This is a genomic window from Chryseobacterium sp. TB1-D10 (assembly GCF_059803555.1).
Genome location: NZ_JAPFHB010000004.1, coordinates 111,226 through 226,568 on the forward strand (window position 1 = coordinate 111,226; position 115,343 = coordinate 226,568).

The following is a 115,343-nucleotide window of genomic DNA, read 5'->3' on the forward strand; positions in this document are numbered from 1 at the left end:
TTCAATCCTTAATTAAAAAAATAAAATTTATTTAAAATGAAAATCATGAACAATAGAGTCACATTTTCTGTTGCTCTCAGCGCATTGCTGATTATCTTTAGCTGTAAAGACAAGAAAGAAGAAAAAGAAGAAAAGGTTGTTTACCCTACAACAACCGCTGTAAAAATGGACACTGTAATCACCAAAGAATTTGTTTCACAAATCAGATCCGAAAAAAATATCGAGATCCGGGCTCAGGAAAAAGGATTTTTAGAAAAAATATATGTGGATGAAGGTCAGCATGTACAGGCTGGACAAGTGTTGTTTAAAATTATGCCTCAATTATACCAGGCTGATGTTTTGAAAGCCAAAGCAGAAGTGGCGCAGGCCGAAATCGAATTACAAAACTCTACCACTTTAGCAAATAGCAATGTTGTTTCTATCAATGAAAAAAGAATGGCAAGAGCAAAACTTGACGCTGCAAAAGCGGAATTAAATCTTGCTCAAACTCACTTATCATTTACAACCATCAAAGCTCCTTTTTCCGGAATCATCAACCGTCTTCCTCTCAAATTGGGAAGTCTGGTAGATGAAGGCGATCTATTGACAAGCCTTTCCGATAATGGTGGAATCTATGCTTATTTCAATGTTTCTGAGCCGGAGTATATCAATTACCAAACCCATTCTGCAGAGCGTGGGAACAATCAGGTTTCTTTGATTATGGCAAATGGCGAAGCTTTCCCTGACAAAGGAATTATTCAAACCATCGAAGGCGAGTTTGACAGCGAAACAGGAAATATCGCTTTCCGGGCAAAGTTCCCAAACCCAAATCAATTACTTAGAAACGGTGAAACAGGAAAAATCCAAATGACACTTCCTTTGAAAAATGCATTGATCATTCCTCAAAAAGCAACTTACGAAATCCAGGATCAGATTTATGTTTTCGTGGTTGATAAAAATGGAAAAGTGAGTTCAAAGAATATCAAAGTTGCTTACTCGCTTCCTGATATGTATGTGATTTCTGAAGGCCTGAATGCAAATGATAAATTCCTGTTGGAAGGCGTACAAAAAGTGAAAGACGACCAGAAAGTGGAAACCAAATTCCAGGATCCTAAGAAAGTCTTACAATCATTAAAATTAAAAGCAGACTAGTTCTTATAAAAGCGAAAAATTATGTTTAAGAAATTCATTCGCAGACCAGTTCTGTCTATCGTGATCTCTTTGATCATCGTATTTTTAGGGATTTTATCTTTGGTAAAATTACCCGTAACCCAGTTCCCATCAATCTCTCCGCCTAAAGTAAACATCACGGCAGAATATCCGGGAGCTAACAACGAATTGCTCATCAAATCCGTGGTAATCCCGATGGAAAGAGCACTTAACGGAATTCCCGGAATGAAGTATATGACTTCTGACGCAGGAAATGACGGTGAAGCTTCTATCCAGGTTGTTTTCGACCTTGGAACAGATCCGAATGTTGCCGCAATCAATGTTCAGAATCATATTTCTTCTGCGATTAACAAATTACCGCCATTGGTGGTTCGTGAAGGTGTAAAAATCACCCGTGAAGAACCGAATATGCTAATGTATATCAATCTTTACAGTGACGATCCGAAAGCCAATCAGAAATTCCTCTTCAACTTTGCAGACATCAACCTTCTTTCTGAACTGAAAAGAATAAAAGGTGTAGGAGAAGCCGACATCCTTGGAACCAGAGAATATGCAATGCGTGTTTGGTTAAAACCAGATAGAATGACGGCTTACAATATCTCAGCTGATGAAGTGATGGAAGCTCTCGATCAGCAAAGTATAGAAGCATCACCTGGAAAAACAGGTGAAAGCTCCGGAAAACGATCCCAATCATTTGAATATATTCTGAAATATCCAGGCCGTTACAACAACGAAAAAGATTACGGAAATATCATTCTAAAATCAAATCCAAACGGCGAGTTTGTAAGACTGAAAGATATTGCAGATGTAGAATTCGGAAGCTCAATGTATGACATCTACTCTACTCTGAACGGAAAACCGTCTGCCGCAATTACCATCAAACAATCTTATGGCTCCAATGCCAGCGACGTTATCAAAAACGTGAAAGCATTGATGGAAGATCTTAACAAAAACAATTTCCCGAAAGGAATGCACTACGAGATCAGTTATGATGTTTCCCGATTTTTAGATGCATCGATTGAAAAGGTTTTTCACACTTTATTTGAAGCGTTTATCTTAGTTGCAATCGTAGTTTTCTTATTCTTGGGCGACTGGCGTTCAACATTAATTCCCACGATTGCGGTTCCGGTTTCATTAATAGGAACTTTTGCGATAATGTCAGCATTTGGAATTACATTAAATCTAATTTCACTCTTTGCTTTAGTAATGGCCATCGGGATTGTGGTCGATGATGCAATTGTTGTGATAGAAGCCGTCCACGCGAAGATGGAGGAAAAGCATCTCTCCCCACTCAAGGCAACAGAGGAAGCAATGCACGAGATCAGCGGGGCAATTATCGCAATCACTCTGGTAATGGCTTCGGTTTTTATTCCGGTGGCGTTTATGTCCGGGCCGGTTGGGGTTTTCTATCGTCAATTTTCCATTACAATGGTTTCTTCAATCATTTTGTCTGGAGTTGTGGCTTTGACTTTGACGCCGGCTTTATGTGCATTAATTCTGAAAAACAACCACGGAAAAGAGAAAAAGAAAACACCTCTGACGAGATTTTTGGATGGATTCAACAATATATTTACAGTTGGTGCAAACAAATATCACGGCTTGCTGAATAAAGTGGTGACCAGAAAAATGATAACACTTCCTCTGCTTGTTCTTTTCTGCCTTGGAACTTTCTTTTTGAGTAACAAATTACCGACAGGATTTATCCCAAGTGAGGATCAGGGAATGATCTACGCAATTATCCAGACGCCTCCGGGATCAACTTTGGAAAGAACCAATCAGATTGCATTGCAGTTGCAGAAAGCTTCTGAAGATATTGATGGCGTTTCATCCGTTTCATCTTTGGCTGGTTATGAAATCCTGACTGAAGGAACTGGATCTAACTCAGGAACTTGTCTGATTAATTTGAAAAGCTGGGAAGACCGAAAAGAATCTGCTTCTGAAATTATTGAACAATTAGAACAAAAAGCAAAAGAAATTCCCGGAGCAAACATCGAGTTCTTCCAACCGCCATCAATTCCTGGTTATGGAGCTGCGGGAGGTTTTGAACTCAGACTTTTGGATAAAGCAGGAAGCGGCGATTATCACAAAATGGAAACTGTGAGTAATGACTTTGTTAAGGAACTTAAAAAACGTCCGGAACTTGGATCAGCCTTCAGTTTTTACTCGGCGAGTTTCCCTCAGTATATGCTGAAAATCGATAATAATCTGGCGGAACAAAAAGGCGTAACAATTGAAAAAGCGATGGACAATCTTTCGACTTTGATCGGTTCCAATTACGAAACCAGTTTTATTAGATTCGACAGACCTTATAAAGTTATCGTTCAGGCTGGTCCGCAATATCGTGCTTTACCAAGCGACATTCTGAAGCTTTATGTGAAAAATGATAAAGACCAGATGGTTCCTTACTCAGATTTTATGCATCTTGAAAAAGTGTATGGATTGTCCGAGATCACGAGACATAATATGTACAACTCTTCCGAGGTCAGCGGAACACCAGCGCCAGGTTATAGTTCTGGAGATGCGATCAAAGCGATTCAGGAAGTGGCGGACAAAACGTTGCCAAGAGGTTTCGGAATCGATTGGGCGGGAATTTCCAAAGATGAAGTTTCCAGAGGTAATGAGGCGATCTACATTTTCTTGGTTTGTCTTGGATTTGTTTACCTGATTCTTTCTGCACAATACGAAAGTTTCATTTTGCCTTTACCAATTATTTTGTCTTTACCAACGGGAATTTTCGGCGCGTTTTTATGCTTAAGTCTTTTCGGATTGGAGAATAATATCTATGCGCAGGTAGCGATGGTAATGCTCATCGGATTATTAGGAAAGAACGCTGTATTGATTGTCGAATTCGCCGTTCAGAAAAAAGCGGAAGAAGGACTTTCGACAAAAGAAGCGGCTTTGCAAGGTGCATCTTTGAGATTCCGTCCGATTTTGATGACCTCTTTTGCATTTATTGCCGGATTAATTCCTTTGGCTTTGGCAACTGGACCTGGAGCCGTTGGAAACAGAACAATCGGAACAGCTGCTGCCGGCGGAATGTTGATCGGAACTATTTTCGGACTGATGATCATTCCTGGATTGTACTACATTTTCGCCAACATTGCTGCGAAGTCTAAACTGACTTATTACGAAGAAGAAAATCCTTTAACAGAAAACACAGAACCTTACCGACACGATGGAAAATTTGAAGATAAAAATCCTAACGTGGATAACCAATAATAAATTGAAAAACAAATGATAAAGCCTCGGAGAGGCAAACTGTTAATAGAAATAAAAAAACAATCTAAATTCAAGCTCCGTAGGAGCGGACTGAAACATTATAAAAACAGGTCGTCCCGATGGAACTTTTCGGAAGACCGATAAACCAAATCTATTAACGGTTAATCTCTACGAGACATTAAAAAAATAAAATAGTATGAATAGTTTTTTTCTTAATCATAAAAATAAAATTGCTGCAATTGCTTTGTCTCTTGCTTTGGCAAGTTGCAAAGCGCCGATGGCGACCAAAATTCAGGATCAGGTAAAAGAAACGATTCCTCAGAATTTTGATAACAAAAATACAGCTGAAAATAATTCCGGAATTACACCTTGGAAACAGTTTTTTACAGACCCAAATCTTGTGAATCTAATCGATGAAGCCTTGAAAAACAATCAGGAACTGATGATCACATTGCAGGAAATCGAAATTGCAAAAAGCGATGTAATGTACAAAAACGGAAAACTGAGTCCGACAGTTGCTGCAAGACTTGGAGCAGGAGTTGAAAAAGTTGGAAGATACACAAGTACCGGAGCTGGTGACGCTTCCACAGAAATCACTGAAGGAAAAGAAGTTCCTGAGAATTTAGGAAACTTCGAAGGTGGACTGATGGCAAATTGGGAGATAGATATCTGGGGCAAACTCAGAACGGAGAAAAAAGCTGCTGTCGCCCATTATCTTTCAACAGTTGAAGGAAAGAATTTCGTCTTGTCAAGTCTGATTTCTGAAGTGGCTGACAATTATTACGAATTATTGTCGCTTGATAATCAGCTTGATATTATTCATCAATATATGGATTTGCAGAAAAAAGCGCTTGAAATTGCGAAAATTCAAAAGCAGGCAATGGCTACAACGGAATTGGCTGTTAAAAAATTCGAGGCTGAATTGGCAAAATCCAATGCGACGGAATATGATCTTAAACAACAGATCACTGAAAAGGAAAACGAGATCAATGTTTTATTGGGACGTTATCCGCAGCCGATTGTTAGAACAAAAGAAAGTTTCATGTCGATCGTTCCGCAAACGGTTTATACGGGAATTCCGTCTCAATTATTAGCGAATCGTCCTGACATCAAGCAAGCTGAACTGGAATTGGAATCTGCAAAACTGGACGTGGAAGCAGCGAGAAAAGAATTCTATCCAAGTCTGGAAATCAATGCGACACTTGGTTTGGAAGCTTTTAACCCTTCATATCTGGTAAAATTGCCGGAATCGATAGCTTATAATTTAGTTGGAGAATTGGCCGGACCACTGATTAATAAAACAGCAATCCAAGCACAATTCAAAACCGCTGATGCAAAACAAATTCAGGCTTTGTATGAATATGATAAAACCATTTTGAGTGCTTATATTGATGTAGCCAATCAAATGTCGAAAATCAAAAACCTCGATAAATATTACGAACTGAAAGCTCAGGAATCAAAAGCTTTGGATGACGGAATTGGAATCGCCAATCAATTATTTCGAAATTCACGAGCAGATTATTTGGAAGTCTTAATGAATCAGCGTGATGCACTTGATGCCAAAATGGAACTCATCGGAGCTAAAGAAAGACAGTTGAGCACAGTTGTCAATATTTATAAAAGCTTAGGCGGCGGCTGGAAATAGCTGAGAAGACTTAAGAGACAAGAAAAAAGATGAAAGAATAAAGACTTTTTTCTAATTTATAAAATCTATTTTTACACTAATTAATTATATTTGAAATGCTTTCGAAATTTTTTCGGGAGCATTTTTAATAAGAGTTTATCAGAGTTTTAAGAAGATGGTTCTAAAGAGAATATATTATCTGAAAATTTACATAACTTTACGTGTTGCAACCCCATCAAATTGAAGCCTACTTTAATATTTTTTATAATCTTTAGCCTATTCGTCAGAGCGCAAAATACGCGGGATACCGAATCTCTGTTTGCCGAATCTAACGATCTGCTTTACAAAAAACCTAAAGAATCTGCTGTCATTTCTCAATTCCTTTTGAAAAATAGTTCTATCGAAAATGAAAAGTTACGAGCCTTAATTCTACTGACAGAAAGTGATTTGCTGACAGGCGATTACAATTCTGCGACTGAAAAATTATTCCAATCGCTGGAGCTTTCAAAAAAAATTGGTGATCCAAAAAATGATATTAAAATAAATTCTTTATTGAACGGACTTTGTGATGAATTAGGAATTGAGTCATCTCAACTTTATTTAATTCAGAATAAAAATGAAATGGCTCAAAATGATTATGAAAAAGCTATAAAATCCTATTCACAATCAAACTGGAAGCAGACTATAAAGTATTTAAAAAAATCAGAAAAACACGGAAAAAGAAACGCTCATCAACTGACCAACTTTTATTATTCACTCGCCTATTCCAATCTTGGTAAAAATGATTCTGCTGAGTATTTCGCAAAGAAAATCCGGAATTATGAGACTTATTATTTTTATTCACTTGCAAAAATTCAGTTTTCGGAAAAAAAATTCATTAAGTCAAATGAAAAACTGAATCATTTAAAACCAATTGAAAATAAAGTTCAGGACGTTCGGCTCAAAGGAGAGATTTACAAATTGGCGGCTGAGAATTATAAGGAAATAAAAGATTGGAGAAATTATCGGCATTATTACCAGCTTCAAAATTCTTTACTCGATTCTATAAATTTAGTAAGAGATAATGCAAGAATTTCGTTCTTAAGCAAGATTGATCAGAAGCAAGATGAGATTTTGGCAGCAAAATCAAACAATCAGAAAAGGATTATTTACTTCATACTAATCACAATTTTTGCAGTATTAATCATCGCTTATTTTTTGAGTAGAAAACTTCAGACCAAGAAGATTAATACCGAAAAAGCATTAATGGAAGCGGCGGAAAGACAAAGATTTATTAATGAAAATAAAATTCCGGAAAGTGCCGGAAAAATTGTGATTCCAGATAAAACAATTCAATTTCTTCTGGAAAAACTGGAATTATTTGAACAGAATGAAGAATATACAGACTCATCAATCTCGCTGAATCAGCTGGCGGAAAACCTGAACACAAATACCAAATATCTATCTGAGATCATCAACACTCATAAAAATAAAAACTTCCATTCTTATATTAATGAACTGAGAATCAATTACATTATCAACAAACTGAAAAATAATCCTGTTTATTTGAAATACAAGGTAAGTCATCTGGCGGAAGAAGCAGGTTTTTCTTCGCACAGCTTATTTTCGACGGTTTTCAAGCAGGTTACGGGACATTCGCCGGCTTCGTTTATTAAAACTATTAAAAATCAATAAGATGAGAGTATTTAGAATTTTCATATTAATGATTTTGATGGTTTTGGGAAATTTTTCTTTTGCACAGAACAATAAAGAAATTGATAGCCTGATTGGTTCTGGTAATACATTTTTATTCAAAAGTCCTGAAAAAACCATTGAAATCGGGAAAGACATTTTGAAGAAAAAAGATATTTCTGATTCCTACAAAATCTCATCTTACATCTTAATATCCAACGGATATTCGGGTTTGAGCAATTATCAGAAAGCGATTGAATTTGCCCTAAAAGCCAACGAACTATCCGAAAAAACAAAAGATAACGCCAATCAAATCAGAACTTTAGGATTAATTGGAAATCTCTATATCCGGATAGAAATGCGGGACGAAGCCTGGCATTATCTCGACAATGCGGACAAACTTTCGCAATCTGTTTCTCTGCCGGACTCTATGAAATATCTGACTGGAAATATCAATCTGCTGAAAGGTTTTCTTTACAAGCGAAGTCTAGATTGTGGCTATGCGATCAAACATTTCAACAAAGCGATTGCGGCATTCAAAAAAGATAAGAAAGGGTTTGCGGTTGCCAATCTCGGGCAGGCTTACAATCAGAAAGGTTATTGTTACCTGAAAATCGATAAAGATTCGGCACAAGTTAGTTTTGAAAAAGGTTTGGCTGATGCCAGAAAAAATGGTGCAAAATCTCTGGAATGCAATGCATTGGTCGGACTTTCTGAAATAGAAACCGAAAAATCGAATTTTAAAACAGCCAATGACACCTTGTTTTATGCTTTGAAGCTTGCCAAAGAAGTGAAACAGACAGAAATGGAAACACGCATCTATAAACTTTTGTCCAATAATTTTATTGCAATTGGAAATTTTGAAAATCATCTGCTGTATGAAAAGCTTTATGAAAATACTCAGTCAAAATTTGCTTCAGAGAATATAAAATCTGTCAATGAACTCATCAAAAACAGAAACGAATTCAAACAAAAAACTTTTGAATCCAGACAAGACAAATTCAATACAATTATCTTTGCACTTTTAGGTGTTTTAATTATAGTAATCGGTTTATTCGGATATTTATTTATGAAAAAATCAAGAAAAATAGATAAAATGACTTTAAGCAACAATTCTTAAAGAAAAATTAATCTATTTTAAAATATTAATTATCAACTAGTTATAAATTTAAAACTTTCATTTTCTTGAAATTTCCGTATATCTAAAAGTACATCTCTGTTCTTTATGAGATTAAGACTTTACTTTTACTCAAAAGAAATTATTTATATGAAGAATAAATTTATCCTTGCGGCATTATTGGTTTCATTCTTGGAAATTAGCGCACAACAGACTCCGGTCTTTAAAATGGTAAAAGACATCAATCCTTCCGGCGATTCTTTACCGGAGAATCTTATCAAACTTGATTCGAAAATTTATTTTCTAGCTGATGACGGCGAACACGGAAAAGAACTTTGGGTAACAGATGGCGAAGAGACAAAACTGGTAAAAGATATCAATCCAGGAAGTAATGGTTCAGACATTAGCAATCTGAAAATTCTTAACGGAAAATTGATTTTTACTGCCACAGATGAAACTAACGGAAATGAACTCTGGACATCTGACGGAACAGAAGCCGGAACAGTACTTTTGAAGGATATGTATCCCGGAAGCGGAAGTTCTTATGCTTTTGAATTTGTGGAGTTCAACAATGCGCTATACTTCAGATCGGAGGATGGCATTCACGGAACCGAACTTTGGAAAACCGACGGAACAACAACCGGAACCGTAATGGTTACAGACCTCCGTGAAGGAGAATTTGGTTCTAATCCTTCTTATTTCACTGTTCTAAATAATAAGCTTTACTTCAATGCTCTCGATGGGTTCGATTATGACAACGGACAACACGGTTTCGAACTCTGGGTTTCCGACGGAACCGAGGCCGGAACTCATATGGTAAAAGATATCAATACTGAAAGCTCCAACCCTTCCAATCTGAAAGCGTTTGGCAGTAAAATCTATTTCAATGCCGACGACGGGACAAATGGTATTGAACTCTGGACAACAGATGGAACCAGTACCGGAACTTATATGGTAAAAAACATCAATACTGGTGGAAACGGAAACTCTCTGCCTGCGGATTTTATTGATTTCAACGGAAAATTATTTTTTACAGCTTACAGCAGTGAAACCGGTAGAGAAATCTGGACGACAGACGGTACTGAAGCTGGAACTAAAATTTTAAAAGATGTCTACGAAGGAACTGAAAACGGTGTAATTCCGCAGTTTAAATATATCATTTATAACAATAAGTTATTTCTAACATTAAGAGATGCGGAGCACGGCGGAGAAATCTGGGTAACCGACGGAACACCGGAAGGCACTCAATTATTTATGGATGTTTTGCCGGGGTCTGGTGATTCTATGGGCATTACTATCTCGCCAATGCTTTTCCAGGTGATGGGAGGTAAACTATACTTCAGAGCTGTCAATAATGAAGAATATTATCAGTTATGGAAATCCGACGGGACAGTTGCAGGAACTCAAAAGATAACAGCCGACCCACAGAACCCAGTTCAGGACGCTTTGGGATATACGCCCTATTTTACTGCGTTAGGAGATAAACTATATTTCACGGCAAAATACAATGACAGCGGATACGAATTGTGGACTGTAGCTGCTGACGAAGCAATGGCTGTAACTGATTTTAATAAAACTAAATTCAGCGTTTATCCAAATCCAGCTTCTGATGTTGTCAATATTTCTGGAAATTCCAATATATCTTCTGTTCAGATTTATGATCTTACGGGAAAAGTTTTACGTAATCAAACTTCCGATTCGAAACAATTACAACTTAACGTTTCTTATTTACCAAATGGAAATTATATTATTAAAGTATTATCCGACGGTAAAGCATCATCTTATACAATTATTAAAAAGTAAAGATTTTTCAATTATTTAATTTATTTAACCCGGAGACTTTATCTTCGGGTTTTTTATTGAAATTAATTAATTAAAAAAAATATACCGATTGGTATATAAATTGTATACCTTTGCAAAGTCAATTCAGTTACAAAATGTCAAAAGCAGAAAAAACCAGACAATTCATTATCGAAAGCACAGCAGAACTTTTCAACAAGAAAGGTTATGCAGGAACGTCTCTGGCTCATATTTCTGAAGCTACCGGACTGACGAAAGGAAGCATCTACGGGAATTTTGCCAACAAGGATGAAGTCGCTAAAGAAGTTTTTCTTTACAACGCTAAACGTTTGCAATCTGCAATTGCTAACAATCTAAATCCTGAAATGTCAACCCGCGAAAAACTGATGGCTTTTTTGGATTATTACAGAAGTTCCTGGGACAACAATTTTTCTCGTGGTGGTTGCCCGATAATGAACACTGCTATAGAAGCAGACGACACCATGCCTTTCCTGAAAGCCGAAGTGGCAAAAAGCTTCGCAGCTTGGGCCAACAAAATAGTCGGAATTTTGGAAGAAGGAAAATCGAGGAATGAAATCGTCGATTCCATTAACGCTTCAGACTATTCTTATTTATTTATAATGCTGATAGAAGGCGGAATTTTACTTTCAAAAACAACCAATACTCAAAATCATCTTTATCAGGCTTTGGAGAGAATTACAAAAATCATCGACACAGAATTAATCAAATAAATTTTTTTAAACAAAAATATACCGATTGGTATTAAACAACAAGTTATCATTATGAACACAACCAACAACACCGTTTTAATTTCCGGCGGAAGCGCAGGAATCGGATTCGAAATCGCAAAACTACTTTCCGAAAAAGGCAACAACGTTATCATCACCGGAAGAAACGAAGAACGCTTAAACCAAGCGGCTTCAAAACTAAATAATGTAAAAACCATCGTTTCCGACGTATCAAATCCGGAAGATGTAGAAAAACTGGTCAATCAAATCAAGCAGGAATTCCCTCAACTGAATATGGTCATCAACAATGCCGGACGTGCTTTGGTTTATGACATCATTTCAGAGAACGCCAATGCTTTCGAAAAAGCAGAAGACGAAATGCTGACTAACTATCTTTCAATCATCAGACTGAATGAAAAACTTTTACCGCTTTTGAAAACTCAGGAAAATCCTGCCATCGTCAATGTTTCCTCCGTTGTAGCATTCGTTCCGGGAGCTTTGGCAACCTATTCCGCAAGCAAAGCAGCACTTCATTCTTACACCCGATACATCCGTTTGGCATTGAGCAAAGAAACCAATGTTAAAGTTTTTGAATTAATGCCACCTTTGGTTGATACTGAATTCTCTGCACCAATCGGAGGGAAAAACGGCGTGTCTCCGGCATTTGTGACAGAACAATTTGTAGCCGGACTGGAAAATGATACCTTCGAAATCCGTGTTGGGCAGACAGAAGATATGTACAGATTATATTTGTCGTCACCGGAAGAAGCTCTGAAAGTGATGAACCAAAGCAGAACCGAAGAAATAGCTTCGTAATCAACATTAAAAACACAATTGATGAAACAAAAAATAGCATTCGCCCTGATAATGGGAATCATCACAACCGGAATTATTTCCTTTACTTTGATTACAGTTAATCTTGGCTGGGCTCATTTGCATCTAGACATTTGGCTGAAATCCTGGGCGATTGCTTATCTCATTGTGATTCCTGCAATCTTGATTGTTTCACCATTTGTAGAAAAACTGGTGCATCTTATCTTTCCGAAAAAAGTTGAAGTCCAAAATTTGTTACCCGATATAAATCCTGAAAAATGATACCAAATCTTCCCATTCACATTATTCTCATATTCGTACTGACGACAGTTGCGACTTTAGTATTGTTCATTTGGATAATTAAAAATTCAAGTCTGGAAATAACTCGGAAAAAGTCAGTTTTAATCACAGCTGGATTAATTGTCTGGATAATTCTACAGACGGTTATAACACTTAATAATATTTACAAAAGCAATCTTTTATCACTTCCTCCGAAAATAATGTTGTTGGGAATCTTACCTCCGATTTTGGTTATCATTCTATTATTTGCAACATCAAAAGGAAGACAGTTCATAGACAGTTTGCCACTTAAAAACATTACTTATCTCAATATTGTAAGAATTCCTGTGGAGATTGTTTTATTCTGGCTTTTCATCAACAAAGCTATTCCTGAGCTAATGACTTTTGAAGGCAGAAACTTTGACATTCTTGCTGGGATTTCAGCGCCGGTTATGGCTTATTTAGTTTTCACAAAGAAGAAATTAAGCCGAAATGTATTATTGATTTGGAACTTTATCTGTCTTGCACTTTTGCTGAATATCGTCATCAATGCTTTACTTTCTGCACCATTTCCATTACAACAATTTGCATTTGAACAACCAAACATTGCCATTTTAAATTTCCCCTTCAGCTGGCTTCCGGCTTTTATAGTTCCGATTGTCCTGTTCGGACATCTGGAGTCAATCAGACAATTATTGAGGAATAATTAAATAGTTTAAATCTAAAACCTAAATTTTACCACCTGGAATCTAAAACCTAACACCTACCAATGAATCCACTAGAACATATGAAAACCCTCATCGGAAAAGAATTCACAGATTCACCCTCGCCATTTATGAAGTGGCTGAAACCGATTGTCATTTCCGTCGAAAAAGGACATCTGGAATTCCAGTACACCATCCGCCCGGAATGGCTGAATCCCATCGGAAACCTGCACGGCGGTGTGACTGCAGCGATTATTGATGATGTTTTGGGAGCAACAATGTTCTCTCTTAATGAGCCAACTTTTTACACAACGATTAATAACGTCATCGATTATTTCGGAATTGCGAAAGAAGGGGAAAACATCATCGCTGAAACGCATATCACCAAGTTAGGGAAGCAATTCATCAACGCAACCTGCGAAGTCTGGAACGCTGACAAAACAAGATTGATTGCAAAAGGAACATCTAATCTATTTAAAACTGAAATTAGGAAATCAAATGCCTAAATTTGTGGATTCTTATTCCTAACATAATATTTCAGGAACGTAGATGATGGCAGAAATCTGCTTACAATATTTAAAATTTAAAATTAGATAAATGAAACGAGTTGTAATTACCGGAATGGGAGCCGTAACGCCTTTGGGAAATGACGTCGACACTTTTTGGAAAAACAGTTTAGCAGGAGAAAGCGGCGCTGCAACTATCACGCACTTCAATCCGGAAAAATTCAAAGTTCAGTTTGCGGCTGAGGTCAAAAACTTCACGCCCGAAAAATATCTGGACCGGAACGAAATCAAACGAAGCGACCTTTTCACACAATTTGCCATCTACGCCTCAGCAGAAGCGATGGAAGATTCGGGTTTGGATTTGACAAGCATCGACCCTTTTGACATTGGTGTGATTTGGGGAACAGGACAAGGCGGAATGCAGACCTTTGAAGACGATGTCATAGATTTTGCGACCGGCGACGGAACACCGAGATTCAGTCCGTTCTTCGTTCCCAAACTGATTGCCAATATGGCTTCCGGAATGATTTCTATGAAATACGGTTTACGTGGAATCAATTACACAACTGTTTCCGCTTGTGCCACTGCCAACACAGCGTTTATGGATGCCTTCAATTACATCCGTTGGGGAAAAGCAAAAATCATCGTGAGCGGTGGTTCGGAAGCCCCTATTACTCAGGCTTCTGTCGGTGGATTTTCATCAATGAAAGCCATGTCCACCAGAAATGACGACCCAAAAGCAGCCAGCCGACCTTACGACGTAGAACGTGACGGATTCATCATGGGAGAAGGTGCAGGTGCACTGATTCTGGAAGAATACGAACACGCAAAAGCAAGAGGTGCAAAAATCTACGCAGAACTGATTGGTGCTGCAATGACCGCCGACGCTTATCATATGACCGCTCCACATCCGGAAGGAATCGGCGCAGCAAAATCTATGGAACTGGCACTGGAAGATGCCAAAATCACTTCAGAACAAGTTGATTATCTGAATCCACACGCCACTTCTACGCCGCTTGGAGATTTGGCAGAACTGAACGCCGTTACCAAAGTTTTCAAAGGAAGTCAGAATCTGGATATCAGCGCCACCAAATCTATGACAGGACATCTTTTGGGAGCAGCCGGTGCAGTTGAAGCGATATTGTGTATCAAAGCGATTCAGAACAGCATCATTCCGCCAACCATCAATATTTCAAACCTGGATGAGAATATCCCGGAAGGTATTCATATCGTGACTGAACCTAAGGAAAAAGAAATCAACATTGCGATGAGTAATGCTTTTGGTTTTGGAGGGCATAACTCTACGGTTATTTTCAGGAAGATATAATTATCTTTTATTTTAATATTAATAATTTTAATTAAAAATAAAGTACTAACGAAAATACAAACAATACATCTATTGTACGGAAAGGGTAAAGAAAGTGTACAGAGAGTGTACGGAGGTAATACAGAAGTGCCAAGTGAAAAATATTCACTTTTTGTTAGCCTGCGGTTCCCGAAGACTTTCTTAAATCTATTCAATAAAAAAGGCTTAGTTTTCACTAAGCCTTTCACTATTCATTTTTAAAAAGCAAATCATACCGCTATACTTGTAACTGCGGCCGATTTCGTGATGCAGTTGTTATGAGAATAAACATTTTTATGTTTAAACTCATATAATCGATACATATTCAGAATTTTTATATCTTAATTATATATTGTAATTTTGCATTTTAGTTTAAAGAACTGATTTTTAAATTTATTTCATTATAAATATGAGCACAACAACACAATACGTTCCTTATAAAGTTAAGGATATTTCCTTAGCAGAATGGGGAAGAAAAGAAATTACTTTAGCCGAAGCAGAAATGCCAGGTTTGATGGCAATCCGTGAAGAATTCGGACCATCTCAGCCGCTTAAAGGTGCTAGAATCGCAGGATGTCTTCACATGACAATCCAGACTGCGGTTTTGATAGAAACTTTAGTAGCACTTGGTGCTGAGGTGACTTGGTCTTCTTGCAACATCTTCTCTACTCAGGATCACGCTGCTGCTGCTATTGCTGCTGCAGGAATTCCTGTTTATGCGTGGAAAGGTCTTAACGATGAAGAATTTGACTGGTGTATCGAGCAGACTATTTTCTTTGGAGAAGACAGAAAACCGTTGAATATGATTCTGGACGACGGTGGCGATTTGACCAATATGGTTTTTGATAAATATCCTGAACTGACTGCCGGCATCAAAGGACTTTCTGAAGAAACCACAACTGGTGTTCACAGATTGTACGAAAGAATGAAGAACGGAACTCTAGTAATGCCTGCGATCAACGTGAATGATTCTGTTACCAAGTCTAAATTCGATAATAAATACGGATGTAAAGAATCTGCAGTAGATGCTGTAAGAAGAGCGACAGACCTTATGCTTGCCGGAAAAAGAGTTGTAGTTTGCGGATACGGAGACGTTGGGAAAGGAACTGCTGCTTCTTTCAGAGGTGCTGGTTCTATCGTAACTGTTACTGAAATTGATCCAATTTGTGCGCTACAAGCTGCAATGGACGGTTATGAAGTAAAAAGACTGGACACTGTTGTTGATAACGCAGACATCGTAATCACCACGACTGGAAACTTCAACATCGTAAGAAAAGAGCATTTCTTGAAATTAAAAGATAAAGCGGTTGTTTGTAATATCGGTCACTTCGATAATGAAATCGATATGGCTTGGCTGAACGAAAACTACGGTCACACAAAATCTGAAGTTAAACCTCAGGTTGATATCTACACGATCGAAGGTAAAGAAGTTATCATCCTTGCAGAAGGAAGATTGGTAAACTTAGGTTGCGCAACTGGTCACCCAAGTTTTGTAATGTCTAATTCATTCAGTAATCAGACTTTGGCTCAGATCGAACTTTGGACAAACTCTGAAGCTTACGGAAACGAAGTTTATATGTTACCAAAACATCTGGATGAGAAAGTAGCAGAGTTGCACCTTAAAAAATTAAGTGTTGAATTGGAAGTTCTTTCTCCGGAACAAGCTGATTACATCGGTGTTGACGTGAAAGGACCGTTCAAACCTGAATATTACAGATACTAAGATTTTAATCTTAATACAATATGGAAACTCCTCAATTTTGGGGAGTTTTTTTATATGTTTGCAAACATAAAAATTAATAAAAATGAAAAACCATTTCTTTCTAGGTTTAATAATAACTTCCGCATTACTTTCAAATTGTACCAGCAAAGATGACAATGATTTTGTAGAAGAAATTACTGACAAAAAAGTATTATTGAGCAAGATGACAACCATCTACTATGATAACCCCAACAATCCTGAGACAACCGTTGGCACATTATCGTACAATGACAATGGTCAGTTGACAGCATCAGATTCAGATGGCAGAGCGGCAACATTCGAATATGACACTAATGGAAAACCTACAAAAGTTAATTATTACAAAGCTGATAAAACACTTGACTATTATGATGTTTATACTTATAGCGCTGAGCAACTTACAAATATCAAAGCTGTTTACACTAATCCGAATTTCAATAGAAGCACTTCTTACACTTACGATTCCAGTGGTAAGCTAACGGGTTCTACCATGTGTCAGTCAGCAGATTGTACAAATCCTTACATCTCAACATACACTTACAGCGGAAACAATATTTCATCGGAAAGTACCGTATCAAACGGTATAGCAAATTACAGCTATAAAAATGAGTACTCCTATGATGATAAGTTAAATCCATTTACCAATAATAGTAAATACATAAAAATTATGATGGGTGGTGCTTACACATTGAGCAAAAACAATTACAAATCATCAAAAAATTATTACAAAAGCAGTGATGGCAATTGGGTTCAAACAGGAAACATCACTTACACCATCCAGTACAACGATTCCAATTTGCCAGTAAAAGTAATCGGTAAAGATGCAAACGGAAAAAATTACGTCCAATACGATTACGAGTACATTACCAAGTAAATCACTTCTTTTTTTAAAATAAACCTTTCAAATTATTGAGAGGTTTTTTTATAAGATATATTTGGAGCAATTTCTCGCTATTTGCTCATACTCCTCGCGCTATTGCTTTGCCAACGCCTGCTGTGGGGTAACCGCTGCTATCGGGGGCTATTTGGAAACTTTGTTCATTAATAGAACTTTCATTATCAATTTCAATTCTTACAGATCAAACGTAAACCCAAATAATCTTAACCGATTTATCAAAAAAAGAATATATTTGATGACAATTAAATATTAAAAAACATAAACTAATGGCAAAACAAAAAGTATCAAATGCGTTCGTAGCTGCATCTTGGGTCGCTCTGGGAGCAGGAATGATAGGATTCGTAGTTGGATTGGCTCGCGCAGAAATGCTGCTGAACGAAAAAGGATATTACTTCACAATCCTGCTCTACGGATTATTCGCAGTCGTTTCTTTGCAGAAAGCGGTCCGCGACAAAATGGAAAACATCAAAGTAACAGATATCTACTACGGACTTTGCTGGTTCGCCACATTATCGGCAATAGTTTTACTCGTAATCGGACTTTGGAATGCAACGATTCTTCCGAGTGAAAAAGGATTTTACGCATTTGCATTTTTGCTTGCACTTTTCGGTGCTATTGCCGTTCAGAAAAATACGCGTGATAATATGATGGAAGATTAAATTCATATAAACTACAAACTCTCAATTATTTGAGAGTTTTTTTATTACATTTAATCAAAAATAAAAACTGTGTCAAAATTTGTGAATTACAAAAACAAGAATAGCCTTTCACGAAAAATAGCCAAAAATCTTTATTTTAAACTAACGTAAATACAATTCTAATCTCTTCAACATTTATGGAACAAATCATCAAAGATACGACCGCCAATCCGGCGCCACTTGGACTTTTCGGTTTCGGAATGACAACCATTTTATTGAATATTCATAATGCCGGATTCTTTGAACTCAATGCTATGATTATGGGAATGGGCATCTTTTTCGGTGGTTTGCAGCAAGTGATTGCAGGCATAATGGAATGGAAAAAAGGAAATATTTTTGCGATGTCTGCATTTACATCTTACGGATTTTTTTGGATTTCACTTGTCACTTTATGGCTTTTGCCTTTGTTGGGCGTCGCAAAACCTGATGGAAACTCTATGGGATTTTATTTAGGAATATGGGGATTATTCACATTTGCACTTTTTATTGGAACATTGAACGGAAATACCATTGGAAAACTTATTTTCGGTTCTCTGGTTGTTCTTTTTGCATTATTATCGGTAGCCAGTTTTACAGGAAACGAAAATATTCATACTATTGCCGGCTATGAAGGGATTCTTTGTGGATCTTTTGCTTTTTACGAAGCAGCTGCATTAATCATCAATGAAAAATACGGAAGAGAAGTTTTGCCATTATAAAAGATTTAAAAATAATTAAAGTACTGACTCAGCCGATTACTTCTATCGATTCATCCTTGTCTCTTGATAGTTTTCTTAGTAAATTGCTGACTTAAAAAATTCTAAAAAAAATGGAATATTCTCAACTGGAACCAAAAGTGATCTGGAAAAATTTTGCAGCACTTAATTCTGTTCCAAGACCTTCAAAAAAAGAAGAAAAAGTTATAAAATTCATAAAGGAATTCGGTGAAAAACTTGGTTTGCCAACAACAGTTGATGAAACCGGAAATGTCATCATCACAAAACCGGCAACTGCGGGAATGGAAAACCGACAGCCAATCGTAATGCAATCTCACCTCGATATGGTTTGCCAAAAAAACAACGATGTCAATTTTGATTTCGAAACACAGGGAATCCAAATGTACGTGGATGGCGATTGGGTGAGGGCAAAAGGAACAACACTTGGCGCTGACAATGGTTTGGGCGTTGCTACGATAATGTCGATTCTTGAAAGTAATGAAGTTGAGCATCCAGATCTGGAAGCCCTTTTCACGATTGACGAAGAAACTGGAATGACCGGCGCTTTAGCCTTAAAACCCGGACAATTGAAAGGCGAAATCCTCCTGAATCTTGACACTGAAGAAGATAACGAGATCGACATCGGATGTGCAGGTGGTGTTGATGTAACAGCTTCTGCTAAATTTGATTTAATTCATGTTAAGGGCGAAACTTTCAAAATCGAAATCAAAGGTTTGCAGGGTGGACATTCGGGAATGGATATTCACAAAGGTTTTGGAAATTCTAACAAACTGATCGGGAGATTCCTGTTTTTAGGATTGGAAAATCAAATTCAGTTAATTTCGATTGATGGCGGAAGTTTGAGAAATGCGATTCCAAGGGAAGCAGCTGCTATTTTTTCAGTAGAAAATTCAGCAGTGTTTTTGAAAAATGCAGAGCAATTGAAATCTGAAATATTGGAGGAATTTGCTTCTATCGAGAAGGACTTAGCCATTAATATCGAAAAAACAGATTCAGCAGAAAAAGCTATTAGTTTTGAAGATTCGCAGAAAGTTATTTTAGCGATCAACGCTGCTCACAATGGTGTTTTCCGGATGAGTCCCGATGTGGAAGGTTTGGTAGAGGCATCCAACAATGTTGCAAGAGTTGAATTGAAAAACGGTGAAATCAAAATCCTTAATCTTACAAGATCATCCGTAGAATCTACAAAATGGGAAGTTGCCAATCAATTAAAATCAGCTTTTGAAAGTAATGGTTTGAAAACTGAATTGGGGGGTTCCTATCCGGGCTGGAAACCAAAACCCGATGCAGAGATCATCCAAGTGATGACGGATCTTTATGAAAATAATTTCGGCGAAAAACCAATGGTAGTTGCCTGCCACGCCGGTTTGGAGTGCGGTATCATCGGTGCCAATTATCCGAAGATGGAAATGGTAAGCTTCGGACCAACGATAAAAGGAGCACACTCGCCGGACGAAAGAGCGAATATTGCTTCTGTTCAGAAATTCTGGAAGTACACGCAGGAAATTTTAAAAAATATTCCACTCAAAAAATAAATATCAAACAAAATCCAGTAGAAATGCTGGATTTTTTGTTTTATCTAATTTTATTTAAAAAATCAATAATTTAAAATGGACAATACCTCATTTAATTCAAAAATTCATTACTTTAGCGACCAAATTAATATTAAGAATAAATGAAAAAAAAATTACTTTGTATTGGAATTTTGGGTTTACTTTTAGGATCTACCAATGATTTTAGCGCTCAGAATTATATCAATAAAAAAATAAAAGATGACCAAGGTAATCTTAGCCTTGTAACCTTCAATCAGGACAGTAATATTACCTCATCCGCTGCTAACTCTATTTTTGCTGAAGTTCTAAAATTAGCACCTAACGTTGAATTGAGATTGAGCCAAAACTTAAAAGACGGAAAATTTTCGGATGAGAAATATAAAATGTTTTTTAGTAATATTCCGGTAGAATTTGGCGGTTACAATCTTCATTACAAAGACGGAAAACTGACGAGCATGAACGGAGAAATCTTCTCCACAGAAAATGCTAAAACAAATCCACAGATTACTTCTGCCGAAGCATTTCAAAAAGCATTAATCAGCGTAAATGCTAAGAAATATATGTGGGAAGATGCAGCTTATGTTGCAGAAAACAAGTATAAAAAGCCAGAAGGACAATTGGTCCTGCTTCCGGTACAAACCAATGAAGGAGAAACCAAGCTTTACCTGGCTTATAAATTCGATATTTATGCCGCAGAACCTATCAGCAGAGCTATCATTTACGTAGATGCTATTGATGGTAGAATTATTTTTTCCAATGCAGTTCTTAAACATCAAAGTCAGGATCTAATTCCTGTCAGCACAAAAAAAGCGACACCAATTACAATAAAATCTGATTTCAAAAAACCTTTGACTCTTGAAATCGGAAATGCCGACACCAGATACAGCGGTGCGAAACAGATAGAAACGACATTGGTCTCCGGAAGCTATGTATTACAGGATGCAACCAGAGGAAATGGCGTGAAAACTTATAATCTTAAGAAATCTTCTACCATTAGTTCTGGCGTAGATTTCAAAGATACCGATAACAACTGGACCACTGCAGAACATAATAATTCTACGTTTGACAATGCTGCGTTAGACGCACATTGGGGCGTCGAGAAGACTTATGATTACTTCAAAACAACCTTCAACAGAAATAGTTATGACAATGCTGGTGCAGTCTTGAAAAGCTACGTGCATTACGGTAGCAGTTACGAGAATGCAGGCTGGTCCGGAACAGAAATGATCTATGGCGATGGCGCATCCACTTTCCGTCCGTTGACAGCATTTGACGTGACAGCCCATGAATTAGGTCATGCCGTTTGCGAATATACAGCTGATCTGGCTTATCAAAGAGAGTCCGGCGCAATGAACGAAGGGTTTTCGGATATTTGGGGAGCTGTAGTAGAGCATAAATACGCGCCGGAAAAACAGAATTTCTTAATTGGTGAAGACATCACGATTGCTTCTCCTGGCTATCTGAGATCACTCAGCAATCCAAAAGTCGCTTATTCCAAACAACCAGATACTTACCGTGGAACCAACTGGAAAGCTGCAACTGTAGAAGAAGGCTGCACGACACCAACCGGAGGTTCTTTTGGAAATGACTATTGTGGTGTTCATACCAACAGTGGCGTTCTCAACCATTGGTTTTACATTCTCGTAATGGGGAAAACAGGAACCAATGATCTTGGAAAATCCTACAATGTAACCGGAATCGGCTGGGATAAAGCAGAGAAAATCGTTTATAAATTAGAATCAACCTATCTTACAGCTAACTCCACTTATAAAAACGCAAGAGATTTCGGCATTCAGGTAGCAAAAGAATTATTTGGCGATAAAACACCGGAAGCTATTGCTACTCAGGATGCTTTCTATGCGGTGGGAATCGGATCTAAATATCTGGCTGTTCCGGATACAACGCCACCCACAATCCCAACAAATCTTGTTGCGAGCAATACAAAAGGTACAAGTACAAATCTGACCTGGAATGCTTCTACGGATAACGAAGATATGGACGGCTACATCATTTACAAAGACGGCGTAGAAATCGCAAGAACATCTGCTCTTACTTATAAAGTGACAGGATTAACAAGACAGACTACTTATAACTTCACGGTTAAAGCAAAAGATGTTTATGATAATATATCTGCCGTAAGTAATATTGCAACAGTTACCACAACCAACCAGGTAGAATATTGTACATCTGCAGGAACAAGCACAGCAGACGAAAAAATCAAACGTGTTGTTTTTGGAACTATCGACAATACCAGCACTGGAACAGCGGGCTACGAAGACTTCACAAATCTTTCAACAAATGTTACGGAATCAACATCGTACCCAATCAGCATTACGCCGGTATGGACAAGCACAACTTACAATGAAGCATATACTGTCTTTATCGACTGGAATGGTGATGGTGATTTCGATGATGCCGGTGAAAAAGCTTTCACTCAGGCCGGAACTAAAAATACACCAGTGACTGGAACAATTAATGTGCCTGCAGGAATTGCTTTAGATTCACCATTGGTAATGAGAGTTTCTATGAAATTCAACACTGCACCAACTGCTTGTGAGACATTCTCCTACGGACAGGTGGAAGATTACACCTTGATTGGTAAAAAGTTCCTTGCAGTATCTGACGCTTCGAAAGGAAACGCTACCCTTCTGTATCCTAATCCTGTAAAAGATTTGATTAATATTCAGTCAAAAGATTCCAGCGACTTCTCTTATCAGATTTATAATACCGCAGGACAAATTGTTCTGAAAGGAAAATCTGCTGATAAAAAGATCAACGCTCAGAATTTATCTTCAGGAAATTACATTATTGAATTAACAGATAAAAACGGAGAGAAAACCACACAGAAGTTTATCAAGAAATAATTTTAAAAATTATTCATATCAAAGCTCCCAAAATTTGGGAGCTTTTTTTGTTTTAGTGATGATTTTCTTTTTATTAATTTAAAATAAAAAACTACCCAAATAATGAGTAGTTCTTATATTTTTCAAGAAGAAATTTTAATTAATGTCCAGAATGACCATCTTCTCCGTGAGCGTGACCGTGTTCTAATTCTTCTTCTGTTGCAGGACGTGCGTTCAGGATTTCAACATCGAAAAACAAACTTCTGCCTGCCATTGGATGGTTTAGATCTACGACTACAGCTTCCGGAGTCACTTCCAAAACCATTGCCTGGAAATTATTTCCGCTATTATCCGAAAGAGGTAAAACTGCTCCAACTGGTGGCAATTCCTGACCTTCGAACATATCTACAGGCAACTGAGTCACTGCTTCCGGATCTCTTTCCCCATAACCTTCGCCCGGTGCAATATCGAAAGAGGCTTTGTCACCGATATTCAGATTTTTGATTTCTTCTTCAAATTTAGGAATCATCATTCCTACGCCATAAAGAAATGTTAAAGCATTTTCTGCAGAAGTTTCTTCCACAAACACTTTCTCTCCATTTTCATCATTAGTATGTAGAACATATTTAAGAGTCACTACATGATTTTTGTCTAATGCCATTTTAAATTATTTAATATTATAAAATTTTGGATGATATCATTCATGATGTATCATACGACAAAATTAAGCTTTTGAAATTGAAGTGATGAAAATTTCAAAATAAAACTTGTTTTGAATCTTTTTCTTTTCCGAAATTTTTATTGAACTTCGCAGAATGGCAAAACTCAAAACTCTATATTTCTGTCAGAACTGTGGCGCACAATATTCCCAGTGGCACGGGCAATGCAAAACCTGCGGCGAATGGAACACCTTGGTGGAAGAAATTGTCGAAAAATCTACAAAATCTGTAGCAATGAAATCCAAATCTTCAATCATTAATATCATTGAAGTCGAGGCCATAGAGGAACCAAGAATCGTAACACCTTCCGAAGAACTGAATCGCGTTTTGGGAGGTGGAATTGTGCTTGGATCTGTCACTTTGATTGGAGGCGAACCGGGAATTGGAAAATCAACCTTGCTTCTTCAACTTGCTTTGAAGATGAAGAAAAAAATCCTGTATGTTTCGGGTGAAGAAAGTGCTTCTCAAATCAAGATGAGAGCCGACAGATTGGCAGAAGTTAAAAATCCAAACTGCTTCCTTTTCACAGAAACTTCATTAGAAAAGATCATTCACGAGGCTACGAAATTAATGCCCGATTTTGTTATTATTGATTCCATCCAGACTTTACAATCTCAATTGATCGAAAGTTCACCGGGAACGGTTTCGCAAATCAGAGAATGTTCTAATGAGATCATCAAATTTGCAAAAGAAAATAATATTCCGGTTTTTCTGGTAGGACACATCACAAAAGACGGACAAATCGCCGGACCAAAAGTTTTGGAGCATATGGTGGATGTCGTCCTTAATTTTGACGGCGACAGAAATCATCTTTTCAGATTATTGAGAGCCAATAAAAACCGCTTCGGTTCCACTTCGGAAATTGGCATTTACGAAATGATTTCCAGCGGTTTGAAAGAAATTAAAAATCCATCCGAAATTCTCATTACCAAAAAATTTGAGGAATTATCAGGAAATTCTGTTGCTGTAACTCTCGAAGGAAATCGACCGATGTTATTGGAAATTCAGGCTTTGGTATCCACCGCCGTTTACGGAACGCCACAAAGAAGCTCGACAGGTTTTGATTCCAAAAGACTGAATATGTTGCTTGCAGTGCTGGAAAAACGCGCTGGTTTCCAACTCGGTTCAAAAGATGTTTTTCTTAATATCACTGGCGGAATTAAGACTGATGATCCGGCTTTGGATTTGGCAGTTGTTGCGTCAATTTTGTCAAGTAATGAAGATATTGCGATATCGGAGCATTACTGTTTTGCCGGCGAAATTGGTTTGAGTGGCGAAATCCGTCCGGTGGCACAAGTCGAACAACGTATTACAGAAGCAGAAAAATTGGGTTATGAGAAGATCTTTATTTCTAATCTCAATAAATTGCCGAAGAAGAAATTCGGGATCAAAGTTGAGGAAATCAGTAAAATTGAGGATTTTGTAGAGTCATTATTCTAAATTAATTCTGTAAATTTAAAAGTACAAAAGCATTTCCATTGAACTACCTCGCCCACTCTATTCTCTCATTTACTAATGGACAAATCGTTGGCAATATGATTGCGGATTTTATAAAAAATAATGAGCGGGAAAATTTTCCTCCGGAAATTCAGGAAGGAATCAGACTTCATCGTGCCATAGACACTTTTACGGACTCTCATCCGGCAGTTTCGGAAGCGAAAAAGATTTTCAGTCCGTTGGTAAGACTCTACTCCGGTGCATTTGTAGATGTTGCTTTTGATTATTTTGTTGCACATCTTTATACTGATGAAGATTTGAAAAAACATTCCGCCAAAACTTACAAAATCCTTTGGGAAAATGAAAAATGGCTTCCGGAAAATTACAAAAAGATGCTTGTAAGAATGGAACAGGATGATTGGTTATCACATTACAGAACAGATCAAACAATCAAATTCAGTATACAGAATGTTCTTAATAAAGCGAAATATTTAGAAAAAGATCTTTCGGTTTTTGATATATTTTTGAATAATAAGAAAGAACTGAAGATTTATTTTGACCAATTTTTTCCTGATGTCCTACTCGAATGTGAAAAAAATTTCAAACCAAATTAAATATCCTGCGGAAGAATCAGACATCTATTCATAATTATTTAATATAAATATACTATTATCATTGATTTTTTAATATTTTTGTCGCTACTTCAAAGCTGTGGGATTTACAAAAAGATTAATACTAGTATCACTATTAATTTCGTGCATATTAAAAACGAAAGCGCAAGATTACACGCCAGAAAAAATAGATAGTATCATTTCTGCTACTTTTCAACTTGCCGATAGAAACCGAGCCCTGAAAATTGGCTTAGAAACTTATAAAATATCCGAAAACACGGGTTATTATCTTGGTAAGGCAAAATCACTAAAAGTTATTATCAATTCTTACTTAGGGCTGGGAGAACAGCAAAAAGGTTTGGAATCTGCTGAAAAGCTGCTGGAATTGGCTAATAAAGAGAACGATTATTATCACGCCGTTCAGGCTCTTATAGCCAAAGCACTGGCTTATTCTTACCTTGGATTTTTCGAAAAGGCTGACGAAACGAGCAAAAATGCAGAAAACCTATGCAAACAGGTTAAGGATAATTATGAATTTTACAGCTCTATGGGACAGATCTATGCGGGGAGATCTGAGATTATGAACCTCAAATATGAGCCACCACAAAATACTATTAAAAATGACCTCAAAAGTGTCGAGTATTACAATAAAATAGAGGATCCTAAAAGAAGAAATGGCTGGCTTGCAATTCAATATTCAAGCGTAGGCTACACCTATATCGATCTTGACAAACATGCGGAAGCAATCTATTACAACCGGAAAGCTTACCTCCTGTCCAAAGCCGAAAATGATTCTATAAATCAGGCTTTCGGACTGTATGGTATTGGAAATGCATATCTGGAAATGAATAAGATGGACAGCTCCATCTATTACTACAAACAAGCGCTTCCAATCTTTGAAAAAGCACAGGACATCTATAGGTTACAGTATATTTATGATGATCTCTCAACCATCTATGAAAAAATGGGAGATGATAAACTGTATGCTTATTATGCAAAAAAATCGAAAGAACTTTATGACGTCATAAGAAAAAAAGAAAAAGCTGAAACGGACAATGTATCCCAGAATATCATCGAGAATGAAAAAACAAGATGGTATGAAAGCTTATATTTTATCATTGCAGGATTGGTTGTTTTCTTTGTAGTCAAAATGTACTTTACAATAAAGTTTTTCAAAAGATACCGCAGAGAAAAAAGAATAAGAGAGAATACCAAATATCATCTTTTGGAAAGAGAAAAAGTGGTCAATCAGCTGGAATCAAAAGTCAATGATTCTTTTGCGGAATTATTGGAACTTGCAAAAACCAATGACTCTTCTTTTCTCAGTCGTTTCAAAGAAATATATCCGAATTTTTACAGAAAGCTAAGCACACAACATCCGGAAATGACAAGCGGACAATTAAAATTTTGTGCACTCCTGAAACTCAATTTTTCTACCAAAGAAATAGCACATTGCAGTCATATTTCTATAAGAAGTGTTGAAATGAAAAAAAGCAGGTTGAGAAAACAAATGAATATTCCTTCTGAAGTTGATCTTAATAATTGGATGATGAATTTTTAAAACAATATCCAAAAACAAATAAAGTATTTGAAGATCAAAACATTAGAAACATGTCGTAGATTTGTAGGAGTGCAATTGTTGCACATATTATGTTAAATAGTAAACTTTGCACCTGATTGAAAAACGGTAATTATTACCAAAAAAATTTATTGCTCGAAAGCACTTGCGCAAAAGGTTCTAAAAACACAAAAGGACATACATCTGCCGTGATTTATTCTTAATCATCACAGATTATTATCAGCTGATTTTTTTCAAATCCGAATAAAATTCATGTCATAAGGCTGATCAAAAAAAGCTTTGGATCTCTATGATTCTTAGCTTTTCTTATTTTCAGATTACACCTTTTATCTATGCTGATCTATGAGAATTTTGTTCCCATCCGGATCCGTCAATTCTATGTAAGCCGGTCCTTTTGTTTTTTCGTCCGCTTCAGTATTTAGTTTTATTTGGTCAGATTTTAGTTTTTTCTGAATTGCACGAACATCTGTAAATGGATTTACTTCTTTTGCATTCTCGTCCCAACCCGGATTGAAGGTCAAAATATTTCCCTCAAACATCCCCTGGAAAATTCCAATGATGGTTGTCCCGTTTGTCATAATGAGATAATTCTGCTTTATCTCGCCACCCATTTGAGAGAAGCCAAGTTTCTCGTAGAATTCTTTTGATTTTTGTAAATCTTTGACATTGAGACTTACTGAGAAAGCGCCTAATGGAAGTTTTTTATCTGTATTTATATTTTGAGAAAAGGCATTTATCGAAATTGATATTAATAAAATAACAATTATTTTTTTCATATTTTCTAATTTTAAAATTAATTGCAAGATAAGCTAAAACTGCTGATAAAGGTAGCGATCTGGATAATTCAGTTTGTCGCTTTTCCTTTCGCCATTGATGACGATGTGGATGATATTCATTTGATCATCAAATAAATTATAAAGCAGGCTGACTGCAGTTTCAATTTTTTTTGGGACAGAAAGAGCTTCGGATTCTAAGTAGATATTCACACTTTCGTGGTCTTCTTCGTAACCGACAAAGTTCACTTTAACAAATTGATTATCAGATTTCAACTTCAAATATTCTGCTGTATAATGTTCTAATTCTTTATTGATTTCGGCTTTATATTTCTGGTCGAGAAAATGGACAGATTTGCCATATTTTTTATTAAGTGCATTTTCCAGATCATCCATAAAAAACCTGCCTGTAATTTCAAAAGTTTTTGATTTTGAATTGTAATTGAACTCAACAGAACCAACGTGATAAGGATGAACCATGAAAGATAAAAGGCAAAAGATAAAAGAGCAAAGAATAAGGACGACTAAGGATTTTTTCATCATTAAAAAGAATTGAAATCAAAATTAATCATTATTTTCGTACGGTTTTCAGAAATTAAACGATGAAGGATTTTCTATTTTATTTGCAACTGGGCTGGGATCACATTATTTCTTTGGACGCACTGGATCATCAGCTGTTCATTCTGGCTTTGATTGCGGCTTACAGTTTCAAGGATTTCAGACGGTTACTGATTCTGATTACGGCTTTTACAATAGGACATTGCATAACGCTGGCTTTGTCCAGTTTTGACATCATCCGTGTGAAGAGCAATTGGATAGAATTCCTGATTCCCTGTACGATCGTGATTACTGCTTTGGACAATATTCTGTTTAAGGGGAAACATCCTTATCAGTATTATTTTGCCTTGTTTTTTGGACTGATCCACGGAATGGGTTTCGCAAATACTGCGCGAATGATGCTTGCGAAGGAACAAAGTATTACGATTCCGCTTTTGGGATTCAATATTGGGCTGGAATTGGGACAGATTGCTATGGTATTGGTGATTTTATTGATTTTCACCATACTATCCAAGATTACCAAACTCAATCAAAGAGAATGGCTTTTAATAGCCTCCTCTGCCGCCGGAGCAGTTGCGCTTCAAATGGCATTGGAAAGAATGCCTTTTTAATTGTAGAATGAACTAAGGATTATTTATTTGAAACAATTTAAAATTGTGAAGGACCGGAAAGCGGATTACGCTGCCCAAATTATTATTAATCTCTTATTTCAAAACATTCCATCTTGGAATAATCGCCAGCAATCCAAGCCCGATGTAAAGAAACAAAACGGTCACATCTGAATACAAAAATGTACTGAGATAATAGTTGTGAAGTGCAAAATGAATGGCTACAAATAAGGGAAAAAGAATAATTCCCACCTTCCTGAAAAACATAATGAAAATCCAGCTGATAATTACCAAAAGATCTGTCCCGAAAGTGTAATAGAAGAAATTACTTGGAATATTGATCTTCTGATGCAAGGAATATTCAATCCAGTCTGTATTAATACTGAGGAAAAACACCAAAATAATCAACCCGAAAAAAAGATAGTAATCTTTGTTGTTTCTGAAACTTTTGTCTTCTGATTTCATCATATAAAAGTATAAAAAAAGAGCTTAATGAATAAGCTCTTTCTATAGAAATTTCTATTAACTAACTATATACTAACCGCGTTTATCAAACGGTTCTTATCACTGATATACTCTTCCATAGAGATCATACTTTCCGTTCTCATTACATCCTGGATATCATCTATCTGATAGATTATTTTCTTAGCATCTTCTGTGTTTTTTGCTTTCATTTTGCAGAAGATATTATATTTTCCAGATGTTACACTAGCTTCCACTACATTAGGAATAAGAGCCAATTGCTTCAAAACTTCCTGAGTGTGGTTTGACTTTGTAAGTAAGATACCGATGAATGCAGTAAAATTATAATCTAATTTGCTATAATCTATACTAAGAGAAGATCCAAGGATAATCCCTGCGTCTTCCATTTTTTTTACTCTTACGTGGATAGTTCCCGCAGAAACATCCATTTGTTTAGCAATTTCCGTAAAAGGCATTCTTGTGTTTTCTACTAAAAAATCCAGGATTTTTTTATCGATATCGTCTAATTGATAGTTCATTATAATATTGTTATTTATTTAAAATATGTCTAATTTTTTTGCAAATTTATAAAAAATTAATTTAACTAAAAACAAATATTAAAACATTAACAGCTTTTAACAAAACTATCACATTTGATGATAATTATCATTTTATAGGCTTATTTTTTACGGAATCTTCTTTATTTTGCTGCGCAGCCACAGAGTCTCTTTTTATTCTTTCTCGTCTTTTGAAGATATATTTGAGGGAATTAAAACTTTTACTGTACACAACTCCGATACCATAACTTTGATTATTTGAGCTGGCTGTTACCAATCCAAGATTTGAAGGTTTGGAATAGGCTCTTAGCAATCTGCTGCCATCATTGTTTCTGCTCCAGTCATATTCAATTGTTCCTTCGGCAGATAACAAATTGTTGGTGGTATTATCCACTCGTGTGATTGGAACTCCCAATCCTGTCTTCACTTTTACTCTTGGTGATAATGCCAGGCTGACGCTTGTATTCGCACGATCGCCTGTATTAGAATTTATGTCCCCGCTGATGTAATCCAGATTAACCTGAAATGCGCTGCTGATGGTATTAAGTACAGATCCCAATTGTTTGAATAACATATTGTAACCTGTATTGATTGCTGTATTTTGAAGGTTAAAATCCAGTCCGCCACTGTTTACAACATTGAAACTATTTAGCACCAGAACAGATCCAAACTGAATTGTCCGCTCATCCCGGTTGTTCATTTTGGTGGCCAACGTTTCCCTTACCTCAGATGAGCTGTCCGGAGCAGACACACCAAATTCTATCTCAGGTTTTGTAAGTGTATTTGTAATTTTGGTTGTCAGTACAACATTTATCGGCTGTGTAAGAGACATTCCCAGATATTCTCCTGCGTTGGTAATTGGTCTGGTATAATTTGCTGTAATATCCAGATCCGGCGTCATAGGGCTTCCGCTCCACCGGATGATACTGTTTTTTGCAATCAGGAACGTTCTGTCGAGGATTGCTTTTGAGACAAAAGTTCCGTTATCCACCGTGTACGTTCCGTTCATAGAGATATTACCGCTTCTTTCCATCCTGAACTTCAAATGGTCTGCATCGCCTTTTACGGCAATACTTCCCACGTCATCGCCTACAAGCACATTTACCAAAGTTCCTTTGTCCACACTGATATCAAAATCCATCAGCATATTGGCACCAGATTTTTTCTTTTTCTCTACAGAGTACTTACCCTCGTCATCTCTTTTCAAGAATCTCAAAATCTTAAACTCGTCTACATTGGCTTTTGATGCACTATTGAAGGTAAATGTACTATTATTAATTACTTTAAGCCCATCATTTGGTGTACTGATCTCCAAGCCGGAAACCGGTCCGCTGACATAGATATCGCCTTGCCCGTAAACACGTCCCCAGAACAGGTCATTATCTTCCTGGCTATTATTGATCACCAAAAGATTATCCGCCCGCATAATTAAGTTGATTCCGAGTGAGGACAGAGTTTCAAACTGGATAGATCCGGAAATATTGCCTTTGGAATTAGACCGCCCATCTTTGATACCGATATTATTAAGAAGTGCCAAACCTCGCGAAAGATTTATTACCGTATCATCAAACGAATAATCTACACCTGTGAACAGTAATTTCAGTCCAAAACCTTTCAGAGCGAGATCGCCGCTGTAATCAATATCATTCACAGGACCGGAAATTTTAAGATCACCGGTTGCCTTTCCTCGGAAGTTTCCGAAAATTTCTTTTACAAATTGCTGTGCAAATGCAAGATCGAATTCATTCATTTTTGCATTCACATCCAAAACCGGAGATGACTGGTTGTTATCTATAGTCCCGGTAACATCGAGGGTGTTGCTTCCTAAAAGATCGGATGACAAAGCTTTGATGCTCACATCAAAGACATTGGGCTTTTCGCTTTTGGTAATATTGGTTTCCAGATTTCCCATCGCTTTACCGTTGATAAAAATATCATCTATAGTAAGATCTACCAATGGTTCCAGATTGGTTCCAGATTTTGTGATTTGAATGGTTCCGTTTGCAATCCCTTTCAGATCCATTGGATTTTTTCCGGTATTCCCAAAAGCCAAAAGTTTGGAAACATCCAGATTTTTAACTTTTGCATCCGCAGTGAAGTCTTTTCCCGAAACAAAATCGGCATTTTTTATAAGAAGTTCACTGTTATCTGAATAGATTCTGAGATTTTGAATTAAAAAATCTTTTTCTTTCTTACGGTAAGTAATTGAGTGGTTAAGTTCCGGACTTGTATCAATACTCCAGGCTACATCATTAAATTTAACTGTTGTCGGCTCAAAACGCAGCACATAATCTCCAGCCGGATTGGTGGTCTGATTGATGTTGACCGCATAATCTTTCATCTGTTTTGCCATTTCATCTTCCAGGCTTCCAAGTTTGAAAACGGTTCCGATGTGTAAAACCTGAGAGTTCTCACTGTTAGCTGTTAATTTCACGTCCTGTAAAACATTGTTGCCGTATTGTGCTCTTTTTACGGTCGCAAGTAATTGTTGACTGAGATCAGCCGTATTGACCCTAAGGCTCAAACTGTCAACCATCGCACTGTCACTTGCTTTATTGAGATCTGGCTGATAGGTTGCGTCGGTTTCTGCCAAGAATTTTTCGGCTTCGCTTAGTTCTTTTTTGTTTGTTAATACATATTTGATTTGTGATGCATCAGCATTCAGAATCAAATCGTTGCTACTTCCAATATAATTTCCGGCAACTTTAGCTCCATCTTTCAATTCCAAATCTGGTACAAAAAAGGAAACCAAACCTTGCTTCACATCAAAATCGAAATCGAAACTTTGTCCGTTGTAAGTTTTCTTCGGCGGATTGCCAACCATTATTTTATTAATGCTGTTGGTAATCATATTCCCGATATCTTCCAGATTGAACCGACCGAAAATTTTACCCGTAACCGCTCCGGGCGCATCTACGGAAACGATTCGATTTCCGTTTTCAAAAAACGCTTTCAGTTTAGAATCCGGAATGTGGAGTTTTTGTTTACTTGAATTGAGTGTCAATCCTTTGATATCAGCATCCAGATTCAGATCGTTCAGATTCGTCATTGAGACTTTTCCATTCACCAATCCGCTTACAGAATTGGTATCGCTGGCAGAAATCCCAAAATAATTTAAATTAACATATTGGATATCAGCATTGAAATCCGCAAACAATCTTTTGGTGGAGAAGTCCACAATCCCTTTGAAAGTTCCTTTCGCATTGGGATCATTTGCCATCATATTTCCTGTAAATCGTTTTTTATTAAGAACACCATCGATGGCAATATTATTAAGGCTTTTGCCCATCAGATCGATATGCGCAACATCAGATTTGGTTTTGACGTACATCGTATTCACATCAAAACCTTCTCCTTGAACATTGAATTTTCCGGAGATCAATCCAACTTGCTTATTCTTGGTTAATGCCGTGATATTCAAATCTTTTACATCCACATAGCCTCTGTATTTCGGCCGTTTGGTGCTGTAATCCACAAGATTGAAATCCTTCATTTTTGCTTGTCCGATTCCTGTAATGACTTGTCCGCTGGCAAAAATTTGTTTCGGATTTACTTTTACAGAACCGTTGTACTTCATCCTTCCAAAATCGTCTGCAATATTTCCGAGCTTCGAAGCTATGAATTTAGGTAATGAAGCCTTTAAAGCTTTATAAGTAAAATCGGCGGAGACATCCTTACTTTCGATGAAGAATTTCTTATCGATGACACCATTAATTTTTAGACTTTTGGTATTAAGATTCACATCCTGCGAACGGATGAGAAAATTATTTAATGCAAAATCATTCAATGGCCCGGTCATCGTTCCGGAGATGTTGATTGGTGTATAATTATCCCAGTTTGTCACGAAATAACTCAAATCATAACCACTAATCTGACTTCCCGGAATGATCTTCAAATCCCAACTTACCTTTTTCCCAAAATCAGCAAATCTGGTAACCGGATCAAGATTCATCACAGCTTCTCCCTGCAAAAGAGAATGGTCTGTATTGATCGTCAGATTCCCAAATTTCATGTGTTTTTTGGTAATCTCAAAATTGGTAGAAAATGTATCGACGATATGTTCTTTTCCGTATCGTTTCGTGATCAGGCTAAAGTTTCGGATGTCAGCAAAAACATCTGCTCCTTCTACTTTAAGAGAAGTCACATTCAGGTTTACATTTCTAGCATCCAGCCATCTTCCTGCCTCTCCCGGACTGTTTTCGTTCACGATGCTTGCAATCCCGTTGATGAGATCGATTTTCATATTCATCTTGAACTTCGGTTTGTTGGGATCGGATGGTGTATCAGATCGGAAATTATCAACATATCTGATAAAATTACTGATGCTGTCGCCTTTGTAAGTAATCACTCGGATGACAGGATCGATAATCGTGGCTTGGTTGAATTTAAGATCTCTCGTATTGAAAGCTAGCGCAAACCAATCGGATTTGGCGCGCAATTCCCTTGCTTTTACGAATTCATATTCTTTGTAATCATTGATTCTAAGACCTTTGAGCTTTACATCACCAAAAAAATTGACTTCAACTTGATCTACTGACAGTCGCATTTTGAAGTCGTTATTCAGAAGTTTGATGGCTTCATCCGCAATGTAACGTTTGGTAATGGGAAGATTGATGGCAACGAAAAGCAAAACAATAAGTCCAACGATTCCGAAAAAAAGATAGTTGACAATCCTCCAGAAAAGCGGTGTTTTTTTCTTCTTGACTTGCTGGTCAATAGTTGGATCTTCGGTAGTTGGGTTTTTATTTTCTAAATTTGCCATCTATTATGAGTGCATCTATTATTCTAGGTATCGAGTCTTCTTGTGACGACACTTCTGCGGCCATCATCAGCGGTGGCAAAATCCTGTCCAACATTGCCGCCAATCAGGCAATCCACAACGAGTATGGCGGTGTGGTTCCCGAATTGGCTTCCCGCGCGCATCAGCAAAACATCATCCCTGTTGTGGAAAAAGCATTTTCGAAAGCAAATATACAACAAAATGAGATTTGCGCGATTGGTTTCACACGTGGTCCCGGACTTTTGGGATCGTTGCTTGTGGGAACCTCTTTTGCAAAATCTCTGGCGATGAGTCTGGACGTTCCTTTGATAGAGGTCAACCATTTGCAGGCACACATTCTGGCTCATTTTATTGATGATGCCAATCCCACGCCGCCAACTTTCCCTTTCCTTTGCCTCACAGTTTCCGGTGGTCATACGATGATCGTTTTGGTAAAAGATTATTTCGACATGGAAATTATCGGAAAAACCATAGATGATGCCGCGGGAGAAGCTTTTGACAAGATCGGAAAGATTTTTGACCTCGATTATCCTGCCGGACCAATCATCGATAAGTTGGCGAAAGAAGGAAATCCTGACGCCTTCCAGTTCAACAAACCGAGAATGGAAAATTACGATTATTCATTCAGCGGGATCAAAACTTCGGTATTGTATTTTATTCAGAAAGAAGTACGGAAAAATCCGGATTTTATTAAGGAAAATCTGAACGACCTTTGTGCTTCCGTTCAGAAATCAATTATTGAAATTTTGATGAACAAATTGGAGAAAGCTTCTGTTGACCTTAATATAAAAGATGTGGCGATTGCCGGCGGTGTTTCTGCCAACTCAGCTTTGAGAAAAGCAATGGAACTTAATCAGGAAAAACTCGGCTGGAACATCTTCATCCCAAAATTTGAATACACAACAGACAATGCCGCAATGATCGCCATCGTTGCCAAACTGAAATATGAGCGAGGCGAGTTTACGGATATTAGGACTACGGCGACGGCGAAGTATGATTTGTGATCACCCCCATCTTTTTTAATTGTTTATACTTGAAAAAACTTCATATCAAATTATGAAATTAATACTTACAATTTTTGGAATCTTAATTAATATTCTTGCTTTTTCAAAGTGTGGAAATAGTGGGATTGATGTATTTCCAACTAAAACAGAAATCAATAAAAACTCAATTTTTATGATTGAAGGTTTTGCAACAAGCCAAAAAATTATTACTTCTCTAAACAAAGAATACAAAATATATTTGCAAAGCGGTAATCAGAAAATCAATCTGAAAGTTACTGAAACACTTATTGGAGATTTCCAGCTTACTCAAGCCATTTTAAAACCGGAATTTCCGCTTGAAATTGGTAAAGAATATATTCTAAAAATTGATAATCTTCCAAAATACGAAACGGTAAATAAATTCTACAATTATAATATAGCTTCTAAACCTATAATCTATAAAGTCACCTCCAATGTAGATATTGAGAAACCTATTATCGCTAAAAAACCTTACGAATTAAAAAAATCTTATATTTCTTATGGATGCGGACCAGAGGCGAATGTAATTTTTTCATTTCTAGCAAACGATTCTTCACAATTATTAGTCAAAACTAAATTCAAAAACTTGGTAACCAATAAAGCAACAACATTTTATTTATTACCAAAGGATAATAAGTTACTGGTGGGCTATGGTATGTGTGCTGGTGCATTCAAATACGATAAAAATTTAGCTTATGAAGTTGAATTTAACTTTATGGACTCTTCCGGGAATATTACTAGATGGGATAGAGAAGGAATAAAATTTACTAAACCTACCGAAGCAAATCAAGACGATGGAGAATAGCCATAACACTTTAACAATAAGCGCCAGATCCTCGCACCAGCTTAAATAAAGCCAAATAAAATCTATGAAAATATTACTAGAAGAAAAACAACTCGGAACACATTCCAAAAAGAATTCAAAATATTACTGGATTTTAGAAACCATCACAGGGAAAAATGAAAATGCAGAAGAATCTGACGATTATGAACTCACAAGCTCTGAAACCGGCTATATTCAAAATATCAAAGAGGAAATTCTGGCAACAATCAATTCAGAAAATGTTTTCAGTTTCTCTTATGAGCCAAAAGAAGGCGATTTCCTATCAATCAAAAACAACCTGCGAAAATTCGAATATCTGAATCTCATCTTCATCAATGGCAGTTGGAAAGAAGAAGTTTATATGTGCTCTCTGCGTGAGTGTGATACAGATATTTATACGACTATCAAAACAGGCGTTGCATTTTTAAGTGAAAACGAAATCTCATTTTAAGCGTAAGGCCTAAAAAGAAGGTATCTTACTGCAAGTAAAAAGTTAGCAACTGCAAAAAGAAAATAAGCGACTTCAAAGAGAAAGTAAACTCCTGCAAAAAGAATTATACCACCTGCAGAAAGAAATAAAACTCCTGTGGAAAGAAATTATACCACCTTCAGAAAGAAATAGAGCTCCTGCAGAAAGAATTAGACCACCTGTGGAAAGAAATAGAGCTCCTGCAAGAAAGTTTATGATGATAGCCCGCAGAGTTTCTGAAAACTACAACAGGAAAATCCAAATTCCCACTTAGAAAATCCCCACAAAATCCCTATTTTTACACCAAAATAAAAAGTTATGGCTTCAGGATTCTTCGCAATCTTAGATGATATTGGCGCATTGATGGATGACATTGCAGTCACCAGCAAACTCGCAACAAAAAAAACTGCCGGAATCCTCGGCGACGATCTTGCGGTAAACGCAGAAAAAGCAACTGGATTTCTTTCTTCTCGTGAGATTCCTGTTCTGTGGGCAATTACCAAAGGTTCTTTCATTAATAAATTGATCATCCTACCAGTTATATTTCTTCTGAATTATTTCTTTCCCGAAGCCATCAAAGTAATCTTGGTTCTTGGCGGAATCTACCTGGCTTACGAAGGGATGGAGAAGATTGTAGAATTTCTGTTCCACCGAGAAAAAAAAGGTCAGGAGGTCGTAGAGGAAAGTACTTTACCGGAAGACAATGCCAATTCCGAAAAAGCTAAGATCAGTTCTGCTATCAAGACAGATTTTATCCTTTCTCTGGAGATCGTGATTATCGCACTAGGAACTGTGATAGAAAAACAACATCCGCTTCTGACTCAGATCCTTAGTGTTTCATTTGTTGCCATCATTGCAACAGTCGGGGTTTACGGACTTGTCGCATTGATTGTAAGAATGGACGATGCCGGATTTTTCCTGATGAAAAAATCAGGTAACAAAGGTTTCCTTTCCGGACTTGGACAAGTTTTGATCAAAGCTTTACCAATTATCATCAAAGTACTGGGCGTTGTAGGAACTATAGCTTTACTACTTGTTTCCGGCGGAATTTTTCTTCACAATATTGATTACATTCATCATCTGATTCCAGAAAATATTCCATCTATGGTTTCAGAATTTGGTTTGGGTGTGGTTTTTGGATCGGCAGCAGTTTTATTGATGACTATTGGTAAAAAATTAATTTCTTTAGTTAAAAAATAATCAACAATGAAACTTTTCTTTGGACAGATATTTCCCGAAATTTTAATTGATAGTGATGAGCAGCTGCACATCGCAAAGGTCCTAAGAATGCGTGAAGGTGAAGAAATCCATCTGACTGATGGGAAAGGAAATCTTGCAAAAGGAACTTTAGTTTTCGAAGGAAAAAAAGTCACGCTAAATGTTTCTGAAGTCCAAGAAGATCTGCCTGATTTCTCTCCAAAACTTCACATTGCCATCGCCCCAACCAAAAACATAGACCGCATCGAGTTCTTTCTGGAAAAAGCCGTGGAAATGGGCATTTCAGAAATCAGTTTTATATTGACAGAACAAACCGAACGCAAAAATATCAGCATCGAAAAACTGAGGAAACAAGCCATCAGTGCTTCGAAGCAAAGTCTGCGATCTCACTTCCCAAAGATCAACGATATGCAGAAATTTTCTGAGTTTATGAAAACGCTTGATCCTGAAACCACTTTTGTGGCGCATTGCAATGAGAATCTGGAAAGAATCTCTTTGAATAATTTGCAGATTCTTCGGCAATCTCAGAATGATAAGACGATCAGCGGTCAACCATCTACCATCAAGCAAATCACTTTTCTCATCGGTCCGGAAGGCGATTTTTCTGACAGAGAGGTTCAGGTTTTGGCAGAAAAAGGCATCAAAGCAGTTTCGCTTGGAAACCAAAGACTGAGAACGGAAACAGCGGGAATTTTCGTTGCGGCTTGGAATTATGACAAGATGTTTTGATTTTAAAGGAATCATCGCAAACACACAAAAAATATTTTCAACGATAAATCATAAGTCGCAAAGTTTTAATTTGCGACTTTATTTTTACATTAACTTTGAAAAAATTACGGCTTTGCGATAAAATAAAACATTATGAAACCAGCCACTCCAAGCATTTGGGAACTAGAAACATTTTACAGAAAACGTGATATCGTGATTATCGGTTCAGGTTTTACAGGACTTTGGACTGCAATTTCTATCAAGGAAAAACATCCTGAAAAATCTGTTTTGATTATTGAAAGAAATCCAATTCCGACAGGTGCTTCGTCACGAAATGCAGGTTTTGCGTGTTTCGGAAGTTTGACAGAGATTATTTCAGATTCCGAGAAAATGGGTTGGGAGAAAACGTTGGATTTGGTGAAGATGAGATTCGAAGGTTTGCAGAAAATTCAGAATTATTTTACTCATGAAGAAATTGATTTTGACCTTTGTGGCGGTTATGAAATCTTAAATAATGAATCTGCTTTAGAAAAATTAAATGAGGTGAACCAACATCTTTTTCCGATTACAGAAACTAAAAACACCTTTAAAGTAGTTAATAAAAAAATTAAAGAATTTGGCTTAGTAAAATCAGAATTTTTGGTTGAGAATCTCTGTGAAGGCAGTTTGCATTCTGGTAAATTATTAGTGAAACTTGTAGAAAAATGCCACGAACTGAAAGTTGAATTTCTCTGCGGAACAGAAGTGGAATCTGTTCTAGAATCGCAAAGTGAAGTTGACATTAAAATCGATGAAAACCTGATTCTGAAATCTGACAAAGTGATATTTTGCACCAATGCTTTCAGTTCAAAATTCTTGCAGTCTGAACAAATAATACCCGCCAGAGGACAAATCATCTTAACAGAACCGATGGAAAATCTGAAACTCAAAGGAACATTTCATTATGACGAAGGATTCTATTATTTTAGAAATTTTGGAAACCGAATTCTACTTGGTGGCGCAAGAAATCAGGACTTCGAAACCGAAAAAACAACAGATTTTGCGACAACAGAATTTCTCCAAAGTCATCTCGAACAATTCTTAAAAGAAGTAATTTTGCCAAATCAGGAATTCAAGATCGAAATGCGTTGGTCCGGAATTATGGCGATGGGAAATGAGAAAACACCAATTGTAAAGCAACTTTCAGAAAGACAATTTTGCGCCGTGAGACTTTCCGGAATGGGTGTTGCGCTGGCGCCAAAGATTGGTGAAATGGTTTGTAGGCTGTTTTATTAAAATTTATTATCTCTCTGGTATTTTTCAAGAATCTCTTTTCCGCTTTTGATAGAATTCACCGCCCAACGGATTTTCAATTGAAGTAATTTTTCTTCAGACAATTTATAATCGATATTTGATTTCAGAAGTTTTTGTTTGAGTTCGTACATACAGATCGCCGCGGCAACAGAAACGTTGAAACTCTTCGTGAATCCGAACATTGGGATTGCTAAAGTTTCGTCTGCAAAATCCAAAAGCTCGTCTGTAGTTCCCTCCCACTCCGTTCCGAAAACCAAAGCCAAAGGTTCTTCAATTTTATAATCCGGAAGCATTTTCGCATTGTTTTCTGCAGAAACGGCGACTATTTTGTAACCTCTGTTTTTAATTTGTTTTAGCGATTCTATTGTTCTCGGCATTTTCTCAACCTCAACCCAGGTATCTGCGCCTTTGGTAACTTTCAAGTTGGGTTCGAAGAAGTTTTCTTTTTCCATCGCTACCACTTTATGAAATCCACAGGCTTCCACGGAACGGACAATTGCAGCCGCATTCCTGAACTGGTAAATATCTTCCATTACGGGCAGAACAAAGTCTGAACTTTCCTGAGAATAATGTTCGATTTTCTGAAGTCTTTCTTCGGTGAGGAACTGCTGGAGATATTCGTAAGTTGACTGTAAATTCATAATGTATAAAAATAAAAGGTTTCGACCCGCTCAGGCCGATATACAATTAGCAAAAATAAAAAAAGCGGTAAAAAATTACAGCTTTTAAAATTTATTTCTTTTTGTTGTTCTGCTGTGCCTGCTGCTGTTGCGCCTGCTCCATCATCTCTCTCATTCGTTTTTGGAACTTGCCTTCTTTTTTCGGTTCCTTCTGCTTATTTGCCTGGATTTGTGCGTGGATCTTTTTCTCATCCAGGATGAAATATTTGATAACTAAAATGATCACGATATTAATCGCATTCGATACAAAATAATACCAGGATAAGCCTGATGCTGAACTGTTCAGGAAGAATAAGAATGTGATCGGGAAAATGTACATCAACACTTTCATATTCGGCATTCCTTCCTGCTGCGGCTGTTGGATATTTCCGGAAGTCATCACGGTATAAATCAAAATTACAACTGTACAAGCTAATGCGAAAATACTCAAGTGCTCGCCCAACAATGGAACTTTAAATCCAAATTTGATCACATCATCATAAGCCGTCAAATCAGGTGCGAACCAGAAGCTTTTGCCTCTAAGGTCGATCATATTCGGGAAGAAGCGGAATAGTGCGTAGAACAATGGAATCTGAACCAAGGCAGGCAAACAACCCGCCATCTGATTCACGCCGGCCTTCCTATAGACGGCCATTGTTTCCTGTTGTTTTTTCATTGGGTCTGCATCTTTGAATTTGGCATTCACCTCATCTATTTCCGGACGGATTACCTTCATCATTGCACTTAGTTTGTGCTGCTTAAACATCACCGGAGATAAGATTAACTTAACAATAATTGTCATCCAGAAAATAGCCCAGCCTGCCGCAATGCCCCAAGATGAGATCAAATTGTACAACGGCATAAAGACATATCTGTTCAAAGATCCGATGAATGACCAACCAAGTGGTAGAATCTCGTCGAAGTTTTTGTCATAAGATTTCAGCAAATCCAAATCCAACGGCATAAAATACCAGGTAAAATCCTGATTCAGCTCGTTTCCTGCAAGATTAACCTGACCATTATAATTGAATTTTTTCAAAAAATCACCTTCTTCGATAATTTCCTGGTTTCCTTTTGATTTTGTGAATCCGTTCTTAGCTTCTATCACGGCAGAGAAAAACTGCTGTTTCACGCCAATCCAATTAAGTGTTTCATCCGGCTCTTCCATATCGGTACGAGCGTCGTAATCATAATCTTTATAATTGTTGAATGCGTAAGAAAATTCGGTGTGAGTCTCTTCCTGCGATCTTCCCTTTTCTGCACCTTTTACGGTGTAATCCCAAATAAATTCGGCTTTGCCATCGTTTACCAATGTTGCCAAACCTTGTGTTTTTACCTGAAAATCGACTGTATATTTTGCTTTTAATGTATAAATAAACTGAATCACTGCAGTTCCGACTTTCGAGCTCAATGTTACAGAATTCCCTGCAACGGTTGGAGCAAAAACCAAATCTTTGGTATTGAAAACTTTTCCCGATTTGTCTTTGAACTGGAAACCGTAGCTTGCATTGTTGTTATTGAAAAGATAAAGTGGTTTCCCGCCAAATGCCTGATATTTATTCAGTTTTACAGAACTTAATTGTCCACCAATACTGGAAAATTCAAGCGCTAACTCGTCATTCTGAAGATTAACTTTCTGAACTGAGCCGGGTGTAACTGCCGCAGCATTCAGGTTGGTTGCAACCGGTTTTGCCTGGGTTGCCTGTTCTGTTTTTTTGGCATTAATGGCCAGTTGTTCCTGGTCGGCTTTTGCGTTTCGGTTTTGGAAATAAAACATAAAACCGATAAGAATCATAGAAAAAACTCCGAAGCTGATGAGCTGGCTTTTGTCTAATCCGTTGTTTTGCTGCATTATAGAATATAATTTAAAGTTTAAGATTTGAAGTTTTAATAGATCCTTCGACTCTGCTCAGGAAAACATTTCATTAATTCAAAATCTACATCATTTTGGTCTGCAAAAATAGGATTTATTTTTCAGATTCTGTTATAAAGACGACTAAGGAAAGGAATTACTTTTTCAGTAATAATATAAGCACTTATTTGCCGATAATGACTTTCCTGTGTTCTGCTCCCCATTCGGAAAGATTGTTGATGATGGTTTTTAATTTCATTCCATATTCTGTGAGTTGATACTGAACAGAAATAGGTTGAGTTTGCAGTACTGTTCTTTGCACGAGTTGATTCATTTCCAAATCTTTCAATTCTTTGCTCAACATTCGGTTGGAGATTCCTTCTACATCATTCAGAATATCAGAAAACCTCCTTTTATTGTGGTAGCAAATTGATGAGACAATGGATATTTTCCATTTTCCACTTAGCACGTCCATTGCGTCGTGGACAGCCATAATCTCTTTTTTGTGTTCGTTTTTAAAATCTGTGCAAGTCATAAGTTAGTTTGTTACTCAAATGTTACTGTTACTTTTCGTTACAAAGTTACTAAAATATATTAAACTGATTTACCTTTGCAACTCAATATTAAAATTTATCAAAATGAATTTCACGAATAAAAACGTAATCATCACCGGCGGAACTACCGGAATCGGATTTGCAACTGCACAAGCATTCATTAGTGCTGGAGCAAATGTCTGGATCACTGGGAGAAATGAAGAAAACCTTCAAAAAGCGGCTTCAGCAATCAACAGTACTAATTTGAAAACTCTGGTTTCTGACACTTCAAATTTAGAAGGCATTTCAGTTTTAGAAAAAGCAGTTGCAGAAAGCGGAGATAAAATAGATGTTCTTTACCTCAACGCAGGAATCGCAGTATTCAGCTCGATTCAAGAATCGACGGAAGCTGATTTTGATGCACAATTCAATACGAATGTGAAGGGACCTTATTTTACGTTACAGAAATTGTTGCCTTATCTTCAAGATGGTGCTTCAGTCATATTTACTTCTTCTACAGTTGCGACAGCAGCCAATTTAGGTTCAAGTATTTATTCTGCAACGAAAGGTGCTTTAAACAAAATTGCTCAAATCGCAGCAAATGAATTGGCTGACAGAAAAATCCGAGTGAACATTGTAAGTCCCGGAGCTATTAAAACGGAAGGATTAGAAAAAGTAACAACAAGCGAAATCAGAGATCATTTTCCGACATTAATCGCTTTGAACAGGCTGGGTGATCCAAGCGAAATTGCAAAAACTGTCTTATTCTTATCTTCGGATGATGCCAGCTACATTAGCGGAACGGAATTGTTGGTTGACGGAGGTTACACGACTTTTGCAAGGAAATAGATTTACTAAAATTATCATTAATGCAAAACAGCTGTGAAAATCAATTCACAGCTGTTTTTTATTTTATTAAAAAGATATTTATTTCCCTTTTACAGCAGCGGTAATAAACGCTTTGAACAAAGGATGTGGCGTAGCAACTGTACTTTTATATTCCGGATGATACTGGACGCCCACGTAGAATGGATGATCTTTCAGTTCCAACGTCTCTACCAATTCTGTTTCCGGATTAAATCCTGTTGGTACCAATCCTTTGTCTTCAAAATCTTTTTTGTAATCACTATTGAACTCGTATCTGTGGCGGTGGCGTTCCGAGATGGTTTTCGCACCGTAGATTTCTGCTAATTTTGAACCTTGCTTCAGAACGCATTTCCAGGCACCAAGACGCATTGTTCCGCCTTTGTCTACAACATTTTTCTGTTCTTCCATCAGAGAGATCACAGGATCCGGCGTAGAAGTATCGAACTCCATACTGTTGGCTTTTGCTAATTGCAGAACGTTTCTTGCAAACTCGATGGTCATAATCTGCATCCCAAGACAAATACCTAACAAAGGAACTTTGTTCTCTCTTGCATATTTCGCAGCCTGGATTTTACCTTCTATTCCTCGGTCTCCAAAACCTGGCGCAATCAGGATACCGTCTACATCTTTTAATAGTGTCTCGGCACCTTCTTCCTCGATATCACCACTGTAGACCCATCTTACCTTCACCTCGGTTTCCATATCGGAACCTGCGTGGATGAAAGCTTCGGCAATAGATTTGTAAGAATCCTGAAGGGAAACGTATTTCCCTACCAAAGCAATTTCTACGGTACGTTTCGGGTTTTTATATTTTTTGAGGAAGGTTTTCCAGTCTTTAAGGTTAGGCTCTTTTCCTACCTGAAGATTTAATTCTTTTAAAACAACCTCATCAAAGTTCTGTTTCTGAAGATACAACGGCACTTCGTAGATTGTATCCATATCGATACATTCGATCACATTTCCCAAACCTACGTTACAGAACTGCGCCAATTTTGCCTTTTGTTCTTTCGGAATGGTGTGTTCTGTTCTGCAAACCAAAACGTCTGCCTGGATTCCGCTTTCCATCAACTGGCGAACGGAATGCTGTGAAGGTTTTGTTTTGAGTTCACCACTCGAAGCCAAATATGGTAACAATGTCAAGTGAATGACAATAGAATTATTTTTACCCAATTCCCACTGCAGCTGACGAACACTTTCTATATAAGGAAGAGACTCAATATCGCCAACAGTCCCGCCGATCTCTGTGATAATGATGTCATAATCCTTTTTGGATAACATCTTTATTCTGCGTTTGATCTCATTGGTAATGTGTGGAATCACCTGTACGGTTTTCCCAAGGAAATCACCTTTACGCTCTTTTTCGATAACAGTCTGGTAGATTTTACCGGTTGTAACGTTGTTGTTTTGGGAAGTTGGAGCGTCCAGGAATCTTTCGTAATGTCCAAGATCCAGGTCCGTTTCTGCGCCGTCTTCGGTCACATAGCATTCGCCGTGTTCATAAGGATTAAGCGTTCCCGGATCGATATTGATATAAGGGTCAAGTTTTTGGATAGTAACCTTAAAACCTCTCGATTTTAATAAAAGTCCCAAAGAAGCGGAGACTATTCCTTTACCCAGTGACGATGTCACACCTCCTGTCACAAAGATGTATTTCGTTTCTTTTTTACTCATTAGATTAGGTTTGTGCAAAGTTAAAGCATCTGGAGTTAACCTGCAATTTTAGAAGTGGATTAATACATCGCCATTCTAATTCCTAACAGGCTATGATGATGTTGCAGTGCGGAATCATTGGTTAGTACCGGGTTGTACTAATACTTAGTATCGAGTTGTACTAACATCTAGTACTGAGCGGTACTAAGATCTAGTATCGAGCGGTACTAATACCTAATATCGAGGCGTACTAATACGTGATGTAGTATCATTCTATAAAGTACCCTTTCGTGAATTTATTTTCTGATGTGGTGTCAGTGCGATATGCGGTGGGTGATAAATGGTTGTGCAATTAGTGAATTTTATCTCTATACAATATGTCTCTCCTACGGAGCTTTGCGTATTGCTTCAAATTATTTTCTACAAACAGGTCGCTCCTACGGAGCTTCGCGTATTGCGTCGAATCATTTGCTATTAACAGGTCGCTCTTATGGAGCTTTGCGTATTGCTTCGAATTATTTGCTATTAACAGGTCACTCCTATTGAGCTTTGCGTATTGTGTCGAATTATTTGCTACAAACGTGGCGCTCCTACGGAGCTTCGCGTATCGCATCGAATTATTTTTATTAACAGGTCGCCGCTCTGCGGCTTTATACAATTGATGTTTTTTATTGACAATTGACCGTTGTGGTTTTTATATCATTGATGTTTTTTTATTGATAGTTGGGGTTTATCTGTAATTGATATCTCTGTAATATTCATAAGAGAAGCAGTATCACTCCTTCTGATTAAAAACCCCGCATCAATAATGATGCGGGGTTTTATTAAATAATTACAAAAACACAAATACTATTCTTTGATAAACTTAAAGGACTTCACCAAACCATTGATGTTGGCTCTGATGATATATGTTCCTTTTGTCAGATTTGACAGTTCAATTTTGTTATCAGATAAATTTTCTACAGACCTTACTTTCTGTCCGGCAACATTGTACACTTCTACTTTGGAAATATTTTTTGCTCCGGAGAAGTTAAGAACATTCTTAACCGGATTCGGATAGATGGAAACGCCGGCTTTATTGATGTCGGAAGTTGCTAAAGATTCCTTCACGTCCAGCATATAGTCTTCTGACTGCCCGAAGAATGAAAATTCGTTATCACAAGGATTAGTTGCGGAAACATCCCAATTAAGAACCACTCTCATTCTGGTTTTCCCAAGGAGTGCTCCGGCAGGAACATCAATATTACCTGTAATCTGTGCGCCATCTGCACCATCAGAAGTCATTGCTCCCACTTCATAGATTTCTCCTGCGTCTGTGAAGCTACCGTTTTGATTCCAGTCTACAAACATAGTTGCGTAGTCATATCCACCATTCGTATTGGCTTCTAAAACGACAGGATACTGACTTCCCTGATACACCTCTCCTACTTTGTCCAGATAATATTCGTTAGGTTCAACTGCGTAAGGATCAGAAGAATTATCTATGCCGGCAAACTGAACTTTACTAATGGCATCTGTTCCCCATTGGGGTGCACTTGAACAATACATATCATTCACAACAACCTGGAAAGAACATACATAAACCACTTTCCCGTCTGCATCTACCAGATTATGGACAACATTTGTACTTCCGATCGGGAACTGAGCTCCTGACTCATATCCTGATACCAAAACGGTAGTCAAACCGGTAGAAGGTGAAGATCCGCAAACAATTGGCAATGTGTAATTCACGGCTGCCGTAGTCTGGTTAACGGATGTGATAGTCGCTTCTATATTTTCCGGACAAGTGATTTTACAATCATTTGTTCCCAGTAAGAGATTGTTAAGATTCACAATCCAACCTCCTGCAAAAAAAGGTGGAATGGTGTTATCAAACCCGCAGACAAAATTACCGTTAGGGGAAATATTCATCCCGGTTCCTAATTTTGAGTCAAGTGTGGTAACGTTGACACCGTTTCTTGCCAGGACATCTTTCAGGAAAATTGGTCCGGAACCTAATGACGGATGATAAATAATAACTTCTCTATTACCAGCATCACCAGCATATCCCAATGCAATTCCGTTTTCTGAAATAGATGAGAACACAGCTTTTGCATAACCGAAAGGCGGATTGAAAGATTTGTAAACACCAGTTGTGATATCATAAATAAAAGGCTTGGAACCTTTGTAACCTACGATTTGTCCTGCATTATTAACATCTGCTGCTTCACCAAATTCCAGCGTTCCCATATCGATATAGTGAATCGTTCCATTGGCTTCGAAATATGCAGGAAGCCAAAGAGTTCCGGTTGTTACAAGGTCTTCTCTGTCTACAAACCCGGCTACGATCCCGTTGCTGTTCACTGCTTCTCCTCTACCATTTATATAAGTATTATCGCCGGAAAGTTTTGTAAGTGTATTCGTTTCGGTATTATAAATAAAAGGCCAACTCGTAAATCCGGTGGCACCAATCTGTCCCGTTACGTATTTACTGTTTTGCGAGATATCATTAGCATTGGCGAATGAACTGCTCGTAGGTGTCTCACCTGGAAAATAACCGATATTATACCAGGTTCCGGCTTTTCTGTAAGCAGCCTGCGCGGCGTTTTCTTCGTCAGAGATTACAAGCGTACTTGCCCCTGCTACATCTCCTGCATTATTGATACGGTTGGTCGACTGTCCGTTTTCTGTGGGCGTTGTTACGTTTGCCGTGTAATCATAATAAGCACCGGAATGGATGGCAAAACCATTGTCATTGATGTCAAAAAAACGAGCACCCATCTCGTCTATTAATCGGAACTCCATTTGCTGTGCACTCACTGTTGACATCGTAATGCCCAATAAAAGTAGATAGACTTTTTTCATAATTCTTTTTAAATATTTAGATGTGAAATTTTTCTCAAACATATTTCTACAATTTTATATCAAAATAATATCAATTCCTAAAGTTCTACTTCTCTAATTCACGAATTCAGAAAGTATTTAAATTTTAAACTATTGATTTACAAACATTTAAAAACAACTGAAATAACAGCAATTTTCATTAATGAAGTATTAAAAATCGTGTATTTCACAAATAAAAAAGCTATTTTTGTGCTATGCGACGATTGCTTTTTCTATGGTTAATTCTTTTTTCCGGCGTCATTCTGACCTCGGCGCAAAGCAACCCAGAAACTTTGCAGCTTCTGGACAAGGCTTACAAAAGTCTCTATGAAAATCCCGACAACGCATTCCAAATCCTTCAAAACATTGATGGGAATAAGGAATCAGAACTCATCAGACAGCGCGTTCAAATTTTGTTGTCGAGAGCGTACAATTTCAAAGGCGATTATGCTAAATCCATCGAGCAATCCATTAATAAAAATCTAAAGGAAAATAGAAACGACAACGCTTCTTTATACGCCGATTATGCCTTGGCGCAACAATATCAGTCATTAAGGCTTTACAAACAATCCATCAGAATTTCGCAAAATCTGGTTGATAAAGCTTCGAAGATAAAATCCCAGCGTTATCCGGAAAACCTGTTGGCTTATATTTATCAGTTGAATGCTTCCAATTTGATGGTTCAGAAAAAGTGGAAAGAAGCGGAAGAAAATTTGAAGCAAAGCAATGCGTTATTGAAAGATTCGGATGAGGATTTTATCATTTCGATAGAAAATCAGATTTATGAGACCTTTCTTTATATATCTCAAAATCAAATTGATAAAGCGGAGAAAATATCTAATGAAATTCAGACAAAACTTAATAAAACACCGCAATATGTTTTCTTGAGAGCTTTCAATCTGGATAATTTGGGAAGAATTCATTTCCTCAAAAAAGATTATCAAAAATCTACAGAAAATCTGAATCAAGGCTTGGAATTGATTCAAAATAAATCCTACGACGCGCTGAAAAACAGAATTTACGATGACTTGTCTAAGAATTATCTGGCACTGAAAAATGAAGAGTTGTATCAGAAATACTATTCCATCTATAAAGAACAAACCGATAAACTCGATAAAAATAAAAAAGAAGCCATCCGGAATCTTGTAAAATTGAACGACCAATACGAAAATCAACGCATTGAGGATTCCCACAAGAGCTTCTCTACGAACATTCTAATTATTTCTATTATTTGTCTGATTGGAATAGCGGCTATTATTTTCATCAGCATTTCTGAAAAGAGAAAGACAAAATCTATTCAGAAACGAATTGATTTTTATTCGAAACAACAGGAATTCATTAAGAAAATTGAAGAAAGAGAAGTTGTAAAAGCAGACAAGTCAGATGCTGAAATCTCCAAAAAACCACTTGTCATCTCAAAGGAAAAAGAAGCGGATATCTTGGCAAGACTGGAGGAATTCGAAAAATCTGAAAACTTCCTGAGCAAGGAAATGTCGCTCGCTGTTCTCGCCGGACAACTGGAAACGAACACCAAATATCTTTCGGAAGTCATTAATAAATACAAAGAAAAAAACTACAACAATTACATCAACGAACTCAGAATCAACTACATAGCTTATCTTTTGAAAACCGATTCGGCTTACCTTAATTATAAAGTAAGTTATCTCGCAGAGAAAGCAGGATTCTCGTCCCATAGTGCCTTTACGACCGTTTTCAAATCCGTAACCGGCATTTCGCCAAACACTTACATTCAGCAATTGACTCAGAATAAACAATGAAACGCTTCCTTTTCATATTCATCCTTTTCTCATTTACCGGAATTTTCAAATCCCAGTATAACGAAGAAATGTACAAAAAGGCACTTTCGGACATTTATCAAGACCCTGACAGCTCTCAGAAAATTGCTAAGGAAATGCTTAAAAATGAGAAAAATCCGGACAATCTCATTAAGCTTTACAAACTCATCTCACATTCTTACATCTCGAAAAGAGATTTTGACAAATCGCTGGATTGGGTTCTGAAGATGAAAGAACTCAGTAAAAACGTGACCAATCCGGAACAAAAAATAAAAATCCTAAATGCCACATCCATACAATACCAGCAGATGGGACTCAACAGCAAGACTTTGGAAATCCTGGATGAATCTTATCAAATTTGTAATCAACTTCCAGATGGGAAATTCAAGACCTATTATCTTGGACTCAATTCGGCGTTAAGAGGTTTGGTTTATAAATCTCAGGATAACAACGAGTTGGCTTTGGAAAAACTTCTCATCGGACTTGATTACATCAAAAAAGTCGGAAACTATGATAATGCCATTGCCAACTCCAGTGTTTTCCTGTACAACATTGGCTATTGCTATTTTTATTTGAATAAATATAACGAAGCCGAAAAATATTTCAGACAATCCGCTGACGTTGCAAAATCCGTTCACGCAGAGAGTCTGGAAGCTTTCGCTTACAAAGGTTTGTCAGAAAATTTCACAGTTCTTGGAAAACATCAGGAAGCCATTGAGCTTTTGAAAAAATCTGTCAATCTGTCCAAAAAAGTCGGCGACCTTGTCCTGAGTGAAGGAATTTACAAAGGTTTTTCGGACAATTATCTCGCACTTCAAGATTGGAACAATTATGAAGTGTACAACAAACTGTACATCGAGACCAAATTTGCAAGGGAACAAAGCGAACTCGCGTCTCTCAACAAAAGCATCGATGTTCTGAATCAGGAAAACAACAAAAAAATCGAGGAACAGAAAGGCAGACTTAGAATCATAAGTTTCATCATTATCGCCGTTTCGTCCGCCATATTTATTTGGTTTTTTCTTAATTTTATCAAACACAAGCGACGCAACAAATTATTAATTGAAAAGCTGAATCAAATCAACAAAATCACCAACTAAAGAATGAAGAATATTTTCGACCAAAACGATACGAGCCATTTCATCAAGAGAATCAATGCGCTTACGGAAGATTCTTTCCCAAAATGGGGCGTAATGTCCGTAGACAAAATGCTGGCGCACTGCAACATCACCTACGAACTCATCTACGAATCCGAAAAGCACAAGAAACCAGGTCTCATCACCAAATGGATTCTGAAACGTTTCGTCAAATCAAAAGTTGTGAGCGAAACGCCTTACCGACACAACTCTCCTACTGCGGCAATGTTCGTCATCACAGACAACAAAAGTTTCGAAGACGAAAGAAAACGCATCATCGGATTCATCCAGAAAACCCAGCAATTGGGCGCAGACGCGTTCGAAGGGAAAGAAAGTTTCAACTTCGGAAAACTCACTTCTACCGAATGGAACAATATGATGTCAAAACACCTTGACCACCATTTGCAGCAATTCGGCGTTTAGAAATATTTGGGCAGCTTTTGACTACGTCGAATAGCAATTTGTCATTATTTTTATGGCAGCTATTTCCGCCTTCCGTTCCCAATCTTTTTTGCAGCCGATTTCCAGTTCAATAGAATGTGAGTAAACGCAAAAAAGGATTTCCACTCAAGTCGGGCTGCGAGTGATTCGCCGTTCCAATCAAAATCAAATCATCACCATATGAAAAAACTCGTCTTTGTTTTAATACTAATTTTTGGCTTCACATTTTTCAACGCTCAAAACATTGAGAAAGAACTCAAAAACAACAGTGAACTTTTCACCGGAAAAATCGACAATTCTGCCGCTCTGAAAGTTCTTTTCGAATCCGTTTCTTCCGAAAATCCGAAATCAGGAATTTACAAAGTCACCGGATATTCTGACGTCGAAGGAACAAAAGCCGACTTCGAAGGCACAATCACTTTCAATCCTACAAAAAGTAAAAACTCAAAAGAAAGAGTTAAGATTTACGATTTGAAACTTTCGGAAAAAGGAACAGGAAAACACAACGGCATTTTCACAGGAGAACTGACCTCTAAAAAATCATCAGAAAAAAACCAATTGAAATTTGAAGGAACCTGGGCGAATTATGGTAATACTTTGAAATTCCCTTTCTATTTCAATAACTAAATCAATATAAATTTAAAATGAAACTTTTCACACCTATAAAATTCAGAAACATAGAACTGAAAAACCGAATCGTAATGTCGCCAATGTGTATGTACTCTGCAGAAGACGGTGTTGCCAATGATTTTCATTTTGTTCATTATGGTAGTCGCGCGCAAGGCGGCGTTGGATTAATTATCACAGAAGCAACCGCAGTAGAACCTCGCGGAAGAATCACCAACAAATGTCTTGGGATTTGGAATGACGAGCAAGCTTTGGCTTTGAAAAAAATAGTGGATTTCGTCCACGAAAATTCTGACAGCAAAATCGGTATTCAGTTGGCTCACGCTGGCAGAAAAGGTTCTATCTCTACAGAAACAAACCGTCAGTTAGATTTGGAAGAAGGCTGGGAAACTATTGCACCAAGCCCGATTCCGTTTCATCATTCCGAAAGAATTCCACACGAATTGACTGTTGAAGAGATTAAAAATTTAGTTGAAGATTTCAGGAAAGCAGCTAGAAGATCAGTTGACGCAGGTTTTGACGTTATAGAAATTCACGGTGCTCACGGTTATTTGATTCACCAATTCCTTTCACCGCTTTCCAATACCAGAACAGATAAATATGGCGGAAATCCAGAAAACCGCGCAAGATTCTTAATGGAAATCGTAGACGCAGTGAATTCAGAAATCACAGAAAACGTCCCGCTATTTGTAAGAATCTCCGGAACTGAATATGCAGAAAACGGCTGGAACGTGAATGACAGCGCAGAACTTGCTAAAGTTTTAAAAACAAAAAATGTAGATTTGATAGACGTTTCCAGCGGCGGAAATATCAATGGCGTAACCATTCCACTGAGTCCAGGCTACCAAGTTCCGTTGGCGGAAGATGTTAAAAAAATTGCAGATATAGACACGGCAGCAGTTGGACTCATCACAACAGCCGAACAAGCCGAAGAAATCCTGAAAAGAGGACAAGCAGATTTGATTTTCTTAGCGAGAGAAATCTTAAGAAATCCATATTTTGCAGTTCAGGCGGCTTGGGAAAATAATGAGGAAAATTTCTATCCGCATCAGTATTTGAGAGCGAAACCTGCGAAGTAATGATAGTTGCACAAATCTTAAATTCTTTGTTTTTATTTTTGTGAGTTATATTCTTTACTTAAAATATAATCATGGAACTGTAAAACCAATTTATATTTATTCAATCATTATTTCAGGTTTAATTCTTTTAGTCTACAATTATTTTTTCAATGGATTATCAAATGAATTGTTCTTCATCTTATCGATATTTTCTCTTTCAATTGTGGTAATTCAATTTATGAGAAACTTCATAAATGTCTTTGCAAGAAATAAAGAATTGGAAAAACGACAGCAGTTAAAAGAAAATATATTGTCCGCTCAAAATTTTATGTTCAGAAGATTATTTATTGGAATAATATGTATTTATCAAATGTTACTAATATGGGTTCCTGCGATTTTTCAGAAAATGACCGAAAATCAATAAAAATAAAAAAGCCGTTCTCCGAAAAAGAACGGCTATTTAATGAAAAATGAATTTCATTATAGAACTGCTAAAATATAATTTATTTCACTAAATAAAAAATATTAAATCAATTATTTTAAATTATTTTAATACAAATTTAATTATAACTACAATATTCGCAATTATAGCTAATTAGAAATACCATTTATGAATTAAAACTTTCTTTTTTTGGAAAGTTTTTGTTTTTATTTAATACTGAAAATTCCTGAAAGCTTCCAGCGTTTGATCAATTTCTGTATCGCCAATCGCAGCCGAAATAAACCAAGTCTCATAGCCACTCGGCGGAAGATAAATCCCTTGCTGCAAAACCTGATGAAACAGATTGTTAAACAATCCAATATTGGAATTATTGACTTCATTAAAATTACTCGCAGAAGTCACATCAAAGAAAATAGACATCATACTTCCCTTTCGGTTGATTCTGTGTCGGATTCCCTTTTCATTAAGGATTTTTCCAATCTCAAAATCTAAAATTTCTGTGGTTTTATCTAATTTATTGTAGAAATCAGGATCTTGTTTTATTAATTGTAAAGTTTTAAGTCCGGCTCTCATTGCCAAAGGATTTCCGCTCAAAGTTCCAGCCTGATATACTCGTCCTCTTGGCGAAAGCCAGTTCATAATTTCGTTACTTCCCGCAAAAGCACCAACCGGCAATCCGCCGCCAATTACTTTCCCAAAAGTTACCAAATCGGCCTTCACATTCAAAGCTTCCTGAGCACCACCAAAAGCCAATCTGAATCCTGTCATTACCTCATCAAAAATCAATAAAGTTCCATTTTCATCACATATTTTTCTTAGGTTTTGAAGGAAATTATTCTCAGGTAAAACACAACCCATATTTCCGGCAACAGGTTCTACAATGATCGCCGCAATCTGTTCTGGATTATTTCTGAAAAGCTCTTCTACCTGCTCAAAATTATTATACTCTGCCAGCAAAGTATCTTTCGCTGTTCCTTGTGTCACTCCTGGAGAATTTGGACTTCCAAAAGTTGCCATTCCACTTCCCGCCTGTATCAGAAATGAATCCGAATGCCCGTGGTAACAACCTTCGAACTTGATAATTTTTTCTCTGTTCGTGTAACCTCTCGCCAGACGGATCGCACTCATACAAGCTTCAGTCCCGGAAGAGACCATTCTGATCTGGTCAATATTCGGGACATTTTCTACGATATATTTGGCAATTTCAGTTTCCAGTTCTGTTGGTGTTCCGAAAGAAAAACCTTTTTCAGCCTGAGATTTCAAGGCTTCCAAAACTTCGGGATGCGTGTGACCCAAAATCGCCGGTCCCCAGGAATTGATATAATCAATATAATTTCTGTCGTCTTCGTCTGTCAAATAAGCACCTTTTGCCGACTTCATGAAAAGTGGCACACCGCCTACAGATTTGAATGCACGAACTGGCGAATTCACACCGCCCGGAATATATTTGTACGCTTCTTCAAAAAGCGCTGAACTTCTTTGGTATAACATTTTTTTGTTTTTTGTATTTCGTGTTTTGTTTTTAGTATTTGGTCTCAACACCACAAACTATAAACTAAAAACTATTTTTAAGATCTCGGTTTCTTACCTTGCAGATAGATGATTTGCCCGGATCTTGGTTGCTCGCCTGCATTCATCCTGTTTTTGCTGTACAGTTTTTTCTCTTTGATGGCAAATTTCTGAGCAATATCATGCATCGTTTCCCCGGTTCCGGCTTTGTATGTTTCTTTGTTTCCGGATGAGTTTTTACTTTCCAGGAAAACAATGTCATTCTTCGCCAGCTTAGAACTTTCCAGTTCGTTGTACTTCATCAGACGTTTTTCGCTAATCCCAAATTTCTTAGAAATCTCAGAAACATCCGCATCCACAGGCATTACGAAAAATTTAAGCCCATCATTAGGATGATTCTTTACAAGAATATTTTTAAGGAGTGCAGTTCTCGTTTTAGAATCTACGATTTCAGAAACTTTAGATTGTTGACTGGCATAAGAACCTTGAGAATAATCTACTTTAATGGTTGGTGGAACAACTTTTTCATTTTGCTTTTCCTGACTTAGCTGAGCCATAAAAACCGCATCATTATTAAGAGAAGGATACATTTTCAGGATCGCATAATAGACCTCATCTTTGGAAACATTATCGAATTCATAAAGTTTGTAACGCTCGATTTTATCAATCAAAATATAAGCATAGCGAGGATTAGTTGCATATCCTGCCTTTTTCAGACCGTGTGCCCACGCTTTGTAATCTTTTGGGTTCAGGTCAAACAGTTTTGTGTAATATTTTCTGGTCGCCAAAAACACCGAATGATCTTCGTAAGACTGTTTTGGATCTTCGTACACGCGGAAACATTCGTTTGGCGCGTCGTCCGTGTGGCTCATCGTTTTGCCGGTCCAGTCTTCTTTGCATTTGATCCCGAAATGGTTTTTCCCCAGCTGTGCCAATCGGCTTTGCCCGCCGCCGGTTTCAAGAAGACCCTGAGCCAAAGTAATGCTCGCCGGGATTTTGTATTTCTCCATTTCTTCCACCGCATAAGGCGCGAATTTCTGGATGTATTGGTCTTCCGTTTTCCAGGTTTGTGATTTCACCAAGCCCAAAACACTTACAAAACCAATCACTAATAACTTTCTCATATTTATTTTTTACAAAATACTTTAATATTTTAAGGAGCTTAATCCCGCTTGCAGTTTATCCTGAGCTTGTCGAAGGGCTATATCTTTTTTGTCTTCAACATTTCGTCATCAATAGAACCTTTACAGAAAGACAAAAAAGGATGCCGCTGCAATCGCGGCTATGGGTTTCTACCCATTTTGAAGCTTTTATCAGAATTGAAACTTTTCAAAATCTATCAAATCTCTTCCCTTACTTTTCAAAAGCAAATTCGCTCCTTTGATGCCTTGCAATCCGCCGGTATGAAAAGCCAAAACCTTTGAACCTTTCGCAAAAAATTCTTTTTTGGCCAATTCAAAAATGGTTTGCATCAGCTTTCCTGTATAGATTGGCTCCAACGGAATCTGATATTCTTTATAAAACCAATTTATAAAACGAACATTCTCATCCGATATTTTACCATATCTACTTTCTTCGGCATCTTTCAATTCAAAATTATCTTTTCCACTCCATTCCAAAATGGTTTTTTCAAGCGAATCATCTCTTACAACTTTGATACCTAAAACCTTCTGCTGAGCTTCCGCAAATCTGGAAATTCCTGCAATTGTGCCGCCGGTTCCAACAGCGGTACAAAGATAATCAAAATCTTTGGTGTCGTTTCCCAGCATATATTGGACACCTTCCATCGCCGATTCGTTACTTCCGCCTTCGGGAATAATCAAAGCCTCTGGATATCGATTCGAAAATTCTTTCGTGAGTTCTTTTTTATTCTGATAATCTTCCCTTGACACAAAATGAAAACCCATTCCGTTTTTAGAAGCTTTGAAAAGTGTGGGATTTTCTTGCCAGTTATTTTCCAGTTCATTTCCACGGATGATTCCGATTGTTGAGATTCCAAATTCTTTTCCAAATGCAGCAATAGAGGCAATATGATTGGAAAATGCGCCACCAAAAGTAATCAGCAAAGGATTTTCAGGATTACATTTCAGATATTGATTGACATTGAAAAAGAGTTTCCAGAATTTGTTTCCGGAAATTTTGGGGTGGATAAGGTCTTCTCTTTTGATGAAAATCCGGACATCAAAATTGGTCTTCAATTCTGTGATTGGGATTTTATGTTCCGGAATCTGAAGCATCCAACAGTATTTAATTTTTGATTAGAAAACCGCTTCTATGAGAAATTAAATCAGGTCGATTTTTTGTTAACAACTCTGATTGCCAGATTCGCCAAAACACCACCAAGCAAAAATCCAACGGCAGCACCAAACGCAATATCCAAAGGAAAATGAACACCAAGATAAATTCGGCTGTACGAAACGATCATCGCCCAAACAAATAAAATGTAAGGCAAATATTTAAGTTTCTTTCCAACCAGAATGGTCAGGAAACTGAATAAAAAGAAGGAATTGGAAGCGTGGGAAGAATAGAAACCATAGTTGCCACCGCAAATGACCATTCGCATTTGCTGAATCAAAGATTCTGTGTGGCAAGGCCTGAATCTCTGTATTCCGTGCTTGAAAATACCTGCTAACTGATCTGAAATCGTAATGCCTATAGCAATAAATATTAATACAAAAATTAATTTCTTAAGTGGAAAACTTTTATAAAGTAAATACAGCAAAATGGCATAAAAAGGAATCCAAAACCATTTTCCGGTAACTGTGAGCCAAAAAGGATCAAAGGTAGAATTGCCCAATCCGTTCAGGATAAGAAGAAGCTGCTGATCTTTTTCTATCAATCCGTTCATAAAACTATCGGCTTACTGGTCCTTCGTGAGAGTCATCTTTGGAAAGATCTATTTTCTTAGGTGTTTCTTCATTGATGAAATTGTCCGTTTTACTATCTGCCAGCGGATTGTAATCCTGAGCAGATTTCTTAACATTATCAATCTCTTTCTTGATTTCAGAAAGCGGATTATCAGCTTCCTTCATAATTTCGGTTTTGATATCGTCCACTGCGTCACGCATCTTGCGCACGCCTTCGCCAAGACCTCTTGCGATCTCAGGCAATTTATCGGGTCCGAATAAAACAACAATTGCCAAAGCAATCATCAGCATTTCACCAATACTCAATTCCATTTGACAAAATTAAGAAAGTTTATAAATTTATAGGACATTTGTTTGTCATAATTTTATCATAAAAACAATAATAAAAAGACTTACACCATTGCGGAACAACAATAAAGCCAACTAACTTTCCTTCTTCCCTTTGAAACTGACAGAAACAAAATAAATACTCACCGCAAACAGCACGAAAGCCAGGAAAAACGGTGCACCCGGAAACAGAAACGGTGCGTTTTTATGCGTGAAGTAATAAAACAGATTCGTCATCAGTGGCGGCCCAATAATGGACGTTGCACTCATCAGACTTGTCAGCGCACCCTGCAGTTCACCTTGTTCATTAGAAGGAATATTCTTGGTAATGATCGACTGCAAAGCCGGACCACAAATCCCACCCAAACAGTACGGAATCGTGAAAACCAACATCATCCAGCCTTCAGTTGCAAAAGCATACAGTAGCATTCCGACAGCGTAAAGCATCAGTCCGTAAAAAATACTTTTCTCGTCGCCAATTTTCGGATTGATCCACCGGATTAAAACACCTTGCACCAATCCTACCAGCAAACCAACGACACCTAGGGAGATTCCCACCATTCGCTCATCCCAATCGAACCGGTACATTGTATAGAAACTCCAGTTGCTTTGGACGGCGTGTCCGCCAATATAAATGAGGATCAAAGCTGTCGTAAGTGCCGATATTTCGGGATGTTTTTTCAGGAATTTGAAAGAACCGATTGGGTTCGCTCTTTTCCAGCTGAACTCCCGTCGGTTTTCTTTGCTGAGACTTTCCGGCAATACGAAGTAGCCATAAATAAAATTAATCATACATAAAACTGCCGCAGCATAGAACGGAACTCTCGCCCCATAATGTCCCAAAACGCCACCCAAAACCGGCCCGATGATAAAACCCAGACCAAACGCTGCCCCAATCATCCCGAAGTTCTTCGCACGGTCTTCATCCGTAGAGATATCCGCAATGTAGGCACTCGCAGTTGTGATGCTCGCGCCGGTAATTCCCGCAATGATCCGCCCTACGAAAAGCCACCAGATACTCGGTGCCAAAGCCAGAAAAATATAATCTACAGAGAATCCGAAAAGCGAAAGCAAGATTACTGGTCGTCGCCCATATTTGTCACTCAGATTTCCTACGAACGGCGAGAAAACAAACTGGATAAAGGCATAAGCAAAACTCAGCCAGCCCCCATATTTCGCTGCCTCGCTGATGTCAGCATGGATCAGTTCTTCTATCAGTTTCGGGACCACGGGAATGATGATTCCCCAGCCTGTAATATCTATCAGCAGCGTGATAAAGATGAAACCAATGGCAGCAGATTTTTGATTTGTTTTCATGCTTGCGAAGATAGGAATTTTTTGATTTTGCACTCTTATTTTAAAAAATGCAGAATGCTTATTGTTGAAAATTGATATATTGAATTTTGAAAGAAAATGCTTAATATTACATTTATACTTTAGGTATTATAAAAAAAATCAGACTATCAATTATATTACTTACATATTTCATGTTAAATGATTAGTAAAATTTGGAAAGACCCCGTTTGGAGTAAAGTCATCTCAGTTATTTTTGTTGCATTAGGAGGTGTAATTTTAGCAAAAATAAAAAGTGCTTATGACTCACAAACTTTCAAAGAGGCCATTAATGACATTTTGAATTATCAAATTAAAATCATTTATGTTGCATTCACAATAATTTCATTTTGGATTTTTAAATGGATCTACAGCATTCTTTTTTCAAAAAGATTAAGTAATACAAATAAGTTATTAGAGAAAAATAAAAACATTCTAAGAAAAGTTAATACAATTATTGACAAGCCACAAGGCATAATGATGAAATGGAATGTTCATTTTTCATCAATGGATAAGCCTTTTGTTTCGGATGTAAATTGTTTTTGTACTCTCCACGGAGAGCTACCTATTAAATTTTTGTGGAATCAATGTCCAGTTGAAAATTGTAAAAATGCCAAAAAAACTTTAGATAGTTATGCCATTGACAATTTTGCAGAATCATTAGTTTTAAATGAATGGGATAAAATAAATGGGAATAAAATAGTATAAAATTGTTATCAAATATTATATATATGAATGAATTACGATTATGTGAAATAAGAGAAATTGAATTTTCACAACATACAATTAACAACAATCGCAAAGAAATAAATATATTTCATAAGTGGTTTGATGGTATAAATGACACTTGTGAATTTCCTGTTCAATATGCCATCGTAGAAGACAATGAAGGAAAAATAAAAAAAATTAGCATTGAACAATTTGAGATTAGATTTTTAACAAAAGACGAAATTTCAAAAATTAAACGAGAAGAAATATTTGAAAGTATAACTGAGATGTTTGGCGACAAATAAAAACCCTGCTGGTGTGAAAATCCTGCTCGTATCAATGCTATAAAAAACAGACACTCTACCAGTCTGTTTTTTTATTAAATTTACCGCAAACTAAAACAACCACCAATGAAAACCAAAACCCTCCTCACACTTCTTGTCCTGTCCTGCGCTTTCATCTCCTGCGACCAAATCTCAGACAACTACTACGAACAGCAAGCCCAGGAAAACTACACCTCGCCCTATATGGGAAAATGGGTGGGATCTTACACCGGACAAGGCAACGGAAACTTGATTCTCTCTGTATCTAAAAGCGGAAATATTACCGGAACCTACGGAGCAAATAACGATATGGTGCTCGGATTTGTCATGGATGATGGTGCTTTGACGCCGGTAATCTCCGACACACCCATCTTCACACTTTACGGAAGCCTGAACACCAAAAAAGGAACCTGGAAAAACGGCAGTCTCTCAGGAGATTGGACACTTACAAAACAATAAAATTTCCAACAATAAAATAAATACAAACCAAAACAGACACCCCCAATGTCTGTTTTTTATTTATATTTGATTCAGTAATTAATAAAAACACAACATAATGAACGTCACAAAAAATTCGGTCAGCGAGACCGGACACGCGAAGAATGTCGCCAATTTCCAGGAACTGATTTCCCACTGCACCGCTTTCGGTCCCGCCTATAATCCATCCAAAACCCAGTTGCAGCTCACTGCTTTGAACGCACTGTTTTCAACCGCCGGGTCGGAGATCACCAAAGTAGCAACCGCCAAAAGTACCTTCGACACCACTACCTCACAGCGTCAATCAGCCTTCGCGCCTTTAAAACAGCTTTGCACCAGGATCTTCAACTTCCTTTCAGCAATGGAACCGTCAGCGCCAATCATTGCAAATGCCAGAACCATCAACAACAAACTGCAGGGCAGACGCTCAAAACCAATCCCAAAAACGCCGCCCACAGAAGAAGGAGAATCCCCGGCACCGAAACACATCTCGGTATCCCGGCAGAGCTACGATATGCTCATCGCCAACTTCGCCGAGTTCATAAGCTTTCTCTCACTCGTTCCCTCCTACACACCCAACGAAACCGAACTTCAGATCACATCTCTCAACACATTTTTAGAAAGTCTGAAAACTGCTAATCTCAACTTAATCACAGCAGAAGTAAAATACAATACTGCCAGGAGCTCAAGGGACAAAATATTATATCTGGAAGAGTCAGGATTAATTGACATCGCATTGAGTGTAAAGAAATATGTCAAAGCCATCTTCGGAACCACCTCCACAGAATACAGACAGATCGCCGGACTGCAGTTCAAAAAACCCAGAGAATAGCAGAGCCGTTTGATGAAGATTTAAACCCAGAGCTGCCCCACAAAAAGGCAGCTCTTTTTCATAATCTATAAAACACCCCACCCACATCTTAAAACCTACGCCCTATTTTATAAAACTCTAATTATATTTTTTAAAATGACCACCTTCCTTTACAAAACTATCACCGCACTTTGCAAAACACCTACCTCACTTTTTGAAATTACAAAAACACTTTATAAAACTTGCATCTCACTTTATAAAACTCGCCCCTCACTTTATAAAACTGCAACCCCATTCCTTAAAACTACAACCTCACTTCCTAAACCTACAACCTCATTCCTACAGCCTCACACCCGACATCTTAGCATCGCCGAAAACCAAACAAAAAGCCCTCAATCACTTGAGGGCTTTCATTATATCTATTTAAGAGAATTACTTCACTATTTCAGCATTGCTGATAGAAGATTTCCCGGTTACTTTGTCTTCTTTTTTCTTCCCTCTAAGGAAGTCATAAGCCGTAGCCGATGCAATAAAGATAGATGAATACGTACCGAATCCAATACCAATCAATAAACAGAACATAAACCCTCTAAGGTTATCTCCACCAAAGATGAAGATCGCAAGGATCACCAAAATCGTAGTGAAAGAGGTATTGAACGTTCTACCAATCGTACTGGAGATAGAGTCATCAAATAATCCGGCAAGCGTCAATGCTTTCTTCTCGCGCAGGTATTCTCTAATTCTGTCGAAGATGATTACCGTATCATTGATGGAATATCCGATTACCGTAAGAATCGCCGCAATGAAATCCTGATTGATCTCCATATTGAACGGCATTACCTTGTAGAATAAGGAGTAAACCCCAAGGATAACAACTGTATCGTGGAACAAACCGGCAACCGCTCCAAGAGAGAACTGCCATTTGTCAAATCTTACAAGGATATAAATAAAGATCCCGACAAGTGATACAACAACCGCCAGAATACCGTGCGTGGTAATATCATCTGCCACCGTAGGTCCTACCTTGGTAGAAGAAACAATTCCTGCGTGTCCTTTATCAGCTGCTTTGAAATCTGCCAAAGTCATTCCTGCCGGCAATTCTGATTTCATTCCTTCGTATATTTTTTGCTCTACATTCTGGTCAGCAGCTAGAGACTCATCATCGATCAAGTAATCTGTACTGATTTTTAGCTGAGAAGAGTTTCCGAAAGTCTTAGCCTCGATGGAGTTATTCTTACCATCATTGGTCTTCATCAATTTTGCAATGCTTTCTTCAACCTGAGTAGCATCAACTGGTTTTTCGAACCTTACAACATAGTTACGCCCTCCTGTAAAATCGATACCATATTTGAAACCGTTTACCGCAATGGAAACAATAGAGATTACCATTAATATTGCTGAAACGTAATACGCATATTTTCTTTTCCCGATAAAATCGATCCATGTGTTTCTGAAAAGATTCTTTGTCGGTGCAGTCCAAACGGAAAGAGATTTACCCTTCTCCAGTCTGCTGAAGATCATTACTCTTGATAATAATACCGAAGTGAACAATGTCATGATCAATCCAATCATCAAAGTCACTGCAAATCCTTTAATTGGTCCTGTTCCGAAAACGTAAAGAATCAATGCTGTAATGAAAGTAGTCGCGTGACCATCAATAATCGCAGAGATTGCGTGTTTGAAACCGTCTTTGTAGGCCTCAAGAATATTTTTCCCTCGGAAGAGTTCTTCCTTGGTTCTTTCATAAATGATAACGTTTGCATCCACCGCCAATGCCATTGATAGTACAATCCCGGCAATACCAGGAAGCGTCAATGTTGCATTCAGGGAATCCATAATACCAAAGATGTAGAACAAGTTGATTACCATTGCAATTACCGCATAAACTCCGGCACCACCATAATAGAAAATGATGTAAACAATAATCACTGCAAAAGCGATAAGGAAAGACATAATCCCATCATTGATAGATTCTGCTCCCAAAGATGGACCTACAACATCAGCCTGTACAATTTTTGCACCTGCAGGTAATTTACCGGCACCAAGAACATCAACTAATTCCTTAGCTTCTTCCTGAGTAAAGTTCCCAGAAATCTGAGTTCTTCCGTTAGGAATCACATCATTTACAGAAGGTGCTGTATAGACTCTGTTGTCTAGCGTTACAGCTACAATTTTACCTTTGTTTTTCTCAGTCATTGTTTTCCAGTCACGGGCACCCTGAGAATCCATCTGCATATCTACAACTACACGACCCAATTGGTCATAGTTGATTTGCGCAGATTCTACAGCACCGTCAACTGGCGCTTTCTGAGTAATGTTTCCACGGATTGCATAAAGAACAAGGCTGTTAGGCGTTGTAGATTCCGGTTTGTAACCCCACATAAACTGGGTATATTTCAAATTAACAGGTCTCGCTTTAACGGCTACTGCACTGTTAAGTAATTTATTTACAACTGCTGTATCAGATAGTTTTACATTAGCAATACCACTTCCTGAAGGAGAAGGTTGAAGAAGACTTATAAAGTTTACAGATTTTGCAATCCCCATAGAATCTCCTTTGGTTTTTACTAACTGACTAAGTTCTGAAAGATACGGTCCAAGTTCTTGTCCCATCTGTACTTCCCAGAATTGAAGCTTAGCAGAAGTCTGAAGCATTTTCTTTACCTTGTCTATATCTTTAGTACCAGGCATCTCCACCAAAATTCTTCCGGTTCCGGGAACTCTCTGAACGTTTGGCTGCGTAACTCCCATTTTGTCGATACGGGTTCTAAGAACTTCATAAGCCGTTCCTACAGAGGCTTCAATTTTTCTTCTGACAATATTTTTCACCTGATCATCCGGCGTATTGAACTTAATCTCTGAAAGATTAGTATTGCCGAAGATCTCAGGATCTGCAAGTTTCAGGTTCGTACCTTTTTCTTTGTTAACAGCTTCGAACTGTGTGAAGAAATCCTCGATGTATTGTTTGCTCGAGCTTTTCTGCGCTATGTCTGTTCTGTTAAGTGCTTCTATTAAAGTAGCATTTGTAGAGTAATTACTAAGATCATTTACCAAATCTCTTTGGTTGATCTCCAATAATACGTTGATACCTCCTTTAAGATCCAATCCGAGTTTCATCTCTCTGTCTTTTGCAGACGTATAATCCAGTTTTGTAAAACCTAGATTAAGGGTGTCTTTAGAAAGTCTTGCGAGCTCAGCCTGGTATTTCACTGGATTTTCGCCGGCAATTGCTTTTGCTTCTTTTTCTATTTTGTTGGCATAGAAAGAAGGCAGAAGCTCATTGAGACAAATTAATCCAAGAACGATGGCAACTAATGTAACGAGTCCTTTTCCTTGCATTTTCTTACGATATATATAAATTAAGTCGGCAAATATAATGATTTATAGCGGAAATAAGAATTTGAAAATGAGAAAAGTGCATTATACTTTTTATATTGAAATTAAATCTCGGTTTTCCCTGAAAAAATAGGCTAAGATTGAGGTTTTGTTATTAATTAAATAATTGTCAAATGAGAAGGCACATAATTTGGTAACTTTAATAATAATCTAAAAAATAATAAGTTATGCGAAAATTACTACTCATTATTTCTTGTGCGTTCGCATCGGAAGTTTATTCCCAACAAATCATTCTGGAAGAGTTTGCAACAGTTTCAAATCCAACAGAAATTACTGCTTCACCAACAAATGACAATCGGTTGTTTGCAGTAGATCAATCCGGACTCATCAAAATTATAAACCCGAACGGAACTATTGAAGCTTCCAACTTTCTTAATATTACCGACAGAGTTAACTTCAACGGTGAAATGGGATTATTAGGTTTGGCTTTTCACCCAGAGTTTGCGACCAATCGCTATTTCTATGTTTATTATAACAGAGCCGGAAGGACGATAACTGTTTCCCGGTTTACGGCTAATTCTGCTAATCCAAATACGGCCGATCCATCAACTGAAAAAGTAATGCTATCAATTTCTAAACCTTTTGAAAATCACAATGGCGGAAGTATTCATTTTGGGGCTGATGGTTACCTTTGGATTTCAACCGGAGATGGCGGAAGCGGCGGCGATCCAAATGGCAACGGACAAAACAAGAATTCGCTCTTGGGAAAAATGCTGAGAATTGATGTTAATTCCGATAATGCTTACAATATTCCTCCGACAAACCCCTTTGTTGGTGTAGATGGTGCGGATGAGATCTGGTCTTACGGACTACGAAACGGTTGGAAATATTCTTTTGACAGAACAACTAATAATATTTGGATAGCGGATGTGGGTCAAAATCAAATTGAAGAAATTAATAATGTCTCTGCAACAACACCCGGCGTCAACTATGGCTGGAGATGTTACGAAGGAAACAGTGCATATAATACGGCTGGGTGCGCGAATGCTTCCACGATGACTTTCCCGGTGGTTGATTATGATCATTCCGGTGGTAAATGCTCCATCACCGGTGGATACGTTTACAGAGGAAATCTTTATACTGATCTTGTTGGGAAATATATTTTTGCAGATTACTGCTCTGCTCAGATCGGAATTTTGAACAATACTACTATTACATGGACAACGCCGTTTACGAATAGTAATTTTACAACTTTTGGAGAAGACAATAGCAAGCAACTCTATGCTGCAGCAGCGAATGGGAAAATTTTCAAAGTAAAATCTAATAATCTCTCCGTTTCGGATATGGATAAGTCTAATATTCAGATTTCTCCAATTCCTGCGACAGACTTCATTTTTATTAAGAATATTACTGATAAAAATTTGACAGTAGAAATTTTGGATTTGTCAGGCAGATCTGTTTTAAATACCAATGTAGCTGAAAATGATAAAAGCATTGATGTGACTACTTTGAAATCAGGAAATTACATTTTGGTTTTGAAGAAAGATGATATCAAAATAATGAGTCAGAAGATTATTAAGGAATAAGAATTTTAAAAGTCTTCGAGAACCTCGGACTAACAATTTCAAATGGATTTTCAATATCCTTAGACCGACAAAAAAACAAAGCCTTTCAGGAATTCGAAAGGCTTTTGTTTTGTCTTGACGTAATGAAGTTTTATTTGCTCCAATTCACTCTTGTCGTTTTCACGTCGTGAGAATTGGTTCCGATCATAATATCGAAATCACCGGCTTCCCAGTCATATTTCAATTGATTGTTATAGAATTTAAGATCTTCCGGAGAAATAGTGAAAGTTACTTTTTTGCTTTCGCCGGCTTTCAGATATACTTTTTGGAAACCTTTCAGTTCTTTAACAGGTCTTGTAATAGTTCCAACCAAATCTCTGATGTAAAGCTGAACTACCTCTGCCCCATCATATTTCCCATTATTGATTAATGTTACAGTTGCTTCAATTGGTGTGTTTCCTGTTGGTTTTGTATTACTAACAGAAACATCAGAATATCCAAAAGTCGTGTAACTCAATCCATAACCGAAAGGATAAAGTGGCGTTGTACACTCATCAAGATAATTGGAACGGAATTTTTCAAACGTGCATTTCTCTGTATTTTCTACACTAAGTGGACGTCCTGTATTTTTAGCATTGTAATAAAGCGGAACCTGACCAACGCTTCTTGGGAAAGTCATTGGCAATTTTGCAGAAGGATTTACTTTTCCGTAAAGCACGTCAGAAATAGCGTATCCAGCCATACTTCCCGGAAACCAAACATTCAGGATTGCATCTGCTAATTGGGATTCTTCATTCAAAACCAACGGACGACCTGTGAATAAAACGATGACAATTGGTTTGCCAGTTTTCTTCAGTTCTCTCAATAATTCTTTTTGAGTTTCCGGAATTCCGATATCAGTTCTGGAGCTTGATTCGCCGCTCATTTCAGCACTTTCTCCAATTGCTAAAACAATCACATCTGCCTTGCTTGCAATGTCAACCGCTTCTTTTCTGATCTGATCCGCAGGGCGATTATCTCTGTCCGTATTCTTTCCGAACATCGCTGCTTTTTCTTCCATAGCTGCAGATTCGTAAATGTTGCTTCCTTTTGCAAAAACGAAATTAACATCTTTACCAACAGTTTCCTTCAGACCTCTCAATAATGAAATTGAATTAGCATGTTTTGCAGCTACACTCCAGGTTCCCGGCATATTAACCGAATTATCTCCCAACGGGCCAATAACGGCTACAGTTCCTGATTTTTTAAGCGGAAGAACCTGCTTGTCGTTTTTCAACAACACGATAGATTGTGCAGAAATTGTCTTAGCAGCTTCTAAATTTTTCGGACTGAAAACCTCCTTTTGAGCTCTTTTGGAATCTGTATATTTATAAGGATCATCAAAAAGTCCAAGGTCATATTTTGCTTCAATGATTCTTCTTGCAGCATCCGTAACAGTTTGTTCCGTTACTTTTCCTTCTGTGATTGATTGTTTTAAAGTTTTCAAAAAACCTTCGCCAACCATATCCATATCGATTCCGGCGTTCATTGCCAAAGCAGAAACCTGTTTCAGATCTCCCATTCCGTGGTCAATCATTTCATTGATTCCGGTGTAATCCGTCACTACAAAACCTTTGAAATCCCATTGTTTTCTAAGAACATCGGTCATCAGCCATTTGTTTCCAGTTGCTGGAATTCCGTCTACTTCATTGAAAGAAGCCATTACAGAACCGGCACCAGCTTCAACAGCTGCTTTATAAGGCGGAAAATATGTATTGTACATTTGAACGTGGCTCATATCTACGGTATTGTAATCTCTACCCGCTTCTGCTGCGCCGTAAAGTGCAAAATGTTTTACACAAGCCAGCATTGTATTTTTCTTGGAAAGATCATCTCCCTGATATCCGTAAACCATTGCTTTCGCAATCTGACTTCCCAAATAAGGATCTTCACCGGAACCTTCGGAAACCCTGCCCCATCTTGGATCTCTGGAAATATCTACCATTGGCGAAAAAGTCCAGTTGATTCCGTCAGCTGTAGATTCCTGAGCGGCAATCTGAGCAGATCTCTGGATCAAATCCATATCCCAGGATGATGCTAATCCTAAAGGAATTGGGAATGATGTTTCGTAACCGTGGATCACATCCATTCCGAAAATCATTGGAATTTTCAGACGGCTTTTTTCCACCGCTACTTTTTGTACTGCGCGAATCTTATCGACACCTTTGATATTGAATAATCCGCCTACAAGACCTTGTTCTATTTTTTTTCCAATGTCGGAATTTTGAGTTTGTCCGGTTGTAAAATCACCAGAAGAAGGCAAATTAAGCTGACCAATTTTCTCATCCAAAGTCATCTTGGAAATCAAATCATCAACAAAAGCTTTTTTCTTGGATTGATACTGAGTTGACTGGTAAGCCTGGACAGGTTTTGATATGATATTCTGAGCCAGAAAAAATGGCGATAATGCCAATGCAGCTAAGATTACAAACTTTTTCATTTTATATATATTTAATTTTTTTCTAATTTTATTTTTTTCAGAGATAGCATCCAATCCCATAATTTGGGATCAGAATATGTAGAATCCCAGGAATTATGATTGTCATTCGGGAAAATCGTTAGTTCTGCTTTGGGATTTACGGGATGTAATTTCTGATAGAAATTAAAAGCATTTTCAGGAAGAACAATATCGTCCATTCCGCCGTGGAATAATTTGATGTTAAGATCTTTGTAATTCTGGACATTTGCCCACATTACCCGATCAGTTGGCGCGCAGACTGCTGTAACTGCTGCAAACATTTCCGGATGTTCACCAGCTAATTTTAAAGTTCCCCAACCGCCCATTGATAAACCTGTGAGATAAATCCTGTCTGTATCAATTTTGTATTTCTCTGATATTTCTTTGATCAGAAAATAAATTGCATCCGTATCCCACCATGTATTTTCCGGACATTGAGGTGCTAAAATAGCTACCCGTTCTTTGATTAAATTTTTATACGTAAATGGGCTGTGTGCTTTCACTACTTCCAGGTTGTTTCCTCTTTCTCCGGATCCGTGTAGGAAAACGATCAAAGGAATTTTGGATTTTGTGTTCTGAGGAATATCCAGAATGTATGAGAGTTTTTTCTGGATTTTAATTTCTTTATTGAATTCGGATCTGATTTCCTGTGCTTGTGCAAAGGATGAAAATCCAAATAACAATAAAATGAGATGTCTTAATTTCATATTTAAATTTTTCAAAACACTTTATCGAAGTTTTAATATTCAATAAAGTGTTGAATGTTTATTCTATGTACAAATCCCTAGCCCCGATGGTAGCGGCATCCTTTTTTGTTTTTTTACTTAATTTCAAACAAAATGACTGACGTTCCAAAACAAAAAAGATATAGCGGACAGCGGGATTAAGCTTCTAAAAATCACCTAATGTCTCAAAAAGATACAATAAAATTTAGTGTTTAAAGATAATACTTTTTAATTACTGAATCTTATGTTCTGTGGACTTAAATCCGATTTTTTTGAGTCCGTTTCTGATTTCAGGTGCATTCATAAAGAGATTCCATAACAATCCGGAGCGGTAATTCTCGATCATCGGCGCGATAGTTCCCTGATCTATAGCGAGATAACGAGGTGTTGTCCAGTCATCAAAATTGATGGAAGTCGCATCGTAAGGTCCCGCTTGTCCAATGAATTTTGGTTTTTCTTCGTACAGAAATCTTAGAAAAGCCGTGGATTCTTTTGGCGTGTAAGGCATAGAACTGAGCGCAGCCGTTGGGACGATAACGCCTAAATCTTCTTTCATAGGCTGATGTGCGGCGTAACCTACCGAGCCGTCTTTGTTCCTTGTGTAACCCGCCGTGAGTCCCCAGTATTTCTCGGAATAACCTTTGAATTTATACGGATTTTCAAGACAATACTTGTAGTCAATTAAAACTTGATTTCTGTTCAGGTCCCAATAACTTTTTACATATTGATCTGATAATCCTCTTGGATCCAAGCCCAGATAAGAATATTGCGACCAGAATAATGGACCACCGAATTCTTCTGCGTAATTGTGTTTTACATAAAGTGGTAATCCGTATTTTGTTTTGTCTGTGGTGTAAGTTCCGTTGCGTGTCCAGCCTTTGTTGTAGGTTTCGGAATCTATTGAATAATTCGGGGATGAAGCTGCTAAAACATACGTTATAAGACATTCGTTATAACCTTCCAGTGGAAAATTCATTTCCCAGCCGTAAGTTGGTGACCAATGCCAGTACAAAACTTTTTGTCCGCCTTTTGTGTACCAGTTCCATTCTACGCCTTTCCAGAGTTTATCCATTTTCGCTGCCAGAGCTTTTTCTTCCGGATTTCCGTTTTTGAAATATTCCCGGACGCAGATAATACCTTGTGTTAGAAAAGCGGTTTCAACCAGATCTCCACCGTTGTCTTTTTTGCCAAATGGAACTACTTTTCCAGTCTCTCCATTGATCCAATGCGACCAGGCACCGTGAAAACGGTCTGCTTTCTCAAGAAAATCTGCGATGTGGTTTAATCTTTTAACAGCTTCCTGGCGTGGAATGAATTTTCTATCAACGCCTACTAGAATTGTCATTAAACCAAAACCTGAACCGCCTGTGGTAACAACGTGTTTGTCATTATCCGGATAGATATTATCTTCATGATATCGCTCTCTGCCAAGCATAGAATTTGGTTCAGCAAAATCCCAAAAATATTTGAGGGCGTCGCTTTGGACTTTGTCCATGAGCTGGTTGTCTGTAAATTCAGCTTTTGGAGTTTTGTCTGAATCAGATTTACTATTTTGACTTGTTTTGCAAGACAGTAAAACTGTTATCGAGATAGCCGATATTGCTATTATATTTTTCATTGATAATCTGACTAAAATTTAAAATCCGTAAGTTGTTGAATGGAAACCCAGTTTCAACAAGCCTTGTCTTACATCCGGTGCATTCATAAAGAGATTCCACAAAAATTGGTTTTTATGGTTTTCTATCATTGGCGCAATAGTTCCCTGATCTATCGCCAAATATCTTGGTGTTACCCAATTATACTGAAGTGAATATGCATCATAAGGACCAGCAACTCCAACATATTTTGAGTAATTCTCATTGTAAAGAAATCTTAAGAAATCCATACTTTCTGTTGGCGTGTATGGAATATCAGAAATAGCCGCCGTTGGAGAAATTATTCCTAAATCGTTGTTTGGCTGGTGAGCGGAATATCCTGTTGTTCCATCAGCATTTCTGGAATAACTGGCTGTAAGACCCCAGCTTTTTGAATTATATCCTGAGAAACCTTTAGGATTTGTCACACAATATTGATACATAATCTTTGCATGATTGGTTGTAGCATCTCCATAATTGACATATTCATCATATAAACCTCTTGGATTAAGTCCTAAAAAGGAATAATGTGACCAAAACATTGGACCAACAGTTCCTAACGCTCCATTATGATTTACAATTAATGGAATTCCAAATTGTGAACCTGAAGATTTGATGGCACCATTTTTTGCCCAGCCGTTTTGATAAACAGATTTGTTAATTGAATGTGTAGGAGAAGCTGCTGCCAAAACATAGGTAATAAGTGTCTCATCAAACCCCTGTAATTTCATGTTCATTTCAAAATTATAGTTAGGCGACCAATGCCAATACAAGGCATCCTGACCTTGTGTGTACCAGCTCCATTCTATACCTTTCCACAAGTCATCTGCCTTCTGAGCGAGAGCTAATTCTGAAGCGTTCGTTGAACTTTTGAAATATTCTCTTACACAAATTAATCCTTGTGCAAGAAAGGCAGTTTCCACCAAATCTCCTCCATTATCTTTTGTTCCGAAAGGAATTACATTTCCATTGGTTCCATTAATCCAATGTGGCCATGCACCATGAAAACGATTGGCATTTTGTAAAAAATCAAGAGCAGTTGTCAATCTCGAAACAGCCTCCGGCTGAGAAACATAACCATTCTTAATTCCTACTAAAATCGTCATCAGTCCGAAACCAGAGCCGCCTGTTGTCACAATATTAGCATCATTACTTGGATCATCTGTATGGTATCTTTCTCTTGCTAGTTTTGAGTTGGTTTGTGCAAAATCCCAAAAATATTTGATGGCATCTTTCTGCGTCATTTCTACAATCTGCGCATCTGTATAAACAGTTGCTGGTTCTTGTGGATTATTTATCAAAGTATCATTTGGATCCCAATTGCTGTCACTTGAACAGTTATAAGATAGAAAAAGTACTATAGATAAAGTTGTAATTCTAAAAAAATTCTTTTTGGACATCTTGTTTATTTTTTATGAAAAACACTTTATGGTTTAAAGCCATAAAGTGTTTTTTACTATTAATTTAAGTTATCTATAATAAATTATTGCATGCTTGCTTTTACTCCTGCTTCATCAAGAGACTTATCATAAATTCTTAATTCATCAATCTGACTAAGATCTGACAAGTGATTCCAATAAGTAAATGAAGGTGCTCCAGAACCGATCGTGATTGTAGAACTAGAAGAAAAATCAAAGGCTGTATAAGTAGCTGTTCTTTGTAAAACACCATTAAAATAAATTTTGGATTCTGTTGGAGATACAGTAACACCCACATGCACCCACGCGCCTCCGGCTACAGCAATATTTCCACCATCATTCCAAGATTCACCTCCACCTGTACCAACATTCATTTTAATAGTCTGTGAGGTTGCACTACCTTCTCTGAATAGTCTAAGGCCTCCATTTCTATTCTCATCAGAGTTATTAGCATTGTCGTTGATAGTGATAATACCTGCTCGGTCTGGCGTTGCATTTACTTTATACCAGAAAGTAAAACTCATCCCATTAGCACTATAAAGTCCATTCAGCGGAAAAGTCAAATATGAACCTGTTGCACCTTGGAAAGCCGCACCAGATTTTCCTCCAGAGACTGTAGAAGGAGTTCCAACAACTGCCGGGTTAGCACCACTTAACAAATCCGTAAATACATTACCTGCAAAAAATGGTACATAAAACTTCTCACCATATAATGCCGTATATTTATTATCGATATTAAATGTTACAGTTTTTGTAGATGTTTTTCCGGTAAGATCTTTTGCATTAACTGTAAATGTATGATTTCCTAATCCTAAGTTTTTTGTGTAAATTTCAGAATAAGTTCTATAATCCAAGAAACTACTGTAAGATTTTTGAACCGTACCATCAACCAGGATTTCAACGCTTGCAATTTCTATATCGTCTGAAACTTTATAGTCAAATTTAAAATCTGTTGTAATATCAGTAAACGGAATTGTGACATTTCCAGAAGGACTATTAATAGTAATTACAGGAGCTAATTTATCTTCTCCTTGTGCTATTTGACTAATGTCATCTATATAACCGTCTTCACATGCAGTTGTCATTGTAAACAAAGAAACTGCCGCAAAAGTTAATTTTATTATATTTTTCATTGTATTTATGTCTATTAATTACTCTAAAGATTGGATTTTTTCTAATTGAGCTAGTGGATAAGGTAAGAATTGTTTGTCCATAGTAAAGGTTCTGCCATCATAGCTTAATGCTGCAGTGTTCCCTAATCTTACCATATCAAAATAACGAATTCCCCACTCCATTCCTAACTCTGCATATTTTTCATCCATCACCTGATCTGCCGTCACAGAGGCTAGCTCAGCTAAATTTGCTCTTCTTCTCACTACATTCACTGCACTAACTGCTGTTCCTGCAGATGGATTGGCTCCTCTCGCAACAGCTTCAGCATACATCAAAAGAACTTCAGAATATCTGGTAATTGTATAATTTTTATTAGATCCATAATCATTTCTACCTGGAATCAACTGATTAGATGGTAAATAATGCTTACCGCTAAAGAATAATGCTCTTGCAGAGTTATTAATAACATCATTACTTGGAGTAACATTAGACACCCAAGATGGCAATGTTGAAAATGCTGGATCCTCTTTAATTTTAGCAATACCGTCTGGTGTAAACAATACACTCGTTACCAATCTTTTTTGCTCATTTCTACTAAGCATGAATTTTATATACTTCAAACTTGGCTCATAGAATCCCCAACCTGCGTTAGCTCCAGTTACAGATGGAGTCCAGCTTGTAGGACCGTAAAAATCCCACAGATGTCTGATATTATTTCCAGTCGCAACACCAAAATCAGAATACTGAATTTCTAACAAATTCTCATCTGCTAATTTTCCAGGAATTTTGAATAAGTTATAATAATCATCTGTAAGTGAGAATTTACCTGAATTAATAATTAATCCAGTCGCATCTGCAACAGCTTGGTAATTTTTAAGTTCCAAGTTTGCCATTGCTTTTACTGCCAAGGCTGTATATTTAGTAACACCACCTCTGATATCTGTACGCTGATTTGGTCTCAAGTCTGGTAGATTTGGAACAGCTTCATCCATCTGAGAAGACACCCAAGACATTACATCGTCTTTAGATCTAAGAGTCAACTTTGTTTGATCCAGTTCTTCCATTACAATAACTCTTCCCCAAACTCTTGAAATTTCTAAAGTATAGAAAGCTCTAAGTGTTTTACATTCTGATAAATACTGGTCTATCAATTGAGAATTAACACCGCCAGCTCTGAATTTTTCCAGTTCGTTCATCTGAGAGGTTACCTGTACTATTCTTTGGTACCAAATTTCCCATAGAGAATTGTACATCCAGTAACTACGATCGTAAGAATAATTATCTGTATCTGTGAAAGGTGCCTGATCACCCTTACCTCCAGCATTAACATCGTCTCCTCTCACAGAAATTAGTGGAATCTGCTCCCATCCAAATCCGGTATCACCATTATCAGACGCTTTCTTACCTGACAAAGTTGCGTAAGCGCCCATCACAGCACCCTTAGCACCTTCAGTACTACTGTAATCATAACTATTGCCAGCATCCAGTTCCATAGGTTCATCCAATTTACTATCGCAACTTGATAAACCTATAACACTAACGAGCAAAATTGCTTTTATATATATTATTTTTTTCATTTTGTTAAAATTTATTTGTTAGAATTTTATGCTGTAACCTACAGACACTACAGATGGAGTCGGGTATAGATCTAAATCAACTCCGTTATTATTAACCTCTGGATTCATTAAGTTTTTACTTCGGCTCCACATAAATGGTCTGTCTGCTGTCAATGTAAATCTCATTTCTGGAATATCATTAGCTTTTAAAGTATAGCCTAACTGAATATTTTGAACTCTGAAGAAATCTCCCTTCTGTAGCCAGAAACTCGAAAGCTTTTGATTATTCCAGCTTTGACGGTAACCTTCCGAAGAAACATACTCATTAGTTGTTCCTTCTCCATGCCAACGATTAATAGCAAAATCTGCATCGATATTTCTACCAGTTGTTCTAATAACTTCAGTACGATTTCTATTCAAAATTACGTTTCCTCCTTGACCATAGAATGCTACAGAAAGATCCCAGCTTTTGTAATTAACAGCAACAGATCCTCCATAGTAATAAGTTGGAACCGGTGCTCCTAAATATGTTCTATCACTGTCGTCTATTTTACCGTCGCCATTTAAATCTTTATATTTAAAGTATCCTGGTTTAACTGTTCCCGCTCCCTGATTTGTATTTGCATAAACAGCTGTTGGATCTGCGTTGACTTCAGCTTGATTTTGATAAACACCATCCAGCACATAACCATAAAAGACATCAATTGGCTGATCGACAACTAAACGTTGAGGAAAGTCTCCTGATCCACGAGCGATAAATGCTTGACCATATAAGTCCGTAATATTATTTTTGATTTGGCTAAAATTACCACTTATACTATAACCCCAATTTTCTCCAATCTTATCTCTCCAGCCAGCAGATATTTCGTAGCCTTTGTTTCTCATTGTCCCAACATTTGCATAGCTAACTTCACTACCAATTTTAGGTTGAACTGGAATAACCAAGCTTTCCGTATCTTTTATAAAATAATCAGCTTCTAAAGTCAAACGTCTATCTAAAAATTCTGTTGATAAACCAATATTGGTTTCTTCAGTAAATTCTCTTCTAACATCATCTTTATAAGTTGTAAATTGAAATGCAGGTACAAAGGTATCAGCAAAAACAGAATTAACCGCAAAAGCAGTACTTGGTCTACTTGCTGCTACACCATCATTAGCCAGCCTTCCCCAACCAGCACGGAACTTTAATAGATTAATCCAGCTAACATTTTTCAAAAATGATTCTTCTGAAACAACCCAACCTAAACCAACTGCTGGTAGATTGATTGTTTTTTGATTCGGATATTTGTTAGAACCTTCATTTCTTAGTGTTCCATAAACAATGTATCTATCTTTAAATTTATAAGATAATCTTCCAAAATATGATGTTCTATAAAAACGATATGGCTCACCTTCTGATACGACTCTCCCGGTAGGAGCCGTATTGTTATAGTACCAAGTACTTTCATTATCTCGGGAAAACAAACTTCCTTCAAAGAAATTACCCTTCATTGTTAGGAACTTATAAGACTGATCCGCAAAAGATGTTCCTGCTAATGCCGTAATGTCGTGGTCCCCAAAGGATTTCGTCCAGGTAAGTGTATTATCTAAAATATAATCTTCATAAGTCGCATTATTTCGAGTTATCGTTGAATTTTCTAATGTTCTTTGAAAACCTTTTTCACTATTTACGAAATAAGGTAGTTCCATTAGACGCTCATCTATTGTTCGATTATTATAAGAAAGAGTGGTTTTGAATACTAATTCTTTAGGAAGTAAACTGATTTCTGCGTAAGCATTAAAGTTAGTTGACTTCTGAGTTCCAAGTTTATTAACGTTATCCATCAAAGCGAATGGATTATCGTGTCCTCTGTAGCCTAAAATCTGAGCATCAGCGTAAGGACGTACAGTTGCATTTGTAAATAATGGATCAAAGACAGGCATTACTGGTACTGCGTAATAAATTTGTGACCAAGCGGATGCTTCATCATCATATTTTTCACCACGAGTATAATTAATTACCGCTCCAACATTTAACCAATTGGTTGCTTTAGCGTCAATTTTAGCTCTGATATTAAATCTCTGATAACTATTCTTCATATTCAGAATACCATCCTGAGAAAAGTAGTTTCCTCCTAATGAATAAGCTACTTTATCAGACCCACCATCTACTGAAAGACTGTGACTCTGGATCGGCGCGATCCTTAATGCCTCTTTATACCAATCAGTATTTACGTTAGGAAGATTTGGATTTGTTCGGCTTCTTCCATATCTTGCTATAGCAGATGCAATAGCATCAATTTCAAACTGAGAACCAGACTCCAAAGCAAAATTCGTAAACTGTTCTGTATTTGCCATCTTTGTAACATTGTTAGCATACTGAGCACCATAATAAGTATCGTAAGAGAACTTAGGCTTTCTATTATAGTTTCCTCCTTTTGTTGTAATAACTACAACTCCATTGGCAGCTAAAACACCATAAATAGCTGATGCTGAAGCATCTTTAAGGATTGTAAAATCCTGAATATCGTTAGGGTTCAAGAATTCAATATTGTTAACAAATAAACCATCCACAACGTATAGTGGTTGATTATCACCTTGTAAAGAGTGAATACCTCTAATATTCATCTTTGGAGCCTCACCTGGAGAACCATTTACAACAATCTGAACCCCAGCAACTTTTCCCTGTAATGACTGAGTTGCCTGACCGGAAGGTGTCTTCACAATATCCGCAGCTTTTACAGTAGTAATAGCACTCGTCAGATCCACCTTTTTTGCAGATCCATATCCAATCACCACCACCTCTTCTATCTTGTTTTCTTTAGCAGTAGTATCCTGTGTGGATTGGGCATGTAAATTGCCACCAAAGTACATTGCGGCAATCAACAATGGTAATTTCACATAATTTTTTCTCATAATGTTCTTATGTATTATTTTCTTAGTCCGAATATATATAATTTTTTAACACCACGTTAATTTTTATTAACAAAGATTTAATTACCTAACAATCAATTATTTAATTTTAAAAATTGACGAATTTTCCGACAAATAGCCTTTGAATTATTCCCCATTTTTTGGCTCAATATTTGTCTATTTAACATAATGTAACTTTTAATTACTCACTCTGAGTGATTAGTTCTTAAGTTTAGCATAAGATTAAATCATTAATATAAAAAATATGAACACAAACAGATTATCGCCCCAAATGCAAGAGGCACTGATAAAACAAATGACAAAAGAAGCGCACGCTTCACAAATATTTCTTTCTTACGGATGTTGGGCTGATGTAAAAGGCTACGGTGGAATCGCCAATTTCCTTTACAGACACTCGCAGGAAGAACGAAATCATATGATTAAAGTTATGCGCTATATTCTCGACCGAGGTGGCGAAGCAAGAGTGGAAGCCATTCCTGCACCACCGGAAAATCCGCAAAATTTAACAGAGGCTTTCAATAAAGTGTTTGAACACGAAGTTGAAAACACGACCGCTATTTATGAGATTGTCAATTTATCTTTTGAAGAAAAAGACTGGGCAACCTGGAATTTTATGCAATGGTTTGTAAAAGAACAAATTGAGGAAGAAAAATTAGCGCTTGAGTTGATTGACAAATTGAAAATCGCAGGTGGGGACAGTGCTTCGGACGAATCTCTTTTCACTTTGGACAAAGCTTTGGAATCTGCGCCAGACGACGTTTCCCTACCGCAAGAAGCAACGGCTGAAAATCCTTCTTAACAACAAATTAAATATCACTAACTTTGATCTCCGTTTTTTACGGAGATTTTTTATTAATTTAATATTCAAAAATAAAATGGCAGATATTATAGAAAGCAATCACAATAATCAGGAAGATTTTTACAAATCACTTAAAGAGAAATTAGAAAGTCAACACAATTTTCCGGAAGAGTATTTGTTTAAGTTCATTGTTCCCGGAGATTCAGAAAAAATCACGGAAATTATCCGAGTTTTTGATGGTCTCAAATATACTTTATCAAACAGAGAAAGCTCCAAAGGTAAATACACTTCCGTTTCTTTGCAATGTTTCGTGATGGACGCCGATCAGGTGATTGACATCTATCAAAAAGTTGCGAAAATCGAAAATGTGATGATGCTTTAGAAACAAATGATAATTGATGCTTGATAAATATTTTTTGGAGTGGCTTAAAACTTGTATTTTAGTCATTAGTATTTTAAAATTTTAAGTTATGAAAAAAGCATTTTTCAGAGTTCTAAACAACATCAACAAAGCAATTCTACCAAAATACAGCAAGCGGGATTTTACTTCACTTAACAAATTTCAAAAACTGATTTTCGGTTATCGATACAAGGTTTTGCTAAATTCATTAGACTAAATTGTCAAATTTCAGATATAATAAAAGCGTTCAAATTACTTTGAACGCTTTTATTATATCTGAAATCAATCTTAATCTATAATTTAATTTAAAATTTAGTTTTGATGAATAACTTAAATTAATTTTACAATATTAACTCAATTATCTAGAACCAGCTTTGATCGAACAGTGAACGAACATAGGACGAAGAAAGATACTACAAACCAAAGTGAAAATTTTACACTCTTGATCTATCATCTGTTAAGGTGGTTATGATAATTATCAAAATGTTTATTATGAATTTTCAAGAATATAGCTGAACATTAATGGTGCACAAATCGTCGCATCACTTTCCACGATGAATTTCGGAGTCGTGATATCCAATTTCCCCCAAGTAATTTTCTCATTTGGAACAGCTCCCGAATATGATCCGTAAGAAGTCGTAGAATCTGAGATCTGACAGAAATAACTCCAGAACGGAATATCGTGCATTTCCATATCCTGATACAGCATCGGAACCACACAAATTGGGAAATCGCCTGCAATTCCACCTCCAACCTGGAAGAATCCAACACCTTTTCCACCAGAATTTTTCGGATACCAATCAGCCAGATAAGCCATATATTCGATACCGGATTTCATTGTAGAGAATTTCAAATCGCCTTTGATGCAATAAGACGTGAAAATATTTCCCATTGTAGAATCTTCCCAACCCGGAACCACGATTGGCAGGTTTTTCTCAGCCGCTGCGATCATCCAGGAATTTTCTCTCGGGATCTCATAATACTGCTCAAGAACGCCCGACAAAATCATTTTGTACATATATTCGTGTGGGAAATATCTTTCTCCTTTTTCGTCTGCATCTTTCCAGATTTCGTAGATGTGTTTCTGTAATCTTCGGAACGCTTCTTCTTCCGGGATACAAGTGTCAGTTACTCTATTCAAGCCTCTTTCCAAAAGTCCCCACTCTTCCTGAGGCGTCAGATCTCTGTAATTGGGAACTCTTTCGTAATGCGTGTGTGCCACAAGATTCATCAGATCTTCCTCAAGATTTGCACCTGTACAAGAAATGAAATCCACTTTTCCCTGACGAATCATCTCAGCCAGAATTTTCCCTAATTCAGCAGTTGACATTGCGCCGGCAAGTGTAATCATCATTTTCCCGCCATCTTTTAGGTGGGCAACATAAGCTTTGGAAGCATCCACCAACGCCGCAGCATTGAAGTGCAGATAATATTTTTCTATGAACTCAGTAATCGGTTTGCTCATTTTGTTTAAGATTTTTGCAAAGATAAAACTAAAAGCGGAATGTAGCAGCAGCACTCAGGGAAACTCTGCTAAGTCCTTCCTTATTATCTCCAAAATCAAAAGTTTGTCCGTTGTACTTCATCTTGTTGAGTGTACCGCCTGTCAATCCAAGTTTTGGACCTATATAGAAAAATTTGCTCACTTCATACTGGTACGCAAGATTCATCTCTGCACCAAAGTTTGAACCTGTCCCTTTCACATTTCCAGATTTAGTTGTATAACTGATCACACCAAGAGAAATATCTACAAATCCCTTATGTCTTGTGTTCTCATTGAAATTGGAAATCATGACAGAAGGTCCAAAATAAGTGATATTATCCTTTGTATCTGTCGTGAAATAGACCAGATTTCCATTTTGATCTGCGCCAGACAATGTACCTGTACTGGAGGCGCTGTAGTTTGAAAACTTAAGTCCCAGCGCAACAGTTCCTCTCAAGTGGTAATAAGCTGAGATGTCGAAATTCACACCGCTTTTCAGACCTTTGATGTAATCTTCTTCAGCACTGGTAAGACCTTCAGGATTTTCAGCTGTTCTCCATCCAAAACCTACAGAAGGAATAATTGAAAATTTTTCCTGCGCAAAAGAAAATATTGAAGCAGAAAACAATGCTGTAAAAAGTAATTTTTTGATCATATAATTTTTTTCGCAAAAATAATAATTTGTGGCAGTTAGCAAAATTAAATTTTGTGAATATTTTATAACATTCAACTTCCAACATAATTCATTACTTTTGCAAATTCAAATAAAATATAGAATACAATGCTTTCGGTTCAGGGATTAGGCTTACATCACGCAGGAAATTATCTTTTCAAAGACACCAATTTTACCATCAAAAAAGACGACAAAATCGGGCTTGTTGGGAAAAACGGTGCCGGGAAATCCACGCTTCTAAAAATACTTTCCGGAGAGATCAATTTCTTCGAAGGCAACGTAGTTCCTGAGGGCAACATTACCATTGGTTTCCTGAAACAGGATCTTGATTTCGTAAAAGGAAGAACCGTTTGGGAAGAGACGATGCAGGCTTTCGAAATGATCAACAAGCTGAAAGATGAATTAGAAGAAGTCAATCACCAGCTGGCGACAAGAACGGATTACGAAAGCGATGCTTACACAGATCTGATTAACAGAATGACAGACCTGAATGATCTCCTGATGAATCACGATGCATACAATCTGGAAGGCGATGTGGAGAAAATCTTATTCGGATTGGGTTTCAAAGCAGATGATTTTCAAAAAATTACAGACGAATTTTCCGGAGGCTGGCGAATGAGAATCGAGCTGGCCAAACTGCTTCTTCAGAAAAATGATTTGATGCTTCTGGATGAGCCGACCAACCACTTGGATATGGAATCTATCATCTGGCTGGAGGAATTCCTGAAAGATTATCCTGGAGCTATGCTTTTGGTAAGTCACGACAAACAGTTTATGACCTCCACTTGTAACAGGACATTCGATGTGAATAACAGAAAAGTTGATGATTATAAAGCCAACTATTCCAAATATCTGGAGCTAAGAAAAGACAGAAAAGAAAAACTCATCCAAGCCAAAAAGAATCAGGATGCGGAAGTAAAACATACAGAGGAACTGATCAATAAATTCCGTGCGAGTGCTTCCAAAGCATCTTTCGCACAGTCATTGATCAAAAAACTTGACAAACTGGAGCGCATTGAAGTTGAGAATGAAGATGTTTCCAAGTTCAATATCCGTTTCCAACCGAGTGTACAGCCCGGAAAAGTGATCTTCGAAGCAGAAAATCTTGGAAAAGCTTACGGCAAAAAACAAATTTTCGACGGCGTAGATTTCATAGTGGAAAGAGGCGCGAGAATCGCTTTGCTTGGACAAAACGGACAAGGAAAAACGACTTTGGCTAAGATTCTTGCCGGCGACATCACAGATTATTCCGGTAACTGGACTCTGGGTCACAATGTAAATATTGGCTATTTCGCTCAGAATCAGGAAGAAGTTTTGACGCCGGATAAAACGGTTCTACAGGAAGCGGAAGATTCTGCAACCGAGGAAACAAGACCGAGAGTGCGTGATCTTTTGGGATCTTTCCTTTTCCAGGGCGAAGATGTGACCAAGAAAACAAAAGTCCTTTCCGGAGGTGAGAGAAACCGTCTGGCACTTTGTAAACTGTTGCTTCGTCCGTTTAACACATTGATTATGGATGAGCCAACGAATCACCTGGATATTCAGTCGAAGGAGATTATCAAGCTGGCACTTCAGAAGTTTGAAGGTACATTAATTGTTATCTCTCACGACCGTGAATTCCTGCAAGGTTTGTCTGACAAGATCTTCGAATTCCGTGACGGAAGTATGAAGGAATTCCTTGGTGACATCAACGAATATCTGGAGTACAGACAGAAAGAAAGCATCCGCGAAATCTCTGCAGAGAAAGCAAAACTTCATCAGGATGAAGTTCCGGAACCGAAAGTTAAGGTTCAGGAACCAGTTGTAAAGACTCAGGAATCAAATATCATCGTAAGTAAAGAACAAAAAAATATTCAGAACAAGATCAAAAAAGTAGAAGAAAAAATCTCTGAACTTGAATTGAAAATCGAGGAATTTGAAAGTTCTTTCACCAAAGAAAATCCTTCTGAAGAGACTTTGGAAACTTATAATAAAGTTAAAGAAGAATTGGATCTGACTTTGCAGGAATGGGAATTCCTGGGAACTCAGCTGGAAAGCTAAGATTTAAACTTTAAAATAAAATATAAACTGCATTGGATATTCTGATGCAGTTTTTTGCTTCCAATATTCAAATCGTTTTTGTAAATTCACTTCATTATAAAATTAAAAAACACAGTAATGAAGAAAAAGCTCTTACTCTCTGCTTTACTTTTTAGCGGACTAGTTTACGCACAAACTTGCGAAAATATAAAATCCGAGAATGCAAACTTGAAATCTGAAATTCAATCTGTTAAAACGGAAAATGACTATCTCAAAAAAATTCTTGAGATCAATACACCAATTTTAGAGTATGAAAAAGACAACAATAATTTCAGAATCACTAAAGTAACTGGTAATAAAGCAGACAAAACAATCACAATAACTTATCTTGTAGAGGCGAAAGATGTTGATAAAAATCTTATGTACAAGACATTTCCATCATTGATTTGGAAGGAGAATTATACAAAGGTGATCCTTATAAATCAAGTCGTCCTTTCCCAGAATTATCTACCAATGTTCCTATGAAACTTCACTTTTGCTTTAAAGACATTAGTAATAATCCATTGTTAATTAAAATCTTAAGATTCCGGGTTAATTCTTCTCTTAAAAGTAATACATTCAAAAAATCAAACGCTGATATAGAATTTCGAGATTTAAAAGTTAATTGGAATAATTAGTTTTTGTAATTTCACATTAAACAAAACTTAAATATTCAAACAATGATAAACGACATAAAGAAATTTCTAAACGAAGACCAAGACCCAAAAGCAGTCGAAAAGATAACGGAAAAAGTAAATGACCTTTTAACCAATGGCGAAACTTTAGAATATATCGCCGTTCAAAATAAACCGGCAATCAACATTTCTCCAGATTCTATCGTACTTACCAACAAGAGAATTATATTTTTCCGATCCAAATCATTTGGCTTGATTACGGATTTTCAGGATTATCTTTGGAAAGATGTTGCCGAAAGTCACATTAGCGAAGCGATTCTTGGTTCTACTTTCAAGATGACGGCAGTCAGCGGATTTGTTGAAACGATCGATTACATCCCGAAATCTCAGGCGAGAAAACTCTACCAATACGCCCAAGCCAAAGAGGAGGAAATGATAGAATACCGACGCAAAAAAGAATTGGAAGACAAAAGAGCCGTTGCAGGAGGAATTACAGTCAACACAAAATCGGATGAAACTCAGGAGCCAAAACCAATAATTCCTGTAGAAGACCCAATGCAGACTCTCATGAAACTGAAGGCGTTTTTGGATAATGGATTGATATCAGCCGAGGATTACGAAACCAAGAAAAAAGAAATACTGGAAAGAATGTAGAACATCAATCTATAAAATCATAGGGCAAAATGTGAATCGCATTTTGCTTTTTTGTTTTAAATTTACACGCATCAATTACAAACCAATGTATCAAATCTTTCGAAACCATTTAGAAAAATTCATCAAAGTAAATGATAAAGATTTCGAAAAGATTCTGTCTTTCTTCGAGGTGAAGATGTTTTCTAAAAAAGAAATTCTGCTGGAGGAAGGACAGGTTTGCCGCAATAATTATTTTGTTCTCAAAGGTCTTATCAGAAAGTTTTACATCAACGAAAAAGGGACTGAGCAAACCACCGAATTCGCCATAGAAACCTGGTGGATGACGGATAATATTTCTTACGAGCACAAGACACCTTCTGAGTTTTATATCCAGACGGTTGAAAAATCGGAAGTTCTGGTCATTTCAAATGAAGCTCAGGAAAGATTATTGGAAGCGTTTCCTGTGATGGAAAAATATTTCAGAATTGTTTATCAAAGGGCGGTGGCCGCATTGCAAAACAGGGTCAAATATATTTTTTCCTTTTCGAAAGAAGAGTTTTATCTCAATCTTCGTCAGAAATATCCTGAGTTTGTACAGCGTGTTCCGCAATATCTCATCGCATCTTTCCTCGGTTTCACGCCGGAATATCTGAGTGAATTGCGGAAAAAAATTGTTTCTTAAACCAGTTTAAGTTTTCCGGCGTTTTGATTCCGCAACTTTGTCCCATCAAATTTAAATAATTAAAAAAATGGACAAACGAATCAACATCAACACCGTAGAACCGCATGCTTACAAAGCCATGTTTGCATTGGAAGGTTATCTGGCTCAGGCAGAAATCTCTAAATCTTTAAAAGAACTCATTAAAATCCGCGCTTCACAAATCAATAACTGTGCTTACTGCCTGGATATGCACAACAAAGATGCGCTGAAATACGGCGAATCTGCGGAGCGACTTTTCATCTTAAGCGCCTGGCAAGAGGCAGGAAAATTCTTTTCCGAAGAGGAAAGAGTCGCTCTGAAAATGACTGAAGAAATCACGCAGATCTCCCAACACGGCTTGAGTGATGAGACTTATCAAAAAGCTTTAAAAGTCTTTTCTGAAAAGCAAATTGCAGAGATTATTATGGCGATCGTGACCATCAACGCATGGAACAGAATCGCCGTAAGTACGCAACTGCAAATAGGAGAATAATAGATTTCAAAGCGCACTTCTAAAATAACCTCTGCATGTTTTGCTAAAAACATCAAGTTGTTTTAATAAAAAGGTCAAGTTGTTTTCATGAAAACAACTTGACCTTTTTGAGTACCTCTGCAAACCTTCTGTTCATCGGACTTGTAGAAGGGCATTTTTTTGTTATAATTAGCCTTAAAAAACTAAAAATCCCGTTCAAAAAATGAGCGGGAATTAAGGAAAAATAAAATCGAAAAATGAAAATTTATATAACGCCACTTGTGTTTTTTGTTGATTTAAAATGTAAAAAAAAATTCCGGAGTTCTGTCAACCACCTTACCAACAACATTCTTAGAACTCCGGAAAAAAAATAAACTTATGAAAATCCTATTGCTAATTACATCTACGAGAAGTTTTGAACTTCAGATGTTTAAGTATAAGATTTATTTTGTTAATCTTCTAAACAATTAAGTTTTACAGGACAAAAGTAGGTCGGCACGGACTGCAAAGGAAATTTTTGAGGAAAACGGCAGAAATGTGTCGATATTTCGGCGAAATCTTAAAGATATCTTAATAATATCCGATGATTTTCTTGAGATCGTCTTTGTAAGTTTCGCCCACGGGAATGATGAAATCTTCCAGATGGATATTCTTGTTTACAATCCCTCTGATGGCTTTTATGGGAAGAATGTATGATCTGTGAACGCGGATAAAGTCCTTCTCCGGAAGCTTTGCCATAATGTTTTTCATTGATGATCTTGCGGTAATCTTGGGCGCATTTTTCAGATGAATCTGGATATAATCGTCCAGACCTTCTATCAGGATAATATCTTCATAATCTATCTTGTGCAGCTTGTAATCTGCGCGGATCAGCAAGTGCTGCGCCTGCAATTCTGTGCTGGACATCTGTCTCATCTTGTCTATCGCTTTCTGGAAACGGTCAAACGAAAAGGGTTTCATAAGATAATCTACCGCATTCACATCAAACGCATCCACGGCATACTCGGAAAAAGCTGTGGTGAAGATTACCTTTATGTCTTTTGACAATGTTTTATAAAAATCCAGACCGCTTCTGTTTGGCATTTGAATATCCATAAAGATAAGATCTACAGGAAATTTACGCAGATATTTTTCCGCGTCACTCTGCACGTGGAATGTTTTTTCCAGACTGATATCGTCTATCTTATCCGCAAAAGCTTCAATGATCTTCAGAGCCAGAATTTCATCGTCTATGGCAATTGCTTTTATCATATTTCTGGTGTAAAATTTAAATTAAGTTCAACAAAATACGCTTTTATTTCTTTTTATACTTAATAATGAATAAAGTAAATATGAAAAACGAAGTTAACAAGATCTTTCTTAAAACAAAAAAACGTCTCCGGAAAAGGAAACGTTTTTTCGAAATTTGAAAGTTTCTATTTAATAAAACCTCTGCTTCTAAGCAATGGTTTGATATCGGTCTTGTGACCTGTAAAATCTTCGAAAGCTTTATTAAGATCTACACTGTTACCAACAGAAAGAATATATTTTCTGAAACGGTCGCCGTTTTCTCTCGTCAATCCACCGTTGGCTTTGATCCATTCCCAGGCATCAGAATCCAAAGTTTCTGACCACAGATAAGCATAATAACCCGCCGAATATCCGCCACCCCAAATGTGCGCAAAATATGGTGTGTGGTATCTTGGCGGAACTTGCGGTACTAATAATCCATACTTACTCAAAGCTTGTTTTTCGAAATCCAAAACAGGAATCAGTTGGCTGTCAGAAGTTACTGTATGCCAGTTCATATCCAAAGTTGCAGCCGCAACCAATTCCGTCGTTGCATAACCTTGGTTGAAGTTCGCCGCTTTTTTGATTTTATCAATTAATGCCTGTGGCATTGGTTGTTTGGTCTCGTAATGCAAAGCGTAATTTTTCAAAATCTCAGGTTCCAAAGCAAAATGCTCATTGATCTGGGACGGAAATTCTACAAAATCTCTCGGTGTATTGGCTCCGGAAATCGACGCATATTTTTGATCTGCAAACAAGCCGTGCAAAGTGTGACCAAACTCGTGGAATAAGGTTTCCACATCGTCATAAGAAATCAAAGATGGTTTTCCCGGTGCTGGTTTCTGGAAATTATAAACATTCACAATCACTGGTTTCTGACCTAATGAATGCGATTGCTGAACAAAATTATTCATCCACGCGCCTCCGCTTTTGTTGCTTCTTGTGTAGAAATCCAGATAGTAAAGCGCCAAAGATTTTCCGTCTCTGTCGAACACTTCATACGCTACAACATCCGGATGATAAACAGGAAGATCTTTTCTCACTTTGAAAGTGATGCCGTAGAATTTCTCAGCAGCATAGAACACACCTTTTTCCAAAGCCGTTGTCACTTCGAAGTAAGGTTTTATTTCGTTATCATCCAGGTCATATTTTGCTTTTCGCACCTGCTCGGAATAGAAATTCCAATCCCAGGGTTCCACTTTGAAACCACCTTTCTGCGCATCTATCACTTCCTGAATTTCGGCAGCTTCACGATTTGCAGTTTCTACGGCTGGTTTTGCCAATTGTGCCAAAAGTCCCATTGCCGCTTCCGGCGTTTTTGCCATTTGATCCTGTAAGCTCCATTCAGCAAAGTTTTTCTTCCCGAAAAGTTGCGCTTTCTGCAATCTCAGTTTTGCTAATTTTTCAACAGTTTCTCTGGTGTCGTTGGCATCGCCTTTTTCCGCTCTTGTCCAGGACGCTTTGTAGAGTTTTTCTCTTGTAGCTCTATTTTTAAGATTTTGAAGAAGCGGTTGCTGCGTTGTATTTTGTAATACCAGAAGATATTTTCCTTTTTGTCCGGCTTTCTCTGCGTCGGCAGAAGCGGCAGCAATATCATCGGCAGAAAGTCCGTCTAATTCTTTAGCATCAGAAATCAAAACTGCGCCGTTTTTTCTGGCTTCCAGTAATTTGTTGCTGAACTGTGTTGCCAAAGTCGCCAATTGTTGGTTGATTTCTTTTAGCTTTTCTTTGTTTTCTGCCGAAAGATTTGCACCGGCCAATTCGAAATTAGTTAGATAAAATTCGGTAAGCCTTTTGCTTTCTGCGTCTAATTTATCAGTTTTAACGGCTTTTAATCTTTTGTATAATTTTTCGTTCAATGAAATTTTGTCTGCGTGCGATGCAAAGATGGGAGCGAATTCCTCTTCTAATTTCTGAAGTCCATCATTGGTATTGGAGCTTGTTAAATTATAAAAAATGATGGTTGCTCTTCCCAAAGTCGGTCCGCTATTTTCCAAAGCCAACACTGTATTCTCAAATGTTGGAGCTGCTTTGTCATTGACGATTTTATCAATATTTGCCAATTGTTCTTTTAAACCAAACTCGAATGCAGGTTTGAAGTGCTCGTCTTTGATCTTGTCAAACTCCGGAGCCTGATATTGTAAGGTACTTTTTTTAAGAAATGGATTGTTGTTCATAGCTTTTTCTGTGGTCGCAATCGTCTTTTTCTGCTGGGCGTTTATCATTATATTTCCTGTATTGAAAGTAATAAATGCAACAAGCAATGATGTTTTTATTTTCTTCATAGAATAAAAATTAATTGGGGAATAAAAGTAAGGAAAAGTAATTTCATCAATATGTATTATTATTTATTTGTCAGAAAATTTATTTTAATTCTAATAAAACTCCTTTATGATCGGACAAATTTTTACTTGGATTCCATTCTGAAATTTCGTGATTTAAATTTTTGATAAAATCTTCGCTGATGATAATATGATCGATATTTTCTTTCAGGTTTCCAGTAAGGTTTGTCAATCTGTTATTCCTAAAACTTTCCAAAAATTTTTCCCGGCCAAATTGTGTAAAATAGTAATTATCCGAAAAAGAAATATTCAAATCTCCTGCGTAACAGATACTTCCCAGTTTTGAAAGAGATTCAATATCTTCGGTTTGCTTAATGAGATCTGATTTAAAATTTTTGTCCGAATTTCCAACGATGCCAACGATGGTTCCGTAGACAATCAGATTACCAAAATCGGTTTCGAATTCTGCACAACAAGAGGTTTTATTGTCGTAAGTTTTAAAGATTTGTATGATTGGAAATTTAGAAAAGATGGCAACTCGTCTTTCAGTATCTTTATAATTGTATTGATTATCCAAAATCTTATTTGTTTCGACTTTGTATTGATAATAAGACAGATGTAGAAGTTTATTATATTCGGTTAGGATTAAAATATCAGCATCAATTTCTTTCAGATTCTGAATAATACCGCTTGATTTACTTAAAGATTTAAATCTGTCAATATTCCAGGTTGCTATTTTCATTATAAATAATACTGAGAATCACTTTATTTATCATCGTCATCATCGCCGCTCCAATGATTTTCTTCGAAGGAAATACTGTCCAAAGCGAGCAATTCGGCTTCGCGCTCCAGGGTTTCACGAAGCGTAAATGTGATCATATTTTTGGCTTTTTCCTTGGCAAGTCTTCTGGTCATGGCTTTATCGATGATCATAAAACGTTTGCCCATTCTTCTGGCCGTGTATTTTCGCATTCCGTTTTCTTTTAGGATATCAACGGCCATATCTACGGCTGTCCCCAATGTTTCGCGGTAAATATTATCTACTTTTTTATTGAGGAATTCATAGGCATCCAGACGGTTTTTGGCTCTTACAAAGATTTTGATATTGGGATAATTTTCTTTGGCGTAATCAACAAGGAATTTGTTTTTCTCAGGATCATCGAGGCAAATGACAAGCAATTCCGCATCCTCGATTCCGGCGGAACGGAGCAATGCAGGTTTTGTAGCGTCGCCGTAATACACATTGAAACCGTTGGATCTCAATAGTGCAACTCGATCAGGATCATTATCCAAAACCGTAGATCTGATCCCATTGGCTTTTAGCAATCTACCAACTGTACTTCCGAAATATCCGAATCCCACGATGATGATTTTTCTTTGTTTGATGATGCCGAGTTCTACATTTTCTTCAGATTTTTCTTTGATGAAACGTTTGTCCAGAATTTTTTCTTTGAAGATCAAAAGCAATGGCGAAATACACATGGTGATTGCTACAATCGCCATCAATTCTGAGTTGGCCTGATAATCTATCAAATATAAACTGGCAGAAAAATTAATCAAAACGAAAGCAAATTCTCCAACTTGGGACAACGCAAAAGCGAGGAAAAAACTCTGCTCATTATTCATTTTGTAATACTTTCCGATTCCGAATAATACAACCGCTTTTATGGCTAGAACTATAAACGCTGCAGAAAAAATAAAACCCGGTTTCGATGCGATGATATCAAAATTGATGGTGGCGCCAACACTCACGAAAAATACAGCTAATAATAAACCTTTGAACGGATCAATATTACTTTCCAATTCGTGTCGAAATTCGCTGTTTGCCAGCATGACACCTGCAATGAAAGCACCCAAAGCCGGACTTAAACCAATCGAAATCATTAATTCTGAAACACCAATGACGAGGAATAATGAAGCTGCTGTCAATAGCTCATTCAGTCCGGATCTGGAAACAAATCTGAGAAACGGAATAAAAATATAACGGCCTAATAATATCAATGCTAAGACAGCTCCAATTACCGTAAAAGGCTGCAGCCATTCCGGAATGAAATGTAGCAAAACTTTCTCATGATCTGACTGTGTGATGGCTTTTTGAGATTTGGAAAGGAAAGGCAATAAGGCCAAAATCGGAATGACGGCAATATCCTGAAATAATAAAATTGAAAATGAAGATTCGCCGCTGACGGTTCGGAAAAGGTTCTTCTCCTTCAGCGTCTGCAAAACGATTGCCGTAGATGACATCGCAAAACATAGCGAAATGATGAAGGATTTTTGGAGTCCGAATCCTGCAACGTAAAACACGATGAAGATTCCGACAATGCTCAGCAACATTTGACTCAAACCTAAACCGAGAATCCGTTTTCTGATCTGCCAAAGTTTCTGTGGTTCCAGTTCCAATCCTACTAAAAACAGAAGCATTATCACACCCAATTCTGAAGCGTGCATAATATCTTCCGCATCTCTTCCTGTAAATTGTAAGCAAAATGGTCCGATTAAAATTCCACCAAGCAGATATCCAATCACGGAACTCAAACCCAGTTTTTTCCCCAGCGGCACCATAATGATGGCAACGCCCAGAAAAATAAGGATCGTCATTGCAATTGAATTTTCCGTCATTCTATTTTCAGTATTTCTGATAACTCTTCGCAAAAAACATCAAGCTGTTTCTCATCCAAATTATCGGCGTTATAAATGATATGCGTTTTTTTCAGTTCTATATTATTGATATCCAGAGAAACACGTAAACCTGTCAACAGTTCTTCTGCACTGGTTTTGTATTTTCCTTCTTTGGTATAATTGCCTTCACTTCCGCCAACGCTCGTGATAATCAAAGCGTCTTTTCCTGATAAGATATTCAGTTGACCTTCCGAAATCCAGCGCATATCAAAAACTTCATCGATCCAAAGTTTCAGCAACGGTGGCAGTCCGAACCAAATGATTGGAAAATGAAAAATGATTCTTTCATATTCCACAATCCGTTTGCGTTCCCGAAAAGGTTGAATGTGAAAATCAGGATAATCCTCATACAAATCGCGGAAAGTGACGTTTGGCATATTCTCATAACATTCCAACAATCTGACATTGGTTGTAGAATGTTCGAAGTAGGGATGCGCAAAAAGTACCAGTGTTTTTTTCAAAAGAAACTGCGATTTCAGTAAATATAATGAAAATTTTGTTTCGAATCAAAGGGTTCGATGTTATAAAATTGAAAACAATTTAGGATTTGAGTTGATTTTGTTGTATAATTAATACAAAAAATCAGAACCTAATTTAGATTCTGATTTTTCATTTTATAATTAAGATCAATTTTACCATCCACCAGAAGCACCGCCGCCGCCGAAACTTCCGCCGCCGCCAAAGCCACCGAAACCTCCGCCGCCACTGTTTCCGCCGCCAAATCCACCGCCTCCGAAACTGCCTGGGAATGGGAAGAATCCGCCGCCGTATCTTCGGCTTCCTTTTCTGGAAAGCGTATAATCATCGTCGTCATCGTTGCCACGGTTATTTCTATTCATAATGTTTATGAGGATGATGATAATGATGACAATCAAAATGATTGATCCAATGCTGATTCCGCCGCCTTTGTTCTGCTTCTTTACAATTGGTTTGAATTTTCCCTGAACCGCTTCCATAATAGCAGAAGTTCCACGGTCGATACCATTGTACCATTCTCCTTTTTTGAAACTTGGCGTCACTAGATAATCCAAAATCTGTCCTGCAACCGAAGCTGTCAAATATTGCTCAACTGCTCTACCTTGCTGAATAGACATTGTCCGGTCTTCTGTAGCAATCAGGAAAACGACACCATTATCAACGCCTTTTTGCCCGATTCCCCATTTCTCACCGTACATTGTTGCGAGATAGTTGACATCTTCGCCGCCAGTTGTAGGCAGAATAATAACCTCAATTTCTGTAGAAGTAGAATCGGAAAATTTGATGAGTTTTTGGTTGAGCGCCTCTTTCTCAGATTCCGAAAGAAGATTGGCCTTATCATAAACCGGATAAAGTACGGCTGGTTTTTCCGACACCAACTGAGCTTTGGAAAACAATCCAAAAATCAGAAATAATGCGAAAATATATCGTTTAAGAGAAGCTGATATCATTGGATAATTCATTGATATTTTCCCCATTTACAGGGAAATATTTTTTCAGTTCAAAGCCAGTTTTCAAGATGGCATCTTTAAGACCTTGGTAATAATTTTCTTTTACAAATTCTGCCGTAATCTCATCGTGGATCGTATCCCAAAAAGATTGTTTTACCTTTTTGTGAATGCCTTCATCGCCGATAATCGTGAGATAATGCTGTTCAAAATTCACATAGAACAAAACAGCATTTCTTTCCTTAGTAAGATGCATTTCCAAAGATTTGAAAATACCGAAAGCTTTCTTGGCAAAATCTCCTTCCGCTGTGGAATCAATATGCACACGAATCTCTCCTGACGAGTGATCCTCAGCTATTTTGATGGCTTCCACAAGGGAAGCCATCTCTGTATTTGTAAGAAAGTGATTCATTATTCTGAAAATACAGAAGGTGCTTTTTCTGCCCCCGCTTCTGCTTTGAAATATGGTTTTTCTTTGAAGTTGGAGAAGTTGGCAATAACGTTATTTGGGAACGTTTTGATGTTGGTATTATATTCTTTCGCAGCATCATTATAATAAACTGTTTCGGAACGGATGCTGTTCTCAATCGCCGTATATTCTCTTTGAAAGTTGATATACTGTTGATCCGCTTTCAAGTTTGGATAGCTTTCTACAATTGCCATCAATCGACTTAGTGAACCACTCAATTCGCCTTGTGCTGCCTGAAATTTCGCCATATCAGCTTCGGTCATATTGGTAGGATCTATGTTGATAGAAGTCGCTTTTGATCTCGCTTCCACCACTTTTGTCAATGTTTCGGTTTCAAATTTTGCGTAAGATTTTACCGTTCTTTCAAGATTCGGAATCAAGTTCGCTCTTTTCTGATAAACTGTTTCCACGTTTGACCATTTGGCATTCACGTTCTGCTCCTGACCTACAAAGCCATTTCTAATTCCAACTGCCCAGAATCCGATAATTGCTATAATAGCAACAACCACGATGACAGCGATACAACCTTTACCTTTCATAGTTTGATGTGTTTTAAAATTTTAATTCAACCAAATATACAAATTAAATAAAACCGGAAAATTTTATTTTTCAAAAACCTTGGCTTCTTCCCAAAGTTCATCCATCTTTTCAAGACTGAGATCAGACAAAACTAAATCCTTTGACTTGGCAATTTCTTCCATTTTCTGAAACCTGGAAATGAATTTCGAATTCGTTTTTTCCAAGGCTGTGTCTGCATTCAAACCAGAAATTCTTGCATAATTAATCAAAGAAAAAAACACGTCGCCCAATTCTTTTTCCTTTTTATTAGCCTCAGTTTCAGCGTGAAATTCCCCCAATTCCTCTTCCACTTTCGCCCACGCATCTTCCGCAGAATCAAACTCAAAACCGATTCCCTTCACTTTATCCTGAATTCTGTAAGCTTTGATAATCGGTGGCAAACTCTTCGGAACACCTTCCAGAACGGACTTATTTCCTTCCTTCAATTTCAGTTTTTCCCAATTTTGCTTTACCGCTTCTTCATCTTCCGCAACAGCATCGCCGTAAATATGAGGATGACGGAAAATCAATTTTTCATTTAAAGAATTAATCACGTCAGCAATATCAAAACTCTCTTTCTCCGACCCGATTTTCGCATAGAAAACCAAATGCAGAAGCACATCGCCAATCTCTTTTTTGATTTCCAAAAGGTCATTATTCAGAATCGCATCGGACAATTCGTAAGTTTCCTCAAGCGTCAGATGGCGCAAACTTTCCAAAGTCTGCTTCCTGTCCCACGGGCATTTTTCCCGCAAATCATCCATTATATCGAGAAGCCTTCCAAAAGCCTCCATTTTTTCCTCTCTCGTATTCATTTTATAAAATTTATTTGGGCAGCTTTTCCGCCTTCCGCTCCCAATCTTTTTTGCAGAAATTTTCCAGTTCAATAGAAATTGAGAAAAAGCAAAAAAGGATTTCCGCTCAAGTTGGGCTGCAGCTTGCAAAGCTGAACGTTTGTCTTTTAGATGTTAGTTTCCAACAACTTTCAAGCGACAACTATTTTCTCACATCTTCAATAATGATATGACGATTGACTTTTAGCAATTCCTTCAAAAATTCATCTTGATTTTCCGGTGTGATGTAAAGATCATTTTTATTTTTCGAAAAGACAATCAGTCCGCCCGTTGCGGTTCCACATTTGTGAAAACCGCTCCACATCGTCTCGCCAATTCTGATTTTCGTAATTTTAAAAATATCAACTTTGAAAATATCGAAAATTGCATTTACTATCAATTCGTCTCTATCTATTTTGGTTTTTATTAAAAACCAATTAATCAAAATCAATACATTAACAATTCCTAAAATCAATGTCAGGATTACCCAATTCAATAAATCAAAATTTTTATCTAAAGATGAAATTACGACAACAACTAATAAGAAAAGACTAATCATTATATACATTAATGTATAAATCCAGTCTCTTCTGCTTTTGTAAACTTTCATCAATGCGATTTATTTTGCAACATCGGCACGAACTTGTAAACCCCAAATTCCTCTTTCTCAAACTGCGTATCCGAAATTTTCGTAAATCTGTAAAGAATCTGTTCATCGATTTTCCCAAGCGGAATCACCATTTTACCTCCTACTTTCAATTGTTTCAGTAATTCGGTTGGGAGAACTTCCGCACCACAAGTTACCAAGACTTTGTCAAAAGGCGCAAAAGTCGGCAAGCCCGCAAATCCATCCCCAAAACTCTGGAACTTCGGACGAATATCCAATTCTCTGAAAATCCTGTGAGAAAAATCGAACAAATCTTTTTGACGTTCAATCGTATAAACCAAAGCCTTCATTTTGATAAGAACCGCAGTCTGATAACCGCAACCAGTTCCAATCTCCAGGATTTTTTCACCATTTTCAACTTCCAACAATTCCGTTTGTTCCGCAACGGTTGACGGATGAGAAATCGTCTGCTTCGCTAAAATCGGGAAAGCACGGTCTTCGTAAGCATAATCCTCGAAAACACTTTCTATGAAAAGATGCCTTGGAACCTCGTTCATCGCAGACAAAACAAAACCGTCAGTGATTCCAATCTTCTGATGAAGATAATCCATTAATTGTTTTCTTTTCCCTTTGTGAACGTAAGTATCTCTCATTATTGCTGTTAGTTCTTTGTATTATAACTTGCAATTTCCGAAGGAAAATTTTAAAATCCAAACAAGAATCATAATTTTCAACATTTATTAAAAAATTAATCCCTATTCAGATTAAACTTTATAAATTTGATTGTTTTTTTACCAAATATATAAACATAGTTTCAATTAATTGAATGAACGAATGGATGTTATGCAGAAAATAAGAGCTTACATTAAAGGAACTGGATCTTATGTTCCGCCAAAAATTTTAAAAAATGACTTTTTCGAAAAAGTAGGTTCGTCCGACGAATGGATTTTTAAGAATCTAGGAATCAGAGAACGCCGAATTGCGGAAGGTGAAGTGACCAGCGATTTGGCCTACAAAGCCGGACTCAAAGCTTTGGAAAACACCGATGTAAAACCAGAAAACATTGATTTAATCATCGTCGCAACTTCAACGCCTGACAGACAAGCACCATCCACAGCGTGTTTCGTTCAGGAAAAAATGAATGCGCCACAAGCCGTTGCGTTTGATATTTCGGCAGTTTGCTCAGGTGGACTCTACGGCATTGCAATCGGTTGCCAGTTTATAGAAACCGGAATGTACAAGAATGTTTTGGTTATCGGAGCTGATACTTTTTCAACGATTACAGATTGGGAAAGAAAAGATTCGGTTTTCTTTGGAGACGGCGCAGGAGCAATTTTGTTGTCCGCAACGACCGAGGACAAAGGCTTTTTCGATTTTAAACTGCACGCAGACGGAACTGGGAAATATCATTTTAATATTCCAGCTGGCGGTTCAGAAATGCCGGCTTCGGAAGAAACTTTGAAGCAGAAACTCCATTATTTCCAAATGAACGGAAAAGAAGTTTATGAAACGGCAACAAGAGTTTTGCCGGAAACCATCGATGAAATCTTGGAAGCCAACAAAATGGCTTCTGACAATGTAGATTGGGTAATTCCGCATCAGCCGAGCATCAGAATTCTTCAGGAAACGGCAAGAAAAACAAACATTCCTTTCGAAAAAGTGATGACAAATATGGATAAATACGCCAACACATCCGGCGGAACGATCCCAATCGTCCTTGATGAAACATATAAAAGCGGAAAAGTAAAACCTGGAAATATCTTGCTTTTTGCGGCCGTTGGTTCGGGTTGGACTTGGGGAACTGCACTTTATAAAGCTTAAATTGGTTGTTGTTGTCAGTTGATAGTTGTTGGGTAAAAATACTTCTACTATTAAACTGAAAACCATCAACCGTCAACAAATAACTATCAACTAAATAAAATGCTAAAAAATCAAACTTTCCTGATTACGGGAATTGCGGATGAAAACTCTTTGGCGATGAAAACCGCGGAGAAAATATTAGAAAACAACGGAAAAGTCGTTTGCACCGGTTTGGGCGTGACGCCTTTTCATGAAAATATTTCTGAAAAAGCAGCTAATTTCCTCAATAAAAACTATGAAGATTTCGAATCGGCTTGTAAGAAAGTTTTGGGCGATGATGTTTATACTGCACCTTTGGATGTGACGCTTCCAGAAAGTTTAAAATTCCTAGCCGAAGATTTGAAAAGTAAAGATATTCAGTTAAACGGATTTCTTCACGCGATTGCAATGGACAAAACGATTAGAAACAAATCTGTAAAACCAATGCTGGAAGTGACGGCTGAGGAATTCAATGACACGATGAATGTTTCGGCATTTTCATTGATTTCGTTGTGTCACGCTTTGCTTTCAAATGGTGTTTTGCAAAGAGGTTCGTCAATTGTCTCATTGAGTTATATTGCTGCGGAAAAAGTGTCATTTTTTCCTTACATTAATATGAGTATTGCAAAAGCAGCGCTCGAAAGACTGACGATTGAAATGGCTTACGAATTGGGTAAAGAATACGGAATCCGCGCCAACGCCATCAGATTTTCGCCTTATATGGGAAGTAAAGCCGGCAACGCAACTTTGAAAATTGAAGATGTGGAACGCGCTGACAGAATCAGTCCGTTGGGGAATGCTTTGCCGGAAGATTTGGCTCACGAGATTGTTCATCTTTTCAGAAAAGAAACCAGAATTACTGGCGAAATCCGTCACGTGGATGGTGGTTTTCATATTATGGGATAGTTTTTGTTGCTGAGATTTATCGCAAAGGCACAAGATTTTTTTTAAATTCGTCTTTAAGTCGCAAAAAAATAATTCAATTTTTGTTTTTGCGACTTTTGTATTTTCATTTAATTAAATTTATTACGATTTTGCAAGACAGAAATTATTTCAAATTAATTGTAAAAATTTTATGAGAAAAATAAAAACAGCTTTGTTGGCTTACGGCGGTTCCGGGAAATTGTTTCACGCACCGTTTTTTGAAGTTCACGAAGGTTATGAATTATTGGGCGCTTATGAACGAAGCAAAAAATTGATTCAGCAAGATTATCCGGAAGTCACGAGCTTTGATTCCTTGGAAGCCGTTTTGGAAAGTGATGCCGAATTAATCGTTGTCAACACGCCAATTGATACACATTTTGAATTCACGAAAAAAATTTTGGAAGCTGGAAAACACGCTTTGGTAGAAAAAGCTTTCACCACGACTTCTGAGGAAGCTGAAGAATTGCACAAACTTGCAAAAGAGAAAAAGCTAAAACTTTGCGTTTATCAAAACCGACGATATGACAGTGATTTCAAGACGGTGAAAAAGGTTTTGGATGAGGATTATCTTGGCGAAATTGTGGAAGCTGAAATCCGTTTCGAAAGATTTAATCCTGAACTGAGTCCGAAAGCTTGGAAAGAAAATGGAAATCCCGGCGCAAGCATTTTGATGGATTTAGGTTCACACATCATCGACCAGGCTTTGACTTTATTTGGTTATCCAGAGAAAGTTTTTGCGGACATCAGAAGGACGAGAGAGAATACGCAGATTGATGATTATTTTGATATTTTGCTTTATTATTCTGATAAACGCGTGAGACTGAAATCCAGTTATTTCGTGAAAAAACCAACGCCAGCTTACGTTTTCCACGGTAAAAAAGGAAGTTTCTTAAAGCACAGAGGCGACGTTCAGGAAGATGAATTGAAACTCGGAAAAGTTCCGAATCGCGAGAATTGGGGAACAGAGCCGGAAGAGAAAACCGGACTTTTGGTTTACAATGACAGAGTTGTCTACTTCCCAACTTTTCAAGGGAATTATCTTAATTTTTGTGATGACCTTTATGATGCGATTGTGAATGATAAAAAAGTTCCCGTAACGGCGAAACAAGCTTTTCAGACGATGAAAGTGATTGAGGCGGCGAAGGAAAGTTCCGAAAAAGGCGAATTGATATCTTTAGGATAAAACATTTATGTTTTTAATTTTTTTGTAAATTTGATATAAATAAAATCCAAATGAGTTCAGCCGAATTACAACTAAAATTAGATGTTATCAATAAAATAACCGAATTGAAAGAGATTCGGGTTATACGAGAAATCAAGAAACTGTTGGATTTTGAATTGGATGAAGACGTTTTCGTATTATCAAAACAGCAAGAAAACAGAATTGCAGAAGCGAGAAAAGAATATGCAAACGGAGAAATATCTAGCAATGAAGAAGTAAACAAAGAGATTGAGCAATGGCTAAACGAAAAATAGTCTGGATTAATTCTGCAAAACTTGAACTTAAAGAAATTCTAATTTATTGGACAAAGAAAACCAAATCCAAAACTTACAGCATAAAGCTCAGCATATTAATTAGCGAAGCTGTCAATCTATTATCTCAACATCCAAAAATCGGCAGAACAACAAATGATGAAAACACCAGAATCAGCATCGTTCGTAATTATTTGATTTTCTACGAAGTAACTGAAACGCAATTAATCATTTTATCAATTTGGGACGCAAGAAGAGATGAAAATGAAACAGACTCCAACTACACTTAAAAATATTTAAAATGACAAGACTCAGAAAGTTTAAAAATTCTGGGCCTTTTTTTATGTTGGTTGGTGATAATTCTTAAATTTACGTCTTTAAGAAAATTAAGCTATGATAAAAGCCGGACTTGTGGGCGCGGGACATTTGGGGAAAATCCATTTGCGATTGTTGAATCAATCTGAGAAGTACGAACTCGTTGGTTTCCACGATAAAGACGCAGAAAACGGCCGAAAACTGGAAGCGGAATTCGGTTATAAATATTTTGAAAGTCTGAAGGAACTTTTGAACGAAATCGAAATGTTGGATATTGTGACGCCAACGCTTTACCACTATGATTACGCCATTAAAGCGATTGAAAAGGGCATCCATTTTTTCATAGAAAAACCTGTGACGCAAACGCTTGAGCAAGCGGAGGAAATTCTTCAAAAATGCAATGAGTTTGGAATCAAAGCGCAGGTTGGTCACGTGGAAAGGTACAATCCGGCGTTCATTGGTGCGAAAGATTATATTAAAAACCCGATGTTCATCGAGATTCATAGACTGGCGGAATTCAATCCGAGAGGAACGGATGTTTCTGTGGTTTTGGATTTGATGATTCACGATTTGGATATTTTATTGAGTCTGGTGAAGTCGAAAGTGAAGTTGATTCACGCAAGCGGCGTTTCCGTTGTGAGCAAAACGCCGGACATTTGCAATGCCAGAATTGAGTTTGAAAACGGTTGTGTGGCGAATCTGACGACTTCCAGAATATCGATGAAAGCAATGCGGAAATCGAGATTTTTCCAGCAAGATGCTTATGTTTCCGTCGATTTCTTGGAAAAAAAATCCGAAGTTATCCGAATGAAACCGGCGCCGGAAAATCCATCCGACTTTGATATGATTATCGAAAATGCAGAAGGCGAGAAAAACCAGATCCTTTTTGAATATCCGAACATTCAGCCGAATAATGCGATTCTTGATGAGCTGGAAAGCTTTGCCAATGCTATCAAATATGATGTTCCCGTTCAGGTTTCTTTGGAAGATGGAACGGAGGCTTTGAAGGTTGCGCTGGAGATTATGTGGTTGATACATAAAAATTAATTACCCTAAAAAACTATTCATGAAAACTAATAACAAAACCATTTATTTTTTTCTACTCTTAATTTTTGTTTTGAGTTGCGAGAAGGATAGAGATGAAAATTCTGAAACTGTTGAAGAGCCATCATTATATTCATACCATTATAAAACTATGGATATTCCAGGAAGTGATCTTCCTTCAAGTACAGATGGAATTATAAGTCTAGAATATGACAAACAAGGAAGACCAACAAAAAGAAACGGAGGATTTGCCAGATTACCTCTATCTTCAGGTTTCGAATATATGTTTTCAAAGGATATCTATGATGAAATCACTTATGGAAATAATGATGTAACTATTCAGCTAAAATCAGTTTCTCAGCCAGAAATGGTGTATACTCCTTTAAAATATTTCTCCTTACTTAACGGAAAAGTTGTCCAGAAAGTGAATAGAAACACTTATTATCCTACATCTAATGACACCATTCAATATTATTATTCCGGTAATAAACTAACAAGATCATTAAAGGGGCAAAAAAAACCAATATCGGAGACCAAATATCACTATAACTCTCAAGGAAATCTTGATAGTGTAGTGACACGACTTCTTGTTTATAATCCAGTTAATCAGCAATATGAACCGTACCCACAATATCCTAAAATGAGAACATTAGAGATATTCAAAAACTACGACAATTACGCAAATCCAACGAAAAAACTGATGATTTTTGACGAACTTTTCAATCGCTCTTTATCGGAAAATAATTACTCTCGTTACGAAAAAAAAGTATTTGATGTGGATGGAAATATAACATTGACATTAACGAAAAATTGGACTTTTTCATATACTAATGGAAAAATAGATTTTGCAAGATAAATGAATCTTACTCTCTTTGAATCCGAACTTAAAAAACGTCTCAATTTCCCTTACAATTGGGGAAGAAAGCAGTCTGATGATTGGGATTTCAAAACAAAATTCATTTATCAGACTCGGGATTTTGAAAGTCTTGAGAATCAATGCAAGGATTTTGATGAAGGATTGAGGAATTATACTTTTAATCGTTGGCTGAATTTCTGGTCGGCAAAAGCGGTTGAGGATATTTTTGCTTCAAATCATTTGGTCAAAAAAGAAGAAAATCAGTTTTCTAAAACGGTGGATTTTTATATTTCAGGAATTCCTTTTGATCATAAAAGCAGTGTTTTTCCGAAACAATTTGGAAAAAGTTTCGATTATGCTATTGATCACAAAAAAGAATTGATAGAATGGCTTTACAATAATCAAAGTCAGCAAGGAAGGAAACATTACGCTAATCGACTTTTCATTATTTTTTATGATGAGAAAAATGGAGCGCATTGGAAATTGAAAACCGAACTGACTTTAATCAAAGAAAAAATCTCAGAATATCTCAGCAATTTTTCGAGAGACAATTTAGTTTCCTTAAATTTGGAATCTCACGAGATCCTATCAGACATCATCTGGATCAAAGCTTAATTCATGAATTACATCGGTTCCAAAAACAAACTTTCAGATTTCATCAAACAAACCGTTTATGAAGTTGCTGGTAAAGATCTTTCCAATAAAATATTTTGCGATTTGTTCGCAGGAACCGGAATTGTCGGACGGAATTTCAAAGCGGAAACCAAAAAAGTTATCAGTAACGATTTTGAATTTTACAGCTATGTTCTCAACAGAAATTATATCGGAAATTATCAGGAATTCGATTACGAAGATTTTATTAATGAATTGAATTCTATTGAAGGAAAATCTGGTTTTATCTCAGAGGAATATTCGGAAAATGGAAAATCGGAACGACTTTATTTCTCTGAAGAAAACGGGAAGAAAATAGATGCAATCCGGCAAAAAATTGAAGACTGGAAATTGTCTAAAAAAATCAATGAAGATCAATATTATTTTCTGCTTTGCTCACTTTTGGAAGCCGCTGATAAAATTGCAAATACAGCTTCTGTTTACGGCGCTTTCCTTAAACAAATTAAAAAATCCGCTCAGAAAAAACTGGAAATAGTTCCTTCCGTTTTTGAATTGACAGAAAATCAGCACGAGGTTTATAACGAAGACAGCAATTCATTAATTCAAAAAATTGAAGGCGATATTCTGTATCTCGATCCGCCTTACAATGCCCGTCAATATGGCGCAAATTATCATCTTCTGAACACGATTGCGAAGTACGATAATTTCTCTCCGAAAGGAAAAACCGGACTCAGAGATTATCAAAAATCAAAATACTGCAGCAAACCGGAAGTTCTGAAAACCTTCGAAGAGCTCATCAAAAATGCAAAATTCCACCATATTTTCCTTAGTTATAACAATGAAGGATTGATGGCGGAAGGCGATATTAAAAACATCCTTTCCAAATTCGGGAAATATGATATATTTACAACCGAGTACCAGCGTTTCCGTGCAGACAAGGAAAACAGCCGAAATCACAAAGCTTCGAAAACGACTGAGTATCTTTATTATCTTGAGAAACAGTAATTAGGTTTTAGGAGTTAGGTTTTAGACTTTACTAGAAATCAATATTTAAAAAATTAAAAATAATATAAATGAAACCGAAAGGTTCGTGAATTCATAAATAAAAAATATTAAATTATGAACAAAAACATTGTTGTAATAGGTGCCGGAACTATGGGAAACGGGATTGCCCATACATTTGCTCAAAGTGGATTCCAGGTAAGTTTGGTGGATGTAAAACAGGAAAATCTTGATAAAGCTCTCAAAACCATCACCACCAATCTGGACAGAATCATCGCCAAAGGAAACCTGACTGAGGAAGAAAAGACAACTACCCTTGGAAATATTACAACATTTACTGACCTAAAAGACGCGGCTCCCAATGCTGATCTTATTGTAGAAGCAGCCACAGAAAATCTGGATTTGAAACTGAGAATTTTTGCGCAGATGGACGAACTTTCGCCAGCCAATTGTATTCTTGCAACCAATACTTCATCTATTTCTATCACTCAAATTGCAGCTGCGACGAAACGTCCGGAAAAAGTCATCGGAATGCATTTTATGAATCCTGTTCCAATTATGAAACTGGTGGAAATCATCAAAGGTTACTCGACGTCAAAAGAAACATTTAACGAGATTTTTGAACTGAGTAAAGCTTTAGGAAAAGTTCCAACTGAAGTAAATGATTATCCCGGATTTGTAGCCAACAGAATTTTGATGCCGATGATTAACGAAGCCATCGAAACACTTTACAACGGCGTTGCAGGTGTAGAAGAAATCGACACAGTGATGAAGCTCGGAATGGCGCATCCAATGGGACCGTTGCAACTTGCAGATTTTATTGGTCTTGATGTTTGTCTTGCCATCCTGAACGTGATGTACGACGGTTTTAAAAATCCTAAATATGCGCCCAATCCGCTATTAGTCAATATGGTTATGGCTGGTAAAAAAGGCGTGAAATCCGGCGAAGGTTTCTACGATTATTCCGAAAGTAAAAAAGCGGAGAAAGTTTCGAAAATGTTTTTAAAATAAACTAAAATGTCTGCAAAAAAATTCTTGTTGTTTCTAATTTTTCCAGCGCTTATTTTTGCGCAGGACAATAGTCTTTCAGCAGATTTTGACGGCGACAATATTGCTGACAAAGTTTATCTGGACTCTAAAATCGGAGCAGTAGTTTATGAACTTTCTTCCCAGAAATTTAAAAAAGTAGCTTCGGATAATTTTGAAGATAATGGGGAAATATTTTTCGATAAAGCTAAAAACGGTTTCAAAGTAAAAACAAACCAGATGCGGGCGGGAAACTCCTATCAATTCAGATACGAAAAAGAAACCGGAAAAATGCGCCTTATCGGGATGGAACGTTATGAATTTGGTCCGGCAAATAATGACGGAAGCGGAGAATCCAGCGTGAATCTGCTCACAAATATTTACATCGGAGAATGGAATTATTTTGATAATGAAAAATTAAAATTGATGAAAATCCCGACCATCAAAAAGAAAATGGTATTTCCAAAAACTTATTTTGATACGTTGAAGAATGAATTTTCAACTTATGTGGATAAAGATGTAAGTTATTATTCAGCAGAGAAAAAAAGGCTTTATAAAAATTAAAATTCGAAGAAACTATTCACATATGACAGAAAGGCATCTGCATTAAAAAAAATAATTATCAATAATTAATTTCGGGAATTTTTCTATCTTTGAACCATAGAGTGACAGTCACGAATGCTCTGATTTATTTTAAAATTTTATATTATGAAATTACCTAAGTTTTTATTAGCCGACAATTCTGAATTTCCAGAAGATCTTTTTGTAGTTCACACAGAGTATCCACGTTTTATCCTTAATGTAGAGGAAGAGGATGTAGAATGGTTGGATGATTTGGAAGGAGATGATGAAGAAACTGTAGCAAACGAAGCTACGAAAGTTGTGGAAGAAGCCTTCAAATGGTGTGATGAAGAACTTGCAAAATATGACGACGAGGAAGAAGACGAAGAATAATAAAAAAGGAACTCAGATTTGAGTTCCTTTTTTTATGCTTTTGAATTTAGATTATTGTTGTTTATTAAATTTCAATAGTAATAAATTGTCCTTATAAAGTTCCAAAGTGGATTCTGTCACCACATATTTGTTAACCTCCTGCAGCACGCTGATATAGCTTGTTTCGGCAGTCATATTGTTGCACATTTTTCTTGTGGAACCAATGTTCTTTGCAGAGAAATTACCCGCAGAAGTATCAATTACCGCGTCAGAAAAATAGTTGTTGCAGCCGGCGTTTCCAGAGATTCTGTTTTGTTCTATTATTAATGTTGGTTTGTTCGTAATATCATCTGCCAAAACCCATTGCGTGCCTGTAACCGGCGCCTGATTTTTCCCAACTTTGGAAGCATTCCCTACTCTGCTGGTACAAGAAGCCATCGCCAAAGTTATTATGATGGTATAAAAAATATTTTTCATTTGATATAAATTATGAATTCAAAGATAAGATTTTCTTTTTAACATAATCTATTATCTCAACAAAAACACATCCCAAAAAGCTGTCATCAACTCAGGTTATTAATTATTTATCACCAATATAAAAACAGAAAATGAATTTTAAATGATCAAATAAATTAATAATGAATAAGTTATGATTTTTAAAATTTAAAAGCCTAATTTTGCACCCCGAAATAATACCTCAATATGAAACGAATAGGCGAACACAGAAAGCTTCTTGGCGTTGACAAAACTGCAACTCTTAAAGATCTAAAAACCATTTACAGAAACACGATGAAGGACACACATCCTGACAAATTTGTAAATGATGAAGCCGGAAAACTGGAAGCTGAAGACAAAAGTAAATCTGTGATCGAGGCTTATCACTTTCTGGTAAGCATCCACGAGGAAACTCAGGAAAAATATAAAGAAGAATACACAGACACCATTACAACATCCATCATCACTGACTTTTATCTTGAAAAATCAATTTTGAAAGTTCAGCACCTGAATGGTAAAATGTTTGAATATATTGGTGTTCCAAGAAATATATATATCAAAATGGTAAATTCAGATTCTCCAAGCCGTTTTGCAAGAAGACATATTTACGGAAATTTCATCTACAGAAAGTCTGGCGAAGCAATGGCAGATTAATTTCCAGTTTTAAAAATATATTGATGGCTCTCAGATTTTTCTGGGAGTTTTTTTGTTTTAAAAATTATACTATCTGGTTTTCAAAGTGTAAAAGAGTGGCACTCCTACGGAGTTCAATAACTTATTCATATTCCTTTTCTACAAACATTCTGCTCCCTCTGGAGCAAAAAAAACCGCATCAATAAAAAATTGATACGGTTTCAAGGATTAAATAATTGATATTTTAATCTACGTGTTTCGGAGTGAATCCGTCTTCACTTAAATCTCTGTGTTTATAATCGGCTTTCATTTCAGCGTCATAATCAACTGGTTCGCCTTTGCCCATTCTTCTTAATAATGAATCAAATAATGAATAAACAACTGGTACGATAATCAGGGTAAGGAACAATGATGATGTCAAACCACCGATGATTACCCAAGCTAATCCGTTGTTCATCTCCGCTCCTGCTCCTTTTGCAATCGCAATCGGGATCATACCGAAGATCATCGCAATCGTCGTCATCAAAATCGGACGAAGACGCGCGTGGTTGGCCTGAATCAAAGCGTCGTGCGTACTTGCTCCGGCCGCTTTTCTCATATTGGCAAAATCGACAATCATAATTGCATTTTTCGCCACCAAACCAATCAACATGATCATCCCGAGCATCGTAAAGATGTTTAATGAATTTCCTGTAATTGCTAGGATCACCATTACCCCAATCAATGCCAATGGAATTGAGAATAATACCACAAACGGATAAACGAATGAATCATACAAGGAGACCATTACCAAGTAAACCAATACGATAGCCGCCAATAAAGCGATTCCTAAAGTACCGAAACCTTCGGTCTGATTTTCCATATCACCACTCCAAATATAAGTTACACCGGCTGGTTTAGTTTTTTCGTTATCCATAAACTGAGCTGCCCATTCGTTGGCAACGTCTCCTACAGGACGACCTACCACTTTAGATTTTACTTTTACGGATGGTGCTTTATCTCTACGTTCCAGCAAACTTGGTCCTGAACCCATTTTCACATCTGCGAATTGGCTCAGTCTTATCTGCTGTCCGGAAGGATTGGTGAACATTAAGTTTCTAACATCATCAATCGATTGTCTGTTGGCATCACCGAAACGGATGTTGATGTCATATTCGTATTCTCCCGCTCTGAATTTCCCGTCTGTATTTCCACTGAATGCAGTCTGCATCGTTTGTCCTACACCAGAAAGATTTAAGCCTAAGGAAGCCATTTTATCTCTGTCGATATTCACCTGAACTTCCGGACTTCCGGAGTCGGTTGATAATTCTGCATCTACGGAACCTGGAACTTTTTTCAGTAATTCAAGGATTCTGTTCGCTTCTTTATTTGCTGTTGCGTTGTCCTGAGCGGTAACAACCATTTCGATTGGCGCGTTGTCTGCTCCCATCAATCCGATTGGTGCTGTTTTGAACTCAACGCCAGTGAATTTCTCTTCTAAAGCTCTTTTTATTTTCGCTGATTTGATGTCCGTACTTTCGGCACGTTCAGATTTATCAACCAAAATTACCTGAATCTCGGATTGGTATAAAGTTGCCTGCGCCCCACCAAAACCTGATGATTGCTGCCCAACTGTGGTAATCATATCGACTACATCTTTATCATCTCTCAGATATTTTTCAACTGCCAGAGTCACCTGATTGGTCTTCTCTACAGAAGCATCTTTTGACAATTCCATCTGAACAAGGAACTGTCCTCTGTCCATTTTCGGGAAGAATTCTCCTCCAATGAATCCGAATGCGACTAACATAAATGAAGCAATCAGGATAATGAAAGTTACGACAACCACCATTATTCTTCTCAATCCGGATTTTAGCGCCCATTCTAGAATTCCTGAAATCCAATGTGTAAATTTCTCCAATTGTTTTTCGAACCAAAGGATGAATTTCTCAAAAGGATTTTTACCTGTCAAATGAACCAATTTACCGTATCGTGATGATAACCAAGGAATAATGGTAAATGAAGCTAATAATGAGAACATCGTCGCAATAACCACAGTTACACAGAACTGCGCCAGGATATCAGAAACCAAACCGGAACTCATTGCAATCGGTAAGAATACCACGACAATTACCATTGTAATCGCTGTTACCGTAAACCCAATTTCGGATGCTCCATCGTAAGCTGCACGGATTCTGCTTTTCCCCATCTCCATGTGACGGTAAACATTCTCAAGAACCACAATCGCGTCATCCACAAGGATACCTACAACGAGTGAAAGTCCCAATAAACTCATCAAGTTCAAAGTATATCCCATCAAGTACATTCCAATAACCGTTGCAATCAACGAAACCGGAATCGAAACCATTACGATGAATGCATTTCTGATATTGTGAAGGAATAATAACATTACAACTGCCACCAAAATAATTGCCAGGAATAAATCGAAAATTACGTGGTCAGCCGCTTCAAGCGTAAAGTCTGTCGTATCATCTACAATATTAACTTTGATATCCTGAACTTTATAATTCCCTTCAACCTGAGCAATAGTCTTTTGTACTAATTCTGAAACCGATACTGCATTCGCATCAGATTGTTTTTTGATCTGCATCAAAATTGTGGAATTCTGATTGTATCTCGCTACTTTCTCGATATCTTTTTGTGTATCGAAAACCGTTGCAATATCAGACAAACGAACCTGCGCGCCATCTTTGTTGGAAACCACAAGGTTATTCATTTCCTGTACATCTCTGTATTTTCCGGAAAGTCTGATCGTAGATCTGGAAGTTCTCGTTTTCAAAGCGCCCGTCGGGAAATCTAGGTTTGAAGATAAAATCGCCTGCTGTACATCTGCAATCGCAAGACCGTAACCCTGCATTTTTTTCTCATCCAAACTCACCTGAATTTCTCTTTCCTGTCCACCAACAAGGTCAACCTGAGCGACACCGTTTACACGGGAAAAGATCGGTTCAATTTTTTTATCTAAAAGGTCATAAAGATCTTTGTTGTTTAACTTATTACTGGAAATACTCAAAGTCATGATTGGTAAATCATCCAATGAGAATTTCTGTAATGACGGCGGATCTGCATCTTCCGGAAGATCTGCCAAAATAGCATTCACCTTTCTCTGAGCATCATTCAATGCGTAGTTCACATCGGCACCAGTGTTCAGCTGAACCATAATTACTGATAAACTTTCGTATGAAGACGATTCTACTTTCTTTACGTTTTCCAAAGAACCAACGGCATCCTCGATCTTCCTAGTTACCGAAGTTTCTACCTCTGCAGGCGAAGCTCCTGGATAAACGGTAGAAATCGTTACCATATTGGTTTCAAACTTCGGGATCAACTCGTACCCCATCATGGAGTAACTTAACAAACCTCCCAGCGTCAGAATCGTAAACAATACGATAACGAGGGACGGTCTTTTAATGGATATTTCTGCTAACTTCATTCTTCTGTTACTTTACGATATTGATTTTTGATCCGTTGTCCAGGTTGATCTGTCCGCTTGTGATCACTTGCTCGCCGCCATTAAGACCGCTGATGATCTGAACTTTGTCGCCGTAAACTTTTCCTGTTTGTACCGTGATCAATTTCGCAGTTCCGTTTTGAACGATGAACAATTGACCTGAACTCACACCGTTTACGAAAGCTTCTGCAGGAACCGTCAGCATATTCTGAGTTTCTGCACCGTGATTGGTTTTGAAGACAGCTGTTGCGTACATACCAGCTTTTAAGTTTCCTTTATTTTGAATTTCGATTTCTACAGGGAAGTTTAGAGACGCATCACTTTTTGGAGCGATGAAAGTAATTCTACCACTGAAAGATTCATCCGGCAAAACATTGACGTTGATTTTTACTGTTTGACCAATTTGGATTCTTCCAACTTGACTTTCGTCCACCAAAACAGAAAGTTTAAGCGAATTGATATTGACGATTTCGAACAATGAAGTTCCTGTTGCCACTACAGCTCCCGGCTCCACCATTTTCTTGTTGATAGTTCCACTGATTCCTGCACGAACACTTGTGTCGTTCACTCTTACACCTTGCGCTCTGAGTGCGGCTTGTGCATTTTTAAGCTGTAATCTGGAATTATCCAACTGTTGTTTTGTAACACCTCCAGATTTGTAAGCATTTTCGTAACGCTGGTTATCCGCAATTGCATTTTGTAAATTATTTTGTGCCTGAGTCACATCCACTTCGATTGCATCTCTTTTGATTGTAGCCAAAACCTGTCCGGCAGAAACTCTGGAACCTTCTTTCACAAAAACGCTTACCACTCTACCAGCAATATCAGCTGATTGATTAGTTTCTTGTTTCGGGATGAATGTTCCGTTTGCGGAATAATCTGTATCAATATTGGTTCTGGAAGCCGTAACAACATTCACATTGATCTTGTCAACCTGTTTTGCTACCTCTTTTACTTCCGTTTCCTGCTTCTTTTTGTTGTCGGCAATTTTCCAAGCGGCCAAACCTATCAGTACAGCTGCTACGATGATATATATAAAAGTCTTTTTCATAGTTTTATTATGGATTTTGTAATGTATTAAGTTCCCCTTTTGCTTTGATTAATTTGATCTCAGCTTGTTTGTAATCTAATAATGAAGTGGTGTAATTCTGCTTTGCATCTGTCAATGCGTTTTCAGAATCCAGAACTTCTGTCAAAGTTGCCAAGCCGTACTGATAATTGGATTGAGTGTCTTTCTGTACTTTCTCAGCCAGCTCCACATTACCTTTCATACTTTCGATGTTAATAATCGAATTCTCCATATTCGTAATGGCATTCTTGTAATCCAGACTTAAGCTAAGTTGAGTTTCCTGAATATCCTGATCCAAAGATTGAATATCGATTTCTGCCTGTTGTATTTTAGACTTGGTAGCGCCACCTGTGAAAATCGGAATATTAATATTCAAACCAATCGCTGAATAATCGCTCCAAAGAACATCATTTTTCAGTCCGTTAGTCAAAGGAAATCTTGCACCTTGCCCGCCCCAGCCGTAGTTTGCCTGCAATCCAACGGTTGGATATAAGTAAGCTTCTGTTGCTTTTAAATTGTATTGAAGAAGTTCTCTGTTTTTATTCAAAACTTTGATTTGTGTACGATCATCAAGATTTACATTTCCAGCAATTAATTCCGGTCTTGGCTCGATGGATTTCTCTTCGAGTTCAATTTGTTTATCAATTGGAACGCCCATATAAAACTTCAAAGAATTTTTGGAAAGTTCTACTGCATTTACCAATTGTTGTCTACTTGCGCTGATGTTGGTCAATTGAACATTAGTTCTATCCAAATCAATTCCTTTTGCCAAACCGTTATCAACCAGACTTTTGATTACATTTCTTACTTTTTCAGTATTGTTGTAGCTTACATTTAAGGTTCTAAGATTCTCTTCCTGCACAAAAACTTGATAATAAGCCGTTGCTACATTTTCGATAATCTGCTCGTTTGAGAGTTGAGCATTAAGAACATAAAATTCTCTGGTAGATTTTGCAGCTTTAAGACCGGTAAAAACTCTTTGGTCAAAGATGGTTTGATTCAAGGTAACAACTGCACTGGAAACCCAAGGTTGTCCCAATTGCGCTCTGACTTTTTCTCCACCAAATTCCAAAAGTGATTCCTGAATGATCGGATTATAAGTCAAACCTGCAGTCGCACTTATTTGTGGAAGGGCTCCGGCTCTAGCTTCAGTTATTTTCAATTCAGCTCTTTTTATTTCAAGCGCAGCTTTTTTTGCTTCTGCTTTATTTTGCAAAGCCTGTTTGATGGCTTCCTGTAAAGACACCTGCTGTTGTGCAAAGGCAGATGAAGAGCCGAAAATCATAAATGCTGCAGCTACTCCTATTTTCAGCTTTTTTGCAGTTATAAGTTTTCTTTTCATAATTTAATTAATTCTTTTATTTTTAATTTCTTCTTTCTTATCTCTAATCATTTATGACGATCAGATTTTATAAATACTTTAAGGCTTTTTAATTATTTTTAACTAATTCTTAAAAAGCATTTTTAATATAATCTCTTTACGATCCGAAATCAACCTATCAAATTCCTTATTATCAATCATCATATTTTCCATAAATAAAGGTCTAATAGCACTTGGAAAGATCAAAAGTGAAATCATATTTATAATGAACTGGATAGGCTCCATTTTCTCAACATTTCCTAACTCCATTTCCTTTTTGAT

Annotated in this window: 103 protein-coding genes (1 of these 103 running past the window's edge); 60 read left to right on the forward strand and 43 right to left on the reverse strand. The window is 37.2% G+C overall.

Going from position 1 to position 115,343, the window contains the following annotated elements; translation table 11 throughout:
- Positions 1-45: 45 nt before the first annotated feature.
- From OPU68_RS07065 to OPU68_RS07150, 18 genes are all read left to right on the forward strand, one after another.
- The gene (locus OPU68_RS07065; RefSeq protein WP_498473496.1) at positions 46-1,131 is read left to right on the forward strand and encodes an efflux RND transporter periplasmic adaptor subunit; all 1,086 of its coding nucleotides are present in this window, start codon (positions 46-48) and stop codon (positions 1,129-1,131) included.
- A 21-nt stretch (positions 1,132-1,152) separates the two neighbouring features.
- Positions 1,153-4,368: an efflux RND transporter permease subunit gene (locus tag OPU68_RS07070; protein ID WP_498473314.1), complete on the forward strand. Its 3,216-nt coding sequence runs from the start codon at positions 1,153-1,155 to the stop codon at positions 4,366-4,368.
- Positions 4,369-4,564: 196 nt separating this feature from the next.
- The gene (locus OPU68_RS07075) at positions 4,565-6,013 is read left to right on the forward strand and encodes a TolC family protein (RefSeq protein WP_498473315.1); all 1,449 of its coding nucleotides are present in this window, start codon (positions 4,565-4,567) and stop codon (positions 6,011-6,013) included.
- A gap of 219 nt (positions 6,014-6,232) precedes the next feature.
- Positions 6,233-7,666, forward strand: coding sequence for a helix-turn-helix domain-containing protein (locus tag OPU68_RS07080; RefSeq protein ID WP_498473316.1), 1,434 nt, complete (start codon positions 6,233-6,235; stop codon positions 7,664-7,666).
- A 1-nt stretch (position 7,667) separates the two neighbouring features.
- The gene (locus tag OPU68_RS07085; RefSeq protein ID WP_498473317.1) at positions 7,668-8,783 is read left to right on the forward strand and encodes a tetratricopeptide repeat protein; all 1,116 of its coding nucleotides are present in this window, start codon (positions 7,668-7,670) and stop codon (positions 8,781-8,783) included.
- A 147-nt stretch (positions 8,784-8,930) separates the two neighbouring features.
- On the forward strand, positions 8,931-10,583 hold the full coding sequence (locus tag OPU68_RS07090) for an ELWxxDGT repeat protein (protein WP_498473318.1): 1,653 nt from the start codon (positions 8,931-8,933) through the stop codon (positions 10,581-10,583).
- Between the two features lie 134 nt (positions 10,584-10,717).
- Positions 10,718-11,311: a TetR/AcrR family transcriptional regulator gene (locus OPU68_RS07095; RefSeq protein ID WP_498473319.1), complete on the forward strand. Its 594-nt coding sequence runs from the start codon at positions 10,718-10,720 to the stop codon at positions 11,309-11,311.
- A 51-nt stretch (positions 11,312-11,362) separates the two neighbouring features.
- Positions 11,363-12,124 (forward strand): SDR family oxidoreductase, encoded by a 762-nt coding sequence (locus OPU68_RS07100; RefSeq protein WP_498473320.1) that lies wholly within the window; start codon positions 11,363-11,365, stop codon positions 12,122-12,124.
- A gap of 21 nt (positions 12,125-12,145) precedes the next feature.
- Positions 12,146-12,403 (forward strand): DUF2798 domain-containing protein, encoded by a 258-nt coding sequence (locus OPU68_RS07105; protein WP_498473321.1) that lies wholly within the window; start codon positions 12,146-12,148, stop codon positions 12,401-12,403.
- Positions 12,400-13,110 carry a DUF8737 domain-containing protein gene (locus OPU68_RS07110; protein ID WP_498473322.1) on the forward strand — a complete coding sequence of 237 codons (711 nt, stop codon included), beginning with the start codon at positions 12,400-12,402 and terminating at the stop codon, positions 13,108-13,110. The genes OPU68_RS07105 and OPU68_RS07110 overlap by 4 nt, the downstream gene beginning before the upstream one ends.
- Before the next feature lie 59 nt (positions 13,111-13,169).
- A complete protein-coding gene (locus OPU68_RS07115) occupies positions 13,170-13,610 on the forward strand; it encodes a PaaI family thioesterase (RefSeq protein ID WP_498473323.1) in 441 nt (146 codons plus the stop codon).
- Between the two features lie 91 nt (positions 13,611-13,701).
- On the forward strand, positions 13,702-14,937 hold the full coding sequence (fabF, locus tag OPU68_RS07120) for a beta-ketoacyl-ACP synthase II (protein WP_498473325.1): 1,236 nt from the start codon (positions 13,702-13,704) through the stop codon (positions 14,935-14,937).
- Between the two features lie 427 nt (positions 14,938-15,364).
- Positions 15,365-16,678 carry an adenosylhomocysteinase gene (gene ahcY / locus OPU68_RS07125; protein WP_498473326.1) on the forward strand — a complete coding sequence of 438 codons (1,314 nt, stop codon included), beginning with the start codon at positions 15,365-15,367 and terminating at the stop codon, positions 16,676-16,678.
- Positions 16,679-16,760: 82 nt separating this feature from the next.
- Positions 16,761-17,570 carry an RHS repeat domain-containing protein gene (locus OPU68_RS07130; protein ID WP_498473327.1) on the forward strand — a complete coding sequence of 270 codons (810 nt, stop codon included), beginning with the start codon at positions 16,761-16,763 and terminating at the stop codon, positions 17,568-17,570.
- 290 nt (positions 17,571-17,860) lie between these two features.
- Entirely contained in the window at positions 17,861-18,253 is a 393-nt protein-coding gene (gene yiaA / locus OPU68_RS07135; protein WP_498473328.1) for an inner membrane protein YiaA, read from the forward strand.
- A 176-nt stretch (positions 18,254-18,429) separates the two neighbouring features.
- On the forward strand, positions 18,430-18,990 hold the full coding sequence (locus OPU68_RS07140) for an acetate uptake transporter (protein WP_498473330.1): 561 nt from the start codon (positions 18,430-18,432) through the stop codon (positions 18,988-18,990).
- 110 nt (positions 18,991-19,100) lie between these two features.
- Positions 19,101-20,543 (forward strand): aminoacyl-histidine dipeptidase, encoded by a 1,443-nt coding sequence (locus OPU68_RS07145; protein WP_498473331.1) that lies wholly within the window; start codon positions 19,101-19,103, stop codon positions 20,541-20,543.
- A gap of 140 nt (positions 20,544-20,683) precedes the next feature.
- Positions 20,684-23,425, forward strand: a complete 2,742-nt coding sequence (locus OPU68_RS07150) for a M4 family metallopeptidase (RefSeq protein WP_498473332.1) — start codon at positions 20,684-20,686, stop codon at positions 23,423-23,425.
- A gap of 139 nt (positions 23,426-23,564) precedes the next feature.
- Here OPU68_RS07150 and OPU68_RS07155 read toward each other — a convergent pair whose 3' ends face one another.
- A complete protein-coding gene (locus tag OPU68_RS07155) occupies positions 23,565-24,065 on the reverse strand; it encodes an FKBP-type peptidyl-prolyl cis-trans isomerase (protein ID WP_498473333.1) in 501 nt (166 codons plus the stop codon).
- A 154-nt stretch (positions 24,066-24,219) separates the two neighbouring features.
- Between OPU68_RS07155 and radA the strand changes: the two genes are divergently transcribed.
- The 3 genes from radA (at position 24,220) to OPU68_RS07170 (ending at position 27,732) form a co-directional block, all read left to right on the forward strand.
- Positions 24,220-25,563 carry a DNA repair protein RadA gene (radA, locus tag OPU68_RS07160; RefSeq protein WP_498473334.1) on the forward strand — a complete coding sequence of 448 codons (1,344 nt, stop codon included), beginning with the start codon at positions 24,220-24,222 and terminating at the stop codon, positions 25,561-25,563.
- A 38-nt stretch (positions 25,564-25,601) separates the two neighbouring features.
- On the forward strand, positions 25,602-26,174 hold the full coding sequence (locus OPU68_RS07165; protein WP_498473335.1) for an acyl carrier protein phosphodiesterase: 573 nt from the start codon (positions 25,602-25,604) through the stop codon (positions 26,172-26,174).
- Positions 26,175-26,271: 97 nt separating this feature from the next.
- Complete coding sequence (locus OPU68_RS07170) at positions 26,272-27,732, forward strand: tetratricopeptide repeat protein (RefSeq protein WP_498473336.1); 1,461 nt, start codon at positions 26,272-26,274, stop codon at positions 27,730-27,732.
- Positions 27,733-28,076: 344 nt separating this feature from the next.
- On the opposite strand, the gene OPU68_RS07175 is transcribed toward OPU68_RS07170, so the two are convergent.
- Both OPU68_RS07175 and OPU68_RS07180 read right to left on the reverse strand, forming a co-directional pair.
- Positions 28,077-28,526, reverse strand: coding sequence for a VOC family protein (locus OPU68_RS07175; RefSeq protein ID WP_498473337.1), 450 nt, complete (start codon positions 28,524-28,526; stop codon positions 28,077-28,079).
- A gap of 33 nt (positions 28,527-28,559) precedes the next feature.
- On the reverse strand, positions 28,560-29,063 hold the full coding sequence (locus OPU68_RS07180; RefSeq protein WP_498473338.1) for a DUF6702 family protein: 504 nt from the start codon (positions 29,061-29,063) through the stop codon (positions 28,560-28,562).
- A gap of 62 nt (positions 29,064-29,125) precedes the next feature.
- Between OPU68_RS07180 and OPU68_RS07185 the strand changes: the two genes are divergently transcribed.
- The gene (locus OPU68_RS07185; RefSeq protein ID WP_498473339.1) at positions 29,126-29,692 is read left to right on the forward strand and encodes a HupE/UreJ family protein; all 567 of its coding nucleotides are present in this window, start codon (positions 29,126-29,128) and stop codon (positions 29,690-29,692) included.
- A 93-nt stretch (positions 29,693-29,785) separates the two neighbouring features.
- On the opposite strand, the gene OPU68_RS07190 is transcribed toward OPU68_RS07185, so the two are convergent.
- The 3 genes from OPU68_RS07190 to OPU68_RS07200 all read right to left on the reverse strand — a co-directional run bounded on the left by OPU68_RS07190 (position 29,786) and on the right by OPU68_RS07200 (position 35,470).
- Positions 29,786-30,157 (reverse strand): hypothetical protein, encoded by a 372-nt coding sequence (locus OPU68_RS07190; protein ID WP_498473340.1) that lies wholly within the window; start codon positions 30,155-30,157, stop codon positions 29,786-29,788.
- Positions 30,158-30,219: 62 nt separating this feature from the next.
- On the reverse strand, positions 30,220-30,690 hold the full coding sequence (locus tag OPU68_RS07195; protein WP_028122725.1) for an Lrp/AsnC family transcriptional regulator: 471 nt from the start codon (positions 30,688-30,690) through the stop codon (positions 30,220-30,222).
- Between the two features lie 127 nt (positions 30,691-30,817).
- Positions 30,818-35,470, reverse strand: coding sequence for a translocation/assembly module TamB domain-containing protein (locus OPU68_RS07200; protein WP_498473341.1), 4,653 nt, complete (start codon positions 35,468-35,470; stop codon positions 30,818-30,820).
- Positions 35,471-35,475: 5 nt separating this feature from the next.
- Between OPU68_RS07200 and tsaD the strand changes: the two genes are divergently transcribed.
- The 6 genes from tsaD (at position 35,476) to OPU68_RS07230 (ending at position 41,003) form a co-directional block, all read left to right on the forward strand.
- Entirely contained in the window at positions 35,476-36,492 is a 1,017-nt protein-coding gene (gene tsaD / locus OPU68_RS07205) for a tRNA (adenosine(37)-N6)-threonylcarbamoyltransferase complex transferase subunit TsaD (protein ID WP_498473343.1), read from the forward strand.
- A gap of 52 nt (positions 36,493-36,544) precedes the next feature.
- The gene (locus tag OPU68_RS07210) at positions 36,545-37,315 is read left to right on the forward strand and encodes a hypothetical protein (protein ID WP_498473344.1); all 771 of its coding nucleotides are present in this window, start codon (positions 36,545-36,547) and stop codon (positions 37,313-37,315) included.
- A gap of 64 nt (positions 37,316-37,379) precedes the next feature.
- Positions 37,380-37,784 (forward strand): hypothetical protein, encoded by a 405-nt coding sequence (locus tag OPU68_RS07215; protein WP_498473345.1) that lies wholly within the window; start codon positions 37,380-37,382, stop codon positions 37,782-37,784.
- A gap of 336 nt (positions 37,785-38,120) precedes the next feature.
- Entirely contained in the window at positions 38,121-39,002 is an 882-nt protein-coding gene (locus tag OPU68_RS07220; RefSeq protein WP_498473346.1) for a DUF808 domain-containing protein, read from the forward strand.
- Between the two features lie 6 nt (positions 39,003-39,008).
- Positions 39,009-39,749, forward strand: coding sequence for an RsmE family RNA methyltransferase (locus OPU68_RS07225; RefSeq protein ID WP_498473347.1), 741 nt, complete (start codon positions 39,009-39,011; stop codon positions 39,747-39,749).
- A gap of 132 nt (positions 39,750-39,881) precedes the next feature.
- Positions 39,882-41,003, forward strand: coding sequence for an NAD(P)/FAD-dependent oxidoreductase (locus OPU68_RS07230; RefSeq protein ID WP_498473348.1), 1,122 nt, complete (start codon positions 39,882-39,884; stop codon positions 41,001-41,003).
- On the opposite strand, the gene OPU68_RS07235 is transcribed toward OPU68_RS07230, so the two are convergent.
- The 3 genes from OPU68_RS07235 to OPU68_RS07245 all read right to left on the reverse strand — a co-directional run bounded on the left by OPU68_RS07235 (position 41,000) and on the right by OPU68_RS07245 (position 44,067).
- Positions 41,000-41,662, reverse strand: a complete 663-nt coding sequence (locus OPU68_RS07235; RefSeq protein WP_498473349.1) for a TrmH family RNA methyltransferase — start codon at positions 41,660-41,662, stop codon at positions 41,000-41,002. The genes OPU68_RS07230 and OPU68_RS07235 overlap by 4 nt on opposite strands.
- Before the next feature lie 91 nt (positions 41,663-41,753).
- Positions 41,754-43,532 (reverse strand): membrane protein insertase YidC, encoded by a 1,779-nt coding sequence (yidC, locus tag OPU68_RS07240; protein WP_498473350.1) that lies wholly within the window; start codon positions 43,530-43,532, stop codon positions 41,754-41,756.
- Between the two features lie 184 nt (positions 43,533-43,716).
- The gene (locus tag OPU68_RS07245; RefSeq protein ID WP_498473351.1) at positions 43,717-44,067 is read right to left on the reverse strand and encodes a winged helix-turn-helix transcriptional regulator; all 351 of its coding nucleotides are present in this window, start codon (positions 44,065-44,067) and stop codon (positions 43,717-43,719) included.
- A 103-nt stretch (positions 44,068-44,170) separates the two neighbouring features.
- Here OPU68_RS07245 and OPU68_RS07250 point away from each other — a divergent pair, with 103 nt between their 5' ends.
- Positions 44,171-44,914: an SDR family oxidoreductase gene (locus OPU68_RS07250; RefSeq protein WP_498473352.1), complete on the forward strand. Its 744-nt coding sequence runs from the start codon at positions 44,171-44,173 to the stop codon at positions 44,912-44,914.
- Between the two features lie 78 nt (positions 44,915-44,992).
- On the opposite strand, the gene pyrG is transcribed toward OPU68_RS07250, so the two are convergent.
- Together pyrG and OPU68_RS07260 are read right to left on the reverse strand one after the other, a co-directional pair.
- A complete protein-coding gene (pyrG, locus tag OPU68_RS07255; protein WP_498473353.1) occupies positions 44,993-46,603 on the reverse strand; it encodes a CTP synthase in 1,611 nt (536 codons plus the stop codon).
- 828 nt (positions 46,604-47,431) lie between these two features.
- The gene (locus tag OPU68_RS07260; RefSeq protein ID WP_498473354.1) at positions 47,432-49,426 is read right to left on the reverse strand and encodes a GEVED domain-containing protein; all 1,995 of its coding nucleotides are present in this window, start codon (positions 49,424-49,426) and stop codon (positions 47,432-47,434) included.
- A 233-nt stretch (positions 49,427-49,659) separates the two neighbouring features.
- Between OPU68_RS07260 and OPU68_RS07265 the strand changes: the two genes are divergently transcribed.
- The 5 genes from OPU68_RS07265 to namA all read left to right on the forward strand — a co-directional run bounded on the left by OPU68_RS07265 (position 49,660) and on the right by namA (position 54,523).
- The gene (locus tag OPU68_RS07265) at positions 49,660-51,222 is read left to right on the forward strand and encodes a helix-turn-helix domain-containing protein (protein ID WP_498473355.1); all 1,563 of its coding nucleotides are present in this window, start codon (positions 49,660-49,662) and stop codon (positions 51,220-51,222) included.
- Positions 51,219-52,340, forward strand: a complete 1,122-nt coding sequence (locus OPU68_RS07270; RefSeq protein WP_498473356.1) for a tetratricopeptide repeat protein — start codon at positions 51,219-51,221, stop codon at positions 52,338-52,340. The genes OPU68_RS07265 and OPU68_RS07270 overlap by 4 nt, the downstream gene beginning before the upstream one ends.
- A gap of 3 nt (positions 52,341-52,343) precedes the next feature.
- The gene (locus tag OPU68_RS07275) at positions 52,344-52,799 is read left to right on the forward strand and encodes a DUF1569 domain-containing protein (protein WP_498473357.1); all 456 of its coding nucleotides are present in this window, start codon (positions 52,344-52,346) and stop codon (positions 52,797-52,799) included.
- Between the two features lie 198 nt (positions 52,800-52,997).
- The gene (locus OPU68_RS07280; RefSeq protein ID WP_498473358.1) at positions 52,998-53,444 is read left to right on the forward strand and encodes a hypothetical protein; all 447 of its coding nucleotides are present in this window, start codon (positions 52,998-53,000) and stop codon (positions 53,442-53,444) included.
- A gap of 17 nt (positions 53,445-53,461) precedes the next feature.
- The gene (gene namA, locus OPU68_RS07285; RefSeq protein ID WP_498473359.1) at positions 53,462-54,523 is read left to right on the forward strand and encodes an NADPH dehydrogenase NamA; all 1,062 of its coding nucleotides are present in this window, start codon (positions 53,462-53,464) and stop codon (positions 54,521-54,523) included.
- 631 nt (positions 54,524-55,154) lie between these two features.
- Here the strand turns inward: namA and hemL are convergent.
- The 6 genes from hemL to OPU68_RS07315 all read right to left on the reverse strand — a co-directional run bounded on the left by hemL (position 55,155) and on the right by OPU68_RS07315 (position 60,964).
- A complete protein-coding gene (gene hemL, locus OPU68_RS07290; protein WP_498473361.1) occupies positions 55,155-56,435 on the reverse strand; it encodes a glutamate-1-semialdehyde 2,1-aminomutase in 1,281 nt (426 codons plus the stop codon).
- A 77-nt stretch (positions 56,436-56,512) separates the two neighbouring features.
- Entirely contained in the window at positions 56,513-57,577 is a 1,065-nt protein-coding gene (locus OPU68_RS07295; RefSeq protein WP_498473362.1) for a glucosaminidase domain-containing protein, read from the reverse strand.
- A 189-nt stretch (positions 57,578-57,766) separates the two neighbouring features.
- On the reverse strand, positions 57,767-58,690 hold the full coding sequence (locus OPU68_RS07300) for a 1-aminocyclopropane-1-carboxylate deaminase/D-cysteine desulfhydrase (RefSeq protein ID WP_498473364.1): 924 nt from the start codon (positions 58,688-58,690) through the stop codon (positions 57,767-57,769).
- Between the two features lie 50 nt (positions 58,691-58,740).
- Complete coding sequence (locus OPU68_RS07305) at positions 58,741-59,301, reverse strand: phosphatase PAP2 family protein (RefSeq protein ID WP_498473365.1); 561 nt, start codon at positions 59,299-59,301, stop codon at positions 58,741-58,743.
- 4 nt (positions 59,302-59,305) lie between these two features.
- Entirely contained in the window at positions 59,306-59,632 is a 327-nt protein-coding gene (locus OPU68_RS07310) for a Sec-independent protein translocase subunit TatA/TatB (protein WP_498473366.1), read from the reverse strand.
- Positions 59,633-59,743: 111 nt separating this feature from the next.
- Positions 59,744-60,964 (reverse strand): TCR/Tet family MFS transporter, encoded by a 1,221-nt coding sequence (locus OPU68_RS07315; RefSeq protein ID WP_498473367.1) that lies wholly within the window; start codon positions 60,962-60,964, stop codon positions 59,744-59,746.
- A 177-nt stretch (positions 60,965-61,141) separates the two neighbouring features.
- Between OPU68_RS07315 and OPU68_RS07320 the strand changes: the two genes are divergently transcribed.
- The 4 genes from OPU68_RS07320 (at position 61,142) to OPU68_RS07335 (ending at position 63,319) form a co-directional block, all read left to right on the forward strand.
- Entirely contained in the window at positions 61,142-61,687 is a 546-nt protein-coding gene (locus OPU68_RS07320) for a hypothetical protein (protein WP_498473368.1), read from the forward strand.
- 23 nt (positions 61,688-61,710) lie between these two features.
- A complete protein-coding gene (locus OPU68_RS07325) occupies positions 61,711-61,992 on the forward strand; it encodes a hypothetical protein (RefSeq protein WP_498473369.1) in 282 nt (93 codons plus the stop codon).
- 105 nt (positions 61,993-62,097) lie between these two features.
- Positions 62,098-62,469 (forward strand): hypothetical protein, encoded by a 372-nt coding sequence (locus OPU68_RS07330; protein WP_498473371.1) that lies wholly within the window; start codon positions 62,098-62,100, stop codon positions 62,467-62,469.
- Positions 62,470-62,686: 217 nt separating this feature from the next.
- Positions 62,687-63,319 (forward strand): hypothetical protein, encoded by a 633-nt coding sequence (locus OPU68_RS07335; protein WP_498473372.1) that lies wholly within the window; start codon positions 62,687-62,689, stop codon positions 63,317-63,319.
- 411 nt (positions 63,320-63,730) lie between these two features.
- Here the strand turns inward: OPU68_RS07335 and secD are convergent, their stop codons facing one another.
- The gene (gene secD / locus OPU68_RS07340) at positions 63,731-66,637 is read right to left on the reverse strand and encodes a protein translocase subunit SecD (protein WP_498473373.1); all 2,907 of its coding nucleotides are present in this window, start codon (positions 66,635-66,637) and stop codon (positions 63,731-63,733) included.
- Between the two features lie 224 nt (positions 66,638-66,861).
- Here secD and OPU68_RS07345 point away from each other — a divergent pair, with 224 nt between their 5' ends.
- Complete coding sequence (locus OPU68_RS07345) at positions 66,862-68,220, forward strand: PQQ-dependent sugar dehydrogenase (protein WP_498473375.1); 1,359 nt, start codon at positions 66,862-66,864, stop codon at positions 68,218-68,220.
- Positions 68,221-68,350: 130 nt separating this feature from the next.
- On the opposite strand, the gene bglX is transcribed toward OPU68_RS07345, so the two are convergent.
- From bglX to OPU68_RS07380, 7 genes are all read right to left on the reverse strand, one after another.
- The gene (bglX, locus tag OPU68_RS07350) at positions 68,351-70,678 is read right to left on the reverse strand and encodes a beta-glucosidase BglX (protein WP_498473376.1); all 2,328 of its coding nucleotides are present in this window, start codon (positions 70,676-70,678) and stop codon (positions 68,351-68,353) included.
- Between the two features lie 11 nt (positions 70,679-70,689).
- On the reverse strand, positions 70,690-71,403 hold the full coding sequence (locus tag OPU68_RS07355; protein WP_498473377.1) for a carboxylesterase family protein: 714 nt from the start codon (positions 71,401-71,403) through the stop codon (positions 70,690-70,692).
- Positions 71,404-71,653: 250 nt separating this feature from the next.
- Positions 71,654-73,039, reverse strand: coding sequence for a glucoamylase family protein (locus OPU68_RS07360; protein WP_498473379.1), 1,386 nt, complete (start codon positions 73,037-73,039; stop codon positions 71,654-71,656).
- Between the two features lie 18 nt (positions 73,040-73,057).
- Positions 73,058-74,455, reverse strand: a complete 1,398-nt coding sequence (locus OPU68_RS07365; protein ID WP_498473381.1) for a glucoamylase family protein — start codon at positions 74,453-74,455, stop codon at positions 73,058-73,060.
- Between the two features lie 83 nt (positions 74,456-74,538).
- A complete protein-coding gene (locus OPU68_RS07370) occupies positions 74,539-75,606 on the reverse strand; it encodes a LamG-like jellyroll fold domain-containing protein (protein WP_498473383.1) in 1,068 nt (355 codons plus the stop codon).
- 18 nt (positions 75,607-75,624) lie between these two features.
- A complete protein-coding gene (locus tag OPU68_RS07375) occupies positions 75,625-77,163 on the reverse strand; it encodes a RagB/SusD family nutrient uptake outer membrane protein (protein WP_498473384.1) in 1,539 nt (512 codons plus the stop codon).
- 18 nt (positions 77,164-77,181) lie between these two features.
- The gene (locus tag OPU68_RS07380) at positions 77,182-80,037 is read right to left on the reverse strand and encodes a SusC/RagA family TonB-linked outer membrane protein (RefSeq protein ID WP_498473386.1); all 2,856 of its coding nucleotides are present in this window, start codon (positions 80,035-80,037) and stop codon (positions 77,182-77,184) included.
- Positions 80,038-80,299: 262 nt separating this feature from the next.
- Here OPU68_RS07380 and OPU68_RS07385 point away from each other — a divergent pair, with 262 nt between their 5' ends.
- The 3 genes from OPU68_RS07385 to OPU68_RS07395 all read left to right on the forward strand — a co-directional run bounded on the left by OPU68_RS07385 (position 80,300) and on the right by OPU68_RS07395 (position 81,471).
- Complete coding sequence (locus tag OPU68_RS07385) at positions 80,300-80,854, forward strand: ferritin (RefSeq protein ID WP_498473388.1); 555 nt, start codon at positions 80,300-80,302, stop codon at positions 80,852-80,854.
- Between the two features lie 76 nt (positions 80,855-80,930).
- Positions 80,931-81,236 (forward strand): DUF493 domain-containing protein, encoded by a 306-nt coding sequence (locus OPU68_RS07390; protein ID WP_498473390.1) that lies wholly within the window; start codon positions 80,931-80,933, stop codon positions 81,234-81,236.
- A gap of 88 nt (positions 81,237-81,324) precedes the next feature.
- Positions 81,325-81,471: a hypothetical protein gene (locus tag OPU68_RS07395; protein ID WP_165596627.1), complete on the forward strand. Its 147-nt coding sequence runs from the start codon at positions 81,325-81,327 to the stop codon at positions 81,469-81,471.
- 273 nt (positions 81,472-81,744) lie between these two features.
- On the opposite strand, the gene OPU68_RS07400 is transcribed toward OPU68_RS07395, so the two are convergent.
- Positions 81,745-82,719 carry a deoxyhypusine synthase family protein gene (locus tag OPU68_RS07400; protein ID WP_498473392.1) on the reverse strand — a complete coding sequence of 325 codons (975 nt, stop codon included), beginning with the start codon at positions 82,717-82,719 and terminating at the stop codon, positions 81,745-81,747.
- Positions 82,720-82,747: 28 nt separating this feature from the next.
- Positions 82,748-83,392, reverse strand: a complete 645-nt coding sequence (locus tag OPU68_RS07405) for a hypothetical protein (RefSeq protein ID WP_498473393.1) — start codon at positions 83,390-83,392, stop codon at positions 82,748-82,750.
- Between the two features lie 126 nt (positions 83,393-83,518).
- Here OPU68_RS07405 and OPU68_RS07410 point away from each other — a divergent pair, with 126 nt between their 5' ends.
- The 5 genes from OPU68_RS07410 to OPU68_RS07430 all read left to right on the forward strand — a co-directional run bounded on the left by OPU68_RS07410 (position 83,519) and on the right by OPU68_RS07430 (position 87,929).
- Positions 83,519-85,450, forward strand: a complete 1,932-nt coding sequence (locus OPU68_RS07410) for an ABC-F family ATP-binding cassette domain-containing protein (RefSeq protein ID WP_498473394.1) — start codon at positions 83,519-83,521, stop codon at positions 85,448-85,450.
- A gap of 117 nt (positions 85,451-85,567) precedes the next feature.
- The gene (locus OPU68_RS07415) at positions 85,568-85,954 is read left to right on the forward strand and encodes a hypothetical protein (RefSeq protein ID WP_498473395.1); all 387 of its coding nucleotides are present in this window, start codon (positions 85,568-85,570) and stop codon (positions 85,952-85,954) included.
- Between the two features lie 194 nt (positions 85,955-86,148).
- The gene (locus OPU68_RS07420; RefSeq protein WP_498473396.1) at positions 86,149-86,757 is read left to right on the forward strand and encodes a PH domain-containing protein; all 609 of its coding nucleotides are present in this window, start codon (positions 86,149-86,151) and stop codon (positions 86,755-86,757) included.
- 85 nt (positions 86,758-86,842) lie between these two features.
- Complete coding sequence (locus OPU68_RS07425; protein WP_498473397.1) at positions 86,843-87,418, forward strand: Crp/Fnr family transcriptional regulator; 576 nt, start codon at positions 86,843-86,845, stop codon at positions 87,416-87,418.
- A gap of 67 nt (positions 87,419-87,485) precedes the next feature.
- The gene (locus OPU68_RS07430) at positions 87,486-87,929 is read left to right on the forward strand and encodes a carboxymuconolactone decarboxylase family protein (RefSeq protein ID WP_498473398.1); all 444 of its coding nucleotides are present in this window, start codon (positions 87,486-87,488) and stop codon (positions 87,927-87,929) included.
- Positions 87,930-88,478: 549 nt separating this feature from the next.
- Here the strand turns inward: OPU68_RS07430 and OPU68_RS07435 are convergent.
- The 11 genes from OPU68_RS07435 to OPU68_RS07485 all read right to left on the reverse strand — a co-directional run bounded on the left by OPU68_RS07435 (position 88,479) and on the right by OPU68_RS07485 (position 98,682).
- The gene (locus tag OPU68_RS07435) at positions 88,479-89,159 is read right to left on the reverse strand and encodes a LytR/AlgR family response regulator transcription factor (RefSeq protein ID WP_498473399.1); all 681 of its coding nucleotides are present in this window, start codon (positions 89,157-89,159) and stop codon (positions 88,479-88,481) included.
- A 164-nt stretch (positions 89,160-89,323) separates the two neighbouring features.
- Positions 89,324-91,402 carry a M3 family metallopeptidase gene (locus OPU68_RS07440; protein WP_498473497.1) on the reverse strand — a complete coding sequence of 693 codons (2,079 nt, stop codon included), beginning with the start codon at positions 91,400-91,402 and terminating at the stop codon, positions 89,324-89,326.
- 139 nt (positions 91,403-91,541) lie between these two features.
- Positions 91,542-92,201, reverse strand: coding sequence for an endonuclease/exonuclease/phosphatase family protein (locus OPU68_RS07445; RefSeq protein WP_498473400.1), 660 nt, complete (start codon positions 92,199-92,201; stop codon positions 91,542-91,544).
- Between the two features lie 23 nt (positions 92,202-92,224).
- A complete protein-coding gene (locus tag OPU68_RS07450; RefSeq protein ID WP_498473401.1) occupies positions 92,225-94,078 on the reverse strand; it encodes a monovalent cation:proton antiporter-2 (CPA2) family protein in 1,854 nt (617 codons plus the stop codon).
- Entirely contained in the window at positions 94,075-94,599 is a 525-nt protein-coding gene (locus OPU68_RS07455) for an NAD(P)H-dependent oxidoreductase (RefSeq protein ID WP_498473402.1), read from the reverse strand. The genes OPU68_RS07450 and OPU68_RS07455 overlap by 4 nt, the downstream gene beginning before the upstream one ends.
- 171 nt (positions 94,600-94,770) lie before the next feature.
- The gene (locus OPU68_RS07460; RefSeq protein WP_498473498.1) at positions 94,771-95,565 is read right to left on the reverse strand and encodes a TPM domain-containing protein; all 795 of its coding nucleotides are present in this window, start codon (positions 95,563-95,565) and stop codon (positions 94,771-94,773) included.
- The gene (locus OPU68_RS07465; RefSeq protein ID WP_498473499.1) at positions 95,546-95,977 is read right to left on the reverse strand and encodes a TPM domain-containing protein; all 432 of its coding nucleotides are present in this window, start codon (positions 95,975-95,977) and stop codon (positions 95,546-95,548) included. Before OPU68_RS07465 ends, OPU68_RS07460 begins: the two co-directional genes overlap by 20 nt.
- Positions 95,974-96,570, reverse strand: coding sequence for a LemA family protein (locus tag OPU68_RS07470; protein ID WP_498473403.1), 597 nt, complete (start codon positions 96,568-96,570; stop codon positions 95,974-95,976). The genes OPU68_RS07465 and OPU68_RS07470 overlap by 4 nt, the downstream gene beginning before the upstream one ends.
- Positions 96,571-96,633: 63 nt before the next feature.
- Positions 96,634-97,404, reverse strand: a complete 771-nt coding sequence (gene mazG / locus OPU68_RS07475) for a nucleoside triphosphate pyrophosphohydrolase (protein ID WP_498473404.1) — start codon at positions 97,402-97,404, stop codon at positions 96,634-96,636.
- Between the two features lie 181 nt (positions 97,405-97,585).
- Positions 97,586-98,032 carry a PH domain-containing protein gene (locus tag OPU68_RS07480; RefSeq protein ID WP_498473405.1) on the reverse strand — a complete coding sequence of 149 codons (447 nt, stop codon included), beginning with the start codon at positions 98,030-98,032 and terminating at the stop codon, positions 97,586-97,588.
- On the reverse strand, positions 98,032-98,682 hold the full coding sequence (locus OPU68_RS07485) for a protein-L-isoaspartate(D-aspartate) O-methyltransferase (protein WP_498473406.1): 651 nt from the start codon (positions 98,680-98,682) through the stop codon (positions 98,032-98,034). The genes OPU68_RS07480 and OPU68_RS07485 overlap by 1 nt, the downstream gene beginning before the upstream one ends.
- Positions 98,683-98,872: 190 nt before the next feature.
- Here OPU68_RS07485 and OPU68_RS07490 point away from each other — a divergent pair, with 190 nt between their 5' ends.
- From OPU68_RS07490 to OPU68_RS07545, 12 genes are all read left to right on the forward strand, one after another.
- Positions 98,873-99,850, forward strand: coding sequence for a 3-oxoacyl-ACP synthase III family protein (locus tag OPU68_RS07490; protein ID WP_498473407.1), 978 nt, complete (start codon positions 98,873-98,875; stop codon positions 99,848-99,850).
- A gap of 99 nt (positions 99,851-99,949) precedes the next feature.
- The gene (locus OPU68_RS07495) at positions 99,950-100,774 is read left to right on the forward strand and encodes an SDR family oxidoreductase (RefSeq protein ID WP_498473408.1); all 825 of its coding nucleotides are present in this window, start codon (positions 99,950-99,952) and stop codon (positions 100,772-100,774) included.
- 169 nt (positions 100,775-100,943) lie between these two features.
- Entirely contained in the window at positions 100,944-101,975 is a 1,032-nt protein-coding gene (locus OPU68_RS07500) for a Gfo/Idh/MocA family oxidoreductase (RefSeq protein ID WP_498473409.1), read from the forward strand.
- A 50-nt stretch (positions 101,976-102,025) separates the two neighbouring features.
- The gene (locus OPU68_RS07505; RefSeq protein WP_133945868.1) at positions 102,026-102,268 is read left to right on the forward strand and encodes a hypothetical protein; all 243 of its coding nucleotides are present in this window, start codon (positions 102,026-102,028) and stop codon (positions 102,266-102,268) included.
- Positions 102,250-102,555 (forward strand): type II toxin-antitoxin system RelE/ParE family toxin, encoded by a 306-nt coding sequence (locus tag OPU68_RS07510; protein WP_498473410.1) that lies wholly within the window; start codon positions 102,250-102,252, stop codon positions 102,553-102,555. The genes OPU68_RS07505 and OPU68_RS07510 overlap by 19 nt, the downstream gene beginning before the upstream one ends.
- A 103-nt stretch (positions 102,556-102,658) precedes the next feature.
- Entirely contained in the window at positions 102,659-103,627 is a 969-nt protein-coding gene (locus OPU68_RS07515; RefSeq protein ID WP_498473411.1) for a Gfo/Idh/MocA family oxidoreductase, read from the forward strand.
- A gap of 19 nt (positions 103,628-103,646) precedes the next feature.
- The gene (locus tag OPU68_RS07520; RefSeq protein ID WP_498473412.1) at positions 103,647-104,480 is read left to right on the forward strand and encodes a hypothetical protein; all 834 of its coding nucleotides are present in this window, start codon (positions 103,647-103,649) and stop codon (positions 104,478-104,480) included.
- Positions 104,481-105,095 carry a hypothetical protein gene (locus tag OPU68_RS07525; RefSeq protein WP_498473413.1) on the forward strand — a complete coding sequence of 205 codons (615 nt, stop codon included), beginning with the start codon at positions 104,481-104,483 and terminating at the stop codon, positions 105,093-105,095.
- A gap of 3 nt (positions 105,096-105,098) precedes the next feature.
- On the forward strand, positions 105,099-106,097 hold the full coding sequence (locus OPU68_RS07530; protein WP_498473414.1) for a DNA adenine methylase: 999 nt from the start codon (positions 105,099-105,101) through the stop codon (positions 106,095-106,097).
- A gap of 114 nt (positions 106,098-106,211) precedes the next feature.
- Positions 106,212-107,105, forward strand: a complete 894-nt coding sequence (locus OPU68_RS07535; RefSeq protein ID WP_498473415.1) for a 3-hydroxyacyl-CoA dehydrogenase family protein — start codon at positions 106,212-106,214, stop codon at positions 107,103-107,105.
- A gap of 6 nt (positions 107,106-107,111) precedes the next feature.
- The gene (locus OPU68_RS07540) at positions 107,112-107,684 is read left to right on the forward strand and encodes a hypothetical protein (protein WP_498473416.1); all 573 of its coding nucleotides are present in this window, start codon (positions 107,112-107,114) and stop codon (positions 107,682-107,684) included.
- Between the two features lie 144 nt (positions 107,685-107,828).
- Positions 107,829-108,074 carry a DUF8828 family protein gene (locus tag OPU68_RS07545; protein WP_028121310.1) on the forward strand — a complete coding sequence of 82 codons (246 nt, stop codon included), beginning with the start codon at positions 107,829-107,831 and terminating at the stop codon, positions 108,072-108,074.
- Between the two features lie 51 nt (positions 108,075-108,125).
- Here OPU68_RS07545 and OPU68_RS07550 read toward each other — a convergent pair whose 3' ends face one another.
- On the reverse strand, positions 108,126-108,530 hold the full coding sequence (locus OPU68_RS07550) for an META domain-containing protein (RefSeq protein WP_498473417.1): 405 nt from the start codon (positions 108,528-108,530) through the stop codon (positions 108,126-108,128).
- 225 nt (positions 108,531-108,755) lie between these two features.
- Between OPU68_RS07550 and OPU68_RS07555 the strand changes: the two genes are divergently transcribed.
- Positions 108,756-109,202, forward strand: coding sequence for a KTSC domain-containing protein (locus tag OPU68_RS07555; RefSeq protein ID WP_274276376.1), 447 nt, complete (start codon positions 108,756-108,758; stop codon positions 109,200-109,202).
- 223 nt (positions 109,203-109,425) lie between these two features.
- Here the strand turns inward: OPU68_RS07555 and OPU68_RS07560 are convergent, their stop codons facing one another.
- The 4 genes from OPU68_RS07560 to OPU68_RS07575 all read right to left on the reverse strand — a co-directional run.
- A complete protein-coding gene (locus tag OPU68_RS07560) occupies positions 109,426-112,614 on the reverse strand; it encodes an efflux RND transporter permease subunit (RefSeq protein WP_498473418.1) in 3,189 nt (1,062 codons plus the stop codon).
- Positions 112,615-112,621: 7 nt separating this feature from the next.
- Positions 112,622-113,683 carry an efflux RND transporter periplasmic adaptor subunit gene (locus tag OPU68_RS07565; RefSeq protein WP_498473419.1) on the reverse strand — a complete coding sequence of 354 codons (1,062 nt, stop codon included), beginning with the start codon at positions 113,681-113,683 and terminating at the stop codon, positions 112,622-112,624.
- Positions 113,684-113,690: 7 nt separating this feature from the next.
- On the reverse strand, positions 113,691-115,043 hold the full coding sequence (locus OPU68_RS07570) for a TolC family protein (RefSeq protein ID WP_498473420.1): 1,353 nt from the start codon (positions 115,041-115,043) through the stop codon (positions 113,691-113,693).
- Positions 115,044-115,145: 102 nt separating this feature from the next.
- Positions 115,146-115,343: the 3' portion of a TetR/AcrR family transcriptional regulator gene (locus OPU68_RS07575; RefSeq protein WP_498473421.1), read on the reverse strand. 396 nt of this gene lie beyond the right edge of the window; only the last 198 of its 594 coding nucleotides appear in the window; the start codon falls outside the window, past its right edge — the gene reads right to left on this strand; the stop codon is at positions 115,146-115,148.

Bases quoted from the DNA above. Each gene is read 5' to 3' on its own strand.
- OPU68_RS07065 (WP_498473496.1), top strand. From the start codon at position 46: ATGAACAATAGAGTCACATTTTCTGTTGCTCTCAGCGCATTGCTGATT.
- OPU68_RS07070 (WP_498473314.1), top strand. From the start codon at position 1,153: ATGTTTAAGAAATTCATTCGCAGACCAGTTCTGTCTATCGTGATCTCT.
- OPU68_RS07075 (WP_498473315.1), top strand. From the start codon at position 4,565: ATGAATAGTTTTTTTCTTAATCATAAAAATAAAATTGCTGCAATTGCT.
- OPU68_RS07085 (WP_498473317.1), top strand. From the start codon at position 7,668: ATGAGAGTATTTAGAATTTTCATATTAATGATTTTGATGGTTTTGGGA.
- OPU68_RS07090 (WP_498473318.1), top strand. From the start codon at position 8,931: ATGAAGAATAAATTTATCCTTGCGGCATTATTGGTTTCATTCTTGGAA.
- OPU68_RS07095 (WP_498473319.1), top strand. From the start codon at position 10,718: ATGTCAAAAGCAGAAAAAACCAGACAATTCATTATCGAAAGCACAGCA.
- OPU68_RS07100 (WP_498473320.1), top strand. From the start codon at position 11,363: ATGAACACAACCAACAACACCGTTTTAATTTCCGGCGGAAGCGCAGGA.
- OPU68_RS07105 (WP_498473321.1), top strand. From the start codon at position 12,146: ATGAAACAAAAAATAGCATTCGCCCTGATAATGGGAATCATCACAACC.
- OPU68_RS07110 (WP_498473322.1), top strand. From the start codon at position 12,400: ATGATACCAAATCTTCCCATTCACATTATTCTCATATTCGTACTGACG.
- OPU68_RS07115 (WP_498473323.1), top strand. From the start codon at position 13,170: ATGAATCCACTAGAACATATGAAAACCCTCATCGGAAAAGAATTCACA.
- fabF (WP_498473325.1), top strand. From the start codon at position 13,702: ATGAAACGAGTTGTAATTACCGGAATGGGAGCCGTAACGCCTTTGGGA.
- ahcY (WP_498473326.1), top strand. From the start codon at position 15,365: ATGAGCACAACAACACAATACGTTCCTTATAAAGTTAAGGATATTTCC.
- OPU68_RS07130 (WP_498473327.1), top strand. From the start codon at position 16,761: ATGAAAAACCATTTCTTTCTAGGTTTAATAATAACTTCCGCATTACTT.
- yiaA (WP_498473328.1), top strand. From the start codon at position 17,861: ATGGCAAAACAAAAAGTATCAAATGCGTTCGTAGCTGCATCTTGGGTC.
- OPU68_RS07140 (WP_498473330.1), top strand. From the start codon at position 18,430: ATGGAACAAATCATCAAAGATACGACCGCCAATCCGGCGCCACTTGGA.
- OPU68_RS07145 (WP_498473331.1), top strand. From the start codon at position 19,101: ATGGAATATTCTCAACTGGAACCAAAAGTGATCTGGAAAAATTTTGCA.
- OPU68_RS07150 (WP_498473332.1), top strand. From the start codon at position 20,684: ATGAAAAAAAAATTACTTTGTATTGGAATTTTGGGTTTACTTTTAGGA.
- OPU68_RS07155 (WP_498473333.1), bottom strand. From the start codon at position 24,065: ATGGCATTAGACAAAAATCATGTAGTGACTCTTAAATATGTTCTACAT.
- radA (WP_498473334.1), top strand. From the start codon at position 24,220: ATGGCAAAACTCAAAACTCTATATTTCTGTCAGAACTGTGGCGCACAA.
- OPU68_RS07175 (WP_498473337.1), bottom strand. From the start codon at position 28,526: ATGAAAAAAATAATTGTTATTTTATTAATATCAATTTCGATAAATGCC.
- OPU68_RS07180 (WP_498473338.1), bottom strand. From the start codon at position 29,063: ATGAAAAAATCCTTAGTCGTCCTTATTCTTTGCTCTTTTATCTTTTGC.
- OPU68_RS07185 (WP_498473339.1), top strand. From the start codon at position 29,126: ATGAAGGATTTTCTATTTTATTTGCAACTGGGCTGGGATCACATTATT.
- OPU68_RS07190 (WP_498473340.1), bottom strand. From the start codon at position 30,157: ATGATGAAATCAGAAGACAAAAGTTTCAGAAACAACAAAGATTACTAT.
- OPU68_RS07195 (WP_028122725.1), bottom strand. From the start codon at position 30,690: ATGAACTATCAATTAGACGATATCGATAAAAAAATCCTGGATTTTTTA.
- OPU68_RS07200 (WP_498473341.1), bottom strand. From the start codon at position 35,470: ATGGCAAATTTAGAAAATAAAAACCCAACTACCGAAGATCCAACTATT.
- tsaD (WP_498473343.1), top strand. From the start codon at position 35,476: ATGAGTGCATCTATTATTCTAGGTATCGAGTCTTCTTGTGACGACACT.
- OPU68_RS07210 (WP_498473344.1), top strand. From the start codon at position 36,545: ATGAAATTAATACTTACAATTTTTGGAATCTTAATTAATATTCTTGCT.
- OPU68_RS07215 (WP_498473345.1), top strand. From the start codon at position 37,380: ATGAAAATATTACTAGAAGAAAAACAACTCGGAACACATTCCAAAAAG.
- OPU68_RS07220 (WP_498473346.1), top strand. From the start codon at position 38,121: ATGGCTTCAGGATTCTTCGCAATCTTAGATGATATTGGCGCATTGATG.
- OPU68_RS07225 (WP_498473347.1), top strand. From the start codon at position 39,009: ATGAAACTTTTCTTTGGACAGATATTTCCCGAAATTTTAATTGATAGT.
- OPU68_RS07230 (WP_498473348.1), top strand. From the start codon at position 39,882: ATGAAACCAGCCACTCCAAGCATTTGGGAACTAGAAACATTTTACAGA.
- OPU68_RS07235 (WP_498473349.1), bottom strand. From the start codon at position 41,662: ATGAATTTACAGTCAACTTACGAATATCTCCAGCAGTTCCTCACCGAA.
- yidC (WP_498473350.1), bottom strand. From the start codon at position 43,532: ATGCAGCAAAACAACGGATTAGACAAAAGCCAGCTCATCAGCTTCGGA.
- OPU68_RS07245 (WP_498473351.1), bottom strand. From the start codon at position 44,067: ATGACTTGCACAGATTTTAAAAACGAACACAAAAAAGAGATTATGGCT.
- OPU68_RS07250 (WP_498473352.1), top strand. From the start codon at position 44,171: ATGAATTTCACGAATAAAAACGTAATCATCACCGGCGGAACTACCGGA.
- pyrG (WP_498473353.1), bottom strand. From the start codon at position 46,603: ATGAGTAAAAAAGAAACGAAATACATCTTTGTGACAGGAGGTGTGACA.
- OPU68_RS07260 (WP_498473354.1), bottom strand. From the start codon at position 49,426: ATGAAAAAAGTCTATCTACTTTTATTGGGCATTACGATGTCAACAGTG.
- OPU68_RS07265 (WP_498473355.1), top strand. From the start codon at position 49,660: ATGCGACGATTGCTTTTTCTATGGTTAATTCTTTTTTCCGGCGTCATT.
- OPU68_RS07270 (WP_498473356.1), top strand. From the start codon at position 51,219: ATGAAACGCTTCCTTTTCATATTCATCCTTTTCTCATTTACCGGAATT.
- OPU68_RS07275 (WP_498473357.1), top strand. From the start codon at position 52,344: ATGAAGAATATTTTCGACCAAAACGATACGAGCCATTTCATCAAGAGA.
- OPU68_RS07280 (WP_498473358.1), top strand. From the start codon at position 52,998: ATGAAAAAACTCGTCTTTGTTTTAATACTAATTTTTGGCTTCACATTT.
- namA (WP_498473359.1), top strand. From the start codon at position 53,462: ATGAAACTTTTCACACCTATAAAATTCAGAAACATAGAACTGAAAAAC.
- hemL (WP_498473361.1), bottom strand. From the start codon at position 56,435: ATGTTATACCAAAGAAGTTCAGCGCTTTTTGAAGAAGCGTACAAATAT.
- OPU68_RS07295 (WP_498473362.1), bottom strand. From the start codon at position 57,577: ATGAGAAAGTTATTAGTGATTGGTTTTGTAAGTGTTTTGGGCTTGGTG.
- OPU68_RS07300 (WP_498473364.1), bottom strand. From the start codon at position 58,690: ATGCTTCAGATTCCGGAACATAAAATCCCAATCACAGAATTGAAGACC.
- OPU68_RS07305 (WP_498473365.1), bottom strand. From the start codon at position 59,301: ATGAACGGATTGATAGAAAAAGATCAGCAGCTTCTTCTTATCCTGAAC.
- OPU68_RS07310 (WP_498473366.1), bottom strand. From the start codon at position 59,632: ATGGAATTGAGTATTGGTGAAATGCTGATGATTGCTTTGGCAATTGTT.
- OPU68_RS07315 (WP_498473367.1), bottom strand. From the start codon at position 60,964: ATGAAAACAAATCAAAAATCTGCTGCCATTGGTTTCATCTTTATCACG.
- OPU68_RS07320 (WP_498473368.1), top strand. From the start codon at position 61,142: ATGATTAGTAAAATTTGGAAAGACCCCGTTTGGAGTAAAGTCATCTCA.
- OPU68_RS07325 (WP_498473369.1), top strand. From the start codon at position 61,711: ATGAATGAATTACGATTATGTGAAATAAGAGAAATTGAATTTTCACAA.
- OPU68_RS07330 (WP_498473371.1), top strand. From the start codon at position 62,098: ATGAAAACCAAAACCCTCCTCACACTTCTTGTCCTGTCCTGCGCTTTC.
- secD (WP_498473373.1), bottom strand. From the start codon at position 66,637: ATGCAAGGAAAAGGACTCGTTACATTAGTTGCCATCGTTCTTGGATTA.
- OPU68_RS07345 (WP_498473375.1), top strand. From the start codon at position 66,862: ATGCGAAAATTACTACTCATTATTTCTTGTGCGTTCGCATCGGAAGTT.
- bglX (WP_498473376.1), bottom strand. From the start codon at position 70,678: ATGAAAAAGTTTGTAATCTTAGCTGCATTGGCATTATCGCCATTTTTT.
- OPU68_RS07355 (WP_498473377.1), bottom strand. From the start codon at position 71,403: ATGAAATTAAGACATCTCATTTTATTGTTATTTGGATTTTCATCCTTT.
- OPU68_RS07360 (WP_498473379.1), bottom strand. From the start codon at position 73,039: ATGAAAAATATAATAGCAATATCGGCTATCTCGATAACAGTTTTACTG.
- OPU68_RS07365 (WP_498473381.1), bottom strand. From the start codon at position 74,455: ATGTCCAAAAAGAATTTTTTTAGAATTACAACTTTATCTATAGTACTT.
- OPU68_RS07370 (WP_498473383.1), bottom strand. From the start codon at position 75,606: ATGAAAAATATAATAAAATTAACTTTTGCGGCAGTTTCTTTGTTTACA.
- OPU68_RS07375 (WP_498473384.1), bottom strand. From the start codon at position 77,163: ATGAAAAAAATAATATATATAAAAGCAATTTTGCTCGTTAGTGTTATA.
- OPU68_RS07380 (WP_498473386.1), bottom strand. From the start codon at position 80,037: ATGAGAAAAAATTATGTGAAATTACCATTGTTGATTGCCGCAATGTAC.
- OPU68_RS07385 (WP_498473388.1), top strand. From the start codon at position 80,300: ATGAACACAAACAGATTATCGCCCCAAATGCAAGAGGCACTGATAAAA.
- OPU68_RS07390 (WP_498473390.1), top strand. From the start codon at position 80,931: ATGGCAGATATTATAGAAAGCAATCACAATAATCAGGAAGATTTTTAC.
- OPU68_RS07395 (WP_165596627.1), top strand. From the start codon at position 81,325: ATGAAAAAAGCATTTTTCAGAGTTCTAAACAACATCAACAAAGCAATT.
- OPU68_RS07400 (WP_498473392.1), bottom strand. From the start codon at position 82,719: ATGAGCAAACCGATTACTGAGTTCATAGAAAAATATTATCTGCACTTC.
- OPU68_RS07405 (WP_498473393.1), bottom strand. From the start codon at position 83,392: ATGATCAAAAAATTACTTTTTACAGCATTGTTTTCTGCTTCAATATTT.
- OPU68_RS07410 (WP_498473394.1), top strand. From the start codon at position 83,519: ATGCTTTCGGTTCAGGGATTAGGCTTACATCACGCAGGAAATTATCTT.
- OPU68_RS07415 (WP_498473395.1), top strand. From the start codon at position 85,568: ATGAAGAAAAAGCTCTTACTCTCTGCTTTACTTTTTAGCGGACTAGTT.
- OPU68_RS07420 (WP_498473396.1), top strand. From the start codon at position 86,149: ATGATAAACGACATAAAGAAATTTCTAAACGAAGACCAAGACCCAAAA.
- OPU68_RS07425 (WP_498473397.1), top strand. From the start codon at position 86,843: ATGTATCAAATCTTTCGAAACCATTTAGAAAAATTCATCAAAGTAAAT.
- OPU68_RS07430 (WP_498473398.1), top strand. From the start codon at position 87,486: ATGGACAAACGAATCAACATCAACACCGTAGAACCGCATGCTTACAAA.
- OPU68_RS07435 (WP_498473399.1), bottom strand. From the start codon at position 89,159: ATGATAAAAGCAATTGCCATAGACGATGAAATTCTGGCTCTGAAGATC.
- OPU68_RS07440 (WP_498473497.1), bottom strand. From the start codon at position 91,402: ATGATAAACGCCCAGCAGAAAAAGACGATTGCGACCACAGAAAAAGCT.
- OPU68_RS07445 (WP_498473400.1), bottom strand. From the start codon at position 92,201: ATGAAAATAGCAACCTGGAATATTGACAGATTTAAATCTTTAAGTAAA.
- OPU68_RS07450 (WP_498473401.1), bottom strand. From the start codon at position 94,078: ATGACGGAAAATTCAATTGCAATGACGATCCTTATTTTTCTGGGCGTT.
- OPU68_RS07460 (WP_498473498.1), bottom strand. From the start codon at position 95,565: ATGATATCAGCTTCTCTTAAACGATATATTTTCGCATTATTTCTGATT.
- OPU68_RS07470 (WP_498473403.1), bottom strand. From the start codon at position 96,570: ATGAAAGGTAAAGGTTGTATCGCTGTCATCGTGGTTGTTGCTATTATA.
- mazG (WP_498473404.1), bottom strand. From the start codon at position 97,404: ATGAATACGAGAGAGGAAAAAATGGAGGCTTTTGGAAGGCTTCTCGAT.
- OPU68_RS07480 (WP_498473405.1), bottom strand. From the start codon at position 98,032: ATGAAAGTTTACAAAAGCAGAAGAGACTGGATTTATACATTAATGTAT.
- OPU68_RS07485 (WP_498473406.1), bottom strand. From the start codon at position 98,682: ATGAGAGATACTTACGTTCACAAAGGGAAAAGAAAACAATTAATGGAT.
- OPU68_RS07490 (WP_498473407.1), top strand. From the start codon at position 98,873: ATGCAGAAAATAAGAGCTTACATTAAAGGAACTGGATCTTATGTTCCG.
- OPU68_RS07495 (WP_498473408.1), top strand. From the start codon at position 99,950: ATGCTAAAAAATCAAACTTTCCTGATTACGGGAATTGCGGATGAAAAC.
- OPU68_RS07500 (WP_498473409.1), top strand. From the start codon at position 100,944: ATGAGAAAAATAAAAACAGCTTTGTTGGCTTACGGCGGTTCCGGGAAA.
- OPU68_RS07505 (WP_133945868.1), top strand. From the start codon at position 102,026: ATGAGTTCAGCCGAATTACAACTAAAATTAGATGTTATCAATAAAATA.
- OPU68_RS07510 (WP_498473410.1), top strand. From the start codon at position 102,250: ATGGCTAAACGAAAAATAGTCTGGATTAATTCTGCAAAACTTGAACTT.
- OPU68_RS07515 (WP_498473411.1), top strand. From the start codon at position 102,659: ATGATAAAAGCCGGACTTGTGGGCGCGGGACATTTGGGGAAAATCCAT.
- OPU68_RS07520 (WP_498473412.1), top strand. From the start codon at position 103,647: ATGAAAACTAATAACAAAACCATTTATTTTTTTCTACTCTTAATTTTT.
- OPU68_RS07525 (WP_498473413.1), top strand. From the start codon at position 104,481: ATGAATCTTACTCTCTTTGAATCCGAACTTAAAAAACGTCTCAATTTC.
- OPU68_RS07530 (WP_498473414.1), top strand. From the start codon at position 105,099: ATGAATTACATCGGTTCCAAAAACAAACTTTCAGATTTCATCAAACAA.
- OPU68_RS07535 (WP_498473415.1), top strand. From the start codon at position 106,212: ATGAACAAAAACATTGTTGTAATAGGTGCCGGAACTATGGGAAACGGG.
- OPU68_RS07540 (WP_498473416.1), top strand. From the start codon at position 107,112: ATGTCTGCAAAAAAATTCTTGTTGTTTCTAATTTTTCCAGCGCTTATT.
- OPU68_RS07545 (WP_028121310.1), top strand. From the start codon at position 107,829: ATGAAATTACCTAAGTTTTTATTAGCCGACAATTCTGAATTTCCAGAA.
- OPU68_RS07550 (WP_498473417.1), bottom strand. From the start codon at position 108,530: ATGAAAAATATTTTTTATACCATCATAATAACTTTGGCGATGGCTTCT.
- OPU68_RS07555 (WP_274276376.1), top strand. From the start codon at position 108,756: ATGAAACGAATAGGCGAACACAGAAAGCTTCTTGGCGTTGACAAAACT.
- OPU68_RS07560 (WP_498473418.1), bottom strand. From the start codon at position 112,614: ATGAAGTTAGCAGAAATATCCATTAAAAGACCGTCCCTCGTTATCGTA.
- OPU68_RS07565 (WP_498473419.1), bottom strand. From the start codon at position 113,683: ATGAAAAAGACTTTTATATATATCATCGTAGCAGCTGTACTGATAGGT.
- OPU68_RS07570 (WP_498473420.1), bottom strand. From the start codon at position 115,043: ATGAAAAGAAAACTTATAACTGCAAAAAAGCTGAAAATAGGAGTAGCT.